This is a genomic window from Thiomonas islandica (assembly GCF_055383445.1).
Window position 1 is genome coordinate 2,710,103 of sequence record NZ_AP042391.1, and the last position, 110,392, is coordinate 2,820,494.

A 110,392-nucleotide genomic window follows, 5' to 3' on the forward strand; every position below is an offset into this window, starting at 1 on the left:
CATCGGCCAATTTGTCGGATTTGCGAAATTCGCGCACAAGCACCTCACTCGATCGACTTCACCACGCGCTCTCACTGGCGCAGCGCATGCACTGCCCAGACCCCGTAACCGCTGCTGTCTCCGCTCCGGCCCGAGCTGGAGCGAACCCTATAATTTACCTCGTTCTGCTGATTCGCCTTTTGCATCGCCCCGGATTGCGCGGTGCATGGCGCGACAGGGCAACCGGCAAGTCCCTCCTCAGCCGCCATGAAGCTCCAGCCCGATTTCTCCCCTGACACACAGATGGTCTCGGCCTACGGGCCGGGTTATGTCGAGGTCAACGGCGTGCGGCAGACCACGGCCTGCATGTTCGCCCCACAGCTGGCGCCGCGCCCGTGGGACGTTGCCGATATCGACGCGCTGCAGCCCGCCCACATCGACATGCTGCTGACAGAGCCGCTGCCAGAACTGGTGCTCATCGGTACCGGCGCGCGCCAGCACATGCTCGCCCCCGCGCTGATGCGCCAGCTCATTGCGCGGCGCATCGGCTGGGAAGTCATGGACACGGCCGCGGCCTGTCGCACCTACAACATCCTAGCCGGCGAAGGGCGTCGGGTTCTGGTTGCGCTGATCGTCGAATGAGGCCGGATTTTGCGCCGCAAGATAAAATAACGCTTTTCGTCCGACCGTTTGCTCCCGCGACCATCCGGATCCCTCACCCAGCGGCGGGCGAAACGCAGAAGCAGCCCAGCAGGAGACTTCATGGCTTTGGTCTTGAATAAAGTGGTTCCCGATTTCGAAGCCGCCGCCACCAGTGGCGTGCAATTCAGCCCGAAAAACTATCTGGGCAAAAAAATTGTTCTCTACTTCTACCCCAAAGACATGACACCCGGTTGCACCACCGAGTCGATGCACTTTCGCGATCACTACGCCGCGTTCGAGCAGGCCAATGCCGTCATTTTCGGCATTTCGCGCGACAACCTCCAGTCGCACGAACGGTTCAAGGCCCACCTCGAACTGCCCTTCGACCTGATCGCCGACACGGAAGAAAAACTCTGCCACATGTTCGGCGTGGTCAAGAACAAGATCATGTACGGCAAGAAGGTCAAGGGCATCGAGCGCAGCACCTTCGTCATCGATACTGAAGGTGTGCTCCGCCAGGAATGGCGCGGCGTTAAGGTACCCGGGCATGTGGACGAAGTGCTCGAGGTCGTGCAAAAACTCTGAACCAATCCAGCACGGCACTGCGTCTTGAACATTCGTTCCCACAGCACGCCACGCGTTCACGCAGCCCAAACGCCACATCCCAATTGGCTCGACAGCGCACCAACGCTGTCCGCCCAAGACGATATGCCCCAGATCGCCGCCACACTGTTTCCGGACAGTCGGCGGCGTTTTGTTGTGCACGCCGCGCGTGCGGCGGCCCTCCTCCAACTCCACTGATCCGACCGTCTGCTCATGCCTCTGCCTCCTCCACCAAAGTCGATGGGCAGCCTGCCCGCAAAGACCGCGAAGGCCACCCCGGTCGCAGCCCGCACACGGAGTTCCGGGCGCAGCCACGCTGCAGCCGAACCCAAGACGGCATCCACCGGCCCGCTGCCCACTGCGGCCGCGCTGCCGCCCGACAGACCCCAGGCCAAGACGCTGGCCGACGCTGCTGCCTCGCGCCTGGCGGATGCTAAGCCTGCAGCGGCACGCCACACCGTCGCCCGTACCGAGCCGACCAAGCTGTTCGTGCTCGACACCAATGTGCTGCTGCACGACCCGATGTCACTCTACCGCTTCGAGGAGCACGACATCTACCTGCCGATGGTCACCCTGGAGGAACTCGACAGTCACAAGAAAGGGCTGTCGGAAGTGGCGCGCAACGGCCGCCAGGTCAGTCGGGAACTCGACGCGCTGGTGGCCGACACCGGCAGCGGCATCGACCAGGGCATTGCGCTGAACCGCACCGGCCACACCGAAGCCAGAGGCCGCCTGTTCTTCCAGACCCGCGCGCACGACGTGGAATTGCCCATCGCCTTGCCGCAGGGCAAGGCGGACAACCAGATTCTGGCTGTGCTGCAGGACCTCACCCGCATCCACACCGACCGGCCGGTGGTGTTGGTGTCCAAGGACATCAATATGCGGGTCAAGGCCCGCGCTCTGGGGCTGCATGCCGAGGATTACGCCAACGACAAGACGCTTGACGATGTCGACCTGCTCTACACCGGCATGATGGCGCTGCCGCTGGATTTCTGGGAGCGGCAGGCCAAATTGGTGGAGAGCTGGCAGCAAGGCGGGCAGACCTACTACCGCGTACAGGGCAAGTTCGTCCGCCAGATGCTGGTCAACCAGGCGGTGTACTGGGAAAACGGCAGCGCCCCACCGCTGTATGCGCGGGTCAAGGAAATCCGCGGCAACACCGCGGTGCTGCAGGTCATGCGCGACCACACCCACCAGAAAAACGCGGTCTGGGGCGTGACCGCGCGCAACCGCGAGCAGAATTTCGCGCTCAACCTGCTGATGGATCCGGAGGTCGACTTTGTCACCCTGGCCGGACAGGCAGGTACCGGCAAAACGCTGCTGGCACTGGCTGCCGGCCTGTCACAGGTACTCGATGCGCGGCGCTACAACGAGATCATCGTCACCCGCGTTACCGTGCCGGTGGGTGAGGACATCGGCTACTTGCCGGGCACAGAGGAGGAGAAGATGGGCCCGTGGATGGGAGCGCTCGACGACAACCTCGAAGTGCTCAACCAGAGCGAAGGCGGCAATCCCGGTGGCGAATGGGGCCGCGCGGCCACGCAGGAACTCATCCGCTCGAAGATCAAGATCAAGAGTCTGAACTTCATGCGCGGGCGCACCTTCCTGAACAAATACGTCATCATCGACGAGGCACAGAACCTCACGCCCAAGCAGATGAAAACACTGATCACCCGCGCCGGGCCAGGTACCAAGCTGGTGTGCATGGGCAATATCGCGCAGATCGACACCCCGTATCTGACAGAAGGGAGCTCCGGCATGACCTATGTCGTCGACCGCTTCAAGGGCTGGGCGCACAGCGGCCATGTCACCCTCGCCCGCGGCGAGCGCAGCCGACTGGCCGACTACGCCAGCGAGGTGCTGTGAGCAACTGCCGGGTTGTTCGCCTCAGAAATCACGCATCAAGTTCTCGAAGCGGGTCAACGGCTTGAGGAAGGCCAAGTGCACCGTGCCGATCGGGCCGTTGCGCTGCTTGCCGATGATGATTTCAGCAACCCCGGCGTCCTTGGAGTCCTTGTTGTAGACCTCGTCGCGGTAGATGAACAGAATCACATCGGCATCCTGCTCGATCGCGCCAGACTCGCGTAGATCGCTCATCACGGGGCGCTTGTCGGTCCGTTTTTCCAGATCGCGGTTGAGCTGTGACAGCGCGATCACCGGGCAGTGCAGCTCCTTGGCTAGCGCCTTGAGCGAACGCGAGATTTCCGAGATCTCGGTGGCGCGGTTTTCGCCGTCGCGCGACGAGGACATGAGCTGCAGATAATCGACCACGATCAGCCCTAACCGTCCGCCGAACTGCCGCGCCAGGCGCCGCGCGCGGGCGCGCAGCTCCAGCGGGTTGAGCGCCGGGGTTTCGTCGATGTGCATGTGCACGTCCTGCAGGCGCTCAATGGTTTCGGGCAGGCGCGTCCATTCATCCTCGGAGAGTTGGCCGGTACGCAGATGGCTCTGGTCGATCCGCCCCATCGAGCCAACCACCCGCAGCACCAGCTGCGAGGCGCTCATCTCCATGCTGAACACGGCCACGGGCAGCTGCTCGTTGATCGCCACATGCTCGGCGATGTTGAGCGAAAACGCGGTCTTGCCCATTGACGGCCGGCCCGCGACGATGACCAGATCGCCGGGCTGTAACCCGGCCGTCATGCGGTCGAGGTCGGTAAAGCCGGTGGGCACGCCAGTGGTGTCGGTGCCTCCGCGCTCGGCCAGTTCGGTCACGCGCTTGAGTAAATCGCCCAGCAGACCCTTCATCGACTGGAAGCCCGACGCCGACTTGGCGCCCTCCTCCGAAATCGCAAAGATGCGCGACTCGGCCTCGTCGAGGATTTGCTGCACGCTTCGGCCTTGCGGATTGAGTGCGTTTTGTGCGATATCGTCGCTAATGGTCACCAACTGGCGCAGCACGGCGCGCTCGCGCACGATTTCCGCATAGCGCCGGATGTTGGCCGCGCTGGGCACGCACTGCGCGAGCGAGTTCAGGTAAGGCAGGCCGCCGCATTCCTCGTGCTTGCCGATGGACTGCAACGCCTCGAGCACCGTGATCACATCGGCCGGCTTGTTCAGATTGATCAGGTCGGCGATCGCCTGAAAGATTGCCCGGTGCTCATAGCGGTAAAACTGCCCGGCCACCAGCAGATCGGCGACCTTGTCGAAGGCCTGGTTATCGAGCAGCAGACCGCCCAGCACCGACTGTTCCGCCTCGATCGAATGTGGCGGCGTGCGAATGGCGTCGAGGGCTTGGTCTTGCATGGCAGGCGGGGGCGGCACGGGAAAGATCGCTGGCTGATGGGGATGGCATTGTGCCGCACGCTGGCAGGAAGGCGCAGACGACGAGGGCCGCATCAGCGGCCCTCGTCAGCAGCGTATGCAGCAAAGGAGATTACATGGCCTCGGGCTTGACCTGCAGGGTGATCTCGCAGACCACATCGGTGTGCAGGGTCACGGAGACCGGATGCTCACCGATAGTCTTCACATGGCCAGCCGGAAAGCGCACCTGTGACTTGGTCACCGCAAAACCCTGCTTGTTCAGCACCTCGGCCACATCACTGTGGGTGACAGAGCCGAACAGGCGACCATCGACACCGGCTTTTTGCACCAGGGTGATCACCAGCCCGGACAGCCGCTCGCCGGCGGCCTGTGCCTGCGCCAGCTTTTCCGCTGCCTGCTTTTCCATCTCGGCGCGACGCGCCTCGAACTCGGCCATGGCTTGCGCAGTGGCGCGGCGGGCCATTTTTTTCGGAATCAGGTAGTTGCGGGCGTAGCCGTCCTTGACCTTGACCACGTCGCCCAGGTTGCCGACGTTCTGGACTTTTTCGAGAAGAATGATTTGCATGATGTCGTCCCCGGTTTAGCCCTTGTGCAGGTCGGTGTAGGGCAGCAGCGCCAGAAAGCGCGCACGCTTGATAGCGGTGTTGAGCTGGCGCTGGTAGTGCGCACTGGTGCCGGTCAGACGGGCAGGAATGATGCGGGCGTTTTCCGCGATCAGGTCCTTGAGCACATCGACATCTTTGTAGTCGATGCGCTCGACATTCGCCACGGTGAAGCGGCAAAAGCGCTTGCGCTTGAACAGCGAGGATTGCTGGTTGCGACGGGCGCGCTTGGGATCGTTTTTCTTGTCAAACTTGCGTGGTGGTGCCATGGTGAACCTCAAAGAATTGTGTGACGTGCAGTTTCATCTGACGCGAACCGCGCCGTGTTGCACGCAAAAAACCGTTGACGCGCAAGAGGGCTCCGGGGCCGATCTGCTGCAGTTCGCGCGCAATCTGTCCGAACCCGACGCAGCTGATCTGAAGCTGCACCTCGCAAGGCACGCCGGCCTCGCTCTGGGTCGATTGGTGATGCAACACGAAATCCAGCGCTTCGATACCGGCCGGGGTGTAGCGCAGCGCACCACGCTCGGCCAGAGTGCCCTGGAGATCGAGCCGGTTGATCAGACAGTCTGCTCCTGTTGCGCCTTGCGCGCCTCTTCGCGCTCGACATGCTTCATCATGACGGACGGCGCGGTCTCGGCCTTGTCCATTTTCACGATCAGGCTGCGCAGCACGGCGTCGTTGAACTTAAAGCTGTGCTCGAGTTCGCGCAGGGTTTCCAGATCGCACTCGATGTTCATGCAGGCGTAATGCGCCTTGGCCAGCTTCTGGATGGGATAGGCCAGCTGACGCCGGCCCCAATCTTCGACCCGGTGCACCTGACCTGCCTTAGCGGTAACCACGCCCTTGTAGCGCTCGATCATCGCGGGCACCTGCTCGCTTTGATCCGGGTGGAAAATCAACACGATTTCGTAGTGACGCATGCAAACTCCTTTGCTGCGGCAACGCGCCCTGCTGCCCTCAGGCACTCGGCACGCGCTGTCCTTGTGGATAAAAGCCGCCCGGGGCAGCCAGAGCGTCCGTTCTGGCAACTTTGATCGGTGCGGCAAGGAACCAAGCATTATATACAGGCCAGGTACAGGGGGCTATGTTTTGGCCAGTTGCTGCCAGGTGGCAATCACCGTGTCCGGATTGAGAGAGATCGACGAGATTCCCTGCTCCATTAGCCACTTGGCCAGATCGGGATGATCCGAAGGACCCTGGCCGCAAATACCGACGTACTTGCCTTCGGCGCGGCAGGCGGCAATGGCCTGCGCCAGTAGCACCTTGACCGCCGGGTCGCGCTCATCGAAGGCCTGCGCCACCAGACCGGAATCGCGGTCCAGCCCCAGCGTGAGCTGGGTCAGGTCATTGGAGCCGATCGAAAAGCCGTCGAAATATTGCAGGAAGTCCTTGGCCAGCACCGCATTGGATGGCACCTCGCACATCATGATCACCCGCAGGCCGTTTTCCCCGCGGGCGAGTCCATGCCGCGCCAGCAAGTCGACCACCCGCTTGGCCTCGCCGAGCGTGCGCACGAAAGGCACCATGATCTCGACATTGTCCAGCCCCATCTGCTCGCGCACACGCTTGAGCGCCAGGCACTCCATCTCGAAGCTCTGCGCGAATTCGGGTGAGACATAGCGCGACGCCCCACGGAAGCCGAGCATGGGGTTTTCCTCGTCGGGCTCATAGCGCGAACCGCCGATGAGCTTTTTGTATTCGTTGGACTTGAAGTCCGACAGCCGCACGATCACCGGCTTGGGGTAGAACGCCGCCGCGATCGTGGCGATACCCTCGGCAAGCTTGTCCACGTAGAACGCCCGCGGGCTGACATGGCCGCGCGCCACGCTCTCGACCGCTTTTTTCAGATCGGCGTCGATATTGGGATATTCGAGCACCGCGCGCGGATGCACGCCGATGTTGTTGTTGATGATGAACTCCAGCCGCGCCAGACCGACCCCTTGGTTGGGGATCTGCGAAAAATCGAAGGCCAGCGTGGGATTGCCCACATTCATCATGATCTTGGTCGGCACCTCGGGCATGGTGCCGCGCTGCACCTCGGTGACCTCGGTGTCGAGCAAGCCGTCATAGATGTGTCCGGTATCGCCCTCGGCGCAGGACACGGTCACCAGCATGTCGTCCTTGAGCACCTCGGTGGCGTTGCCGCAGCCGACCACGGCCGGAATGCCGAGCTCGCGGGCAATGATCGCCGCGTGGCAGGTGCGCCCGCCGCGGTTGGTGACGATGGCCGCGGCTTTTTTCATTACCGGCTCCCAGTTCGGATCGGTCATGTCGGTGACCAGCACGTCGCCGGGCTTGACCCGGTCCATTTCCGTCAAAGAATGCACCACGCGCACCGGCCCGGCGCCGATTTTCTGGCCGATGGCGCGCCCGCTGACCAGCACGCTGCTCTTGCCCTTGAGCACGAAACGCTGCTCGGTGCGTTTGTGTTCGTGCGATTTGACCGTCTCGGGGCGGGCTTGCAGGATGTAGAGATGGCCGTCCACCCCATCCTTGCCCCATTCGATGTCCATCGGCCGTTGGTAGTGCGCCTCAATGGTCAAGGCATAGCGCGCCAGTTCCTGCGCTTCGGCATCGGTCAGACAGTAGCGGTTGCGCAGCTCGGCCGGGGTGTCCACGGTCTGCACCAGATGCGGCGAGCCGGGGGGGGCGAACTCCATGCGGATAAGCTTGGAGCCGAGATTGCGCCGGATCACCGCATCTTTACCCGCTTTGAGCGTGGGCTTGAAGACATAGAACTCATCGGGATTGACCGCACCCTGCACCACGGTTTCGCCCAGTCCGTAGGACGCGGTGATGAACACCACGTCGGGAAAACCCGATTCGGTGTCTAGGGTGAACATCACGCCGGAGACCGCCTTGTCGCTGCGCACCATGCGCTGCACGCCGGCAGACAGCGCCACCTCGCTGTGCATGAAGCCCTTGTGCACGCGGTAAGAGATTGCGCGGTCGTTGTAGAGCGAGGCAAACACATGCTTGATCTTGTCGAGCACCGCATCGATGCCGCTGACATTGAGGTAGGTCTCCTGCTGTCCGGCAAACGAGGCGTCGGGCAGATCTTCGGCCGTGGCGGACGATCGCACCGCAAACGAGGCGTCCGGATTATCTGCAGTGAGTTCGGCGTAGGCTTGACGCACCGCCTGCTCCAGATCGGCGGGCAGCGGGGTGTCGAGCACCCACTGCCGGATCTGTGCCCCGGTGTGCTCCAGCGCGCGCACATCGTCCGCATCTAGCGCCTGCAGTGCGGCCTGGATGCGCTGATCAAGTCCTCCGGCACGCAGGAATTCGCGAAACGCTTGAGCCGTGGTGGCAAAGCCGCCGGGAACGCGCACACCGCTGCCGGAGAGCTGGGAGATCATTTCTCCGAGCGAAGCGTTCTTGCCGCCGACCTGATCGATATCCGTCATACGCACGTCTTGCAGCCGCAAGACCAGCGCGTTTGCGCGATGGGCGGTATGTTGTTGAGTCATGATTGAAGTCCCAAGTGGAATGAAAAACCGGTCGCGGTGCGAAATGTGGCGAAAATGACATGGTTCGTTCGTGTAGTTGTGCCCATCCTCACGGGGCGCACCGACAATGCAGACCATTCTAGGTACCCAACCCTGACTCATGCCTAACCGCTCGGTTTTTTTCGTCTCGGACGGCACCGGCATCGCCGCCGAGACCTTTGGCAACTCGGTGCTGGCGCAGTTCGATGTGCAGCCGCACCGCGTCCGCCTGCCTTTTGTCGACACCGTGGAGAAGGCGATGCGCGCGGTCGAGCGCATCAACGAGGCCGAACGCCTCGAAGGCAAGCCGCCGATCGTATTCGTGACTCTGGTGCACCCGGAGGTGCTGGACATCATCCATGGCGCGCGCGCGCTGGTGCTCGATCTGTTCAACAGCTTCGTGCAGCCGCTCGAAGTCGCCTTCGGTGTCAAGTCCAATCACCGCATCGGCCGGTTTTCCGATGCTGCGTACAGCCCGCAGTACCACAACCGGATCGACGCGATCAATTTTTCGCTGATGCACGATGACGGCCAGTCCACCCGCAATCTGGCCGAGGCCGAGGTCATTCTGGTGGGCGTGTCGCGCTGCGGCAAGACGCCCACCTCGCTCTATCTTGCAATGCAGCATGGCGTGCGCGCAGCGAACTATCCGCTGATTCCGGATGATTTCGAGCGCATGCGCCTGCCGGATGCACTGACCAATCTGCGACACAAGCTGTTCGGGCTGTCGATCAGCCCGGAGCGGCTGAGCGAAATCCGCACCGAGCGGCGTCCCAACAGCCGGTATGCGGCGCTGGACAACTGCCGCTACGAAGTCGCCGAGGCGGAAAAACTCATGCGCCGCGAAGGCATCCGCTGGCTGTCGTCGACGCACAAATCGATCGAGGAGATCGCCACCACCATCCTGCAGCAGATCCGCCCGGATCGGCTCGAATACTGAAAGGCAACAAGCGATGCGCGAAGACGACAAGAACGCCTACCTCCTGGGGTTCGCCTCCACCCAGCAGAAAATTCCCGAACGTGAGGAAGCCCTGCCGATCGACCCGGACCGCGCCGATCACCCGCTGATCGGATTGATGGTCGACGCCGGCACCGATCTTTCGGGCACGATGGCCGCCGATCGGCGGGTGCGCATCCTGCCGCTGACCATCCAGTGGCCCGGACGAACTCTGCTGGACAAGGGCACCACCGAGGTGCGCACCCTCGCCCGGCAGCTCAGTCACGAGCGCATCCGCAGCGCCGAGGTCGGCGCGCCGTCGGTCGAAGCGTTGAGCTACCGCATGCACCCGCACCTGGCGCTGAACTTCGACCACCTGCTAGTGCTTGCCACGCATCCGGCGCTGGTGCAGGCCAGTCGCAGCGTGGAGCAGATGGTGCAGCAGCATCAGGAGGAAATCACCCTGATGCGTCGCGAGCGGCATCTGCGGCCCGACTACACCGTGCACGTGGTCGACACGCGTTCGCTGCTCAGCGGCCCCGCGCTGTTGGTGCGCCTGCTTCTGCATGCGCCCGAGTTGATCGCTGGCGACCTGCCCGGACTGGCACGCCTGGCCGGAAACCTGGCCGAAAAGACAGAGGTCTGGCTGGCACCCGGTCACCCCGGGGACGTGGCGCTGACCCTGGGACGGCTGGAACACCGCGATCTCGCTCCCTGGGTGCAGGCCTGCAGTGCGCGTCTGACGCAGATCATGCACCGCTATCCGGTGCTCAGTTGCACTGCGGGGCGGTTCGCACTCGAGTCACGATCCAGCAAGTGGAAATCTGCCGCTGCGCAGGTGATCGACGCCGCGGCGGTTGCGATCCGATCAGGCCAGCTGCGCGATCCGATGGTGCAGATCAGCTACGACGGCAGCATCCGCGAACTGCGCGACTGGCCGCAGATGCAGGCGCTAAAAAAACTGGCGGCCGCGCATCAGGTCAAGCTGCATGTCACCCATATGAGCCTAGGCGGGCGGGTGTGGGCCTCGGCGCAGTCGCTGTCGCTGGCGTTCATCCGCAAGTAGCCGACTGCCCGCCGCGTCGGCGGATTCTTGGCAAGGGCCGCCTCCCTTGCAAGCGCCGGGCCGCCGGCGCACCAGCACTGCTGCGCGATCAGGCCCTACGAAGTGGCTAGCCTGAACTGCGCCTGACGCACGCCTTCGTACAGGCAGATCGCAGCAGACGCCGCGACATTGAGCGACTCGATTCCATCGGCCTGTGGAATGCGCACCAGCGCTGTGCACTTGGCCACCAGCGCATCCGAAATGCCCTGCCCTTCGTTGCCGAAAATCCAGGTGACCGGCTGCTGCAGATCGAGCTCATACAGCACGGTGTCGGCCTGCAAGTGTGTGGCGTAGATCGGGCGCGGCACGATGTTGAGCACCTGCTCCCACGGGGCGTCCTCGAACACCGGGATGACGAAGTGCGCGCCCATCGCCGCGCGCAGCACCTTGGGCGACCACACCCCCGCGCAGCCACGCAACAAATAGACCGCACCACAGCCGGCCGCCGCCGCGGTGCGCAGCATGGTGCCGACATTGCCGGCATCCTGCACCCGGTCGAGGACCAGCGCCGTCCCCGGCCGTGGCTTGCTGGTCTTGGGGCGGGCGATGAGCATGCCCACGGGTGGCCCGTTCTCCACCGTGGTGATCCAGTTGAATAGCGCCTGGTGCAGCACCACGGTCTGCGTGGTGCCCACGCGCTCGACCAGCGCGGCGATCTCCGGGTCGAGCAGCCCGGTGTCGGTGGTGATCAGCGGTTCGGCGGCATGGCCTGCGGCCAGCGCTGCCTCGACCAGATGCACGCCCTCGAGCCAGACCAGCCCGTGCTTGCGCACCGCACCCGGCTCGGTGGACAGGTTGCGCAGCGTCTTGATCAGCGTGTTTTCAGCCGAGGTAATGCGCTTCACGGCAGACATCCTTCAACGGGTCGACGCAAGTAGGCGCCGGATCGGAGCAAAGCTGCGACGATGCGCCGCACAGGGCCCCAGTGTAAGCAAAGCTGCACGGTGCGCCGCGGTGCCGTAGCCGCTGTGACGTTCGAATCCGTATCCCGGATACTGCCGGGCCAGATCGGCCATCAGCTGGTCGCGGTATACCTTGGCGATGATTGACGCCGCACTGATCGCCGGATGTGCCGCGTCCCCGCCCACAATGGCACGACAGGGCATCGGGACGGTCGGCGTGCGGTTGCCATCGACCAGCAGTAGGTCGACCGGGCAAGGCAGATCGGCCACCGCGCGCTGCATCGCCAGCAGCGTGGCCTGCAGAATGTTGAGCCGGTCGATTTCCTCGACACTGCTCTGGCCGATGCTCCATCCCAGACTCTGCGTCCGGATCTGCGCTGCGAGTTCTTCGCGGCAGCGGGCACTCAGGGTCTTGGAGTCGGCCAGTCCTGCGATGGGCCGGGCCCGGTCGAGCACCACCGCAGCAGCCACCACCGGCCCGGCCCACGGGCCGCGACCCACTTCGTCGCAGCCGGCGATCCGCCACTGGCCCGCTGCGGCGAACGGGGCGAACACAGCAGCCGGGATCATGCTGCAGCCATGTCGAGAATGGCCTGCGCCGCCAGCGCTGCGGTGTCGCGCCGCAAGCTCAGGTGCATGTCGATGAACCGTGCCTCCAGGCGCTGCTGCACGGCGGTGTCGAGCAGGCCGGTCGCAGCCTGCGCCAGTGCCTCGGCGGTGCAGGCATGCTGCAGCAGTTCGGGCACCAGCCGTGTGCCAGCCAGGATGTTGGGCAGGCCCACATCGGGCAGGTAATTGCGCCCGGACATCATGCGCCACGACAGCGCGGACATACGGTAACCGATCACCATGGGCCGCTTAAACAGGGCGCATTCCAGCGTAGCGGTGCCGCTGGCGACGATGGCCAAATTGCACGCGGCCATCACGGTGTGCGACTGCCCGTCGACCAAATGCAGCGGCAGCCGGGGATAGTCCACAGCGGCTTGCTGCACCAGCGGCTTCAGCCCAGGGTGCGCCACGGGCACGACCACGGACGACACCAAGCCGCGCTGCACCAGTGCAGCGGCTGCGCCGAGAAACGAAGCGATCAGATGCTGCACTTCGGCACGGCGGCTGCCCGGCAGCACCGCCAGCACCATGTCTTCCGGCGCAAGGCGCAGCGCGGCGCGTGCCGCATTGCGGTCGGGCGCGAGCGGAATGACCTCGGCCAGCGGGTGGCCGATATAGGTGGCCTGTACCCCGGTTCCTGCGTAAATCGCCGGCTCGAACGGGAAGATGCATAGCATGTGGTCGACCGCCTGCCGGATCAGGTCGATGCGCTCACGCCGCCACGCCCAGATCGAAGGACTCACCAGGTGCACAACCGGAATCCCCGCCTGCCGCAGGCGACGTTCGAGTTGCAGATTGAAGTCCGGCGCGTCCACGCCGACGAACGCCGCGGGCCTCTGCCGCAGCAGACGCTGCCGCAGTCGGCGCCGCATCAGCAGCAGCTCGGGCAGGCGCCCAAGCACGTCGGCGTAGCCGTTGACCGCCAGCCGTTCGCTCGGCCACCAGGCGTCGAACCCCTCGGTCTGCATCTGCGGCCCGCCGATGCCCAGCGTCTGCAGCCCCGGCGCACGCGCCTGCAGCGCGCGCAGCACATGCGCGGCCAGCAAATCGCCGGATGCTTCTCCGGCGACGAAGGCCAGCGTGCGGGGCGGCATCGCGGTTCAGTCCGTCAGGGCCGGACGATGCCACGCCCGGGCCGGGCGAGAAAATCCTGCAGCAAATCCAGCGCATCGGCCGCCTGCGCGTGCTGCGCACCAAGCTCCATTAGCGCAGCGCGCGCCTGCTCGAGTGTGAGACCGCGTCGATACAGCAGACGGTAGGCCAGGCGCAGCGCGGCGATCTGCTCGGGGCGATAGCCACGCCGGCGCAACCCCACGGTGTTGATGCCGTGCGGTTTGGCTGGATTGCCAGCCACCAGGGTGTAGGGCGGCACGTCTTGCAGGATGACCGAGCTGATGCCGGTCATCACATGCGCGCCAATGCGCACGAACTGATGCACCCCGGTGTAGCCTCCAAGCACAGCCCAGTCACCGACCTGCACATGGCCGGCCAGCTGGGCGTTGTTGGCGAAGATGGTGTGGCTGCCGACCTGGCAGTCGTGCGCGATGTGCACATACGCCATGATCCAGTTGTCGTTCCCCACACGGGTGACCCCGCCATCCTGCACCGTGCCGATATGCAAGGTGCAGTATTCGCGGATCACATTGCGGTCGCCGATCTCCAGCGCGGTGTCCTCGCCGCGGTATTTCTTGTCCTGCGGTTCGCCACCGATCACGCTAAATGGATGCAGCCGGTTGCCCGCTCCGATGCGGGTGCGTCCCTCGACGATCACATGCGCGCCCACGCGCGTGCCCGCCCCGATGCACACCTGCGGGCCGATCAGCGCGTAAGGGCCGATCTCGACGTCATCGGCAAGCTCGGCGCGCCGATCGACCTGCGCCGTAGGATGGACCTTGGGCATGGCGATTTAGGACGTGCTGCGCTCGGTGCACATCAGGTCGGCCTGCGCGGCCACGCGACCGTCCACGCTGGCCTCGGCGGCGAATTTGTAAATGCCGCGCAGATTGCGCGTCATTTCGACATACAGATGCAGCTGGTCTCCAGGCACCACGGGCTGCTTGAACCGGGCATTGTCGATGCCGACCAGGTAATAAAGCGAGCCGGCTGCCGGGGTCTTGCCCACCGAGCCGAAGGCCAAAATGCCCGAGGCCTGCGCCAGCGCCTCGAGGATGAGCACCCCCGGCATGATGGGTTTTTGCGGGAAATGGCCGGTGAAGAACGGCTCGTTGACCGTCACGTTCTTGTAGGCCTTGATGTACTTGCCATTGACTTGTTCGACCACGCGATCGACCAGCAACATGGGATAGCGGTGCGGCAGCAGTTCGAGGATCTGGCGAATGTCTTGCGTGGTCGTCATGTCGTGCGGTGTGTTTTCAGAGACTCGAGTTGATGTTCCAGGCTGCGGATGCGCTCGCGCAGCTGATACAGCTGGCGCACCGTGGCCGCATTGCGCTCCCAGTTGGCATGGGTGTCCAGCGGAAACGCCCCGGTATACATGCCGGGCTGATGCACCGAGCGCGAAACCAGCGACATCCCGCCGATGATCACGCCATCGGCGATGCTCAGGTGCCCGGCAATGCCCACGCCGCCGCCGATGAAGCAGTACGCCCCGATCTGCGCACTGCCCGACACGCCAACACAGCCTGCCAGCGCGGTGTGTTCGCCGATGCGCACGTTGTGTGCGATCTGCACCAGATTATCGATTTTCACCCCAGTGCCGATTTCGGTATCGTCCAGCGCGCCGCGGTCGATGGTGCTGTTGGCCCCCACTTCCACGTCGTCTGCCAGCACGGCCACGCCAACCTGCGCGATCTTCACGCCCACACCCCGGTCATCGCGGGCATAGCCGAAGCCGTCGCTGCCGACCACCGCACCGGACTGCAACACGCAGCGCGCGCCGAGCCGGCAGCCCCAGCCCACGACGCTGCGTGGATGCAAGATCGAGTCGGCGCCGATCACGGCGTCGCGTCCCACATGGCAACCCGCGCCGATGTGTACGCCGTCGGCAATCTGTGCCCCGGCTTCGATCACCGCAAAGGCATCGACCCGCGCCCGCTCGGACACCCGAGCGCCCGGATCGATGTGGGCCAGCGCGTGGCGCCCCGGTTCGAACGTCGGCTGCTGCAGGCGCCAGAACCACTGCGACAGCCGGGCGTAGTAAAGATAAGGATCGTCGGTATAGATCGCGTTGCCCGAAGGTGGCAACTCGGCGCGCAGCGACGTGGGCAGAATGAGCGCCGCAGCCCGGCTGTGCGCGATCTTCGCCCGGAGCTTGGGGCGGCTCAGGAAACTGATGTCGGTGTCGCCCGCCGAGCCGATGGGCCGCAGGCGCACCACCCGGGTTTGCGGCCGACCGACCAGCTCCCCGCCGAGACGGGCGACGATCTGCTCAAGCGTCAGCCCGTCCATCGAGCCGCCGGGCGCCGCGACCGTCTGCGGACTCACTTGCCGGACTGGGCATCCAGCGCCTTGAGCACCTTGTCGGTGATGTCGATGCGCGGGTTCACGTAGACCGCTTCCTGGAAGATGATGTCGTAGTGATCCTTCAGCGCGATCTCGCGCACCACCTTGTTGGCCTTGTCGAGCACGGAGGCCAGCGCTTCGTTGCGGCGCGCGTTGAGGTCTTCGGAGAATTCGCGCTGCTTGCGCTGGAATTCGCGGTTCATGTCGACCAGGTTTTGCTGTGCCTTAATGCGGTCGGCATCGGACATCACCGGGCCGTTCTTTTCCAGATTGTCGTTGGCCGCCTTGATTTTGGCCGCCATGTCCTGCAGTTCCTTGTCGCGCTTGGAGAATTCGGCCTCCAGCTTTTGCTGCGCGGCCTTGGCCAGGGCCGAATCCTTGAGCACGCGCTCAGTGTTGATGAAACCGATTTTCACCGGTGCATTGGCCGCAGGCGCCGACGCGGGCACGCCGGTCTGCGCCATCGCCGGAGTGCAGGCAAGAAAAGCCGACGCGCAAACGGCGGCAAGCAGGGAACGAGACATCGTGTGGAGTTTCATGGAAATCGAATCGGGTTAGAACCCTGCACCTACGGTGAACTGGAAGCTTTGGAGTTTATCTGTGGACTTGTCGCGGATCGGCTTGGCGATGCTGAACTTCAACGGCCCGATCGGTGAAATCCAGGACACACCGATGCCGATGGACGAGCGCAGGTCGCTCAAGCTGACTTTCTGGTTCTCGCCCCAGACATAGCCATTGTCGTTGAACACCGACATACGCAGCGAGCGATCCGCCCCGGAGCCCGGGAAGGGGAACTGGTACTCGAAGTCGGCAACCAGCAGTTTGCCCCCGCCCAGGGCATTGCCCTGGGCATCCTGCGGTCCGAGCGAGCTTTGCTGGAAGCCGCGCACCGTGCCGATACCCCCGGCGTATAGGTTCTTGAAAATGGGCAGCGGCCGGCCGCCGAGCCCATGCGCATAGCCCACTAGGCCGTTGAACGCGAGATTGGTGTTGCGGGTCAGCGGCAGATACTGCTGATACTGATAGGTGACCCGGTCGTAGCGCAGAGTGCTAAACGGGCTGATCTCGAAGCTCAGCCGCTGGTAGCGCCCATCCGTGGGCACCAGCGCGCTGTTGCGACTGTCGCGCTGCCAGCCGATGGTCAGCGGCACGCCGGTCGAGGTCTTGCCAAACTGGTTGACATACGCGATGTAAGACGCCGGCGCCCCGGGCGACAGATCAAGGGTGTAGCGCTCGAACCCGGCACCGAAGAACACCCGGTCGACCTCGGTGAACGGAACACCGAACTGCAGGTTGAATCCCGGCGTGATGATCTTGTAGTTACTGCCCTGGCTGCTGTAGGGCTGGATGGTGCGGTAGTAGGCGTTGACCGTGCGGCTGATGCCGTCCTGCGTGAAATAAGGATTGGTGCTGGAAATCGACAGCGTGCGGTAGTAGCTCGAGGTATTGAGGTCGAGCGCAAAGTTGTTTCCGCTGCCGAAAATATTGTCCTGGCTGATCCCGGCGTTAAACGACAGCTTGTCCGCACTCGAAAAACCCACCCCCAGCGTGAGGCTGCCGGTGGGTTTTTCCTCGACATGCATGTCCAGATCGACCTGATCATTGGTACCGGGCACCTCGCGCGGCTGCAACGTCACGCTCTTGAAATAGCCCAGGCGGTCGACCCGGTCGCGCGAGAGCTTGATACGGTCGGTGTCGTACCAGGAGTCTTCATACTGCCTGAACTCGCGCCGGATCACTTCGTCGCGGGTGCGGGTGTTGCCGGAGATGTCGATGCGACGCACATAGATGCGCTTGCCGGGGTCGGCCGTGATGGTGAACGCCACCTGATTGGTCGCGCGGTCGATCACCGGCTTGGCCTCCACGCGAGCAAACGCATAGCCGTAGACGCCGAACTGGTTGGTGATCGCCTTGACACTGTCGTTGAGCGCCTGCGCGCTGTAGGTCTCGCCGGGTTTGAGCTTGACCAGGGCACGAAACACATCGTCCTGCCCGAGATAGTCGCCGGCCAGCCGATAGGACGAGACCGTGTATTTCGGCCCTTCGTGGATGTTGACGGTGATGTAGACGCTGTCCTTGTCGGGCGACAGCGCGACTTGCGTGGACTCGATGCGAAAGTCCAGATAGCCCCGGTCCTGGTAGTACGAGCGCAGGGTTTCCAGGTCGGTGTTGAGCTTGGCTTTGGAGTACTGGTCGTCCTTGGTGTACCAACTCAGCCAGCCCGGCGTGCTCAGCGAGAACAGCCCGAGCAGCGTGCCTTCGCTGAAGGCCTTGTTGCCGACTACGCGGATCGAGCGGATCTTGGCGATCTGCCCCTCGACCACTGTGAACAGCACATTGACCCGGTTACGCGGCAAGGGCGTGGTGGTGACCTTGACCTCGGTGTCGTAAAAACCCTTGGACAGATACTGCTGCTTGAGCTCCTGCACCGCCTGGTCGACCAGCGCCTGGTCATAGGGCCGCGCTTCGGCCAGTCCCACCGACGCCAGCGCCGCGGTCAGCGCCTTTTTGTCGAATTCCTTGGTGCCAGAAAACTCGACTCCGGCGATGGTCGGGCGCTCTTCGACGATGATGGTCACCACATCGTTGTCGGTCTCGATGCGCACATTCTTGAACAGCCCGGTGGCGAACAGCGCGCGGATGGCCGCAGCGCCGCCTTCCGGTGTATAGGTCTGCCCCACGCGAAACGGCAGGTAGCTGAACACGGTACCCGGCTCGGTTCTTTGCAGACCTTCGACCCGGATGTCTTTGATGGTGAACGATTCAGCTGCGTGTGCTTGCACGCCTGCAACGGCAACCAGGACCGCCGTCGCACAACGAAGTGCGGGAGAAAACCTCAAATTGACCTCGAGCCGGATTAGTGCATCTGCCCGAGCAAGCGGGCCAGATCGTTGTAGAGGGCGATGGCCATCATCATGGCGATGACCGCGAGACCGCCTTGCTGCAGCCTTTCCTGCCAACGCGGCGAGACGCTGCGCCGGGTCAATCCCTCGTACGCATAATACAGGAGATGCCCCCCGTCCAGAACCGGTAAAGGCAGCAGATTGAGCACGCCCAGACTGACACTGACCACCGCCAGAAAGCTGACATAGGCCATCCAGCCGAGCTCGGCGCTCTTGCCCGCGTAGTCGGCAATCGTCACCGGGCCGCTGAGGTTTTGCAGCGAAGCCTGGCCGATCACCATGCGGCCCAGGGTCTTGAGGGTCAGTATCGACAGATCCCATGTGCGCTGCACGCCGTCCTGCAGCGCTTGCATGACATTGCGCTCGACCTTGACCGTTTCGACCTCACCACCGAGCAGCGCCTCGATGCGCCACACCGGCTTGCCTGCCACTTGCACCGCCCTGGGCTGCAGCTGCGCGACCCAAACCGAGTTTCCGCGCTGCACTTGCAGCTGCAGCGGCTTGCCGCCAGACTGGGCAATCGCGCGCATCAGGGCATCTGCGGTGGCGATCGGCCGGCCGTCGACTGCCACGATGCGATCTCCCGGGCGCAGACCGCTGCGCTGCGCCGGCCCGCCTGGCACAATCTCGCGAATCTCGGCAGGCGGGCTCTGCAGATGCAGCCCAAAATCGGTGAGAAACGAGGCACTTTCCGCCGCAGCGGCGCTGTGCGAGAAATCCAGCGCGATGCGGCGTGACTGGCCACCCGCAGCGGGCTGGACCAGCAGGTCGAGCCGCGCGCCATTCATCGCCGCGTTCAGCAGCTTCCAGCGCAGGTCGGGCCAGCTTTGCACTTGCTGGGTCTGACCGTCCTGCACGATCGCGGTCACGCGTTCGCCGCCGCGCACGCCGGCCAGCGCGGCAGGCGACTGGGCAGGCGGTGTGCCGAGCACAGCCACCGGCTCGCGCACTCCGACCATCGCCACCACGGCAAACAGCGCAACGGCCAGCAAAAGGTTGGCCGCTGGCCCGGCGGCCACGATCGCGGCGCGGCGCGGCAGGCTCTGTCGGTTGAAGGCGCGCGGCAGCTCGGCTTCGGCCACCTCGCCCTCGCGCTCGTCGAGCATGCGCACATAGCCGCCGAGCGGAATCGCTGCGAGGACGAACTCGGTCCGGTCCGGCCCGCGTGTCCAGCGCAGCAGTGGCTTGCCAAACCCGATGGAAAACCGCAAAACCTTCACCCCGCTGGCCACCGCAACACGGTAGTGGCCGTACTCATGGATGGTGATGAGCACGCCCAGCGCAAAGCCGAAGGCCAGCAGGGTGATGAGCAGGTTCATGGTTGCGTCTCCGATGGGGCGCAGGGTGCGCCGCGGTCAGACGGCGAGGCGCTCCACGCGCTGCTGCGCCAGCCGACGGGTCTGTGCGTCGAGCTCGGCCAGGGCGTCGAGCGAATCGCACTGCGCGCATTCTGCACTGGCAAGCAAGTCGGCGTTGATCCGGTGGATATCGGTGAAGCGGATGCGGCGGTGCAAAAAGGCATCGACTGCAACCTCGTTGGATGCGTTGAGCACAGCGCAGGCGCCCACCGGCATGCGCAGCGCCTCAAACGCCAGCGCCAGGCCGGGAAAACGCCGAAGGTCCGGTTGCTCGAAATCCAGCCGTCCGACCCGCGCCAGATCCAACCACGGCGCCCCCGAGGCGATGCGCTCGGGATAGGACAGCCCATAGGCGATGGGCGTGCGCATGTCGGGCTGACCGAGCTGGGCCAGCACTGAGCCGTCGTGATAGTTGACCATCGAGTGCACAATGCTCTGCGGATGGATCAGTACCTCGATCTGTTCGGGACGCATGCCGAACAGATAGTGCGTCTCGATCACCTCCAGCGCCTTGTTCATCATGGTGGCCGAGTCGACCGAAATCTTCGCCCCCATGCTCCAGTTCGGATGCGCACAGGCTTCCTGCGGTGTGACCTGATCCAGCGACTGCGGATCGCGCTGGCGGAACGGCCCACCCGATGCGGTGAGCACGATATTGCGCACATCGGCCTGCCAGCGACTGCGGTCTGCAGGCAGACTTTGCAAAATGGCGCTGTGTTCGCTGTCGATCGGAATCAGCTCACCACCGCCCTGCTCGAGCGCGCTCAGCAGCAGATCGCCCGCAACCACCAGCGATTCCTTGTTGGCCAGCAGCAAACGCTTGCCAGCCCGTGCCGCCGCCAGACTGGCAGCCAGCCCCGCAGCACCAACGATGGCCGCCATCACCAGATCGACCTCGTGCGCAGAAGCCACCTCCTCCAGTGCGCGCGGCCCGCTGAGCACCTGTGTGGGGCAGCCCTCAGCCCGCAGTCGCTGCTGCAGCGCGTGCGCCGCCTGCGCCTGGCCGAGCACAGCGTAGGCTGGGCGGAACTGCAGGCACTGCGCGCATAGCCTGTCGGCGTTGTTGTGCGCCGCCAGCGCAAACACCCGAAAGCGCTCGCGGTGCAGTGCCAGCACGGACAGGGTATTGGTTCCAATGGAACCGGTGGAGCCCAGAACGGTGATCGCCTTCATATCGCCAGAAGGAGCAAGGCCAAGGGCAGGACCGGCAGGAGCGCATCGATGCGGTCGAGAATACCGCCATGCCCCGGCAGCAACGTGCCGCTGTCCTTCACCCCGGCGGCACGCTTGAGCAGGGACTCGAACAGGTCACCGGCGATCGCGAAGGTCAGCAGCGCAACCACGACCAGCAACAGCCCCCCCCAGCCCAGGCGCTGCTGGATCTGTGAAAAATAATTGGGCAGACGCACCGAAAGCACCACGCAGGCAGCGGCATACAGCAAGGTGGCGGCAAGCGCCGACCAGACGCCAGCACGGGTCTTTCCCGGGCTGATCGCCGGCGCGAGCTTGCTGCGCCCCCAGGTTCGGCCACCGAAATAGGCAGCAATGTCGGCGGCCCAGACCAGGGCCAGCAAAGACAGCAAGAACACCGCGCCTTGCACGCGCAACGCCACCAGCGCCAGCCAGGCAGCAAGCAGCAGGACAAACCCTAAAAGCGCAAGCACCACTGGTTGCCGCAACGCCGCAGGCACCTGCGCACGCGGCAGGCTTAGAGCCAGCAGTGCCAGCCAGACCACGCTGCAGACCGCCCAGAACCAGATCCACAGCGGCGACAGAGCCCACGCCCGTTGCCACAGCTGCCCGAGCAGGGCTGCGGCGACCAAAACCCAGGCGCCTGCCCATGTCCAGGAGACGCCGCGTTGGTGCAGCCCGGCCAGCCGCGCCCACTCCGCCATGCCCACGGCGCAGAACGCCAAGGCCAGCAGCGCGAACGGCAACGGATCGCGCGCAAACAACGCAGGCAACAGCAGCGCCAGCAACACCAAGGCGGTGAGAACGCGCTGTCGCAGCATGGTGGCGTCCGCCCGGCGGCAATCTCAGGCCGCGGCGCGCGAATTGGCCTCGGGCACACCACCGAAGCGACGTTGACGCTGCGCGAAGTCGGCCAGTGCCGCATCGAATGCGTCCGGCCCGAAGTCCGGCCAGAGCGTGTCGGTGAAATACAGCTCGGTGTAAGCCAACTGCCAGAGCAGGAAATTGCTGATGCGGTGCTCACCGCCAGTGCGAATGAGCAGATCTGGGTCGGGGGAATGCGCCAGCGCCAGATGCCGCGCGATACCGTCTGCCGACGGCACCTGGCCCGCGGCGGCCAGGGCCTGCGCCGCCTGCAGCATGTCCCAGCGGCCACCGTAGTTCAGCGCGACATTGAGCACCAGCTTGGTGTTGTCACGCGTCAGTGCCTCGGCCTGCGCAATGAGTGCGCGCATCTCGGCAGAAAACGCGGTCAGATCGCCCACCACATGCAACTGCACGCCCTGTCGGGCCAGCTCCAGCGACTCGCGCTGCAGCGCCTTGACGAACAGATCCATCAGGGTCTGCACCTCCTCGGCCGGGCGTGCCCAGTTTTCCGACGAGAACGCAAACACGGTCAGGTGGGGCACGCCAATCTCGGCACAGTGACGCACAATTTTTTTTAGCGCATCCACACCGAACTTGTGCCCGGAGGAACGTGGCAAGAAACGCCGCTGCGCCCAGCGGCCGTTACCGTCCATCACGACGGCCACATGCCGCGGCAGTTTGCTGCGCTGTCGGGTTGGGTCAGGTTGGGTGCTCATCGGCGTGGGCGCGGATGCAGTTCAAACCGCCATGATCTCCGATTCTTTCTGCGCCAGTAGCTTGTCGATCTCGGCGATGAAGCGATCGGTAAGCTTTTGCACATCGTCCTGCGCGCGGCGCTCCTCATCCTCGGACATTTCCTTGGCTTTGACCAGATCCTTGAAGCTTTGGTTCGCATCGCGGCGCAGATTGCGCACGGCGATCTTGGCGTTCTCGCCCTCGTGCTTGATGACCTTGACCAGTTCGCGCCGGCGCTCTTCGGTCAGCGCGGGCATCGGCACGCGGATGAGGTCTCCCTGGGTCTGCGGGTTCAGCCCGAGATCAGACTCGCGGATCGCCTTCTCGACCGCCTGCACCATTTTCTTTTCCCAGGGTTGCACGCTAATGGTGCGCGCATCGAGCAGCGACAGGTTGGCCACCTGGCTGATCGGCATCATCGTGCCGTAATAGTCGACCAACACATGGTCGAGCAGGCCGGTATGCGCGCGACCGGTGCGCACCTTGGCCAGATCGGCCTTGAGCGCTTCGATCGACTTGTGCATTTTCTCTTCGGTGGTTTTCTTGATCTCTGCGATTCCCATGATGCACTCCACATACGGTTGGATGAGGTTCAGACGTAGACGTCGGTGCCTTCATCGGCGCCCTGCACCACGCGCATGAGCGCGCCGGGCTTGAAAATGCTGAACACGCGGATCGGCAGCTTCTGGTCACGGCACAGCGCAAATGCGGTGGCGTCCATGATCTGCAGGCGCTGCGCGATCGCTTCGTCAAAGCTGATGCGCGCATAGCGCTTTGCCTGGGGGTCTTTGGCCGGGTCGGCAGAGTAGATGCCGTCCACCTTGGTGGCCTTGAGCATGACCTGCGCACCGATTTCGGCCGCACGCAGCGCCGCGGCCGTGTCCGTGGTGAAAAACGGATTGCCAGTGCCGCCGGCGAAGATCACCGGCTTGCCTTCGTCCAGGTACTGCAGCGCCTTGGGACGCACATACGACTCGACCACCTGATCGATCGCAATGGCCGACATCACCCGCGGTTGCAGGCCGGCGTGCTTCATCGCGTCGCTGAGCGCCAGCGAGTTCATCACAGTGGCCAGCATACCCATGTAGTCAGCGGTGGCCCGGTCCATGCCGACCGCGCCGCCAGCCACACCGCGGAAGATGTTACCCCCGCCGATGACGATGCCCAGCTGCACCCCGGAGTGCACCACCTCGGCGATGTCGCGCACCATGGCCTCGATGGTGGCGCGGTTGATGCCATAGGCATCGTCGCCCATCAGGGCCTCGCCCGAGAGCTTGAGCAAAACACGTTGATAACCGGACATGGTCACTCCAGGCTGGCAGCGAAAGCAGGCATGGGCGCTTCAGGCAGACCAAAGGTGCCGCCCGCAACGGGCATCGGTGCGCCCGCGGTCAGACGCGCCACGGCGGTCAACCTTGCCTGGCTGCAGCCATCTGCGCGGCCACTTCCTCGGCAAAGTTCTCCGACTTTTTTTCGATGCCCTCGCCCACCACGAACATGGTGAAGTCATGCACCGTGGTGTTGGCTGCTTTGAGCATCTGGCCGACGGTCTGCTTGTCGTTTTTCACGAACGCCTGATCGAGCAGAGAGACTTCTTTCAGATATTTCTGCACCGCACCCTCGACCATCTTGGCGATGATGTCGGCCGGCTTGCCCGATTCGGCCGCCTTCTGCGACGCGATCGAGCGCTCTTTTTCGATCAGATCGGCAGGCACCTGCGCAGACGACAATGCCACGGGTTTCATCGCCGCGATGTGCATCGCCACGTCCTTGGCGGCCACATCGTCGCCGCTGTATTCGACCATCACGCCGATGCGCGTGCCGTGCAGATAGCTCACTAGCTTGTTGGTGCCGGCAAAGCGCTTGAAACGACGGATGGTCATGTTCTCGCCGATCTTGCCGATCAGTTTGCTGCGACGCGACTCGACAGTCTCGCCATCCACACTCAGCGCCGACAGCGCAGCCACATCCGCGGGGTTGTGCTGCGCGATCAACCTGGACAAGTCCCGACCGAAGGCGAGAAAGTCGTCATTCTTAGCGACGAAATCGGTTTCGCAGTTGAGCTCGACCAGCGCCCCGGTCGAGCCGTCGATGAACGCGGCAACGATGCCCTCGGCGGTCACGCGCGAAGCCGCCTTGCTGGCCTTGCTGCCCAGTTTTACGCGCAAGATTTCCTCGGCACGTTCCATGTCGCCATCGGCCTCGGTCAGCGCCTTCTTGCACTCCATCATCGGGGCATCGGTCTTGGCACGCAGTTCTGCCACCATGCTTGCGGTAATTGCCGCCATCGTTGGACTCCTTGAATCAGAAAACTCGAATTGCGATTGAAAAAAAGGGGCTGTGTGTGCAGCCCCGGTGTGGTTCAGGCCAGTGCAGCGGGCCGTTGCAGGGTGTTCATCTGGACATCAGGCCGCAGGAGACTCTTCCTGGACTTCGACAAACTCGCCATCGCCTTCGGCCACGGCCTGCACCACCTCGCTGACCGCGTCATTCTTGCCCTCGAGGATGGCGTCGGCCATGCCCTGCGCATATAGCGCGACTGCCTTGGCCGAATCGTCGTTGCCCGGAATGACATGGGTGACGCCCAGCGGCGAATGGTTGGTGTCGACCACACCGATCACCGGAATGCCCAGCGCCCGTGCTTCGGCAATCGCAATCTTGTGGTAGCCCACGTCGATGACGAACAGCGCGTCGGGCAGCGCAGCCATGTCCTGAATGCCGCCGATAGACTTTTCCAGCTTATCCATCTCGCGCTGGAAGGTCAGCGCCTCTTTCTTGGTCATCTGCTCGAGCACGCCCTCGGCCACCTGGGCCTGCATGTCCTTGAGCTTTTTGATGGAGGTCTTGACCGTCTTGAAGTTGGTCAGCATGCCGCCGAGCCAGCGCTGGTCGACATAAGGCATGCCACAGCGCTGCGCCTGCTCGCGGATGATCTCGCCAGCCTGCCGCTTGGTGCCCACGAACAGGATGACGCCCCGGCGCGCTGCCAGCTGGCGGGCGAACTTGGTCGCCTCCAGGAACATCGGCAGGGTTTTTTCGAGGTTGATGATGTGAATCTTGTTGCGATGGCCGTAGATGTAAGGGGCCATGCGGGGGTTCCAGAAGCGGGTTTGGTGACCGAAGTGCACCCCGGCTTCAAGCATTTGACGCATCGAGACTGTCATGTCGTTTCCATTCCAAGTTGGGTCTGAAATCCGGCTCCGATCGACCTTGACTGGACGCGCGTGCATACGCTCGAAGGCTGCGCTGCTGGGGTCGACACCTGGTTGAGCCGGTTTGCGAGTGACACGGCATACGGGTCTGGTGGGCAAACCGCGCGCATTTGCCGCAAGGCACGCCGCCTCGGTTCGGTACCATCCGTGAGCTGAGTCCGTATTCTGTGCTGGGCGGTCGCTTGCATGTGCACGCAACTTTTCCGCCCCGCACAAAACTCAAGCATCATAACAGTTTCGCCTGCCCAGCACTGCGCCAGGCCCGACCGCCGCCACCATGACCGACCATCCGCTGCGTCACGTTCTGCACAACGAAATCCATGCCCGACCGTATGAGCGGATCGGTGCCCCTGCACAGATCAGCCATCAGGTGATGCTGGTGACACCGGAACAGTCGCAACAAGCCTTTGCCCATTTGTCCGAACTGTTGGGCAATCTGCACCTGCCTGCCCCGAGTGCGGACAGCATGTTCCACACCGAGCAGATCGGCCCGGTTCGGCTGCGCTGGGAGCGCCACGGCGAATTCGTCAGCTACACCTTCATCACCCACGAGCAGACCGGGCCCGACGGCCCGCTGTTCGAGCGCTGCGCCTGCGAGCGCATTTCCGCCGACTGGCGCGCGCGCATTCCGGGATTGCTGCTGTGCGCCAACCATGTGGCCGTGCTGCCGGAAGCTGATCTGCAAGGCCAGGCTCTGCCCGATTTTTCGGCTTTGCTCGATGTCGATGCCCTGGTGGGCGCCGAGGTGGCCGACGGTCACGCGCAAGTGTTCACCGATCTGCGCATCGCGGCGGACGGGTTCACCCGCTTTATCGTGCTGAGCAAGTCGATGTCGCCGCGGCGGCGCGGGCGGCTGGTGCAACGGCTGCTGGAAATCGAGTCCTACCGGCTGCTGTCCTTGCTCACCCTGCCGCTGGCGCGCGAGCTCACGCCGCGGCTCAATCAGTACGAGCAGGAGTTGATGAGCATCATGGATGCGATCGGCGGCAATGCCGCTAGCGACGATGCCGAGCCCCAGCGCGACCACGACACCCTGGACCGCCTGACCCGCCTCGCTTCTACGGTGGAAGGGGTGTATGCCGCGTCGCACGGGCGCTTCACCGCGGCCAATGCGTATTACGACCTGGTCAACCGCCGCGTGGCCGACCTGCGCGAAAGGCCGATTTTTGGACTGCAGACCATCGGTCAATTCCTCGAGCGCCGCCTGGCCCCTGCGATGCAGACCTGCGCCTGGGCGGCGCGGCGGCAACAGGCCCTGTCCGAGCGGGTGGCGCGCTGCAGCAACCTGCTGCGCACCCGGGTGGAAGTGGCGATGCAGCAGCAAAACCGCAGCCTGCTGGCGTCGATGAATCGTCGGCAATACCTGCAGCTGCGCTTGCAACAGACGGTCGAAGGTCTGTCGGTGGCGGCGATCACCTACTACATGGCCTCGCTGGTTGGGCATCTGTTCGAGGCGGCAGAACCCTGGCTACACATCAAACCCAAGCTGGCTGAGGGGGTTGCCATTCCCCTGATCGCGCTGCTGGTGTGGTTCGGGCTGCAGCGCATGCACCACCGCCTGGAGCGCGCCAGCGAAAATCGTTAGGACTCAGGCTCGGCAGGACTCAGGCGCGCCGCTGGCGCACTGCCTCGAACAGACACACCCCGGTGGCAACCGAGACGTTGAGGCTTTCCACTGCGCCGAGCATGGGGATTTTCAGCAACTGATCGCAGGTTTCGCGCACCAGCCGGCGCATCCCCGCGCCTTCAGCGCCCATGACCAGCACCGCGGGCTGTCTCCAGTCAGCGGCATACACCTCGTCAGAAGCCGCCTCGTCGGCGCCCATCACCCACAGGCCGCGCTCCTGCAGTTCGCGCAGGCTTCGCACCAGGTTGGTCACCATCAGGTAGGGCACGGTTTCCGCCGCGCCGCTGGCAACCCGAGCCACGGTCGGGTTGAGGCCGACTGCCCGGTCCTTTGGCGCGATGACCAGGTGCACACCCGCTGCATCTGCAGTACGCAAAATGGCTCCGAGATTGTGCGGGTCGGTCACGCCATCGAGCGCTAACACCAGTGGCGCGCCCTGCAGCGCGTCGAGCACGGCATGCAGGTCGGTCACACCGGGCAGATCGTCGACCTGCGCGACCACGCCCTGATGGCGGTCGGTTCCGGCCAGCGCGGTCAGGCGCTCGGCGCTCAGGGCTTTGAGTTCCACTCCCGCCGCCTCGACCTTGCGCAGAAATTGCTGCATGCGCGCATCGCGGCGGCTGGCGTCCACGTAGACCGCGCGCACCGAAGCGGGTGCTGCGCGCAGCCGCGCACCCACGGCATGAAAGCCATACAGCGGCTTCATGCAGCCAGTTCCCGCGCAGGCTCGGTCAGCCGACCGGCGTGCATGATGCAGACCCGGTCGCAACGCGCAGCCAGTGCCGGATCGTGCGTGACCAGAACCAGGGTCGCCCCGGTTTCGTCGCGCAGGCGGAACATCAGATCCATGATGCGCTTGCCCGTGGCCGCATCGAGATTACCCGTGGGCTCATCGGCCAGCACCAGTTGCGGCCGACCGACGAAGGCGCGCGCTAGCGCCACGCGCTGCTGTTCCCCGCCCGACAGCAGCGCAGGACGGTGGTGCAGCCTTTGCCCCAACCCCACGGCCTGCAACATCGCTGTGGCCAGATCGATCGCCCCCTGTGGCCTTCCGGAAATTTCCAGCGGCAGCATCACATTCTCGAGCGCGGTGTAATGGTCGATGAGCTGAAAGTTCTGGAACACGAAGCCGATCTTTTTCGCGCGAAGATCGGCCCGGCCGTTTTCGTCCAGGCTCGCCAGATCGACCCCATCGATCAGCACCCGCCCCGTACTGGGTTGATCCATCCCGGCCAGCAAAGCCAGCAACGTGGACTTGCCCGAACCCGAGGCGCCGGTGATTGCCACGGTCTGTCCGGCGGGCACGCGCAGCCGCACCCCGGAGAGTATGGTGAGCGCCTCACCAATATCGGAGACGGTCTTGCCCAGATCTTGCGCGACAATCACATCGACCGTCATGGAAGCCTTGTCATAAAATTTGCGATGCACTCGATTGTAGGAAGACCGCCCCTGGCAACACGCCGCAAGGTCTTGGCACTGATGCTGGGCCTGGCCGCAGCTGGCCGTGCGACCGCCACAACCGCCTCCCGACCCGTGTTGTTGGTCGTCGGCGACAGCCTGTCTGCCGGGTATGGCCTGGAAACCGGCAAAGGCTGGGTAGACCTGCTGCGCAAACGCCTGCTGGACCACCAGCCCGGCTGGACCGTGGTCAACGCCAGCATCAGCGGAGACACCACGGCCGGGGGGCTGGCTCGCCTGCCGGCGCTGCTCGCCCGCGACAAACCCCGTGTGGTCATCATCGAACTCGGCGGCAACGATGCGCTGCGCGGACTGTCGCTGCAGCAAACTCGCGACAATCTCACGCGCATGGTCGCACTGTGCAAGAAGGCCGGCGCGCGCGTGCTGCTGGTAGGCATGCAGATCCCGCCGAACTACGGCCCGGCTTATACCGCGCGGTTCGCGGCGATCTTTCCTGCGGTTTCCCGATCAGAGCAGGTACCACTGGTGCCGTTTCTGCTGTCCGGCGTGGTGCAGCACCCGGACTGGTTTCAGGCCGACAATATTCATCCGACCGCGCAGGCACAACCCACCATGCTCGACACGGTCTGGCCGCATCTGCAGCCGTTGCTGGGCCCGATGCAAGCGAAAGGCGCGCGATGAATCCGCGTGCGATCGGGGCAGCAGAGGCGCTGCAACGGCTACAGTCGTTCAGCGCCGTGATCGATGTGCGCAGCCCGTCCGAATTCGCTCTCGACCATGTGCCGGGGGCGCAAAACTGGCCGGTGCTCGACGATGCACAGCGCGCGGAAATCGGCACGCTCTACGCCCAGGTGGACCCGTTCACGGCGAACAAGCGCGGCGCGGCGCTCATCGCGCGCAACATTTCCACGCACATCGAAACGCATGCACTGGCGCTGCCCAAGTCATGGGCGCCGCTGGTGTACTGCTGGCGCGGTGGTAACCGATCGGGGGCGATGGCACATATCCTGGCACGCATCGGCTTTTCGGTCACCGTGGTACAGGGGGGATACCGGGCCTTGCGCCGCGCCCTGCTTGCCGATTTGGAGCAACTGCCAGGCCGGCTGAAGTTTCACGTGATCTGCGGTCGCACCGGCAGCGGCAAGAGCCGCCTGCTGCGCGCGCTGCGTGAGGCCGGGGCGCAAGTTCTCGATCTCGAAGCAATCGCTCGACATCGCGGCTCGGTGCTGGGCCTGGAACCTGGGGACGAACAGCCCACACAAAAACTGTTCGAGTCCCGCCTGTGGAACATGCTGCGCGGCTTCGATCCGGACATGCCGGTGTTCGTCGAGGCCGAAAGCAAAAAAATCGGCGCACTCCACGTGCCAGACGCATTGATCGCGCAGATGCGCAGCGCGCCTTGTGTGGCGCTGGAACTCGATCCAGCGCTGCGTGTGGAATTCTTGCTGCAGGACTATGCCGCGCTGACAGCCAATCCCGCCTTGTTGCAGAATCGCCTCGACGCCCTGCGTGCATTGCGCGGCGCAGAAGCGGTCGCACGATGGAAAAGCCTGATCGACCAGGGCGATCTGCGCGGGTTCGTCGCCGACATCCTGCAGCGGCATTACGACCCTAGCTATGCCCGGTCGATGCGTTTCAACTTCCGCCACTTCACGTCTGCATCGCGCGTCGTCCTAGGCGGAATCGATGCAAGTGCATTCCAGGCCGCAGCGCAACAGGTGCTGCGCATCGCCGCTGCCACAACGCCGCCGGCCCCGCGCAGCGATCAGGCACAGGCCGCGCTCAGCGGCGGCTGAAGCGCTGCAGTACCGTCCGCGACCGCAGCGGACAGCCGGGCATTCTGCGCCGCCTTGAACAAATCGGGCACCGACAGCGTGGACAGCAGCCTCGCGTCGCTCAAGACCTGCCGCCACAGCCGGGCACCGGGCTGACCTTTCCACAGGTTCAGCATGTGCCGTGTGATGGCCTGCGGATGCAATCCGGCACGTTTCCAGTAGGCGATGTAGGCGCACATTTGCTCTTCGACCTCCTCGCGCCGCGGTGGCTCGCATGCTTGCCATTGCCCGGGCTGCATCAGGCCATCCCACTGCGCCATCATCCAGGGGTCTTCATACGCCGCACGGCCGACCATCACCCCGTCGACCTGCTCCAGCCACTGTCGCACCTGCGCATTCGACCGCACGCCCCCGTTCAGGACGAAGCGCAATTGCGGGAAATCGCGCTTGAGCTGCAGCACAAAAGCATGGCGCAACGGCGGCACGGTGCGATTTTCCTTCGGGCTCAATCCGTCCAGCCAAGCAGATCGCGCATGCACAATGAACGTGGTGCAGCCGCCATCCGCCACCGTCCCGACGAAATCCCGCACAAAGCCGTAGCTGTCCTGATGATCGATCCCGATACGATGTTTCACAGTGACCGGAATCATTCCCGCCACTGCGTCGCACATTGCCGCAACTGCGTCGCGCACCAACGAAGGCTCGGCCATCAGACAAGCGCCGAACGCTCCGCGTTGCACCCGCGGACTCGGGCAGCCGCAATTGAGATTGACTTCGTCATAACCCCGATCGGCGGCAAGTCGCGCACAGTGTGCGAGATCACGCGGCTCGCAGCCACCCAATTGCAGCGCGACAGGATGCTCCGCTTCGTTGTAATCGAGATGCCTTGCCACATCGCCGTGCAACAGCGCACCGGTCGTCACCATTTCCGAGTAAAGCAACGTATGGCGCGTAATCAGCCGGTGGAAAAACCGGCAATGCCGGTCCGTCCAGTCGAGCATCGGAGCAACGGAAACTCTTTCCCGCATGGAGTCAGCAATCTGACGGCTCATCGGTTTAGGCGATGCAGACATACCGATTTTCCAGAGTATCGATAAAACGTTTCGTCAAATCCTATCATCACCGCGCGCGCAGCGCACCGATACCCCGCATTATCAGCCCCCTGATCTGCGAATCAAACAACATCAGAAGAGCAGAATACACCACGACACCAACCAGAATCTGCGCAAAAAGGCGATAGACTCCATTCGTTGGATGGACGGATATCACAATCGCGTACATCAACGTCGAAAAAACACCATATTTCGCAAGATCAACCCAGGGCATCTTGATCTGGATGATCTTCCGACCATAATAGGCAGAAAGCGCGGTATACAGCAAATAACTGACAAGCGCAGCAAATGCCGCGCCTTCGATGCCGAAAGGCCGGGTGAGCACCGCAGTCAAAAAAAGGTTCACAACCGCCGCAACCAGCACTGAATACATCACCACTTTAGTCAGTTTGTTGATATAAATCCCAGCACTAAAAATCGGCGTACCTCCTGATACCAGCATCCCACCCACGATGAAAAGGATCAGCTCAGTACTGACGCTATATTTCGTCGAGGCAAGCAGGCGCAACAATTCCGGGCCGACCGCCGCCATGCCGGCAAGAATTGGAAGCGCCAGTGCAAGGTAATACTTTAGCGCCTGCTCGATGAACTCGACCGTCTTTTCCCGCCCCTGCTGCTCCCACATCCGGAAATACATCGGCACCACTGCCTGTGCAAATGATGCGGTCAGAACCCCCTGAAGGTAATCGCTGAAATTGAACGCAGCCGAAAATGCCCCGAGCGGCTCAGGACCAAGCTGATAATTAATGATGTATCGCCCGCCCATATTCAGTAACAGCATAGACAACTCGCTTGCCAGCAGCGGTAGGCCAAATACCAGCATCGACACGAACAACGGTTTTTTGAATTCATTTACACCAAATACGTTCTGTTTGGCATAATAAATGATAATGACCGCAACTGCAATCAACTCGCCCAACATCGAGGAGATAAAAAAACCTTCCAGCGTTCTGGACACGTAGAACAGCACAAAAAAAATCAGCCCCAGCCCCAAATATTTTCTTGCCGTGAAATAAAGGCTGTAGATGCCACTCTTTTGTTGCGCCCTCAACAGGTTGTACATGGCACTGTCTACAACCCGAATGAAAACCAAGGGAGAAGCGAGGATGATCAGGTGTTGCGTCTGCGCGTTGGACAGCCATTGAGTGGGCAAGACAAACACAATAGCCGCACTCGCCAGGGTCACGACCAAGCCGATCCCAACCATGCCAAATAGAACAGTCGAAAAGAACTGCCGAATGGTATTGTTTCTCGTCCCCGCCTCAACCTCGCTATAATAACGCACAACAGAATGTTGCAATCCAAGCTTACCCACACCCACCATGAACAGAATCGTGGATGTGACCAGCGCCATCGTGCCATATTCGGCGACGGTAAACAGACGCGTGAGGATCGGGAAAGAAATGATGCTGGCGAGCATCACGAGAATACTGCCGATGGAATAGTTGGACGTGTGCTGGAGCAAGCGCGCAAGCACTCCGCGTCTGCTTCCCATGCTTGCCGTGGCCTGTTCCTTGCTGGTCTGCATGTCAATCTTGCCTGGACTGCGCTTGCCGCTCGCTTGCGGTTCCCTGATAGAGCGTTGTCAGTGCCTCCATCACGGACTGTGTGGAATAACGAACCTCGACAAATCTGCGCGCCGCTTGACCAAGACGCTCTCGTAAATCAGCGTGGCTCGCCAATTGTGATATACCCTGCGCGAAGGCATCCGGATCGCCAACAGGAACCAAGAATCCGGTTTCATCGTCAGCAACAATATCCTCATGGCCGCTGATACGGGTCGCCAGTACCGGAAGACCTGTAGCCATGGCTTCGAGCACTGCGTTGGGAAGCCCTTCCTGGTGTGAGGTCTGAACATAAAGGTTGTGTTCAGCAAGTAGCGCAGGTACGTCGTGCACCAGGCCGGGAAAATCGACACCATGCTCGATGCCGAGTATTTTGGCCAGAGCCATCAGACGCGCGCGTTCAGGGCCATCGCCGGCAATGGTCAATCTTGCTCCTGGGTGCAATTTGGCAAGAGCCCATGCCCTGAGCAGTACATCCAAACCCTTCACCGGGACATGCCTGCCCACGAATACGGCGCGCAATGTGTTCTGATCGCGGTGTTCGGGAGGGCGAAAACGCTGCAGATCGACAGCATTGGGCACTAGATGCAAACGATCTGACGGGAAACCCGCGTGTGCCATGATGTTCACTGTTCGCCGGCTGATGCACTGATAAGCATCCAGGCGCAAAGCTCCGGCAAGCAAAAGTCGATGCACCAGACGATGCCGGTGCGCCGGATCTAGAATTCCGCCATGAAACTCCGCCGCTCCGGACACCTTGCTGACCACCGTTGTTTTCAACCATGGTTTGAGCCAGCCCGCCGCACCGGCCAGATTATGCATCATGTGAATATGTACGGCGTCGAACTTGCGTTGCCTCTTGAGCAGCCAAACCGCAAAGCGCAAATTCAACAGCAGCGCACCCAGGCCCTTGATCCGCGGGTAGGCAAGGCGTGTGACAGGAATACCATCGATCCGCTCCAGAGTCGGCTGGGATCGATTGAGATGGGGAGCAAGCACTTCCACCTCGTGCCCCGCCGCGACAAAAGATGCGCTCAGTAGTCGCGCCTGCATTTCTGCGCCTCCGGTCGCAGGATAATGACCGTCTACGACCATCAAGATGCTCAGTCGGCGTACTGATTTTTCAGGAACGATTCGAACCTGTTGACTATCCTTCGAAAGCCCCATGATGACCTGCATGTCAGATCCACGGAGTGGCAAACATTCCAACAAACAGCAGACTCACCCAACAGAGAAAAAGCGAGGCGCTCGCCGCTTCAAACCGTATCATCGCCATGAATGAAAAGTCCTACGGTCGATTTTTGTGAGATGACTCGAGCAGGGATGCCGCCCAATGTCACGTTTCCTTCGGGAAAGCTTTTGTTCACTACTGCATTGGCTCCAATCGCAGTATTATCACCAATTTCAATGGCGCCAAACAGCTTGGCACCCGGGCCGATATAACAGTTGTTCCCAATTTTCGGCACCGCAGATCCGTCACTCAGTTGTGCACCGATGTTCACCCCGGTATGGATACGGCAATTGGATCCGATGCGCGCCTTCGAATTGACCACGATGGTTCCGTAATGCAGGATGGCAAGACCTGGGCCGAATACATTGATCGGGATCGAAAAACCAAGCTTGATCGACAATCTGCGAAAGCGATATACGGCGATGGCGCGTCGAATTAGGTTTTTTTTACAATTAGTGAGAAATTCGACTTTCCTGAGCAGGCGCTGAAACTGCAGGATTTCGTCATGTAAAAAAGCCCACTTTGACCGGATGCCGAGCGCAGCGCGATCTGCTTGTAGGTATCTTTTGTAATCTTCGTAAGACCGGATCAAGCCACACCTCTGCACAGACTCCATCGCTACCCAACCGCTATTCTTGCATCCCGGAGGTGAATTGCACCCCCTCATCCGCGCGCTGAGTGGCACGATTTGTAATGTCACCCGGTTAGCTGTCAGCACATACCGTGACGGGCGCGAGGATGCAGGACAGACGGCGCCGATCAGGCGCCGCCCTATGCGGGCACAAAAAAGCCCACGTGTCGTGGGCCCTTTTAATGACTTCTTGCAACGTTTTGGCGGAGTGGACGGGGCTCGAACCCGCGACCCCCGGCGTGACAGGCCGGTATTCTGACCAACTGAACTACCACTCCGGACAGACTCAGGATGCTGAATCTGGCGTCCCCTACGAGATTCGAACTCGTGTTATCGCCGTGAAAGGGCGGTGTCCTAGGCCTCTAGACGAAGGGGACAAAAACTTTTTTGCGCTTGGTGGAGGTAAGCGGGATCGAACCGCTGACCTCTTGCATGCCATGCAAGCGCTCTCCCAGCTGAGCTATACCCCCCCAAAACCAAAAACGAAATGATATACCGAGATCGCATCTGTTGCAAGAGGTCTGCGCGGCTTCTTGTTTCGCTTGTATGTTCAGACCGGCCAGTACGGTAGATACTGCGCAGTCCGCTGGCGGTGTTGCGCGGCGTGCGGGTCTGGCCGATCTGGTTGATCTGTCTGGACCTGCGCGCCCTGCGCATGGGCAGCAGGTCGCTCGCAACGACATCTTCACAACGTCTCAGTGCCTCGTACTCTCGATGACCGGCGCTTCGATGGAGGCAGCCGCCGTAACGCCTTCCGGCTTAGTCGCGGGCTCGTCCTCCAGCGCCACGGGCACGCGCTCGAGTGCCAGATCGAGGACCTGATCGATCCATTTCACCGGAATGATGGTCAGGCCCGATTTGACGTTTTCCGGCATCTCCTGCAGATCTTTGACATTTTCCTCAGGGATCAGGACGGTCTTGATGCCACCACGCAGCGCGGCAAGCAGTTTTTCCTTCAGCCCCCCGATCCCCAGAACCTCTCCCCGCAGGGTGATCTCTCCGGTCATCGCAACATCCGCCTTGACAGGAATGCCGGTCATCGCCGAGACGATGGCCGTGGTCATCGCAATCCCCGCGCTGGGTCCATCCTTGGGCGTGGCTCCCTCGGGAACGTGGATGTGCAGATCGCGCTTTTCAAAAAGCTCATCCTTGATGCCTAGACGCCGAGCGCGCACACGCACGACGGTGCGCGCTGCCTCGACCGATTCCTTCATCACATCGCCGAGCGAGCCGGTGCGCAGGATCGCTCCCTTGCCCGGCATGGCGGTGGCTTCGATGGTGAGCAGATCGCCGCCAACTTCGGTCCACGCCAGCCCGACGACCTGACCGACTTGATTCTGCTTTTCCGCCATGCCAAAGCTGTAGCGGCGCACGCCGAGAAATTCGTTCAAGTTGTCCTCGGTGACCACCACCTGATCGGTGTAGGTCTTGAGCAGGCGCCCTTTGACCGCCTTGCGGCAGATCCGCGAAATCTCGCGCTCGAGCGATCGCACACCCGCCTCGCGGGTGTAGTAGCGGATGATGCCGCGGATCGCACTCTCGGTGACGCTGAGTTCGCTGGGATCGAGCCCGTTGTTTTTCATCTGCTTGGGCAGCAGGTAGCGCTGGGCGATGCTGACCTTCTCGTCCTCGGTGTAGCCCGCCAGACGGATGACTTCCATGCGGTCGAGCAGCGCAGGCGGGATGTTGAGCGAGTTCGAGGTGGCAACGAACATGACATCGGACAGGTCAAAATCGACCTCGACATAGTGATCGCTGAAGGTGTGGTTTTGCTCCGGATCGAGCACCTCGAGCAGCGCCGAGGCGGGGTCTCCGCGAAAGTCCATGCCGAGCTTGTCTACCTCGTCGAGTAAGAACAGCGGGTTGCGTACCGCCACCTTGGTCAGACTCTGGATGATCTTTCCGGGCATGGCGCCGATGTAGGTGCGGCGGTGGCCGCGGATCTCGGCCTCGTCTCGTACACCGCCGAGCGCCATGCGCACGAACTTGCGTCCGGTGGCGCGGGCGATCGACTGCCCCAGAGAGGTCTTGCCCACCCCTGGTGGCCCAACAAGACAGAGAATGGGCGCCTTGACCTTGTCGACGCGTTGCTGGACCGCGAGATACTCAAGGATCCGCTCCTTGACTTTCTCCAGGCCGTAGTGATCCTCTTCGAGCACCTGCTCGGCATAGGCCAGATCGTGACGCACCTTGCTCTTTTTTGCCCAGGGCAGGCTCACGAGCACGTCCAGGTAGTTGCGCACCACGGTGGCCTCTGCGGACATCGGCGACATGAGCTTGAGCTTCTTGAGCTCAGACTCGGCCTTTTTCCGCGCATCCTTGGGCATGCGCGCGGCCTTAATCTTCTTTTCGATTTCCTCGATGTCAGCGCCTTCCTCGCCCTCGCCGAGCTCCTTCTGGATGGCCTTGACCTGCTCGTTCAGGTAGTACTCGCGCTGGCTTTTCTCCATTTGCCGCCGCACCCGGCCACGGATGCGCTTTTCGACCTGGAGGATGCCGACCTCGCGCTCGAGCTGTTCGAGCAGATTTTCCAGGCGCGCATGCACGTCGTGCAGATCAAGCAACGATTGCTTCTGCTCCAGCTTGAGCGGCAGGTGCGCAGCGATGGTGTCTGCTAGGCGGCCCGGATCGTCGATACCCGAAATGGATGTGAGGATCTCGGGCGGAATCTTCTTGTTCAGCTTGACATACTGGTCGAACTGCGCGACCACGGCGCGGCGCATCGCCTCCGACTCGGCAGTCGCCTCCGAAGTGGGCGCGATGGGCAGGGCATCGCAGGCGAAAAAGTCGCCGTTGTCGCGGATGTTGAGCGCCCGCGCCCGCTGCGCTCCCTCGACCAGCACCTTGACCGTGCCATCGGGCAGCTTGAGCATTTGCAGGATACTCGACAGGCAGCCGATCTCGAACAGATCGTCGGGTTTGGGCTCATCCTTGGCCGCTGCCTTTTGCGCGACCAGCATGATTTGCTTGCCGCTTTCCATGGCGGCTTCCAGCGCCTTGATCGACTTGGGGCGGCCCACGAACAGCGGAATCACCATGTGCGGAAAGACGACCACATCGCGCAGCGGCAGCAGCGGCAGCGCCGTCAGGTCGGCATGTTGTTCAGGGGTATCAGACATTTGGCTCACCCAATGAGAAGTTGGAGTGCAAATGGGGGTACAGGTTCGGATTGCAAGCGTGCCACTCGTGCCGCGCCCACGCTACGCATCGGGCCTTTATCAAGCCCCCGACGCTTTGGCTGCATCCTCATAGATCAACAATGGCTTGGCCCCGGACGTGATCACGTTTTCGTCGATTACCACGGTCGAGACATTGCGCGCATTGGGCAGTTCGAACATCAGGTCGAGCAAGGCCTGCTCGACGATGGAACGCAGCCCGCGCGCGCCGGTCTTGCGCTGTAGCGCCCGCTTGGCGATGGCCTCAAGTGCCGCGGGGCGAAATTCGAGCTTGACGTGATCCATCTCGAACAGCTTTTGGTATTGCTTGACCAGAGAATTTTTCGGCTCGGTCAGGATCTGGACGAGCGCGGCCTCGTCGAGCTCCTCCAGCATGGCAACCACTGGCAGACGTCCGATGAGTTCGGGGATCAGTCCGAACTTGATCAGGTCTTCCGGCTGCACCTGGTTGAGCGTCTCGGACAGGCTTTGCTGCGATTGGCTCTTGACCGTGGCGGCAAAGCCGATGCCGGATTTTTCCGACCGATTACGGATGATCTTTTCCAGTCCGTCGAAAGCGCCGCCGCAGATAAACAGGATATTGGTCGTGTCGACCTGGATGAAATCCTGATTCGGATGCTTGCGCCCGCCTTGTGGCGGCACAGACGCCATGGTGCCTTCGATGAGCTTGAGCAAAGCCTGCTGCACGCCCTCGCCCGAGACGTCACGCGTGATGCTGGGGTTGTCGGATTTGCGCGAAATTTTGTCGATCTCGTCAATGTAAACGATACCGCGCTGCGCCCGCTCGATTTCGTAATTACAGTTCTGTAGCAGCTTCTGGATAATGTTCTCGACATCCTCGCCCACATAACCGGCTTCGGTCAGCGTGGTCGCATCTGCGATCACGAAAGGCACGTTCAGCAGCCGCGCGAGGGTTTGCGCAAGCAGGGTCTTGCCGGAGCCGGTCGGGCCGATGAGCAGAATGTTGCTCTTGGCGAGCTCGACGTCACCGGCCTGACCGACATGCTTGAGGCGCTTGTAGTGGTTGTAGACCGCAACCGCCAGGATGCGCTTAGCGGTCTCCTGCCCGATGACGTATTGGTCGAGAATGGCCTTGATTTCCGATGGGGTAGGCAGATCGGAACTCGCCGTCTTGCCGGCGGCGTCGACCGTGCTGACCTCGTCGCGGATGATCTCGTTGCACAGGTCGATGCACTCGTCGCAGATGAACACCGACGGGCCTGCGATCAGTTTTTTCACCTCGTGCTGACTCTTGCCGCAGAACGAGCAGTACAGAGTCTTTTCGCCGGAGGAAGATTTTTTCTCAGCCATGAGCGTATGGATTCGTTTCGGTTCAGGTGCGCCTGGAGATGACCTGGTCGATCAGCCCGTAGTCCTTGGCCTGATCGGCCGACATAAAAAAGTCGCGGTCGGTGTCGGCGGCGATTTTTTCGAGCTTCTGACCGGTGCGCTCGGCCAGAATCGCGTTCAGCCGTTCGCGCAGGTAGAGGATCTCGCGTGCCTGGATTTCGATGTCGGACGCCTGCCCCTGCGCACCACCCAGCGGCTGATGGATCATGATGCGCGAGTTGGGCAGCGAATAGCGTTTGCCCTTGGCACCGGCGGCCATCAAGAACGCGCCCATGCTGGCGGCGATGCCCGTGCACAGCGTGGACACATCCGGCTTGATGAACTGCATGGTGTCGTAAATGGCCATGCCCGCCGACACAGACCCCCCGGGCGAGTTGATATACAACGAAATGTCCTTGTCCGGGTTCTCCGACTCCAGGAACAGCAGCTGCGCGACCACCAGATTGGCCATCTGATCATTGATCGGCCCGACCAGAAAGATCACTCGCTCGCGCAGCAGGCGCGAGTAGATGTCGTAGGCACGCTCGCCGCGGCCGCTTTGCTCGATGACGATGGGCACCAGCCCCAAGCTTTGAAAATCGGTTGCGCTCATGGAGGAATCAAACGTGAAGGTACGCACAGATTAGCACGCAGCCAGCCGGCCCGAAGCCAGGTTGTGGGATTTCCGCAAACCGCGCACGACAGACCGCGGTGTGCTGCGCCGTGAAAGACAAAAAAGCCGCTGCGCGGCTCGGGACACGCAGCGGCTGGCGCAGGGCAATGCGCTTACTGCCCCATCAGCTCGTCGAAACTGAGCGTCTTTTCGGTGGTTTTGGCCTGCGAGAACACGAATTCGGTGACATTGTTCTCCATCACGATGGCCTCGGCCTGCGCCAGACGGTCCTTGTCTGCGTAATACCAGCGCACCAGTTCCTGCGGCTGCTCGTAGCTGGCGGCAAGCTCTTCGACATAGCTGCGCACCTGTTCCGGCTTGGGCTGCAGGTCATGCTGCTTGACCAGTTCGGACACGATCAATCCCAGCCGCACACGCCGCTCGGCCTGCTCCTTGAACAGCTCGGGCGGCAGCGGGGCCTTGTCGGCATTTTTCACGCCGCGCTCAACCAGGTCTTGGCGGGCGCTGGCCATCAGATCGCTGATTTCGTTTTGCACCAGAGCATTGGGCAGATCCACCGGCACGGCCTTTTGCAGCAGATCCATCACCGCCAGCTTGTTGCGCTGGGTCAGGCGCGCCTTGACCTCGCGCTGCAGATTGCTGCGAATGTCTTCGCGCAGGCGCTGCACATCGCCGTCGGCCACGCCCAGCGTGCGGGCGAAGTCGGCATCCACCTCCGGCAGCAGCGGCCACTCCACCTGGGTGACCTTGAGGGTGAATTGCGCGGTCTTGCCCGCCACCGCGCGGCCTGGATAGTCGTCAGGGAAGCGCAGTTCGAAAATCTTGCTTTGGCCGGCCTGCAACCCCTTTGTTGCGGCCTCGAACTCGGGCAGCATGCGCCCTTCGCCCTGTACGAAGCGAAACCCTTGCGCCTTGCCGCCTTCAAAGACGGTGCCGTCGATACGCCCCTCGAAGTCCACGGTCACGCGGTCGCCATCCTGCACTTCCAGCCCTTCGGAGGTCTGCCCGTTGGGGGCAGCCTGACCGCGCGGGATGAATTCGGTGCGCTGCTTGCGCAGCACCTCGATGGTCCTGTCGATCGCCGCCTCATCGACCACTGCGGTCACCCGCTCGATGCTCAGCGAGGACAGATCGGGAATCTGCACATCGGGATAGACCTCGAAAGTGGCGTCGAACGCCACGACATCGGCCTCCACGCCTTCGGTCCGGGGGGTGAACTGCGGCAAGCCTGCCACGCGCAGGCGCGCAGTGCTGGCGACCTCGTAGAACGCGTTGCCGATCTTGTCCTGCAGCACCTCCATCTCGACCGACGGTGCGTAGCGCTGCGCCACCATGGACATGGGCACCTTGCCCGGGCGGAACCCAGGAAGACGCAGGGTGCGGCTCAGGCTTTTCAGGCGGGCGTTGATTTCGCTTTGCACGGCAGTCTTTGGAACCGTCACGGTCACGCGGCGCTGCAGTTTGTCCAGGGTTTCGACAGTCATGAGGAAGTCCAGTGTTCAATGAAAAGGGAACAACGCCGGCAAGCGCCTTGCGCGTCGGCTGGTGCGAGGGGGGGGACTCGAACCCCCACGCCGTTGAGGGCGTCAGGACCTAAACCTGGTGCGTCTACCAATTTCGCCACCCTCGCCGGATGATCCGTGCCCGCATTGCTGCGCCGCTGGCCCTGGGCAAGGGCTGCATATCGGTGCATGACAGGCAATCGGGTATTCTAACCGTGCCGCGCCGGACCGATCGACGCCCTGCCCACCATGCTCCCCACCCCGCAGACAGACACCCTGGACGGCCCGCCGCCGGGGTCCTCGGCCTACTACGCGCTGCTGCGCTGCCCGGCGCCGCAGCGCCCTGGACTTGCCGCACTGCTGCGGTTTCATGTGCAAGTGCGCTCGATCGTGACCTCGGTGAGCGATCTGTCGGTGGCGCAGGCGAAGCTGGCGTGGTGGAGTGCGCAAGTGAACGCGATGGCGCACGGTCAGGCAGAGCACCCCACCTTGCGTGCGCTCGCCCCCGCGCTGCAGGCCAGCGGTCTACCAGCGCAGGCGCTGCACGGGGTGATCGACAGCGTGCAGATCGATCTGCAGCAAAACCGCTGGATCGACCGTCCGGCGCTGCTGCACTACGCCAGGACGGGCAGCGGTCAGACGCTGCGCAACGCTGCGGTGCTGCTCGGCCTGGACGCACCGGCGGCACGGGCGCATGCAGAGGAACTCGGCGTGGGACTGCGGCTAGCCAGCGGCATCCGGCATCTGGGACGCGACGCGGTGCAGGGCAGGATCTACCTGCCGCTCGACGCCATGCAGCGGCACGGTGTCGTTGCGGTCCAGCTGCAACAGCGGCGCATGGACGGCGCCGTGGCCGCGCTGCTGGCCGAGCAGACCGCCTTGACCCGCCAGACACTGGAGCAGGCGCTGGCCGGGCTGGCTCCATTTGCGCGCGGGCAGACCGCGCCGCTACGGGCGCTGGGCGCGATGACTCTGGTGCTGCTGCGCGAGATCGAGCATGCTGATTACGCGGTGCTGCATCAGCGCATCAGCCTGACGCCGTTGCGCAAGCTGTGGATCAGCCGCACTTGCCGGTGAGATTCACGCTGCGCCCTCAGCTGCGCTCGAGCTCGGCGCGCAGCGCGCGGTATTCCTCGAGCGACTCGGGGTTGGCCAATGCCGATACGTTTTTCACCGGCTCGCCGTGGATGATGTTGCGTACCGCGATTTCCACGATCTTGTTGCTTTTGGTGCGCGGAATGTCGTGCACCTGGACGATGCGCGCCGGGGCGTGGCGCGGCGTGGTGTTGTCGCGGATCTGGCGCTTGATCGCGTCGATCAGCGCGTCGTCGAGTACCACGCCGTCGCGCAGGCGCACGAACAGCACCACGCGCACGTCGCCCACCGCACCGGGCGGCCAGTTCTGGCCGATGACCAGCGACTCCAGCACCGCATCGATGCGCTCGACCTGGCGGTAGATTTCCGCCGTGCCAATGCGCACCCCCCCGGGGTTGAGCGTGGCGTCGGAGCGGCCGAAGATGATGTACCCGCCGTGCGGGGTGCGCGCGATGAAGTCACCATGCCACCACACGTTCGGAAAGCGGGAGAAGTAGGTCTCGAAATACTTTTGCGCGCCGCGCTCGAGGCTGCCCTCCACCAGAAAGCCCAGCGGCATCGACGGAAACGGCTTGGTGCAGACCAGTTCGCCCTTCTGTCCGTCGGGCAGCGGTCGGCCGTCGTCATCGGCGACCATCACCGCCATGCCCAGCGCGCAGGCCTGCAGTTCACCGCGCCATACAGGATTCATCGGCGAGCCGACGATGAAGCAGGCCACCAGGTCGGTTCCGCCCGACATCGAGCTCAGGCAGAGGTCGCGCTTGACCTTGTCGTACACATAATCGAACCCTTCGGGCGCCAGCGGTGAGCCGGTCGACATGAGGGTGCGCAGGCTGGTGAGCCGATGCGTCCGCCTAGGCTCCAGGCCCGACTTGCCCAGCGCCTCGATGAACTTGGCCGAGGTTCCCAGGTGGGTGAAATCCACCGCATCGGCGTAGTCGAACAGTATGGCGTTGCCGCGCAGCCCCGGCGAGCCGTCGTACAGGCAGACCGTCGCGCCCTGGCTGAGCGCAGACATCAGCCAGTTCCACATCATCCAGCCGCAGGTGGTGAAAAAGAACACCCGGTCGCCCGTATGCACATCCGCCTGCAGCCGCATTTCGGCCAGGTGCTTGAGCAGCACCCCGCCGGCCCGGTGCACGATGCACTTGGGCGCGCCGGTGGTACCGCTGGAGTAGAGAATGTAGACTGGATGATCAAAGGGCAGCGCCGTGAACTGCACTGGCTGCGGCGCAAAGGACTGCAGCACCTCGCCCCAAAGCTGCGCACCAGGTACTACCGCGGCCTGCGCCGACTGCCCTGTGGCCTGCGCCACGTAGGGCACGACCACGGTCTTTTCCAGTCCGGGCAACTGGTCGATCAGCGCGGCGAGCCTGTCCAGGGTGGAAAAAGTCTTGCCGTTGTAGAAATAGCCGTCGCAGGCGATCAGCACCTTGGGCCGGGTCTGGCCGAAGCGATCGAGCACGCCCTGCGTGCCGAAGTCAGGCGAGGCCGAGGTGAAGGTGGCGCCGATGCTGGTGGCCGCGAGCATGGCAATCACGGTCTCCGGCAGGTTGGGCATGTAGGCAGCGACTCGGTCGCCGGGGACCACACCCCAGCTGCGCAGCGCCTGCTGCAGCCGCGAGACTTCGGCATGCAGCTGCCGCCAGGTGAGGCTGCGCTGCACCCGATCTTCACCCCAGAAATGCAGCGCGATCGTGTCGTCCTCGCGCCGCAGCAGATTTTGCGCGAAGTTGAGCCGCGCGTCCGGGAAAAAGCGCGCACCGGGCATGCGGTCGCCGTCGATCAGCACGCGCTCGCCCTTGTGCTGCGCGATCACGCCCGAGGTCTCCCAGACCGCGTCCCAGAATTTGTCCTGCTCGGCCACCGACCAGTCGAGCAGCGCCTCGTAATCGTTGAGTTGCAGACCGTGGCGGGCGTTGACCCACCGGCGAAAGGCGTCAATGTGCGACGCTGCAATGCGCTGCGCTGAAGGCACCCACATGAGCTGATCGTCGTGTTGCGTTTCGAGCATGTTGGACTCCGGGCAAGGGTCAGCGCTGAGTTGCGGCCGAGCCGCGGGTGAGCAAGGCGCGCAGCATGTCGGGCAAGGGCACGCTCTTGCGTTGCGGAAAATCCACCCAGACCACGCGCGAGCCGCCGCTGGCGTAGATGGTGTCGGGGTCGTCGGTACGACTGAGCAGGGTGTAGGTGTCGAAGCTGGTGCGCCCGACGTCCGCCGTGTACAGCCGCGCGAGCACCTCGCCGGGGTAGCTCAGCTCGGTCTGGAAATTGCAAAAGGCGTTGACGATCACCGGCCCGAGTCCATTGGGGTTGGCGGGCACCCCGGCTGCACGCATCCATTCCAACCGGATGATTTCCATGTAGCGGAAATAGACGGTGTTGTTGACGTGGCCCATCATGTCCATGTCGCCCCAGCGAATGGGGATGGTCATGGTGTGGACCAGATTCAGATCTTTCTGCTCGGGAATGTCAAAGCGCAGCATCTCCCAGTTCTCCTCAGAGACTGAAGCCGTCGTCAGCGGTGACGGTCGCGCCGTTGATCAGACCGCTTTGCCCGCTGGCCAGCAGCACCAGCAGGCCGTCGAGGTCCTGCGGTTTGCCCAGACGCTTGCGCGGCAGCATCTGCAGCAGGCGCTGGCCCGATTCGGTCTGCCAGTGATGATGGTTCATCTCGGTATCGATGTAGCCGGGGCAGATGGCGTTGACATTGATGCCGTATTTGCCCCACTCCACCGCCATGGCCCGCGTCATGTGCACGACCGCGGCCTTGCTCATCGCATAGACCCCGAGCCGGGGCATGGCGCGCAGCGCGGCGGCCGAGGCGATGTTGATGATGCGCCCGCCAGCCCAGGTGCCCGGCGTGACGCCCAGCGACCGCGCAACCATGCGCCGCGCCACCTCCTGCGCCACGAAAAAAGCGCCGCGCACATTGGTGGCGAAGATCTCGTCGAAACCGTCGGTCGTGACATCCAGCAGTTTTTGCTGCATCGAAATGCCCGCGTTGTTCACCAGGATGTCGACCGGGCCCATCTCGGTTTCGGCATGCGCCACCGCGGCCCGGATGCTGGCCTGATCGGTGACGTCGACTTCGACCACATGCGCATCGCCTCCCTGCCCTTCGATACGCGCGCGCAGTTCCTTGAGCCGCTCGATACGCCGGCCGCTGAGCACCACCGCGGCGCCGGCCTGCGCCAGCACTTCGGCAAAGCGCCAGCCCAGCCCGCTGGAAGCGCCGGTGACCAGGGCCGCGCGCCCGGAGAGTTCGATCGAATAGGTCATGCTGTGTCCTTGAGGAGCAGGCGCGGGAGCGGCCATGCCCACACGCGCGAATGTCTGCAATGGTAGAGCGTGCGCGTTTTCCGGTTGATGGCCAGACGGTGGAACAATCCGGCTAGCCAGTGTTTCACCCACACACATCCAACCGCCCCGTCATGCACCAGCGACAGCCCGGCCTGCTCCATCGCTACCTGTTATGGGAGCAGGCGCTGACCGTGTCGGCAAACCGCCTTAGCCGGCGGGTATGGGTCCGCCGCGTGTTCACCCTGATCAGCCGGCTGGGCAACGGCTGGGGCTGGGCCGCCCTCATGGGCGCGATGCTGCTGCTCGACGGCAAGGCGGCAGTGATGCCCATCGTCTGGATGTCGGTGACCACAGGCATCGGCATCGGCCTGTACCTGTCGATCAAACGGCTGGCGGCCCGGCCGCGGCCCAGCGAACACTGTCGCCGAATCGTGGTGAGCGAGCCCCCGCTCGACCAGTTCAGTTTCCCTTCAGGCCACACCCTGCACGCGGTCAACCTCACGCTGCAAATCCTGTTTTTCGCGCCGGTGCTTGGCTGGGTGGCGGTTCCGTTCGCGCTGCTCGTGGCCAGCTCGCGCCTGGTGCTCGGGCTGCACTACCTATCGGATGTGGTGGTCGGCGCGGTGCTGGGCATGCTGCTCGCCTCCTTTGCACTGGCGCTGCAAATCAGCGTGATATGAAGGGTTCCGGCAGATGGCCGCGCGCCGGAGTGCTGCGCTTTGTCGATAATCACGCCATGTCCGAGCGCATCATCCCCATTGTCGATCATCAATATGCAGCCAGCGTGCCGCCGATTCCGGCGCATGCCGGCCAAGGGTCTACGCCGCCCGTCGACCGTCTGCACCGCCCGCTGCACGACCTGCGCATCTCGGTGACCGACCGCTGCAACTTCCGCTGCACCTACTGCATGCCGAAGGAGATATTCGACAGTCATTACGAATTCCTGCGTCATGCCGATCTGCTGAGTTTCGAGGAAATCACCCGCACCGCGCGGGTGTTCATCGATCTGGGCGTGCGCAAGATTCGCCTGACCGGCGGCGAACCGCTGCTGCGCAAGCACCTCGAACGTCTGGTGGAGATGCTGCACGGCCTGCGCACCCCCGAGGGCAATCCGCCCGAACTCACCCTGACCACCAACGGCTCGATCCTCGCGCGCAAGGCGCGGCAGCTCAAGGACGCCGGGCTAGACCGCGTCACCGTCAGCCTGGACGCGCTGGACGACGCCGCCTTCCGCCGGATGAACGATGTGGACTTCCCCGTGGCCGAAGTGCTGCGCGGCATCGACGCCGCGCTTGCCACGGGGCTCGCGCCGGTCAAGGTGAACATGGTGGTCAAGCGCGGCACCAACGACGCGCAGATCTTGCCGATGGCCGCGCATTTCCGCGGCACCGGGGTGGTGCTGCGCTTCATCGAATACATGGACGTGGGCAATACCAACGGCTGGCGCATGGACGAGGTGCTGCCTTCGCAAGAGGTGATCGACCGCATCCATGCCGTGTACCCGCTGCATCCGCTGGAGCCGCACAGCCCCGGCGAGACCGCGCAGCGTTGGGCTTACGACGATGGCGCGGGTGAGATCGGCGTGATCTCCAGCGTCACCCGCGCGTTTTGCGCCAGTTGCAACCGCGCGCGGCTGTCGATGGAAGGCAAGCTCTACCTCTGCCTTTTCGCCACCCACGGCTACGACATTCGCGCCCTGCTGCGCGGCGATGCCAACAGTGGCCTGGCGCCGGCAAGCGATGACGATCTGCGCGCCGCGCTGGCGCAGGTCTGGACGCAGCGCGACGACCGCTACTCACTGCTACGCGGCACTGCGGCCGCGCAGGCCCTGCGCGCGCAGCGCAAGGTCGAGATGTCCTACATCGGCGGCTAGGATGCACTGTCGGCCGCGCATGCCTTTGCCTTGTCCGCCGCTTGCCGGGGCTGCAGCGCAAGGGCGCCGGGGCTGACACCATGTGCGGCATCGCCGGGCGGCTGAACTGGAACGCACCGATCGACCGGTCGCAGCTCGCTGCGATGATCGGGAGGCTGCGCCACCGCGGCCCCGATGGCCACGGCATCCACACCGAAGGGCCGATCGGCCTGGCGCACTCCCGCCTGAGCATCATCGACCTGGCTGGCGGCAACCAACCGCTGTGCAATGAAGACCGCACGGTTTGGGTGACCTTCAACGGCGAGATTTTCAACTACCTCGAGCTGCGCGCCGAGCTGCTGCGGCGCGGCCACCGTTTTGCCACGCAGTCCGATACCGAGGTGCTGGTGCACCTGTACGAGGAACATGGCGACGCGCTGGTCGACCATCTCAACGGCCAGTTTGCCTTTGCGCTGTGGGACGGCGTGCGCCAGCGTCTGCTGCTGGCGCGCGACCGCACCGGCATCCGCCCGCTGTTCCACACCCGCGTTCCCGGCGGTCTAGCGTTCGCTTCGGAGGTCAAGGCACTACTGGCGCTGCCCGACGTGCCACGCCGCCTCGACGCCCATGCGCTGGGCGAGGTGTTCACCTACTGGGCGCCGCTGCCGCCGCATGCGGTGTTCGAGGGCATCGCGTCACTGCCGCCCGGTCATGTGATGACGGTCGATGCACAAGGCAGCCGGTTGCACCGCTACTGGGATTGGACCTTCCCGCCCGCCCCGATCGAAGCCGACCGCAGCGCCGACGCCTACGCCGAGGAATTACGCGACCTGCTGATCGACGCCGTGCGGCTGCAACTGCGCGCCGACGTGCCGGTGGCGGCCTATCTGAGCGGCGGGCTCGACTCGTCGATCATCACCACCCTGATCCGGCACCACACTGACACCCCGTTGCGCACCTTTTCGCTGACCTTCGACGATGCCGAGTTCGACGAAAGCATGTGGCAGCAGCAACTGGTGCAGCATTTGGGTACCGAACACGCCACGCTGCATTGCACCCGCGCCGACATCGCCGCCGCCTTCCCGCGCGCCATTGCGCATGCCGAGGTCCCTATCGTGCGCACTGCGCCGGTGCCGATGATGCTGCTGGCGGACAGCGTGCGCGCCGCGGGTTACAAAGTGGCGCTCACCGGCGAGGGCTCCGACGAAGTGTTTGGCGGCTACGACATTTTCAAGGAGGGCCGGGTGCGCCGCTTCATCGCACGCCAGCCCAACTCGCGCTGCAGGCCACGCCTGCTTGATCGGCTTTACCCATATCTCAAGCATTCGCCCGCCGCGGCTCGCGCAATGAGCGAGCGCTTTTTCCGCACAGGCGAGGCGGGGTTTGCCCAGCCGGGCTTCGCCCACCAGCCGCGCTGGACCACCACGCGGCGCATCACCGCGTTCCTGTCGCCCGAGTACCGCGTCGCGGCGATCGCGTTCGACCCGGTCAAAGCGCTGCAACTGCCTGCCGATTCTGCCCGCTGGGAGCCGCTGACCCAGGACCAGTACATCGAGGCCCACACCCTGATGTCGGGCTACCTGCTGAGTTCGCAGGGCGACCGTATGGCCATGGCCGCCTCGATCGAGACGCGGTACCCCTTCCTCGACCACCGGCTGATCGCCTTCGCCAGCCGCCTGCCGCCGCGCTACAAGCTCATGGGTCTGGTGGAAAAATACCTGCTCAAACGCAGCATGGACGGCCTGCTGCCCGAGGCGCTTCGCCACCGCAGCAAACAGCCCTACCGCGCACCGGACAGCCAGAGCTTTTTCCACGATGGCGAACCGGTCGATTACGTGGCCGAACTGTTCAGCGCGCAGCGGCTGAAAGAGGCCGGCTATTTCGACGTGCAGGCCGCTATCTGCCTGTTCGACAAGGCTCGCGCCGGAAAAACCATCGGGTTCGGCGACAACATGGCCTTCGTCGGCATGCTCTCCACCCTGCTGCTACACGACCAGTTCATTCGGGCCTGAACCGACCGCGCCTGCCATGTCCGCTGCCACATCCAGCTACGCCGCCCTGCCCGCCGATCTGCGCACCGATCGGAGCACCATCGTGTCGCTGTGGGCCAGCAACCTGGGACACCCGGAACGCCGCCAGGACAAGTTCGACTGGTTCTACCTGCGCAACCCTGCCGGCGCGCCGCAGGTCCTGCTAGCCCACTGCACAGCCGAGCACGGCAAGCCGATCGGCGTCATCGGCCTGGGCGCGCGGCAGATGCTGCTGGCAGGCAAGCCCATCCAGGCCGGCCTGCTGGCCGATTTCGGCGTGCTCGCCGAACATCGCACTTTGTATCCGGCCATGCTGCTGCAGACCACCCTGCGCGACCGCTACCTGCCGCAACTCGGCTTGATCTATGGCTTTCCCAACGCCAAATCCGAAGCGGTGGTCAAGCGCCTGGACTACGCGGTGGCCGGGCCGATGGAGCGCTATGTCCGCGTGCTGCGCAGCGCGAACTACCTGCCCCAGCGGCTGCCCCACGCCCTGCGCCGCACCCTTGGACACACCGCCGACTGGTGCATGCACACCCTGCGGCGCGCGCGCTACCCGCACGACATGCGCGGCCTGTTCGCCCAGTGGCTGGACCAGCCCGACGCCCGGTTCGACCTCCTGTGGGCGGCACAAGCCGGGCAACCCCTGCTCATCGGCCTGCGCGACTGCCGCTACCTCACCTGGCGCTTCGAGCACAAACCCTGGAGAAATTTTCGCTTCCTGACCCTCAACTCCCGCACCCACGGCTTGATCGCCTACGCCGCCACGGAAGTGGCCGGCTCCGTGCTGCACATCCGCGATCTGCTCTGCCATCCCGCCCATCCGGACAGCCTGAGCCTGCTGCTCGACACCCTGTACCGCGATGCCCACAGCGACGGCCGCACCAGCGTCTCCTTCGAGTGCCTCAGCCCTGCCGCAATGAAACAAAACCTGCTGCGCACCGGCATGGTGGCCCGAGGACAGCGCAACATCCTGTTCACCGCCTCCGGCCCAAACGCCCAGGCCATCCGTCAAATCCCCTGGTACATCACCAACGCGGATGAGGATTCATGACGGTCGTGGATCTTGGCGGAAGCGGTGGGATTCTATTTTATTTGAAAATCAACCTCTTAGTGCGTTAATACCACGTTTCGAACCATGAAGAGGGCGTTAGCGCCCTGGATACGGCGGCAGGATCATGGTGCGGTTCACCAGCACATTGAACGTGTAACCTGGCCGGATCCTTAGCGTGGGCTGAATGTTCAGGTTCTTGTTGAGCAAGTTGGTGCCGACGCTGTTGATCTGCTGCGCAAGGGTTGCAGCGGCCTGTTGGCTTGCCGTCGGCGTGTTGAAGGCGCCCGCATTCTGCGGCTGGCTGAGTTGGGCACCGACACCGAGCAGGCTCATCAAGACCGCGCTGCCAAAGATCCGCATGTAGTGGTTGTCAACCTGGTCGTAGAAACCGGCCTGCCCTTCGCCGTCCGCGCCGCTCATCCCTTTCAGGTTGATCGTGGCACCGTTCGGGAAGATCAAACGATTCCATGCAACCAATACGCGGCTCTGGCCGTAGGCGACATCGCTGCTGTACTCACCAACGATGCGAGTGCCCTGCGGAATGAGCACCACGTTCGGGTTCAGGCTGTCGTAAACAGTCTGCCGCACTTGCGCCGTGATCGTGCCCGGCAGGTCGCTGTCGATGCCGGTCAACATCACCGCAGGGATGACGGCGCCGGCGAACAATTCATGGTTGCTGATGGGCGGCTGCACTGCTGCATCGAGGTAGCCATTGGATGCCCCTTGCCCTTGGCTGGCAAGGAACGCCTTGTTCGCATCTTGCTGGGCTTGCGGGTTCTGGGTTGCGCCGGCTACAGCCGCGCCCTGCAGGCCCGCGAGCGCGGTCAGCGCCTTTTGGACACCCGGATCGGTCGCGCCTTGCGGGGTTGCAGCCAAGGCGGCGAGAGCGCGCAGCGTGTCGGCCTGCGATGATGCCGCAGCTTGGGGCTGGCTGCCGATCAGCGCGTCCACGTTACCCGCGCTGGTCTTGGCTAGACGGGCGGACTGATCTGTCAGTATGGCGCCTTCCAGATCCTTATAGTGCTGCTCGACCAGCCACTGGTGATATTTCTGCGCTGGCGTCAGTTGCGGCGGCCCGCCGCTTTGCAATGCCGCGCCAGGGGTGTTCGGGTGGTTCAAGGGCGAGAGCGGGCTGCTGGCTGGGCCGACGGGGGCAGATGCGGCGTTGCTGGCTGGATGGGACGCTGCTGCCGCAGGCCCGCCATCATGCTGCTGAGCAGCGCGCAGCATGGCAGCGACGTCCGGCGATGTCTGTCCGACCATCGCCGCCGTCCCGGTGCTTTCGGATCCCTCAGTCGGCTGGCTCTTGTTTCCGGCCGTCAGAATACCGATCACCATCCCGCCGACGACGACACTGCCGCCGATGAAAGCGGCTTTCTTGAAGTGTTGGCGCCGATGCAATTCTGAACCACCGTGCCGACGCAATTGTGAGCCAGGGGTGGAAGCCGGTTTGTTGTTGCCCGGCTGTGAATCAGTGTAGAGGTTTGCCTTGGTCGTGGTCTCCTTCGTTGGTGGGTTGATGCCGAGAGGGAAGCTGCGCAGGGCGTCGCCCGGAGCGGCTTCCCTCTCGGCTGCGTCAGTCACTTGGCATTGCTGTCTGCGCGGCCTTGCGAGCCTGTTCGCGCGCCTTGATCCGAGTCTTGGCCTCAGCGGTGCTGCGCAGGAAGCGGATCGAGTCGTTGCCGGTTTCGACGATGTGGCAGTGGTGGGTCAACCGGTCGAGTAACGCCGTCGTCATCTTCGCGTCGCCGAACACGCTGGACCATTCGGCGAAGTCCAGATTGGTCGTGATCATCACGCTGGTGTGCTCATAGAGCTTGCTCAGCAGATGGAACAGTAGCGCGCCGCCAGCCTGGCTAAACGGCAGGTAGCCCAGTTCATCGAGGATCACCAGATCCAGCCGCAGCAAGCTGGCAGCGATGCGTCCAGCCTTGCCCTGAGCCTTCTCCTGCTCCAGTGCATTGACCAGGTCGACGGTTGAATAAAAGCGCACACGCTTGCCATGCTGCGTGATGGCGGACACGCCAATGGCTGTGGCCAGATGCGTCTTCCCCGTGCCCGGGCCGCCCACCAGGACCGCATTGTGGGCGGCCTCGGTGAACGTGGTCTCGGCAAGCAGCGCGATGAGCTTGCGGTCGATTGGTGAGACGTCGAAGTCGAAACCGGCCAAGTCCCGGTGCATCGGGAACTTCGCCGTATGCATCTGGTAGTTCACAGAGCGCATGGCGCGATCGGTCACCTCGGCCTGCAGCAGGTGTTCGAGTAGCCAGCGGCTGCTGGCGGCTTCCGAACGGTCTCCTTGCTCGGTCAGGTCGGCCCACGCTCCAGCCATGCCATGCAGCCGCAACTGCCTGAGTTCCACAGCGAGGTCACGCATGGTCCGCTCCCTCGTCGCAGGTCCGCAGGGCGTCATATCGCGCGGTATTGGCGATGGGCACGATGTTGACCTGCAGTGTCGTGGCCGCGTTCTGTGGCACGACCGTGGGCGTCAGTCGGCCCAGCACGTTGATCACATGTTCCACGCTGACGCGCCCCGATGGCGGCGCGTTCTCCAGGGCCAACTCCGCAGCGACGAGCACAGCGTCCAGTCCAGCGGTGGGCACAATCGCCAGCACTTGCGCCATGATGCGGTCGCCCCCTGCCGTGCGGAGAAGGCTGCGCCGCAAGCGCTGCAGTGGCTCGGGCATGTCGGCGAAGGGTGCCCCATTGCGCAGGGCGCCCGGCTTTCTCTGCACCAGCGGCACGTAGTGCTGCCAGTCGTAGCGGGTCTCACCCGCATTGCTCAGCCGCGCATGGCGCGCGACCTCCTTGTCGTCGGCAACGATCACCACCTGGCCGGGATACAGCCGCGTGCTGACGATCTGCCCGGCCCACTCGCTGGGCACCGAGTAGCGGTTGCGCGCCACCGACACGAGGCAGGTGCTGGACACGCGCGCGGGCTTCTCCACATAGCCGTCGAATGACATCGTCATTGGCAGCAGGTGCGGACGTTCGAGGTCGAGCATCTCGGCCACCGTGAACTGGTCGTGCTCGGGATGTCGCACCTCATCCCACAGCGCCCGGCAGCGATCGCCCAGCCACGCGTTGAGCTCGGCAAAGCTACCGAATCGCTCCTTGGCGGCTTGAATCCAGATGCGCCTGCGGCTGTCCTGCACGTTCTTCTCAACGACCCCCTTCTCCCAGCCAGAGGCCACGTTGCAGAAGTCCGGGTCATAGAGGTAGTGTGCGCACATCACAGCGAACCGCGCGTTGACCACCCGACCCTTGCCCTTGCGGACCTTGTCCACGGCGGTCTTCATGTTGTCGTAGATGCCGCGCCGAGCCACGCCACCCAGCGCCGCAAAGCAGCGTGTGTGCGCATCGAACAGCATCTCGTGACCCTGGCTCGGGTAGGCCACCAGCCAGAAGGCACGGCTGGCACATAGCTTCATGTGGGCCACCTGCACCCGGTAGTAGATCCCGCCGACCACCAGCCCCTCTTCGCTCCAGTCAAACTGGAATGCCTCACCCAACTCAAAGCGCAGCGGAACGAACGCCTTGCCGCCGGACTCTTGGCCGGCGGCTCGCCGCCATGCACGAATGAAGTCCGTCACGCGGCTGTAGCTCCCCGTGTAACCCGCCGCCTTGATCTCGGCGAACAACGCCTGCGCCGTGCGCCGCTCCTGCGGCGGCCGCCTCGCATCCACTTTGAGGGCCAGCTTGATGCTGTCCTCAAACGGCGTGAGCTTGCACGCCTGCGCCGTGCGCTGATACTTCGGTGGCTCTGGCACCTCGCCGTGCAACCACTTGCGCACGGTGTTGCGCGATAGGCCCGTCTTGCGCGCAATCTCGCGCTCGCTGAGATGGTCCCGGCGGTGTAGTCGCCGAATCTTGCCGATCATGTCCATGGTGATCATTCCTGCTGTCCCCCACCGCACAGAAATGCAGCAGGGTAGGTCGAACACCTGGTTCAGTTTTCGGTCGGCACAACCCTCAAAAGTGGCTCAATTTTCGGTCGGTAACAACACTGTTCCAGCCATTCAGCGGCCCAGACTTGCTCGCTTTGTTCATTGACGCGGCCAAGCGGGCAGAACGCCAGTTCGCCATGCTCTCCGGCGATGTCGTAATGCTGGCCGCCAGCGCCCCAGCACAGAGGCAGCATGGAATAGCCTTTGTCGAATGCAAAGACCTGGGCGTTCTTGTAGCGAAATTGCTGAGCCGCGAGCAAGTCCAGCAGCGTGGACTTACCCGATCCGGTCGGGCCAAGAATGACAGTATGACCCAGGTCACCGGAGTGCAGGCACAGGCGGAACGGTGTCGCGCCGTCCGTCTTTGCGTACAACAACGGCGGGCTGTCCGGCGGATAGAACGGACAAGGATTTTTCTCTGGGCCCGACCAGACGGCAGTGAACGGCAACAGATGCGCCAGATTGAGGGTGTGGATCAGAGGGCGGCGCACATTGGCAGCGGTATTGCCCGGCAGCGTGCCGAGATAGGCCTCGACAGCGTTGACGTCCTCGATGCGCGCGCCGAAGCCGCGGTTTTCGATCAGCTTGGCGACTTCACAGGCCGTCTCGTCGAGCAAGGCGGCGTCCTCGTGGGCAAGCACAAGGACGCTTGTGTAGTAGCCGTAGAGCACCATCCCGCTGGAGGCCTCGGCGATCGCCTGCACGGCGTCAGCGGCCATGCGATCCGCGTCGACATTGACGTGTGTCGCCTGCCCGCCGGCATTCTCACGCAGCAGATTCATCATGCTTTTGCGCTTCTGCGCCCACTTGCTGCGGTATTTGTTCAGCGTCTTCTCGGCCTGGCCTGGATCGAGATAGATGAAGCGGTTGCTCCAGCGGTAGGAGACCGGCAGGCGGGACAGGAAGTCCAGAATGCCAGGGAAGCTGTGGGATGGAAGCCCAGTCAGCCCGATGCATGCCAGATTGCGCCTGCCAACGCGCGGCACGAATCCTGTGGCGAAATCGTGGGCGCCCAGGATCGCATCCAGGTACATCGGCACCTCGGGCATGACCACCGGATGATGCACAGGGGACAAGGTCACGCACTGCTCCAGATGCGCCAAGAGCGGACTGGTCACGACGCCGGTGCGTGCGTCCGTCTCATCGGTCAGACGGCGAATGTGCAGCAGGCTCGATAGCCTGCCCTCGATTTCCCGGATTTGCTCCTTGAACCGTTCGAGGTTCCGGCTTGCGGTCGCCTTGACGCGGCCATCGACGAACAGGTCGACGGCCTTGCTGGCGGCATCAGGCATTGGGAACCAGGTGACGCTCAACACATAGCGGCTTGCATAGCCAACGTGGGCGCCCTCGTGGGATGCGCGCCGCATGTCATCGATCAAGCGGGTCGTCCGGTCGGGGAATGCGCCCTGGCGGGCATAGCCCGGCGCGGGACCGCGCACAGCGTCGCAATGGATCACCCAGCCGTCGCCGAGCTTCAGTGCGGTGTTGATGCGCGCCGCCATGGCGCGAAGCTCCTCTGGCGTGGCGGAATCGAGATCTGGTCCACGGTAATCCCAGGCGGCCATGAAGCCGCCGCTCTTGGTCAGCACAACGCCGTTATCAACCAGGGCTGCCCAGGGCAGCAGGTCGGGCAGGCCATAGGCCGCCGTGCGAAACTCCTTGAGGGCTAGCATCACTGAATCTCCCGTTGCCGGGCGAACGGCGTCGCCTGAGCCGGGTAGAAGCGCCGGTACTTGAGTGATCGCGGTCCCGTCATGGAAAGCTGATCGTCATAGCTGGCCGCGCGGGACAAAACCCACTGGCCGATCACCCAGATCACGACCCCGACCGCCGCCGCCCAGAGTTTGGCGAGAGAAAAGATGAAAACCCCGGCAACGATGAGCAGCATCAACACCAGGTTGCGCTCCCCGCCAAGCAGGAGGATCGGCCGGTTGAGGGATTCGTGAATTGGCACCTTATTTTCGTCTTGGCTCATTGTTGAACTCCGCTCGTCTTGTGCATCAGGTCGACGACCAACGCGGCCTGCCGGAGGTCGTCTGCGATTTCTTGGGCTGCCCACCCTTGATCCACCAGAACCTGCACAACGTGCATGATGATTTCCAGTAAATCAGGTGCGGCGGTTCCCTGGACAGGGGGCCGCGACAGGCTGGAGAGCGGCCGCATTTGTTCACCACACCATCGCGCCCGTCAGGCCCAGGACGGACAGGAACTTGTTGCCCAGGACAATGAAGGCCACGCCCAGGACGACGTACAGGGCTTTTTTTGCGATGCCGCCAAGCTCTTCACCAAACGCCAGGGACCCTCCTGCGGCGAGGAAGGCGATCACACTGATGCCAGTGGCCACCGGCCCGGTCAAATCGTTTTGCAGGGTGGAGATGGCGCTGTCCCACGGCAGGCCACCCGCACCCGAGGCGAAGGCGTCGGCCATCGTGGTGGCGAATACAGCGGCGGCCAGAGCCATGCGGCGCGCGGCGGCGGCCCTGAGAGTCTTGGAAATCGGCTTCATCGGATGATCCTTTCGAGATGACATGCGCAACCCAGCGCACATACCTGGATTGCGCGTCGGGTTGCAGTAGGTGGCGATGGAGGGGCGCAGCGATCGACGCAGAGCGCTACTGGGCGACTCGCCGGATCTCGGCGATGGTGATCGGGCCCCAGTAACGACTGTCGAAGCTTTGGGCGGCGAGCGCCGGTGTCGCACCGCTGCCATAGATCCAGTACTGCCGGGGACCCAGCGTCAAGCTCCCGTACTGGTGCGGCAACCGCAGCCACGGATATTTGCCCGAGCGCAGCAGCTGGCCGCTGTTGGGCAATTCACGTCCGTTGATCCAGACACCACGCAGGTTCACCACGACGTGGTCGCCCGGTATGGCGGCCACCGTCTTCAACATCGGCATGCCACCGCCCGGGCAGTCGCCGGCCAGGTAGAACGGAAAAACGCGCGGCGTCACCCAAACGGGCGGGCAAAGCTCAACCCGTTCTCCGCGATGGATCGTCTCTCCATCCTTCAGAGCATGCAGCCGGTACCAGCCAAGGGGCTCGCTCTCGGTGAGGTTGAGCCGCCATCCGCTCCAGAAGGCAAGGTCTGCGGCGAGCACAGAGCCTGCCATCACGGCAAATGGCAACGCCAGGCGCCCCCAGTGCGCGGTGCGCCGCTGGCTAGCCCGGCGGCTCAACAGGCCATTCATCCGGCCAACCTGCTCGCTGGTGAACCGCCACAGAGTTTGCAGAAATGTTTGCATTACGCTAACATTGCCCCATGTACTCGATCGAATACAGCCGCGAAGCGTTCAAGAGCCTCAAGGCCATGCCACGCAATCTGGCGACGACGGTGCGCGAAAAGATCGAGCAGTTGGCGGCTGCGCCCCACGGCCCGAACAACAACGTGAAGAAGCTGCAGGGGCGCCCTGGCTACCGGTTGCGCGTCGGCGATTGGCGCGTGATTTACGAGATTCATGACGACCGCCTGGTGGTGATGATCCTGGCGGTTGCCCCACGAGGAGGTGTGTACCAATGAGCACGATTCAATTCATCGAACGCAACGGGAAGCGGGAATACGCCGTGGTTCCGATGGAGTTGTTTGTACGGCTCATGCGTGCCGCCGAGAGCCTGGATGACGTTGCCCTGTTCGATGCTGTGAAAGCTGCCGACGATGGATTCCGGGTGCCGGGCGCGGTCGCGCATGCCATCCTGGACGGGATCCATCCCGTCAAGGCTTGGCGCGAACACCGCGGATTCACCCAGGACGCCTTGGCCGAGAAGGCCGGCATCAGCAAGGCCTATCTCAGCCAGATCGAGACGGGCAAGCGGACGGGAGTGGCCAAGACTCTCAGAGCCCTCGCATCGGCGCTGGGCGTGACGCTCAACGAGCTGCAGCCCTGAGTGCCGCAGTGCGGCCTGCAGCATCCACCGCCCTCCCGCCGCCGACAGGTCGCGAGCACGCTCTCGCTGGTCGATGCGCCCGATGCGCAATGCGCCCCGAGCTGGGATCGGACGGACAAGGTCATGAGACATTGAGCACGCCCGTCATCGCAGTGCGTTCCATCCCACGCGTGAAGTAGTACCCCTGCCCATGGCGAATGCCGGCGGCCCGGACCCTTTCCAGGTCACCCGGCGATTCGATCCCTTCGGCGATCACCCGGGCGCCGACGCCTTCAAAAAGTTCTCGAAGATCCCGCAGGAATCGCGGATCGACACGCCGGGCAAGATGGGTCAGCGACATATCGAGCTTGGCAAACGCAGCGCGCACCTGCAGAGCGCGGCCGATGCCGTCATAGCCCGCTCCGACGTCGTCAATCGCCAGCGCAAAGCCGGCTTGCGTCAGTCGCGCAAAAGCGCACGCTGATGCTTCGTAAAAGTCCGCGGCGTGGAGTCCTGGGCGGATGTGCTCGGTCCACTCCACCACCAGCCGACCCCGGCCCGGGAGGGCCAGCAGACCTTCGACGATGGCGGGATCAAGGGCCTGGTGAGCATCCACGTTGACGAAAACGCGGACGGATGCCGGGATGTGGGCGCGAAAGAGATCGGCCATGCGGGCGTACCACGTCCGCCAGCCATCATCAGTCCAGCCCGGGCACCGATCGACACCGGCCAGCAGCTCGAACCCAAGAATCTCATCGCGGACCAGATCCACGATGGGCTCCAGCCGGAAGCCGGGACGCGTCATTGCCCTCTCCCGGTTGGGACTTTCTTCGGGTCGAACTTGATGCGCTCGGCCAGCGCTGGGTCCTGGTAGTACTTGATCTTCTTGCAGTAAATCGGGGCGAAGCCGGCGACGAACACGAGTTCGTCGTCCGGTGGCAGTCTCATGCATTCGTCGGCGGTCAGCAGCGGCCGCTGCACGATCTGTTCGTTGGTGTTGACGTTTTGCAGCACCACGGCCAGCCGGTTGCCCGAATACTGGCGCTGTGTGTGCGTGACCGTCGCCTGTCCGGCCATTTCAGAGAGTAGCTTGGCTGTCTCGACCTTGTTGGGCGCATAGGCCACGCGAATGTGACAGTTGCTGACGATCGACTCATCCTTGCCATAGGCGGCGTTCAGCTGCGTCAGATCCTGCACGATCAACAACGCTTTCAAGCCGTATCCGGCGATGAAGGCCAGGGCTTCCTGGAAGATTTCCAGCTTGCCAAGGCTGGGGAACTCATCGATCAAAAGCAGGAGCCGGTGCGGGAATCGGCTTTTGCTCGTGCCACCCATCTCAAAATCCATCCCCTCGGTCAGACGGCGCACCACCTGGCTGATGACCAGGCGCAGCAGCGGCTTGAGGCGATCCTTGTCGCTTGGCGGAACGACCAGGTAAAGGGATGTCTTCTGGGCCACGGCCTGACCGTCGGGATTTTTCCCGCCCATCAGGCTTTCCAGTGAGAAGTCCGAAACCCGGGTGTTCTCTGCGACGATCGGGTCGCGATACAGCGACAGGAAGGACAGCGCCGTGGACAGGACGCTGCCGGCCTCGTTGTCGGGTTTGTTCAGCCAGCTTTGCATGGCCTGGGCAACGGCCAACCATCCCGCCCGGCGCGCGTCGTGCTCTTCCTGCCGTTCGGCCAACCTGCCCTTCTCGAGCATCTCGTGTGCGATGTCCCGGATGTAGCCAATCACCGCCCTGGCACCTTCGACGACGCCGCCGTCTTTGCTGCCCTCGCTCTGCGCCTGAGATTGGGCCTGAGCTTGAGCCTTGCTCTGGGCCTCCTCCCGGAAAATCCCCCCATCCGAGAGGATGCCCAGCACGGTCGCCATGCACCGGTCGACCTTGCTCTGGCCCTGCGGCGGCTCGCACAGTAGAACGAACAGCACCACGCCAACCATGAGATCGAAACCGGTCTTGGCCCAGTGGTCCTTCAGGCCTTCGCCGTTGGGGTCGACGATCATGGTGGCGATGTTCTGCACATCTTTGACCATGTTGCCATCGAGCCGGATCTCCTGCAGTGGGTTGAACCGCGCCGAATCGGTGCTCGTCGGATCAAATTTGAGGGTTCTCTGTCCAAGAATCTTGTGGCGAAACCCGCTGGTCAGCGCCCAGTTCTCGCCCTTGATGTCGAGCACCAGCACCGACTCGTCCCAGGACAGCAGGGTCGGGATGACGATCCCCACACCTTTGCCGGACCGGGTCGGGGCGAACACCATCATGTGTTCAGGCCCCTTGTGGCGCAGGTACTGCACCTTGCCCTTGTGCTCCCAGGCCCCGAACAGCACCCCGCCTTTGTTCTTGTCGGTCGGCAGGATGCCGGCCTCGAGCACCTCATTTGGCAGCGCCCAGTGGGCCGAGCCGTGGAGATCATTGCGCTCGCTTTCGGCTTTGCGCGTGCGCCGGAAAGCCAAAGCCACCGGCAGCACAAGCGAGAAGAAGCCGCCGACACCCATGATGATGTGGGCGCGCTCAAAGATCGACATCACCGCCATGCCGTAATCCGGACTGTTGTACTTCCAGGTCCAGATCAAGATGTCGAATGGGAAGTAAATCATCGGGGCAATGGGCTTGCCCAGTGCAGCGGTGAAGCCCAGTGCCCAGGCGGCATACTCGGTCGCAGCCCAGCAGGACAGCAGCACGATCATGGTGAACAGCCCGAGCGCCGTCCAAACGAAGCGCGTGATGTCTTTCTGAGCCTTGGGGATGTGGTATAGGTCACCTGTCGGTGAAGTCATGGCTTCCATTCCTTAAGATCGAAAGTAGCCCGTGCGTGGGCCATGCGGCGTGCGCCCCGGAAAAGGAACCCTGCTGTGGGCAGGAAAGGAATCCGGCCGCACGCTGCGGCTGTTATTTGCGCCACCTGCCGCTGGGCGCGATGGGCGTCAGCGTCCCAGATCCGCGGACCGACGCGTGGACTGGCGCTGGGGCGAGCGAACCGAGCGTTCAGTCCAGTCGCTGCGCCGGCCGTCGCCGGCATCGAGATGGCGATCCTCATCCACGCGCGCGCTGATGTCTTTTTGTTGCGCGGGCTCAGCCTTCGCCACGACGAGAGATCGGCTGTCCATCACGCGCTGCACGTCGCCTGCGGGGATCCCGACATACCGCGCGTAGTCGTACCCGGATGGGTCGATATGCAGAGTCTGCCGATCCTGAGCGGTGACCTGGATGACGCAGCGCGCGTCGCCCTCGTCAATGCCGCCCTTGCCGGCCAGCCAGGGCTGGGGGGCAAAGAAGTCGGCGGTGAACCGGTCATAGTCCGGCTGGGACAGTTTTACGCCATCCACGACACGCACCTTGGTCGCCTCTGCGCTCTCGCGCAGCGCCGTCAGGCTCTCGCAGAGATCCTCGGCGTTGTTGACCTTGCGGCAGAACACGCTGACGGTCGGCGCTTCAGATTGCTGTGCAGCAATCTCTGACTGGGCTGAGTCCTGCACTCGCTCTTTCCGCATCCCGGAGACGACGACCTTATCCGATGCGTTGTAAATGCGCGTTTGCAAGCCTTCGCTCAGATCGACATGGACCTTGCCGTCGCGCCTGAAGCGCACTTCATCGACACGGGACACAGAGACGGGATTCCTTCGACTGAGGCTGCGTTCGACGATGACATCGCCGGGTTGCAGCTGATCCGCCTGCTTCTCATGCCACTTCTCTTGCTGATCCCGATCGATTTGCAGGCTTTGTTCTTTGGCAAGCACATAGTCCACCGCCTTGCTGGCTTCTGCCGCAGCCCGGAAGATTTCGTTCTTGTCCTGCTTGAGTACCTTGATCCAGGACTGGATGTACGCCTTGTGTTGCTCTTCGTCATGGGGGATGCCGGTCTCGGCGGCGATGTAAGCGCTGAACAGCTCGGCGCGCAGCTCCTCCTTGGCATACCCTTCAGAGCCGAAGCGGTGGCCGCCCGTGATGCCCTCGCGGTTCAGGCGATGCGCCGCACCGGTCGCATGGCCGATCTCATGCAGCGCCGTGCCGTAGTACCCCTCGACCGACTTGAAGGACTCGCGCGGCGGCAGGGACACTTCGTCGCGTTTTGGCGAGTAGAAGGCATGCTCCGGATGGGTGGCAAAGCGCAGACCATCTTCCCGCATCGCCGCCATCAACTGCTCGGCACGCTCGACGACCGGAATCTTGACGACCTTGTTGTCGGGCGTCTTCAGCGGCTCAATTTTCAGCCCAGCGCACTGCTCGACGTTGAACACCGTGTAGACACGGCACACAACGGAATCGAGCTGGCTGTGGGCTGCGCTCCAGTCCAGTTCCCTCCCGTTATGGCGCACCGTCAAATCGGACGCCTTGACGGCCAGGGTGGATGCCTTGTCGGTGGGCATGCCCACATGCACCACACCTTTGCCTTCGTCGAACACCTTGACGCGCATGTTGTTGAGGCTGATCTCGACGTCGCGGCGAACCCAGAATGGCTGGTCTTTCCAGACTTCAATCGGGTGACCTTTTTCGCCTTGCTTGACCCGGCCGCCAAGCTCGTTGATCTGCTTGATCGTGCCAAAACGTGGGTCGGCATACGCCCGGTCCATCTGGGCCAGTTGCAAAAGCAAGCGGTTGCTGCCCTTGTAGGGTTTGCCGGTGGCCATGTTTCGCGGCAAACCATGTTCCAGGCTTTCCCAGGGGCGCTCCCACGGGATTTGGCCACGCTCGAGGGACTGGACCATGCGGTCCGTGATTTCCTGCCGCAGATCACGCTGTTTCTTTTCGGCAGCAGCCTGCTGCTTGAGATCGTCAGCCATGTTGCACCTCGTCTTCAGGTTGATCGTCGAATACCGCGCCAAACTCGCGCTCGGCGTGGTCGCGACTGGCAGCCAGGATTTCAACGAAGACGTCGGACTCCATGGCGTCGGGAATCAAGGGTTGGGTTTGCATCGTGGTTCTCCTGGTTCACATTCCGCGCCCCATATCGCGCGAACGGGGAAGACTGCGCCGGGAAAGGGCGGGCGCGGGCGCCTCGATCTGCCGCTCCTCGATCTGCCGTTCTACGGCGGCCTCCTCCTTGTGTTCTGTGGTCTGTTGCTCGAGGACCTTCTCGCGCTCGCGTTTTTCCATCTCCTCATCGATGTTCCGGGTGCGAAGCTGCTGCTGCCTCTCGCGCTCGTCCTCGGCGCGCGCTTGCATCCGGTCGTAGGCCAGCTGGCCTAGCTCGGTCAGCTTGTCCTGTGCATCGATGAGAGCCGGCCGCTCCGGATCTTCGAGCAAGGCCTTTTGCTCGGGAGTCAATGGATGCCCCTGCCCCGCAGCCGCAAGGGCGTCCCAGCCCTGTGGCGTGAGGCGCGACAGGACAGATTCAGCAGCCAGAAACGGCTGGTCGACCGGATAGGTAGCCGCCTGCGCCCGGAACGCTTCCAGGCTCGACGGACGGGCGATGCTGCCCAGCGACCCGGCTGACCCACTCATCGCAGTGGCGGCTAGTGCGTGCTCGGCTTCATCGGCTTGCAGCGCAGTCAGTCGGCCCTGCTCCCATGCCTTGCGAAGATCCTCGTTCTGGATCTTCAGGCCCATGCGGCCTGCGATTTCCGCCGCACGCCGCTGGAATTCACGGCTGCCCGTCAACACCAGTCCTTTATCCATGTCGTACTTCTGCTCGGCCAGGCGCAAAGCCGCCTCGATCTCCCGATCGTCCATCTTGTAGAGATCGACGCGCTCACCGCGGTCTGACATCACCCGCTCGCCGTCACGCGCGTAGTGGATGGCCTTGCCGTCAGGGCTGTCCTCGATCTCATGCGTGAGCCCTTCCAGCACCGCAGGCTCGACGCGGGCAGCCCGCTTGCCTTTGACCGCTTCCGGGGTCTGAGCCCGCGCCAGCTCCTCTTGCAGCATCCGCGCCGCCACGGGATCATTCGCAGCCCGATCCTCCAGGAAATTTCGGTAGCTGGGCACGTCGGGAAGCTCGGACTGCAGGCTTCTGCGCTCCGACATCTGTCGCTTTTGCATCGCTTCGACGGCCTTGGCCACCTCGATCGCAATGAGCGAGCGCTGGTGTTCTTCGGCCATGCCGCTGAGTTCGCGCATCTTGTCGGCGCGCAGTTGTTCCAGCGACCCAAACAGTGCCTCGCGCTGTTCCCGGTGTTTGGCATCAAGGTCATACTGGGCCTTCGCCCGCTGTGCACGCACGGGATCTGCCAGAGCCGCGTACTCGCGCAGGAGGCGCTCTTCGGGAGTTTCGGGCAGCCCTTGATCATCAGGCTGCCCAGTTCGATCTTCTGCGGCGCTGCGTGCATCGACGGGCTGCGCCTCGGGCGTTGCCTCAGGCGATTGGACCGGTTCGCTGTGCAGCGTGTCTTTGATCTGCGCGTCGAGATTTGCAGGCGTTTCGATATCTGCAGGCGTTTTGTTATTCATGGATTGCTCCTGGTGGTTGGTGAGAGAGACTTGCGGTTGCGCGGTGCCTTGCTGCTGCGCCTGTTGCCCGGCCAAACCGGGCTTGTGGCGGCCAGCAATGTGCGGGAAGCGCCGCTCCAGCTGCCTGGCATCCAGCGTCGCGGCCATCGTCTTGAGGATGGCTTCGGATCCGCTGTCGCGGAGCTGGTCGCGGGCGTCGTAACCGGGTGGTGTGATACCCCCCTGCTTTTCAGGGAGGGCGATGCGCGTGCGCGCGCCGCCCAGCATGCGGGCAGCCCGCACGGCATAGGCCTGTCCCTTGAACTGCGCCTTCTCGCCGTCGTTGTCGGCGTAAATAACGGCACGCCCCTGCAGCTTGTCGTGCAGGCTGCGGGCCACGTCTGGCAGGTTCTGCGCTGACAAGGCCGCGATCACCGGTAGTCCGGTGGCCTGATGGATGGCCAGTGCGGTGCCGATGCCCTCGCAGAGCACCACTTGATCGGCCTTGCACGCCGCCTCATAGGCGCGCAAGGGTGCCTCGACATCGGAGCCGACAATTGGGATGATGGCAAACGCGCCTTTGGTCGGCGTGCCGGAGACGAATCGCTTGTCGGCCGACTGCCCGGGCTCCGCCCATGTGATGCGCTGCATGCCAACCCAGCACGGCTCGCCGGCGGCGTCGATAGCCATCATGGGCACCAGCAGTTGCGCCCTGCCCTGGCGCAGTCCGGCCGGATCGAGCATCGGTACCTGCAGGTAGGGAAAGTCCTTGGGCTCGTGGGAGTTCTCCCATCGCTGGATCGCCTCCTCAACGGCCATCGCCTGGCGTTCAGCCTGCTGCCTGCGCCATGCCTCGCGCTGCATTTCAATCCGTGCCGTCTCTTCCGGCGTCAGTTCGCGCGTCAGTTCGGGCCTGAACTTGATCGGCTTGCCGTCGGCCTTGAAGTTGGTGACCCAGCCGGTTCCGTCGGGCCGCAGCAGATAGCCTGCGTCGTTCTTGCCTGACGGCAGATCACCAACGTCGGCGCGATGAATGCGCCCATCGGCTTGCAGCCGATCGGGATCAATGTTGACCCCCTGCAGTCTGGCAAACGCCAGGAACTGCTCCATGATCTGATCGTTCTGATGCACACGCCCTCCGTGTGATGCGCTCGCGCGAAGCGGCCTCAACTGGATTCGGTGGGGTGTTGCATCAGGTGCGATTTGCGGTCAGCTTCCACACTTGACGCTGGTAAGCCGCAGCTCCAGCGTCTTCCGCGATCTTTTCCGGGAAGAATTGATGGCGCTCGCACAGGTCGAAAAGCAGTTGCACGTCGGCCAGGGTGGAGTAGCTCAGGAAGACTTGCCAAGGACTGGAAGGACTGAACGATGGCTGAAAAATTCACGCGCTACGACACGGCGGACTACCTGAAGTCCGACGAAGATATGGTCGCCTACCTGGATGCATGCATCAAAGACGACCCCGGCGACGGCAGCCTCATCCGCGTTGCGCTGGGCACGATTGCCCGCGCCCGGGGCATGAGCCAACTCGCACGCGACACGGGCATTTCACGCGAGGGGCTTTACCAGGCGTTGTCTGCCGAAGGCAACCCGGAGTTCTCCACGGTGATGAAAGTGATCCGAGCGCTCAAGCTCAGGCTGCATGCAGAGTCAGTGCCTGGTTGACGGTTACCACTGTCCCTGGTCGGCCAGTGAAGCCAGTTGCGTTGCTCAAGCAACCCTCTCGACATGAAACCCGCCACCAGCTGACCAGCCGCGAACCTGCGAGACTTCCTCGACCCGCCGCCCCTCGCTGGTGCGTTTGATCGACACAACCACGTTGACGGCTTCGGCGATCAACTCCGGGTTTGGCGGCACACCAGCTTCCTGGATGAGCTGCCCGATGCGGATCAGCGCGGCGCTGGCGTCGTTGGCATGCACCGTGCCGACCCCGCCAGGGTGACCGGTGTTCCAGGCTTTGAGCAGGGCCAAGGCGCTGCCGTCTCGCACCTCGCCCACCACAATACGGTCTGGGCGCAAGCGCATGGTTGCGCGCAGCAGCCTGGTCATGTCGGTGTTGTCGCTGGTGCGCAAGAACACCACGTTTTCGGCTTTGACTTGCAGCTCGCGCGTGTCTTCGATGACCACGATGCGGTGATCGGCGTCGGCCTTGGCGACGCTATCAAGAATGGCGTTGGCTAGCGTCGTCTTGCCAGTGCCAGTGCCGCCGCACACGAGCACATTCCTGCGCGCCGCCACCGCAGATTCAATGGCCCGGCGCTGGTCATCGGACATGATGCCCTTTGCGACATAGTCATCCAGCGCGAACACCAGCAGGGCCTTTTTGCGCAACGCAAAGCTGGCGCGCTCGACGAGCGGCGGAATCAACGCCTCGAACCGGCTGCCGTCCAGCGGCAGCTCACATTCGAGAATTGGATGGTCTGGCGTGACCACGGTGTCCAACATGGCGGCGACCGTATTCACAATCGTCAGCGCACGCACAGGCTCGATGGTGGCGACGCGCTGCATGCCAGCCCCGAGTCGGTCGATCCAGAGCGACCCGTCGGGATTGAGCATGATCTCGACCACCTGAGGATCACCCAGGGGATCGAGGATTTCGCTGCCCATGGCTCGGCGCAGAGCTTCGCTCTGGCGGTCGTGGACTTGCCGCGCGCCGCTCATTCGTCGCTGGCCTCGCTCACCGCACCAGCGGCGTTTCCCTCGCCGCCAGCCTTGTCCGATGCGGTCAGGTCGATCGGCTTCACGCCTCGCCCTGCCATCTCGAACAGGTCATCTTGACTGGCCAGGCGTGTATTTGCCTTGGCCGCGTCCATCATGGATCGGACCAGCCCGGTGGCCGCGCCGCTTTGGGTATACGCGCGAACCAGATACTCCTTCTCGCCGAAGTTCACGACGTAGAGCTTCGGTGGAATCTGCTTTGTGACCTTGGTCATTAAAACTCCTGCAATGGATCGGGGCAAGGCGCCCACACCTGGATTGGGTTGCAAGTTGCAGGAGGTGCGACAAGGGCAGCTTTGAAAAGCTCTGGCAGCGCTGCAAGGCCCGTGCCCTGGCTGCGTATCAAGCCGACTGTGCCAAGACCGCCAAGAAGCCCGATCCGGCATTCCTGGACGGGCTGCACTTCCACGATCTGCGCCACGAGGCCACGTCGCGCCTGTTTGAGAAGGGGCTGGGCATCATGGAGGTAGCCAGCATGACGGGGCACAAGAGCTTGTCCATGCTCAAGCGCTACACGCACGTCGAGGCGGAGAAGCTGGCAAAGAAGCTGGGATAATGCCCGCATGGGAACACTTCTACGTGTCGACGGCTGGCAAATCATGATCTACACCCACGATCACCGCCCAGCCCATGTGCATGTGCATGCGGTCTCACCCAACGGGCGTGCGAAATTTCTGCTGAACTGCACCGATGGCCCTGCGGTGGCCAATCCACCGGCCGTCAGAACATCCGCCTGCGCAGCTTGTTGCTCGGCATGAACGACGCCGAGATTAAAAGCAAAACCGAAGAAATTGCCGCCTTCACCGAGCTGGGCGACTACCTCGACCTGCCCTTGCGCACCTACTCCAGTGGCATGCGCATGCGCCTGGCGTTTGCCATTTCCACGGCAGTAGATGCAGACATCTTGCTGCTCGACGAAGTGCTGGGAGTCGGTGACGCGAGCTTTCAGGAAAAAGCGAGCAAACGCCTACAAGACCTGCACAACAGGGCGGACATCGTGGTTCTCGCCATCCATTCCAGCGATACCATTCGCAAGACGTGCAATAAGGTGCTGTGGATGGAGCGTGGCAAGGTGAAGATGTTTGGCAAGGTTGACGACGTGGTGACCGCCTACGACAAAACACACGCACCCACCGGCGCGCCGAGCGCGTCGTAAGCGCTCAGCGAATCCGGCCTTCGCCGAGCGAAAGCGCCAGTTGCGGGCGCGCCGCTAACAGGCCGTTGAAAAATCCCCCGCAGCTGCTGCGGCAGGCGTTACGCTATATTAGCCTTGAAGATCGTGTGCCGCGGGCACACCCGTTGCGCAAGTTTCGAGCCGTGGTCGATGCGTTGCTGGCGACGATGAGCAGCCAGTTCGAGGCGGTGTATGCCCGCTGCGGTCGCCCCTCAGTGCCGCCGCAGATGCTGCTCAAGGCCCCGCCGCTGCAGATCCTGTTCTCCATTCGCAGCGAGCGGCTGCTGGTCGAAGCGATCAACTACAACCTGCTGTACCGCTGGTTTGTCGGCCTGAACAGCAAACAGGCCGCAATGGCCTTCGAAATCGCTTCGCAGACGCGCCAAGGTGGCTCGCGTCTTCAAAATCAGCGGCGGCAGGACGTTTGATGAGCACTTTTTCAACGGCCTGTTATTGGGTGCCCTGCGTCGTCGAGACGTTGGTTGCGCTTGTAGCGCTCGCACCCGAAGCCTGCTTGATGCCAGCCACTCGATCGCGAAGCGGAGCATGAATGAGTGCATTGGACACTGTTTGCGTAAGGCGCATTGGATTGTGACCGGCCGTTTGGAGCGCGGTCAGGACGAGCGGGAGAAGGCGTTTCCCTTTCACGAACTCAAATTGCACACCATTGGCCAACATGTCCACGGCCGATGGCAAATTCTCCATCTTGCGCAAGGCCGTGTCCTTCAGGTTGCTTCGCTTCTGTGCGAATTCGGCCGCAAACGCCGCGCCATTCGCAGCAATCACGGCTCCCACGAGAGCTTCGGCATCGGGGAGGGGTATGCCGTAAACAGCGGAAATGTGCGCTGGACGGCAAAACGTGTGTTCGATGTCGGTGAACGGTGTGACGAACACATCAGTGCGCTCAGGCAGCTTCTTCGATTCATTCGTTATCCACCAATTCTTTTCGTCATCCGTCATCCCATCACCGTCTCGGTGGATAAGTACGTGCGTGTCCACCGCCTGACGCGTAAAGTAGTCAGCGATAGGCACAGCGGCCGCGAGGTTGTTAACCCCATGAAGCGGCTGAAGAAAATACTCGTCCTCAGCCAAACCATTTGCCGCAAGGAAGACTCGAAGCTTGGCCGTCTTGGTGTCTTCTGTCAGCAACACAATCTTTTTCTGGCCGGCATGTAGTAGTTCGAAGCTGTCCAGCGCGCCTAAGTCCAGCAGCACCGAAAGGTTCGTCTTATCAGCTGCTTCTTGCTTCGTGCCGGCTTTAAGCCAGACGATCTGCGTTTTCTCGTCCTGTGCCAGGGCGTCAAACATGTGTCTACTGTGCGTTGCGAGGATAACCTTGGTGCTGCCCGACTCCGTAATCTTCTGGAGCGTCAGGGCCAGCATCCTCTGGTTCGAGGGGTGCAGATGCGCATCTGGTTCGTCCAGTAGAAGAAGTGCGGGGTTATATGCAGTGACGTATGCCACCAGCTGGATTGCCTGGAGTGCACCCGTGCCGACCATCTCCAGCGGAACAGTTCGGCCATCCTGTTCGACAGATATGTCAATATAGAGATGCGTATCTGGATCAAAGGATGAGGAGATGGTCAGGCCTGGGAAGATTGATGCGATCATCTCGTGGAATCGGGTGAGCTTCGTTTGGTCCTGGCAGATCCGAAACAGGACATTGCGAAGGTAGACGTTGGAGTCTCCCTGCGCGATACCGTTCGCAACGATCGACGGCGTTCTTAGCTCTTCCCGCAGCGGGACCCCGGCAAGTCCGGGGACAAACACTGAGAGAGGCTCTGTTCGGTTTGCAGCTCGAATGAAGAACGTGCTTTTAGCGTCGAACGTGATCGCAATATTCGCGTTCTTTCCTCGCCTGAGTTTCAAGCTAAAGGTCTGGTGATCCGCCGAGCCGGCATCCGTGTACGTGAAAGTAAATTCAGGGCCATTTTTTGACGTGATGGGCGTCGCATTATTCAGGCGGATGAGATCGCCGGTCGGTTTATAGATGAACTGGTCGAAGCCAAGCGTGTTGATGGGCTTGCCCCCTTCTGCGGACAGCCTCGCTGACTGAAGAACAGTGATCGCGAAGTGGATTCCCTGCAACAGCGAGGACTTGCCCGAATTGTTTCCGCCGACCAGCACCGTCAATGTAGGGGTGAGCAACTCGATCTTTTCGAGTTTTTTGAATGATCGAACTTCAACTGCCTGCAACTCCATGTTTAACTCCTCCGTGTATGAATCGATTTTGACACCGGTCGGCGCGCCTTTTCACCGACATCAGGTCGACCCTGAACGCCTGCGGCGTGTCGGTTCTGCCGCCTGATACGCCGCCTACTTGAATGACCGGTCATGGCTCAGTAGTGAACCGCCCCGACTTTCGTGGAGGCCAGTTGGTTTAAGTCAGGCCACAGTGGTGACATGACTGGCTTGCTGCCTCCAGTAGTTTGCCTCAGCTTCTGCCGCAGGGATATATCCCAGGGGTTCCATCAAGCGATGATGGTTGAACCAGGCCACCCATTCCAGGGTCGCCAGCTCGACGGATTCCTTGGTTTTCCAGGGGGCCGACGGTGAATCAATTCCGCCTTGTACAGCCCGTTGATCGTATGCGTCCAGCGAACCCATCTTGACACCTGACGCGAAGGTCAGGTGCTGAGTAACCGTTAACCAGCCGGCGTTCTTGCCTACACGACCGTCTTGTGCAAATCCGATCGCAGCGGCTGGCGCTTCGGGGTGCGTTTGGGGGATGCGCGACGCTCCTGCTCGGCGGCGCGGTCCTCGGCTTGCTCCTCGTGCTGCAGCAGCGCCTGCGTCTTGGCGTCGAAGAGCTGGCCCTGGGTGTCCAGCGCTTGGCTCGATTGGCCGAAGCGCCATTGTTTGAGGCGTGCCAGCTCGAAGCTCAGCGCCGCAATCTTGGTCTGCTGGAACTTCAGATCGGCCTGCATCTGGGCAATGACCGTGCGCGCGTACTGTGCCGCCGGCTCGTCGCCCAGGGACTGGAGTTTGAAGTTGTCGATGGCGCTGACCATGCCGAATTCTCTCGCGCACGCGCGCGCGCGAGAATTGCGAGTTCTCCCAATCGACAAACACCTGGGGGTCACACCACGGCAATGGCGCTGGCCGTGGCGTGCGCGCTCATGCGCTGCCACGGCAGCCCGGCGGCCAGCCAACTCCATTGCTCGGCACTCAGGTGCAGGGTTGCACCCTCCTCCTGCGGCCAGACAAACCGACCTTCTTGCAGCCGACGCGTGCACAGCCAGAGTCCCGCGCCATCAAAGACGAGCACCTTCAGCCGTGTGGCGCGGCGGTTGGCAAACACGTAGGCGTGGTGTGGCTGGGCTGATCCAAACCGGGCAACGACCTGGCCGAGCAGGCTGTCGATGCCGCCGCGCAGATCGCTGCTGCCCACGGCCAGCCAGATGGCTTCGATGCGCAGCATGGCTTACCCCAGCCAGGCGCGCAGCCACTGTGCATACTCGGCACCATGGGCCACGGGCCAGTCGATGTGCGCCTGCCGGTTTCCTGTCACGCAGGTGATGCGGGCGTGTCCGGGCTGGGGACTCCCATCTGCCGCCGCTGCAGGGGTGGGGTTGCATTGGGCACGCACGAAGGTGCTGCGCCGTGGTGGCAGGGCCAGACCTGCGAGTTGGGCGCGCCAGCGCGGTGCGTGCGACAGCCAGCCGCGTATCTGCCCGTAGCGGATGCCCTTGCTCTGCGCAAAAGCCTCGGCGCTCACGCCGCTGGCTTTGAGTTCATCAACGAGGGCCAGGATCTCCCGAATCCTCTCCGCACTGAGCTTGTCTGTTCGCATGGGGTCTCCGAAAAAACCCAAGCTTCGCTCAGCCACGATTCATTGAAAAGATGGGTTCACCGGCCGCTTACCGACAACAGACGGTGAACGCCTTTTCAGGGTAAAAGATCACCGCCCCATTCCTAGCTCCCGCTTGCGCTGTCGCTCGATCGAGGCCATGAAACCGCCGAGGTCGGCGGCCACACCGTCGCCACGGCGGGTGACGACTCGATCCACGACTTCGGCAATCAGCGCGCGCCCATCGGCTCCCTGGCGCGTGGCGCGGTCGTGTGCCGCGATGAACGCTTTGACCGGCCCGCTGCTGCGGTCGCCGTCCAGCCATCGCCCGATGGCTTGCTCCATCGTCCGGATGGCCTGCTCGCGCGGGGTGTCTCTGAGCGCCTGTATTTTGGGCATTGCGGCCCGATCAAGTGCAGGCGCGGCTTGTCTCGGGGCAGGTGCTGGTTTATCCACAAGTTCTGGGGACAAGTCGCTGGCCTTCTCCGTTTCCTTGGTTGCCCGCCTGGGCATCCTCTCGCCTTGCATCCGCGCCCGCTCGTCGGCCACGACGTGCTGCAAATCCGCATCCACCACCTCGATGCCCAGCCGAACCGCCTGCCGCGCCGCCCGCTCCCTGAACTCACTGCTGCCGGTGATATCCACCTTGCCGCCGAACTTCTGCGCGGCCATGCGCAGGGCAGCTTCCAGGCTGTCGTCGCTCTTGTCGTGCATGACAATGCGCGGGCCGGTGTCGGTGAACCTCTCGCGTCCGTCTGCTCCCCGGTAGATCACCAGCTGCCGCTTGGGGTCGATCTGCGCATCCAGCGCCGCCACGGTGAGCTTGCGCAGCGGATCGAGTTCTTCGCCCTCGATGCCGTCCTGCTGCGGGTACTTCTTGCTCTTGCGCTGCTCGCGGTAACGGATGCCGCGCAGCGCGGCCTTGGCCGCCTCGTCGCCCTGCTCGGCCTGATGCTCAAGCCAGGCGCGCCAGTCCAACGATCGACGGACCTCAACAGCCTGTGCACGCCGTTCCGCCGCGTGGCGTTTTTGCAGCTCCTCGCGGCGCAACGCCGCACGATAGGCAAAAAGTGACTGCGACACCTTGAAGGGAACGCCATCCGCCTTGTCTTTTGCAATGGCCAATTTCCTTTCCTCGCGCAACTCGGCCTGCAGCTGCCTGCGCTCCTCCTGATGGCGCTCGCGCATGCCCAACCGCATCTGCGTGCGCAACTGCCTCCATCGCTTCTGTTCTACCTCGAAGCGCTTGGCCAACTCTTGCCTGGCTCGTGCGCGCTCCTCGCGACGCGCGGCCCTTTTGGCGTCCGTCGCGGATTTTCCAGCATGTTGGTACTCGGATCTCGTCTTTGCTGATTCAATGTGATCCTGATAGGAATACACCGCTTGCCCGGCAAGAGCCGATGGCGGACGGTAGGGCCCGAGTTTCTTTTCCAGGGCGGCCTTGCTGGCCCAGCGGCCCAGCTGCGACGCTTTCGCAGCGACGACCTGGCCATCGGCCAGGGTCGATGTGACCACCAGGCCGGAGCCTTTGGGCTGGATTTGCAGTCCGTGCTTGGCTATTGCCTGGTGAACGCTTTCCCAGGTTGCTCCAGGTTGATGGATTGCTTCACGCAAATCCTTGGCCGGCTGTCCGGCGATCCAGGTGTGAAAGGGCTCCGCGCCAATTTTTTCTGACACCGCGATCATTTGTCGCGTCAGATTCGGCCGCCTGATCTCATCTTCCTTCCACAGCCCCATCTTCACCGCGATGTCCCGGCGCATGATCTGCGGTTTACCCGGGTTCGGTTCCGTCACAACATAGGCGCCGGCATCGTGGCTCCACCCCTGATCGAGCTCGACCTCGCGCGCGAGCCTGTGCAGCAATGCGTAATCGAACCGCGGCGGCCCCGTCACGATGCCCATCTCGGGGTGCACTTTGTTGACGATCATGTGCAGATGATCGTTGTCGGTATCGCGATGAATCGCCCAGAACGCCTCGTTTTCTCCCATGCCGAGGCCTTTCATGAAGTGATGAACCGCCTTTTCGCACTGCTCCCGCGTGGGATGCTCTCCTTCAGGCCAGCTGATGCTGACGTGGTAAACAGGGTTGCCCTGGAATCGCACGGACCGACTGGATGTCGCCGTCATCGCCTGGGCAAGCCAGAGCCGCTGCTCTTCTGTATCCAGATCGAAGTCGATGTTGACGCAACCCATGTCTTCTTCTGGAACCGGGGCGAGCCCTTGGGCCTTGGAGTCCAGATCGTCGCGAGCGGCGTATTGGATCGGCTCGACAAATACACCTTTAGTCGATCCGCTCTTTGAAAGCTTGATGACGTGTGGGATCACACCCCATCCTCCGGCGGATCGATGGAGGGCCGCGTGCGACCATGTTCAATCCGGTCGGCAATACTGACCAACTTCTCATACCCGGCCCAGTAGCGCTTTTTCTCGTCTGTCGTCCAGTTCGAGTTCTTCGGATAGTGGTGCCTGAGCATGCCCGCGATCTTGCGGATTTCGCCCACAGCTGTCGTGTCGGCTTTCGTCAGGATCTTCCGCCCCATCGCGCATCTGCGGACGAATTCACTGGCACTGAGATCGCATGCCTTTGCTAACTCGCGCACCCTGCGGTAATCGTCAGGATCCCATCGGAACGCGACGAGCTTCTTTCTGTTGGGTGTCTTCTTGCCCATAACCAGATTCGGTATCTGGTTGCCTGAGGTCGATCACCGTCCAGTCCGTCGCCGATCGGTTTCTGACGGGTTTTGATCGTCACGCAACCACGATCGATCACAAATCGATCGGTGGGCGCGTGGTCATTCCCGTGCAGGATAAGAGTTGTATATACATCGACCCTGCTGGCGCATGGTCTCTGTATAACAACCCCCCTGGTCAGGCTCCGCCCGACACCCGAAAACCACTGCCGGCGATCGACGATGCATCGCCGACGAACGATGGCGCATCCGCGCCGTGCAGGGGTTCTCCGCGGTTCCCTTGTCGCACCTCCTGCAACCTCCTCCCTAATCCAGGTGTGGGATCGCTGCCGATCCGGATCCGCTCGGAGGTTTCATGGAAGGACAAGACAAGGCCGGCAAGACGCAGGATTTTGACCGGGACGCTGCTCTCAAGGGGATGGAGCGCTTTGACGAGTTGCTGCACCGCGCCGCGCGCAACGCCCGGGCCGCCCAGGAGGCGGAGTCCGCGCGTTCGTTCGCAACGCGCGCCGTTGCCGCGCGTGAGGCCAGCATTCGCAATGCCATCGCGGCAGGCATTTCAGCCCGCAGCCTGGAAAACGCCCTGTCCGATGCACTTCCCGACATCCCGCGCGCGGACTTGCACTTCGCCATGCAGAAGTTGCTGGAGAAGCTCCAGGGCCGGACGACCGAACGGCCCAAGCCTGTGCCGAACAAGAACAAGAGCACGACTCCGGCGAAGGAACCTGCAAAGACGCGGCAAACGTCATCCCGCCCAGATGCACCGCATCGAATGGCAGTAAGTGCGGATCTGCCGCCATGGGCAGACGGATCGGACAAGCGTGCGGACGAGTCCGACGAGGACTACCGGCTACGCAAGGAAATCGAAGGGCCTCCCGAGGCCAAACGCAAATTCATCGGCGAACACAACACCTGAAGGGGAACCGCATGCTCAAGACTTTCATCATCGATGGCGACAAGGGCGGGGTCGGCAAGAGCCTGGCTGCGCGTGCCCTGGTCCACCACTACCTGGCTCAGCCAGAAGCGGAACGCCCGCGGGTCGTCGTCTACGACGCCGATCTGTCCAACCCGGACGTGTGTGGCGACGGCGGCTTGAAAAGCGGCAACGGCATCATGGGGACGGCCATGCTCGATCTGTCGACTGAGAACGGCTGGATCGACTTTGGCACGCGGGTGGCGGCCCTCACCACGGCAGCTGAGAAGGCCGATTACCGCATCATCGTCAACATGCCGGCCCAGATCGGCACCCGCGCCTTCGACGGCTCGATCCACATCGTCAACGAAGTGCTGCGCGAGGCGAATGCAATTCCGGTCTGGCTGCTCAGCCGCACCCAGGAAAGCATCCGGGCGCTGGCCTACCGCCTGCGCAATATGCCAGCCCGGTACGAGGCCGGCCTGATCGTCAAAAACCTGTTTTTTGGTCCGACGGACAAATTCGCCCTTTGGGCTGCCGATGCGCTGCGGCAGCAACTCATCGAGGAAGGCGCCTGGGTTGAAACCGAGATGCCGGAACTCAACGATCAGCTGGCGGTGATGATCGGCCGCAGACCCTTCCACGAAGTTCTGAAAGATGGCATCGATGGGCGCGCGCTGCAGTTCGGCTATCGCCTGGCGCTGGAATCCTGGCTGAAGCGCGCGGGCAGCGCCATGGCAAAGATTGAAGAGCTCGGGTGCTGAGATGGCCTACAGCAATTCTGAGCAGATCTTCATTGATGTGCTGGGGCGCACACCCACCGAGCCCGAGTGGAAGGAAATTCACGCGCTGCTGGGCACCGCAACCAGGGCTGGATTCGAGATTGACGACGCGTCCAACGCGGCGCATGTGGCCTTGCTGGCCTGGGGCTGGGCCCGCGGCGTCGGTCGTGCCGATGTACTGGCACTGCTGCGGGGCGGGCTGCAGGACATCGACACCGCCCTCGATGATGTGCGCAGGGACATGGGCGAAGCAATCAAGGGCCTGCAGGATTCTTTGAACGCCGTCGTGGAGCGGACGTCGCGCTCCAGTCCCACCTGCTCCGCGCCGCAGATCAATCCAGAAGAACTGGCCGCAGCACTTGGGCCGTTCATCCATGCGCCTGCCCAAGTGACACAGCACTATGACATTGGAGATTCCATCAAGGATGCTCTGCACAAGACCTTTAAATGGACATGGGTCGCTGGAGCGATCGCCATTGGTCTGTTCGTTTCCGTGTTCTGGACAAGGATGTACATCCAGGACACTCGTCAGATTGCTGATCTGACCGCGGCGAATGCTGCGCTGGCTCAGCAGATGAAGGATCTGCAGTCGAAGCCAATGGGTGCGGCGCACGGATCCGGGCACGGGCGGCCATGAGTGCCCATGCCGTTGGGCGGCACCCGGCAATCCTGGCCAGACCGCCGCGCCTGCTGCTGCTCATTGCTCTTGGCACCATCCCAGGCTTGGCGTGGATCCTTGGCGGGGCGGGCTCAATAGGGCCGATGTCTTCCATTCTCCTGGTGGCCGCCGTCGCCGCCGGGCGCAACCCCGTCGAACGCCTGGCGGTCGCCCTGGGTTACTACGCCACCGGCTGCTGGCCCATCGTCGGCGCGGTCGTCGGTTACTGGGGATCCGGATATGCAGGCGTTGGGTTTTTGGCATGGGTCGCATGCAGCGTAGCTCTGGCCGCGCCGTGGGCCCTTGCAAGCCACAGGCCCGGCCTGCTCTTTGCGCTGGCCGCCACGGCGTTGCCGCCACTGGGCGTCATCGGCTGGCTCTCACCCCTCAATGCCGCCGGCATGCTGTTTCCAGGCATGGGCTGGACCGGCCTTGCACTCGCCATCGGCACCATGCTCGCCATGCACACCGCAGTGTCTGCGCTGACCAGACAAGGACGCCCCGGCTTGCCCGCCGGCATCTCCCGGTCGATCTTGCTGATCGCGGCGATCGTGGCAATCGGCGCGAATGTCCTCGCGTTGCCAGCATCTACGCCGCCTGGCTGGGTTGGCATCCAGACACACATCGTCCCCAGCAAGGGAAATATCCTCCGCGCCATCCAGAACAACCAGTCCATCATTGATGCTGGGCTGGCCCGGGGCAAGGGGGCCCGGATCGTGATTTTCCCGGAGGCCGTTCTGGAGAATTGGCTGTCTGGCACGCGTCAGCAGTTCGCCGAGGCTGTGCCGCATGGGCAGCTCTGGCTCCTCGGCGCTCAAGCAGGGAAAAGTGATGCGGTCGTCGCCGTCACTCATGGTCGGGCCGCGGCCATGCCGCTGACCAAAGCAGCGGGTCTACTGCTGGGCGGCGACTGGCAACCCTGGAGTCATGGCACGCTGCGACCGGCTTGGTGGCAACACGTGTTCAGTCTGGAAGGGGAGCGCGTCTGGGCCGCGCTGTGCGTCGAGCAGGTGCAACCCTGGACATGGATTGAGGCGCTGTGGCAAAAGCCGGAGATCATCCTGGCCATGTCCAACGACTGGTGGGCGCCGCCAGACAGTGCTGCACCGGGCATTCAAGAAGCCAGCACCAAGGCGTGGGCGCGGCTTATGGGCGCGCCGGTTGTTTGGGCGGTGAATCGGTGATCGCCAAGTGGCTCACCGTTTCCTGCTATCAAGAATGCGCGCAATCATGCACACGGTTCCTTTCCTGCCCCGACGTGTCTTGCTGACCACATTCGTCTCTGACAGGCGTGACTTTCCCGACTACGGTAGAGACCTTCTCTGCCGCAGTGCCGCCGTTGCCGGACGGACTCGCCACGGGTAGGGCCGTTGCGGTGGCCAACCGTTTGAGGTTGAGCGCAGCGTTGTGGTCCCGGTCATGGTGACTGCCACATTGCGGGCATGTCCATTCCCGGTCCCTTAACGTCAGCGCTTCGTTTTTCCAGTCACAGACCGAACACAGGCGGCTGCTCGGATGCCAACGGTCAGCAATGACCAATCGGGTGCCATAGCGTTTTGCCTTGTATTCCATCTGCGAGCGGAACATGCCAAAGCCCACGTCGCTGATGGCACGGGCGGTTCAGTTCGGTAACCCGGAATCTGGGCGAGGCAGTCGATACCGCCGGCCGGGCGACCGGGCACTCCGAGTTTCGGGACGATCGCGCCGGCTGCGCGGAGAAACAGCGGAGCCAGAAGCGTGCTCAGCGATGCGGGGCCGCCCGTGGACGCCACGTCGGCGACAATCGCGCCGTCGACTGACAGGCGTTCGCCCGAGGCCGCCAGAATCGTTGCGAGCTTGGCCGCGACGGCAGCGTCGCTCGGGAATTGCGACGCGACGGCTGCAATCGCCGAGCGGATATCGTCGTCCGAAGGGTTTCGGAGAAGCGCTGAAAGAAACCGATCATCGGTCTTCGGAGCATCCATGGTCGGTTCCTCAGAAGGCTACTGAACGCTCAACGAGGTGTCGCTTGATGACTTCCGCTTGCGTCCGGGAAAAGAGTGGCGGAAGCGCGTTTCCGATCATCTCGGCGGCGGCATACTTGCCTCGGCGCAGCGAGAAGACATAACCAGGCGGAAAACTCTGCAGGATCGCCGCCTCGCGAAGCGTGATGGCACGATCTTCTGCAGGGTGCAGGAACCGTCCCTTCGAGGGGTTGATGCAGCCGCCGGTGATAGTGGGTGCGACATCGTCCCATTTCATCCGACCGTAGACGTCGTAGAACCCATCCTGCTCTTCATGGCACTTGAGAATCAGCCCGGCGGACAGTGCCGTCCTGCTGCCGCCGTCCTTCGTGCTGGCGCGTCTGCTCGATCGCGTCCTGCTGCCGCGCCTGGACTCCCCGACGCGCGCGGCATGGTCCGGCCGGGTCGTGCAGTTGGATCTGGACGATCTCGGATTGCGGCTGCGCATGCGGCTCGATGCCCGCGGCTTCGGGGTGGCGCCTGCGGGCGCCTCCCCCGCGGTGACCGTGCGCAGCACGAGCGCGGCGCTCTGGCGCCTGGTGCGTGGGGTCGACGACGCGGATCGTTTGTTTTTCGAACGCGCCCTGGTGATGGAGGGCGACACGGAATTCGGGCTGCTGTTGAAAAACACCCTCGATGCCATCGGGCCGCTGTGGCGCTGAGCATCGGGATCTCGTGAAGGAATGCGATGCAAGCCACGCTGACAGAACAGCTGCTCCGGGCCTTGAAGCAACGCGGCGCGACGGAGATTTTCGGGATTCCCGGCGACTTCGCCTTGCCGCTGTTTCGCGAGTTCGAGCGCAGCGCGATCCTGCCCCTGTACACGCTTTCGCACGAGCCCGGCGTCGGCTTCGCCGCCGATGCCTCCGGCCGGGTGCGCGGCGGGCTGGGCGTGGCCGCCGTCACCTATGGGGCGGGGGCGCTGAACATGGTGAATGCGGTGGCCGGTGCCTACGCCGAGCGCGTGCCGGTCGTCGTCGTCTCGGGGGCGCCAGCCACGCACGAGGCCGCCAGCGGGTTTCTCCTCCACCACCAGGTCAAGACCCTGGACTCGCAGTGGAAGGTCTATCAGGAGATCACCGTGGACCAGGCAAGGCTGGACGATCCATCGACCGCGCCCCAGCGAATGGCGCGCGTGCTGGACGCCGCGCTGCGCGCCTCGCGCCCCGTCTACATCGAGATTCCGCGCGACATGCCGGCGCGGCTTTGCGATGCGGTGCCGGTCTTGCCGTGGCCGCAGCCGGACGCCGAGGCGCTGGCAGCCTGCGCCGACGAGCTGCTGGCGCGCCTGCGCGCGGCGAAGCGTCCCATCCTGATGGTCGGCGTCGAGGTGCGGCGCTACGGGCTGGAGTCGCGGGTGGCCGAGCTGGCGCGCAGACTGGGCATCCCCGTGGTGACCAGCTTCATGGGGCGAGGCTTGCTCGCGGATTCGAACGCGGCCCTGCGCGGCACCTATCTCGGCCTCGCGGGCGACCCCGAGCTCGCGGCCGAGGTGGAAGGCGCCGACGCGCTGCTGCTTCTCGGCGTGATTGTGTCGGACACCAACTTCGCCGTGTCGGCCCGGCGCATCGATCTCCGGCATGCCATCCAGGCCCTCGAGGGCCGTGTCGTGATGGGGCACCATGTCTATCCCGAGTTGCCGCTGGCCGCGCTGATTGACGCCCTGCTCGAGCGGATTCCCGCCGGCGAGGCCGCGGCCGCCGTGGCGCAAGCCATCGCGGTGCCGGCCCCGGAATGGATCGCGGACGAGGCGCCGGTCGCCCCGCTCGACATCGCCGCCGCGGTCAACGATCTGTTCCGCCGCCACGGCCCCATGCCGCTCGCCAGCGACGTCGGCGACTGTCTGTTCACCGCCATGGACATGGGGCCGGCCGAATTGATCGCGCCGGGCTACTACGCGTCGATGGGCTACGGCGTGCCCGCGGGGCTGGGCCTCCAGGCGGCGACCGGGCAGCGCCCGATCATTCTGGTCGGCGACGGGGCCTTTCAGATGACGGGCTGGGAGTTGGGCAACGCCGGGCGCTATGGCTGGGACCCGATCGTCCTCGTGTTCAACAACGCCGCCTGGGAGATGCTGCACGTGTTCGAACCCGAAGCGCGCTTCAATGCCCTGCCAGCCTGGGACTTCGCCTCCATGGCGGCCGGCATGGGCGGCGACGGCATGGTGGTGCGGACGCGGGCCCAGCTCAAGGCCGCATTGGCGCGCGCACACACCACGCGCGGGCGCTTTCAGCTGCTCGATATCCGGCTGGCCCCCGGTGCGTTGTCGCCGACCCTCGAACGCTTCGTGAACGCGGTGCGCCGCCTGTCGGCGCCGACAGCGGCGTGATGCCGCAGTGAGCCGGCGCCCGCCGGTTTGAGCCGCCCCTGGCGCCGGGGTTTGGGCGCCCCGCTTGACGACATTCGTTTAATCGCTAGAATGTGCGCATGAATTCACGCGAACTCAAGAACCATCTCTACGAGCAGGTCGCCCGCATCGGCCGCGCCGTCTCCAGCCCCAAGCGCCTGGAGTTGCTGGAGTTGCTTGCGCAGGGCGAGAAGGCCGTCGAGACGCTGGCCCGCGAGGCGGCCATCGACGTCAAGCTCGCCAGCGCGCATCTGCGGGTGCTCAAGGCGGCGCACCTCGTGGCCGTGCGCCAGGACGGCAAGAGCCGCATCTACCGCCTGAGCGGGGCGGACGTCTCGGCCTTGTGGGTGGCGCTGCGCGGAGTGGCCGAAACCCATGTGGTCGACCTGCAGATGGTCATGCAGCGCCTGTTCTCCGGGCCCGAGCGCCTCACTCTGGAAAGCAGCCGGACCCTGCTCGACAAGGTTCGCGCCGGCCGGGCCATGCTCATCGACGTTCGGCCCGAGGTCGAGTTCCTCGCGGCCCATCTGCCCGAGGCGCGCTCCATGCCTTTGGATGAACTCGAAGTCCGGCTGCGCGAACTGCCCCGGGACAAGGAGATCATCGCCTACTGCCGCGGCCCGTTTTGCGTCATGTCCGACGCGGCGGTCAAACTGTTGACCCAGCACGGCCTGCGCGCCCACAAGATCGCCGAGGGCGTGGCCGAGTGGCAGGCTGCCGGGCTGCCCGTCGAATCCCTCGCCTCATAACCACGGGAGCCCTTGATGAGCACCTTTCTATTCATCCTGAACGAAGCGCCCTATGGCAGCGAACGCACCTACAACGGCTTGCGTCTGGCGGCGACCCTGACGGCCCAGCCCGAGCAGCAGGTGCGCGTGTTCCTGATCGGCGACGCCGTGCTTGGCGCCAAGGCCGGGCAGAAAGTGCCGGCGGGTTACTACAACGTCGAGACCATGCTGGCCAAGGTCGCGCAGCGCGGCGAGGTCGGCCTGTGCGGAACCTGCATGGACGCCCGCGGCTTGCGCGACGAGGAGATGAGCCCGGGCTGCCGCCGGTCCACGATGGTGCAGCTCGGGCAGTGGACAACCCAGGCCGACAAGGTCCTGGTTTTTTGAAGACCGTCGAGGAGATCATCCATGTTTTTCAAGCAACTCCCCACCAAGGAATCCAGCCTGTCCTATTTCTTCGGCTGTGGCGGCCTGGGCAAGGCCGTGGCGGTGGACGTGGTGGCCGGCGACGAACCCTGGTTCGTGGAGCAGGCGGCGCAGGCCGGCGTGGCCATCACCCACGTCATCGACACCCATGTGCACGCCGACCATGTCTCGGGCGGACGCAAGCTGGCCGAGCTGACCGGAGCGCCCTATTGCCTGCATGAAAGCGCGCGCGATCTCGTGCACTTCGACTTCGAAGCCCTGCGCGACGAACAGACCATCGTCGCCGGCAATGTGGCGGTGCGCGTGCTGCACACCCCGGGCCACACGCTGGATAGCACCTGCCTGCTGGTCACCGACAAGCGGCGCGGCGAGGCGCCCTGGTTCGCCATCACCGGCGACACCCTGTTCGTCGGCGCGGTGGGCCGTCCCGATCTGGCCGGGCGCGAGCGCGAGATGGCCGGCATTCTGTACGACAGCCTGCACCACAAACTCCTCAACCTGCCCGACGACGTCGAGATCTACCCCGGGCACCAGGCCGGCAGCGCCTGCGGCGCCGGCCTGTCGGGCAAGCCCTCGTCGACCTTGGGCTTCGAGAAGCGTTGGAACCCCGCGCTCAGCCTGCCGCGCGAAGCCTTCATCGACGCGCTGACGGCGCAGATCCCGCCGCGTCCGGCCGATATGGACCGCATCGTCGCCGCCAACACCGCGGCTTGAGCTTGCCCATGCCACGCAGCCTCGACACCTCCCCGGCAGCGCGCGCCGGGCTCGCGCCCGCATCGCCGCACGACCGCTACGTGCAGGGCATCCGCATCAACCTGCACCAGTTCGTCTGGCAGGCGGTGCAGGTGATGTTCGTCGGCCTGGTCATCGGCATGGAGCGCAACGTCCTGCCGGTGGTGGCCAGCCAGGACTTCGGCGTGCCCAAGACCTCGTTCCTGTACCTGATGTCCTTCGTCATCTCCTTCGGCCTGGTCAAGGGGGCGCTCAACTTCATCGCCGGCCGGCTCTCCGAGCGCATCGGGCGCAAGACCGTGCTGGTGATGGGCTGGCTGGCGGCGATTCCGATTCCCTTCCTGATCGACTTCGCGCCGAACTGGTGGTGGATCGTCGTCGCCAATCTGTTCCTCGGCGTCAACCAGGGCTTCGCCTGGAGCATGACCGTCACCAGCAAGGTGGACATCACGAAGGCCGAGCAGCGCGGCCTGGCCACCGGCATCAACGAGTTCGCCGGCTATGCCGCGGTGGGCCTGGCGGGCATCGCAACCGGCTATCTGAGCCATCTGTACGGACCGCGCGTGGCGTTGCTCGGCTTTGCCCTGGTGGTCATCGCGCTGGGGCTGGGCACGGCGCTGCTGTTCGTGCGGGAGACGCTGCCCTGGGCGCGCGCCGAGAGCCATCGTCACGCCACCAACCAGCACGCCGGGCCCCGGCCGCGCTTTGCCCAGGGCCTGCCCGACCACCCGAGTTCCAAGCTGGTGTTCCTGTTCGTCTCGTTTCGCCACACCACTTTCTCGGCCTTGTGTCAGGCCGGGGTGGCCAACAAGGTGGCCGACACCCTGCTCTGGGTGCTGTTCCCCTTGTATCTGCACCAGCAGGGCCTGAGCTTGGTGCAGATCGGCTGGGTGACGGGAGTCTATGGACTGGTCTGGGGCGCGTCGCAGTTATGGACCGGGCCGCTGTCGGATCGCATCGGGCGCAAGAAACCGGTGGTCGCCGGGTTGTGGCTGCTCGGCGCGGGGGTCGCCAGCGTGATGCTGGTCCACGGCATGGCGGCCTGGCTGGCCGCGGCGGCGGTGATGGGCGTGGGCATGGCCCTGCTGTATCCGAATCTCATCGCCGCAGTGGCCGACATCTCGCACCCGAACTGGCGCAGTTCCTCGCTCGGCACCTACCGCTACTGGCGCGACACCGGCTATGCGCTCGGGGCGCTGGCGCTGGGCTTGATCGCGCAGGCCCGCGGCGACATGGCGCCGGCGTTCTGGTTCACCGCGGCCTTGCTCTTGGTCTCCGGCGGCTGGGTTTTGCTGCGGGCCGAGGAAACCCATCCAAGGCTGCCCCCGCGCAAGGTTCGCGGCGCCGACGCAACTTAGCCGCGTCGAGCTGAGCGTTCGCCGCGAGGCGAGCAAGAGACTGGGTTCATGAGGAGATTGTTCGATGACGGCCATCACTGAAGTCTTGTTGGGCGGTTTCGCCGCCGCCCTGGTGCTTGGCGCCTCGGCCCAGGCCACGCGCTTTTGCCCGCAGGGCGGCCTGCGCGAATCCTTGCAGGAGGGCAAACCTGCCCGCATGGCCGCCTATGCGGCCGCCATCGGCGTGGCCATGCTGGCTGTGGCCGGGCTGCAGCTCGTCCTCGGGCAGGCCCTGGCGCCGTCGCGTCCGGCCTACCTGGGGCCCGAGCTGCAGTGGGGGCGCTACGTCCTGGGCGGGCTGTTGTTCGGCGCCGGCATGGTGTTGGCGCGCGGTTGTCCGCTGCGCACGCTGGTGCGCGTGGGGCAGGGCAGCGCGCAGGCCTTGGTCTTGCTCGTGGTGATGGCCGTGGCGGCGTATGTCATGACGCGCACCGCGCTGTACGGCGCGTGGTTCGCCCCCTGGCTGAGTCACCTGTCGGTCGACTTGCGCCGCTGGGGGCTGCAGGGCCAGGGGCTGGACGCCCTGCTCGGGCTCCACGGCCTCGGCGCGCGCGTGGCGCTGGGCGCCTGCCTCGGTCTCGGCCTGCTTGCGCTGGCCTGGCGCGGGCTGCCATGGCGGCAAACCCGCCTACTGTGGCTCGGCGCGGCGCTGATCGGCCTCATGGTGGCGGCGGGCTATGCCATCACCGCCGGGCCATGGGGCTCGCGCGCCCTGGACGAAGCGGCCTTCCTGAGCCAGCCGCCCGACGGCATGGGGGTACAGTCCTTCAGCTTTGCCGGGCCTCTGAGCGACGCGGCCTATTTCGTGCTGCATCCGTCGAGCCAGACCCTGAGCTTCGGCGTCGTCGCCGTGCTCGGCGCGCTGAGCGGGGCGCTGCTGGCGGCGCTGCTGCGGCGAGAATTCAGCTTCGAGGGCTTCGCCGTCCCGCGCGACATGGCGCGATCCTTGTTCGGCGCGGTGTTGACGGGGGCTGGCGCGGTCCTGGGGCTGGGTTGCACGGTGGGGCACGGCCTGAGCGGCATTTCGGTCCTCTCGGTCGGTTCGATGCTGGGGCTGGCGTCGATTTTCGTCGGTGCCTGGCTGACCATGCGCCTGGAGGGCGGACTGACGGGGACGAAGTTGCCGCGCAGTCGCCCGTCCGCGCTGTTCTTACGGAGTTGAACGATGGATGGTCGTGTTTTTCCCTTGCTCGCCGCACTCGCCTGTGCCGGACTTTCGCCCGGCGCCGCCCAGGCCGCGGATGCCGCCCCGGCCGCCCCGGCCGCAGCGGCGAGTGCGGCGCAACCGTCGTGGACGAACGCCAGGCACGCCTTCACCGTGCAATTGATCCAGCTCGGCCCCGACAATGTGCGCGCCTTTTACGAGAACATGGGCTATCCGCCCAAGGCCATCGATGCCATCGCCAAGGTCTGCGTGTTCGGAACCTCGATCCGGAACGACGCCAAGGCTCCCATCACCTATGACGTGGCCGACTGGAAGGCCGTGACCCCGGATGGCAAGCGGCACCCCTTGATCACCAAGACCCAGTGGCTGCACCGCTGGCAGCCACTGGGCGTGAGTTCGGATTGGTCGATCCTGCCGGCGCAGCAAACCCTGCAGCCCGGGGATTGGGCCCAGGGATTCACCACCGTCGACTTGCCGCGCGGCACGCAGTTCGAACTTGTTTATTTCTGGAGAGAGCATGGAACGCAGCATCAAGCCACATTGGTCGGACCGCAATGCGCAGCGGCCCCGCATGCCCAACCCTGAGCGCCGCCAGGTGCTGTCCTGGCTCGGCGGCGCCGGGCTGCTGGCCGTTGGCGCGGCGCGCACCGCCCGCGCCGCCGAGCCGGTGCAGGACCACGCGCTCGCGGTGGTGCAGCCGCCGCGCCCGGCGCCGGCATTCAGTCTGCAGGACATCAACGGCAAAACCCACCGCCTGGCCGATTACCGCGGCAAGGTGGTGCTGGTCAATTTCTGGGCTACCTGGTGCCCGCCTTGCCGGCAGGAAATGCCGTCCATCGAACGGCTTTACCTGTCGATGAAGGGACGTCCCTTCGAGGTGCTGGCGCTGGACCAGGGCGAGACCCTGAACAATGTGTTCGCGTATATGGGGCAGCTCAACCCCTCGCCCACCTTCCCGGTGTTGCTGGACCAACATAGCGAGGTGGCGCATGCGTTCGGCGTGATGGGCATTCCGACGACCTATCTGATCGACAAGCAGGGCCTGATCGTCCGGCAGGCCGTCGGCGGGCGGGATTACGACAGCCCAGCGATTCGGCAGGTCATCGAGGCCCTGATGCGCTGAACAGGACCTGATCAGGCCACGGTGAACTGGCCCATCATGCCGTTGTCCTCGTGCTCGAGGATGTGGCAGTGGTACATGAAGGGATGCGCCCGGCCCGCAGGCTGGTCGAAGCGGGCGGCGAGGCGCACCGTTTCATTGTGGCGCACGAAGACCACGTCCTTCCAGCCGCGCTCGTGCTCGGGCGGCACGCTGCCGTCGCGATCCAGAATCTGGAACGAGGTGCCGTGCAGGTGGAAGGGATGGGCCATCTCCGCATCATTGCTCACCTCCCAGACTTCGGTGCTGCCCAGGCGTACGCGCTGATTGATCACCGCCATGTCCATGAACTGGTGGTTGATGGAAAACAGATGCTGCATGCCGATGCCCAGGCTCATTCCGCCGGGACCGGCGTTGGCGGACGCACGCGCTGCGCCCGCCATGCCGCCCATGGCCTGCATGCCGCCGGCCATCATCGAGCCCATCATGCCCTGCAAGCTGAAATGCCGCACGGGCGCATCCGGCCGCAGCGCCGGGATGGAGACGAGCTTGGCCGGCAGGCGCGCGGACCTTGCCAGCGGCGCGCCGACGCGCAGTTGCAGCAGGTCGAAACCCTGGTGATCGAAGATGTCGACGTCCATCGGCATGCTACTCAAGCCGGGAACCACCGAGCCGGAGTCGCTGCGCAGCACCAGGGCCTTGCCCTGCAGGCGACGCAGATCGAGCAGGATCTCGGCGCGCTCGGCCGGGGCCAGCAGCAGGCTGCGCATCTCCACCGGACGCGCGAGCAGGCCGGCGTCGCCGGCAATCACGTGAAAGGACTGGCCTTCGGCGAAAGCCAGGTTGTAGACCCGCGCGTTGGAGCCATTGAGCACGCGCAGGCGTACCCATTGCGCCGGCACCTGTACGTAAGGCTGCTCGCGGCCGTTGACCAGGAAGCGGTTCCCCTTCATGCCCATGCGGTCCATCATGCTGGGCATGTACAACAGGCGGCCGTCGGCGTCCATGCGACGGTCCTGCAGGATGAGCGCAATGTCGTCCACGCCCCAGGTCCGGGGCAGATCCAGGACCCGATCCACGCCGTCGTCCACCAGCAGCATGCCGGCCAGTCCGGCATAGACATGCGCCCCGGTCAGCCCGTCGGGATGGGGGTGGTACCACAGGGTCGCCCCCGGCTGATCCAGCGCGAAGTCATACACCAGCGATTGACCGGGCGCAATCAGGCTCTGCGGGCCGCCGTCCATGCGCCCCGGCACATGCGCGCCGTGCCAGTGGGTGGTCGTGGCCTGGTTCAGATCGTTGCGCACGGCGATGCGGACCTGTTTGCCGCGCGGCACCCGCAACGCGGGCCCGAGGTAGGCGCCGTTGTAGCCCCAGGTCGGCGTGCGCACCCCGGCCAGCAGTTCGCTGTGGCCGGCAGACATGCGCAGGGCGTACCCCAGGCTGCCATCGGCCCGCGGCTGGCCTTGCAACTGCGCGGGGATGACCAGGGGACGCTCGAACCGGGCGGGCCTGGGGGCGTGCGCCGGCGCGGCGCCCATGCCTGGCATGCCGGCCATGCCGCCTGACATCGGCCCCATGGGCATGCCCGCCATGCCTTGGGCGTGAGCGCGTTCGGCCATCCACAAGGCGCCGCCGGCGGCCGCCGCGCCCAGCATCTGGCGCCGCGTGGGGATTGGCAGGGCCGGCGTCGCGGCGGTCCTGGACGGCGAGGTCTCGTCTGCATCGGGGCGTCGGGTGTCGGGCATGTCGGGCTCCTGGGTTCGTGCCGTGTGCGGTTCGACGTTGCGTTGCGGTCTTGAACACGCGGATTGCGGCGGTTCAGCCCGTTTGGGCGGGTTCACCCCTACATGGACCTGGCGCGCCTCGAGATGTTCCGCCGCGCGCGGTCGCGGCCCGCCGGGCCTAGGCATCCGCGCGGGCTGGCGCGGCAGCACGACTTCCTCGGCATGGCCGAAGACTCATTCCGTGATCTGCCCCGTGGCCACCTGCACCAGCCAGCGCCGGATCACGGCTTCATCCTGTGCGCTGAGCCCGGAGCGTAGCGCGGCGTCGACCGCGTTGACCCGCGCGCGGCATCGGGCCAGAAGTTGCGCGCCCGCGGGCGTCACGTCGAGGTGCTGAATGCGCCCATGCACGGCATGCGCGCGTCTTGCCACGGCTGCGCTGCGCTCCAGATTGACCACGATCACGCTCACGGTCTGCGGCGTCAGCAACGACAGTCTCGCCAGGCCGGCGCCGGACGCGCCAGGGTAGGCCGCCAACATCGTCAGCACCGAGAACTGCGGCAACGTCAGACCGGTCCCGGCCAGCGCATGCTCCATGTTCTGGCGATGCGCGACCTGGGCCTGCCGCAGCAGGTAACCGAGATAGCCCCGTTCGCCGCGCTTGGCTTCCCCGACAGCCGGAACTTGGGCGGAATGGCCGCGCTTGCTCATATTGATCGAATTCGAATATAGGGCGCCTCGAAAAACCTGGCCGTCGAGCGGCGGGCCGGGCATCATGTGGGCATGGTGACGTGATGAGGGGATGGCGGTGATCAAGGTCAGTCTGTTCGCGGAGCAAGAGCGCGAGACCAAGCTGGACAAGATCGGCGACGCGCTGAGCAAACTGGCCCAGCACGTGGACTTCGCGGCGTTGGCTGCGGAGATCGACGAGGCTGCGCCGCGCCCTGGTCGCGAGCGGGGCGGGCGCCCGCCGTTTCCGACGGAACTGATGATTCGCGTCCTGGTGATCCAGCAGATCTACAACCTCAGCGACGAGCAGATGGAGTTCCAGCTTCTGGATCGGCTGAGCTTCCAACGCTTCGTGGGCCTGCGGCAGAGTTCGCAGGCGCCGGACCGCACGACCATCTGGACTTTCAAGGAGCGGCTGATCAAGGCCGGTGCCAGCGAACGCATCTTCGATGCGGTGAGGCAGCAACTCGACCGTCACGGCTACATCGCGCGCGGCGGCCAGATGATCGACGCCAGCATCGTGCCCGTGCCGAAGCAGACGCTGAGCAGGGACGAGAAAGAGATTGTTCAGCAGGACGCGATGCCGGCCGAGTGGTCGGCGCCCAAGCGCCGGCAGAAGGACATCCAGGCCCGCTGGACCAAAAAGCACGGCAAGAGCTCCTTCGGCTACAAGCTCTCGACCAGCGTGGACCGGCGGCACAAGCTGATCCGGGGCATTCACATCAGCACGGCCAGCGAGCACGACACCCTGCACTTCGAGGGCGTCCTCGACGCGGGCAACACCAGCCGCGACGTCTGGGCCGACAAGGGTTACGTCGACGGCGAACGCGAGGAGCGTCTGAAGGCCCAGGGCTGGCGCATGCACATCCAGCGCAAGGGGCAGGCCGGCAAGCCGCTGTCCGACTGCCAGGAGCGGCGCAATCGGCGCATTGCCAAGACCCGCGCTCGTGTGGAGCACATCTACGCCAGCCTGGAACAGATGGGCGGTAAGGCGCTGCGCTCGATCGGCCTGGACCGGGCGACGCTGCATCTGAACTGGAAGGCCGCGACGTACAACCTGCGGCGTCTGTGCTCGCTGATGGAGGTGGGGCCGGCGCCCTTCTGACGCCCGAAATGGGCCTGGAGCGGTCGAATGCCACCGGACCAGGGCTCCAGACGACGGAGAAATCCCCTCGCCACCCTTCGCGTGGCTCGGAAACGCGCTCGTTTGAGACATCATCACGGCACGGTCAGGTCAAAGATGCGGTAATTCGAGGTTCACAGGAGTCTCCTTTGCTGCCCACAGAAGGTTCAATACCGGCCTCGGCCAGCCGCTCGGTGTAGCGGATGGACAGATATTGCGAGCCTCTGTCCGAATGATGAATCAGAGCGTCGTCCTGCTGCGGTTGCCGGGCGTACAGCGCCTGCTCCAAGGCATCGAGCACGAAGTCCGTGCGCATGGAGCTGCTCACGCGCCAGCCCACGATCCGGCGGGCAAACACATCGATGACAAAGGCCACGTACAGCCAGCCTTGCCAGGTAGACACGTACGTGAAATCAGACACCCAGAGCGGATTGGGCCGCTCGGCCTTGAAGACCCGGTTGACATGATCCAACGGGCACGGCGCCTTGGCATCGGCGATGGTGGTGCGCACCACCTTGCCGCGGATGGCGCCGCGCAAGCCCAGGCGCTTCATCAGCCGCTCGACCGTGCACCGCGCCACAACGGTACCCTCGCGGTTCATCTGCTTCCAGACTTTATCAACGCCATAGACCTGCATGTTCACTTGCCAGACCTGTTGCCCCCCGCGTCAGAATACTTGTCGCCCCGATAGGACCAGAGCTGTGAGACTGGTTCATTGATGGTGGTGGGAGGCTGTGGAGCTTGTGGGCGAAGGCCGGCGCGGTGGGCAACGCGGATGCGTTGTCCACGGCAAGCTGGCCGGTGCGCGAAGCGCATCGTCCACAAATGCACAGCCTGTGCGGCGCCGAAGGCGCCGCCCCCCGCACACCATCGTTTCATCGACACGGGGGCGCGGATGAGAGAAGAAGTTGGCTCGATACGGACAAGCATTCAAGGACCGGGCGGTGGCACGCATGCTGCCGCCGGAGAGCGCCGCACCGCAGGTGGTGTCGCGCGAGATCGGAGTGGGCGTGGACACGCTGGAGCGCTGGCGCGCTGAGTCGTTGGCCAGGCCGGCGAAGGAGCGCGTGTGGACAGCTGCCGCGCGCCTGGAGGCGGTGATCACGACCGCGGCGATGGACGATGCCTCGCGCAGCGCCTGGTGCCGCGAGAACGGCGTGTACGCGCAGCAACTGCAGCAATGGCGAGACAACGCGGTGCGGGCACTGGCTGCACCCGAGGAAGTACGTGCCAGCCCCTCGCAGACCAAGGAGGATCGGCGCCGCATCAAAGAGCTCGAGCGAGAGGTACGCCGCAAGGACAAGGCCCTGGCCGAGGCGGCGGCGCTGCTGGTGCTGTCAAAAAAAGCCGAGGCGATCTTCAACAGGAACAAGGGCGAGGACGAATGATCGGCCTCGAAGATCGCCAGGAAATTGCCCGAGACATCGAAGCGGCTTGCGATGCCGGTGCGCGCCTGAAGCCAGCGTGCGAACTCATGGGGATCAGCGCGCGTACCTTGCAGCGCTGGAAGGCCGGCCAAGGCCTGGAATCTGGCGATGGCAGGCCGCAGGCCGTGCGGCCGGCGCCAGCCCATGCGCTGAGTGATCGCGAACGTGCGCAGATCGTCAGCGTGGCCAACGAGCCGCGCTTCGCCGATCTGCCGCCGGCGCGCATCGTGCCGACGCTGGCTGACGAGGGCGTCTACATCGCCAGCGAGTCCAGCTTCCGCCGCGTGCTGCGTGCGCAGGGGCAAATGAGTCACCGCGGGCGCGCCAAGGCACCACGCAAGGGCCGGCCACCGACCACTCACGTGGCCACCGCGCCGCGACAGCTGTGGTGCTGGGACATGACGTTCCTGCCAAGGGATGTCGCCGGACGCTGGTTCTTCCTGTACCTCATCATGGACGTGTACAGCCGCAAGATCGTGGGCTTCGAGGTGCACGAGGACGACGACTGCGACCACGCTGCGCGGCTCGTGCAGCGTACGGCGCTGGCCGAGGGCATTCACGCCATGCCGCGTGACGAGCGACCCGTACTGCACGGCGACAACGGCGCCACGCTGAAGGCCACCACCGTGCTGGCCATGCTGTGGTGGCTGGGCGTGAAACCGTCGTACTCACGGCCCCGCGTGAGCGACGACAACGCCTTCGTCGAAAGCCTGTTCCGCACGGCGAAGTACCGGCCGGAGTTCCCAGAAAAGGGCTTTACGGATCTGTGCGCCGCGCGCGAGTGGGCGCGCCAGTTCGTGCATTGGTACAACCACGATCACAGGCACAGCGGCATCCGCTACGTCAGCCCGGCACAGCGCCATGAAGGCCACGACGTCGCGATCCTTGCGGCTCGGCACCAGGTCTACCTCCAGGCTCGCGAACGCAACCCCGCGCGCTGGTCACGCGGCACACGCGACTGGTCGCACATCCGGGCCGTTACCCTCAACCCTGAACGCGACTCTGTGGTCACAACGGCTGTGAGCCGAGGAGACATTCAGCCGATTGCTGCGTGAAAGAGGCGACAAGTAACTTGACGCGCTCCGGTTGGACGTGGGGGATCAGCCGCTCATCGCGCTGAGCGCGTGGCGGCAGCAACGCCGGATTGCGCCGCCGGGCCGCATGCAGGCGGTAACCGCTTGGGGCGATCTGCAGGACCTTGCAGATCGGCTCGACCCCGAATTGGGCGCGGTACTGATCAACAAACGCTCTCAGTTCTTGAGTCGGCGGTCGAGCTCCGCCTGGGCGAAAAACGCGCTGGCCAGCTTGAGGATCTCGTTGGCACGGCGCAGCTCCTTGTTCTCGCGCTCCAGATCCTTGATGCGCTGGGCTTCTGCCGAGGTCACGCCTGGTCGCGTGCCTGCATCGATCTCGTCGCGTCTGACCCACTCCAGCAGGGTGTGCGCCGAGCAGCCAATCTTGGGGGCGATCGACTCCACTGCGGCCCACAGCGAGGGGTACTCACCGCGGTGCTCCTGCACCATGCGCACAGCGCGCTCACGGACTTCAGGGGAAAACTTGTTCGACTTGTTCATGGCTCCATTCTCTCGAAGGTTGGAGCCTCCTCAAAATCCGGGGCGGTTCAGAAGTTCATTTCTTAATCTCCTGGGGTTTCAATCCACGCCCGGGTTTTAAGCCGGGCGAGACGATGTTTTTGCCGCTCTTGGCGGCCTTTACCATATCGTTTCAATCCACGCCCGGGTTTTAACAGGCCGTTGAAAAAGTGCTCATCGAACGTCCTGCCGCCGCTGATTTTGAAGACGCGAGCCACCTTGGCGCGTCTGCGAAGCGATTTCGAAGGCCATTGCGGCCTGTTTGCAGGCCACTTCGCCCATTTCGGGCGCACGTATCCCATGGCTCACGCATGATGCGCGTCCCACCAGCCGCCGATGCTGCCCATGCGCACCAGGTTGTAGGTGGCAAAGCACAGAAGTGCCTGCCCCGTGAGCTTGGCTTGGCCGATCAGCTTGGTCTTGGCCAGACCGCCGACGGTCTTGATCCAGCCAAAGGCCTCTTCGATGCGTTTGCGCACTTTCAGGCTGGTCTTGTAGCCCTCGTGCCGTTTGATGCGGCCATCCACCGCCGAGTACTTGTCCTTGGCCGCCACGTGGGGCGTGACGTTGAGCTTTCTGCAGCCCTGGATGAAGGCCTTGCTGTCGTAGCCCTTGTCAGCGCCGACCGTGACCCGTTTGTTCTTGTTGCCCCGGCGCTTGAGCATCGCCAGCGCTGCCTCGCGCTCGGCTGTGCCGCTGGCGTGGGTGATCTCGACATCGGCGATCAGCCCACTGCGGTTCTCCATGAGGATGTGCCCCATGTGGCACAGGCGGGACTTGTCGCCCGCGCTCTTCTTGAAAAGCCGGGCTTCGGCGTCGGTGGTGCTGGCGTGGGTGTCGTTGCAGCGCGCTTGCCCTTTGAAGTCCACCTCGGGGTTGCGCCCGGCTGGTGCGCTGCTGTCGTCGTCCTTGCGCTTGAAGCTCTTGTGCGAGGCCCATGCTTCGATGAGCGTGCCGTCGACGCTGAAGTGTTCGTCGCTGGCGAGTTTGGCCCACTGGGCGCTGAGCTTGACGCGCTCGAAGAAGGCGCGGGCGAGGTCTTCGTTGAACAAGCGTTCGCGGTTGGCGCTGAAGGTGGAGTGGTCCCAGACTTTGTCTTCGATGTTCAGGCCGACAAACCAGCGGTACAGCAGGTTGTAGTTGATCGCTTCGACCAGCAGCCGCTCGCTGCGAATGGAGAACAGGATCTGCAGCAGCGGGGCCTTGAGCAGCATCTCCGGCGGCACTGAGGGGCGACCGCAGCGGGCATACACCGCCTCGAACTGGCTGCTCATCGTCGCCAGCAACGCATCGACCACGGCTCGAAGCTTGCGCAACGGGTGTGCCTGCGGCACACGATCTTCAAGGCTAATATAGCTGAACATCGCCCCCTGAAAGTTTGGACTGCCTCTCATCGTCTTTGTCTGGGTCGTTCACCGATGGCCTCAGATCGTAACGCCTGCCGCAGCAGCTGCGGGGGATTTTTCAACGGCCTGTTAAGGTATGAATTTCAAACTTTCCACGGAAGACAAGGTTCTTGCGGGTTTCGGCTTCGCCCTCCTGGCATTACTCCTGGTGGGGTTTCTGGCCTTTCGCGCTGCGGCAGGCTACGTGGATGCCTCCCGCTGGGTGGGACACACCCAGTCAGTGCTGAGCAACCTGGATCGCAGCTGGGCGCTGATCAATGAAGCGGAGACGGCGCAGCGCGGTTATCTCCTCACCGCCAATCCTTTCTACCTTCAGCAACGCCAGCATGCGGTTCGACGTCTGCAAACCGTCATGGATGCATTGCCGGGAATGGTAACGGACAACCCGCTGGAGGAGCGCCGGGCCGTGGCATTGCAGCGGCAGACACAAAAGCGTCTGCTGATCCTCGACCAGGTTCTCGCCGCGTACGAACAGCACGGCCTTGCGGCGGCACAGGCTCTGCTGCGGGCGGGAGAGGGGGGCACGGAGATGGCGGCAGTGCACAGCTTGGTGAATGAGATGCGGGGGACGGAAAGCGGACTACTTCGCGCACGCATGGAAAAGGCGCAGAGTGCCGGCGCCTTGGCCCTGTGGATGAGCGTGGCTGCGATCACGTTGTTGATAGCCTTGCTCTCCGGTTTCATCTGGCGGATTCGAGCGGAGATGCGCGAGCGTCGTGAAGCGGAAGCCATCTTGGAGGAAGCCCTGCGCATCGAAAGCAGCCAGGGGCAGATCCTGGCCCTTTTCAGTGGAAGTGGTCTTGCTTTCGCAGAGATCCTGCAGCGGGTGCTCGCCATTTTGGCGGAGAATCACCCCTTTCCGGTTTCCGCCTTTTATCGCTACGACGAGTGGCAGGGCCGCTTTCTCGTCGAGGCGCATCGTGGTACCGATGTCCAGCTAACTCCCAGTTTTCAGCGTGGAGAGGGTCTTCTGGGGGAGGCAGCCCTAGGGGATCATGTGCAGCGGCTGCGGCAGCGTGGCAGCAACCCGGGTTTTCTGGTGGACGCGGGTGTGTGCCGTTTCCAGCCGGCAGAGATCGCCATGGTGCCCGTCCGGTACCAGGAAAATCGTTTTGGTGTGCTGGTGCTGGCCTCCTTACAGGCATTGAATGAGAGAAAGGAGGCTTTTCTGGAGAAGCTCTCCCTGGAGCTGGGGGCGGCCCTCAACGATTTCGCCCAGAGGGAAAACCAGCGGATCATGGCTGCCGAACTGCGCGTCCGAAGCGAAGAGTTGCTGGAGAAAAACCAGCTATTGCAAATGGCGGATCAGGCCAAATCCGATTTCCTGGCCAACATGTCCCACGAATTGCGGACGCCCCTCAACGCCATTATCGGGTTTTCGGAGCTGTTGAAGGACGGCATCCTGGGCGAGCTTCTTCCGGAACAACGGGATGCTGCCAAGGATATTTTTGAAAGTGGTCAACACCTGCTTTCCCTCATCAACGATATCCTGGATCTCTCCAAAGTAGAAGCGGGCATGATGAAGCTGGAGTTGGAGGCGACCGACCTCAGCGATCTATTGCATAGTGCCCTGGGTATCGTGCGGGAAAAGGCCGCCGCCAATGAAATACGTCTGAGTGTCGAGATAGAGGAGAATCTGCCTCTCGTATATGTGGATCCGCGCAAGACCAAGCAGATCCTCTATAACCTTTTGTCCAATGCCGTGAAGTTCACGCCCGCCGGCGGTCAGGTTACCCTGCGCGGATGGCGCCACAGCGAGCTTTCGGCGCCCGAGTATGGGGCCTTTCCCTGCTGGCTGGAAATCAGCGTGATGGACACAGGTATCGGAATCGCCGAAGCAGACTTGCAGCGCCTTTTTCAACCCTTTGTCCAGGTGGATAGCGGTCTGGATCGCCGCTATGAAGGCACCGGTCTGGGCCTTTCCCTGGTCAAACGCCTGGCCGAGCTCCACGGCGGCCGGGTGACGGTGGAAAGCACTCTCGGCAAAGGCTCCAGCTTCCATGTCTGGCTGCCCTGGCGCGAGGAGGCCGCCCCTCTCCAGCCAGACCCGGCGGAGGCCGTCCCCGCAGTCAAAACGGATCGTATTGCGTTGGTGGTGGAGAGCGACGATGCGGCGGCAGCTCTGCTGGAGGGCTACCTGCGCGACGATGGCTTTCGCGTACAGCGAGCTCACGATGCCAGAGCCGGCCTGGACAGGGCTCGGAATGCACCTCCGGATCTAATCGTGTTGGAGATCGACCTGCCGGGCATGGACGGCTGGGACTTTCTCGAGGCACAGCGTCAGGAAGAGCGCCTGGCTGCCATTCCAGTGGTGATCACCAGCATCGACGCACAGCAGCAATCTGGTTTTTCCCTGGGCAGCGCGCAGATCCTGCAGAAGCCCGTGAGTGCAGAACAACTGGAAGAGGTTCTACAAAAGCTGGGGCTTGCGGCCATGAAGCAGCCGCGTCCCACCGTACTCGTGGTCGATGACGAGGCACGGGCGGTAGACATTCTGCGGCGCCAGCTCAACAGTGTCGGTTATGAAGTGCTCAGTGCCTATGGAGGCCGGGACGCGGTGCTCATGGCCCAACATTTTCATCCCCAGCTCATCCTTCTCGATTTGATGATGCCGGAGTTCAACGGCTTCGATGTGGTGGAAGCCCTGCAATCTCGCCCGGATACGGCTGCCATTCCAGTTTTGGTGTTGACAGCCAAGATGATTACGCCCGAGGATCGCCGCCGCCTCAATGGGTACATCTTGAATATCATGGAAAAAGCCGGTTTTCGACGTGATCGCTTTCTCGGTGAAGTGCGCCGTGCACTTTCCAGAGTCCAATCGGCCTAGAGGGGATGACCTTGCCTAAGCGCATTTTGATCGTCGAGGATAATGCGACCAACCTCAAGTTGGCGGAGCTTATCCTGACCAAGGCAGGTTACGCGGTACTGCCTGCCACCAATGCAGAACAGGGCATCACTCTGGCTCGGCGCGAGCAACCGGACCTCATCCTCATGGACATCCATTTGCCTGGTATGGATGGCCTTGCCGCCACCCGTCTCCTCAGAGGGGATCCCACGACGCGGGAGATCCCCATCCTGGCTTTGACGGCACTGGCTATGAAAGGGGACGAAGAGCGCATCCTCGCCGCCGGTTGCGATGCCTATCTCAGCAAACCCATCCGCCACGCCACACTCTTGGAAGCCGTAAGCCGTCTTCTCCACAGCCGAGGAAAAGCCGATGCAGGAAAAGTTGATGTCTGAACGTCGCCCCCTGGTACTGGTCGTGGATGATGACGCGAGCAGTCGTCGTCTCCTAACCGTCCTGCTTGAAGCCGAGTCCTACGAAGTATTGGCGGCCGATAGTGCGCGAGAAGCGGTGGAATGGATGCAGGAGCGGCAGCCGGATCTGGTTCTGACCGACGGCATGATGCCGGGGATAAGCGGCTTTGAACTGGCGGCCAGACTCAAGGCCGATGCCCACTTCGCAAACCTTCCGGTGATCATCGTCACCGCCCTCAATGATCGCGAAACCCGGTTGCGTGCCCTGGAAGCCGGCGTCGACGAATTCCTTGGGAAGCCTATCGACCGGGCCGAGCTGCTCGTGCGGGTTCGCAATATCCTCCGGCTGAAGGAGTACAACGATCAAATTCAGCGGCACAATGAGATCTTGGAGGAGACGGTCCGCCAGCGGACGGCCCAGTTGCACGACAGCTATCTGCAGACCATCCAGACCCTCATCCGCGCAGCCGAGAAAAAAGATGAGGAAACCGGCGCCCATGTTCAACGCATCGCCTTTTATTGTCGGGAACTGGCGCAGCGCCTGGGCATGTCACCCGAATTCGCCGACCTTATTTTTATAGCGAGCCCCATGCACGATGTCGGTAAAATCGGGATCCCCGACCGAATTTTGCTGAAGCACGGCCCCTTGGATGCGGAAGAATGGGCGATCATGCGTACCCATACCATTCTCGGTGCCAATATCATCGGTGAACAAAATGTTTCCCCGGAATTACAGATGGGCTATGAAATCGCCCTGGGGCATCACGAACGCTGGGACGGGAGCGGTTATCCCTTGGGTCGTCAAGGCGAAGAGATTCCCTTGGGCGCGCGCATGATGGCGCTGGCGGATGTCTACGACGCCTTGCGAAGCCGTCGTCCTTATAAAGAGCCTTTCGATCATGAGCGCTCTGTGGAGATTATCCTCAAGGGCGACGGGCGCGTGAAGCCGGAACATTTCGATCCCCAGCTTTTGGCCATCTTTCCCAGAGTTGCGCCAACATTCGCCGAGTTCTACGCGACTCTGACTGATCTGGATACCTAAGTGTTCATACCTAAGTGTTCGCAGGCGTAGAGTTTGTTCACGGGCAATAACGATTGATCATGAGTGACCCTGTCCTGACGCTTGATTCGACATGTGCCATGGTCGCTAGATGTCACCCTCGTAGCACGAGGATTGTCGATCCGTGACAGCAGGCTGCCTTGGAGATACTATTGAACGAATGAATGGCCGTTTGAGACTGTAAGCTGACGGAAAACCAATTCATTGAGTAGCGAGTTCAAAATGCCTTGCTATAGCCTATGTGCAATGCCTGTTTAATTCTCCGACGCTACTCATCATGAAAACATCTTGCCTTAACAGGCCGTTGAAAAAGTGCTCATCGAACGTCCTGCCGCCGCTGATTTTGAAGACGCGAGCCACCTTGGCGCGTCTGCGAAGCGATTTCGAAGGCCATTGCGGCCTGTTTGCAGGCCACTTCGCCCATTTCGGGCGCACGTATCCCATGGCTCACGCATGATGCGCGTCCCACCAGCCGCCGATGCTGCCCATGCGCACCAGGTTGTAGGTGGCAAAGCACAGAAGTGCCTGCCCCGTGAGCTTGGCTTGGCCGATCAGCTTGGTCTTGGCCAGACCGCCGACGGTCTTGATCCAGCCAAAGGCCTCTTCGATGCGTTTGCGCACTTTCAGGCTGGTCTTGTAGCCCTCGTGCCGTTTGATGCGGCCATCCACCGCCGAGTACTTGTCCTTGGCCGCCACGTGGGGCGTGACGTTGAGCTTTCTGCAGCCCTGGATGAAGGCCTTGCTGTCGTAGCCCTTGTCAGCGCCGACCGTGACCCGTTTGTTCTTGTTGCCCCGGCGCTTGAGCATCGCCAGCGCTGCCTCGCGCTCGGCTGTGCCGCTGGCGTGGGTGATCTCGACATCGGCGATCAGCCCACTGCGGTTCTCCATGAGGATGTGCCCCATGTGGCACAGGCGGGACTTGTCGCCCGCGCTCTTCTTGAAAAGCCGGGCTTCGGCGTCGGTGGTGCTGGCGTGGGTGTCGTTGCAGCGCGCTTGCCCTTTGAAGTCCACCTCGGGGTTGCGCCCGGCTGGTGCGCTGCTGTCGTCGTCCTTGCGCTTGAAGCTCTTGTGCGAGGCCCATGCTTCGATGAGCGTGCCGTCGACGCTGAAGTGTTCGTCGCTGGCGAGTTTGGCCCACTGGGCGCTGAGCTTGACGCGCTCGAAGAAGGCGCGGGCGAGGTCTTCGTTGAACAAGCGTTCGCGGTTGGCGCTGAAGGTGGAGTGGTCCCAGACTTTGTCTTCGATGTTCAGGCCGACAAACCAGCGGTACAGCAGGTTGTAGTTGATCGCTTCGACCAGCAGCCGCTCGCTGCGAATGGAGAACAGGATCTGCAGCAGCGGGGCCTTGAGCAGCATCTCCGGCGGCACTGAGGGGCGACCGCAGCGGGCATACACCGCCTCGAACTGGCTGCTCATCGTCGCCAGCAACGCATCGACCACGGCTCGAAGCTTGCGCAACGGGTGTGCCTGCGGCACACGATCTTCAAGGCTAATATAGCTGAACATCGCCCCCTGAAAGTTTGGACTGCCTCTCATCGTCTTTGTCTGGGTCGTTTGTTGTTACCGACCGAAAATTGAGCCACTTTTGAGGGTTGTGCCGACCGAAAACTGAACCAGGTGTTCGACCTACCCTGCTGCATTTCTGTGCGGTGGGGGACAGCAGGAATGATCACCATGGACATGATCGGCAAGATTCGGCGACTACACCGCCGGGACCATCTCAGCGAGCGCGAGATTGCGCGCAAGACGGGCCTATCGCGCAACACCGTGCGCAAGTGGTTGCACGGCGAGGTGCCAGAGCCACCGAAGTATCAGCGCACGGCGCAGGCGTGCAAGCTCACGCCGTTTGAGGACAGCATCAAGCTGGCCCTCAAAGTGGATGCGAGGCGGCCGCCGCAGGAGCGGCGCACGGCGCAGGCGTTGTTCGCCGAGATCAAGGCGGCGGGTTACACGGGGAGCTACAGCCGCGTGACGGACTTCATTCGTGCATGGCGGCGAGCCGCCGGCCAAGAGTCCGGCGGCAAGGCGTTCGTTCCGCTGCGCTTTGAGTTGGGTGAGGCATTCCAGTTTGACTGGAGCGAAGAGGGGCTGGTGGTCGGCGGGATCTACTACCGGGTGCAGGTGGCCCACATGAAGCTATGTGCCAGCCGTGCCTTCTGGCTGGTGGCCTACCCGAGCCAGGGTCACGAGATGCTGTTCGATGCGCACACACGCTGCTTTGCGGCGCTGGGTGGCGTGGCTCGGCGCGGCATCTACGACAACATGAAGACCGCCGTGGACAAGGTCCGCAAGGGCAAGGGTCGGGTGGTCAACGCGCGGTTCGCTGTGATGTGCGCACACTACCTCTATGACCCGGACTTCTGCAACGTGGCCTCTGGCTGGGAGAAGGGGGTCGTTGAGAAGAACGTGCAGGACAGCCGCAGGCGCATCTGGATTCAAGCCGCCAAGGAGCGATTCGGTAGCTTTGCCGAGCTCAACGCGTGGCTGGGCGATCGCTGCCGGGCGCTGTGGGATGAGGTGCGACATCCCGAGCACGACCAGTTCACGGTGGCCGAGATGCTCGACCTCGAACGTCCGCACCTGCTGCCAATGACGATGTCATTCGACGGCTATGTGGAGAAGCCCGCGCGCGTGTCCAGCACCTGCCTCGTGTCGGTGGCGCGCAACCGCTACTCGGTGCCCAGCGAGTGGGCCGGGCAGATCGTCAGCACGCGGCTGTATCCCGGCCAGGTGGTGATCGTTGCCGACGACAAGGAGGTCGCGCGCCATGCGCGGCTGAGCAATGCGGGTGAGACCCGCTACGACTGGCAGCACTACGTGCCGCTGGTGCAGAGAAAGCCGGGCGCCCTGCGCAATGGGGCACCCTTCGCCGACATGCCCGAGCCACTGCAGCGCTTGCGGCGCAGCCTTCTCCGCACGGCAGGGGGCGACCGCATCATGGCGCAAGTGCTGGCGATTGTGCCCACCGCTGGACTGGACGCTGTGCTCGTCGCTGCGGAGTTGGCCCTGGAGAACGCGCCGCCATCGGGGCGCGTCAGCGTGGAACATGTGATCAACGTGCTGGGCCGACTGACGCCCACGGTCGTGCCACAGAACGCGGCCACGACACTGCAGGTCAACATCGTGCCCATCGCCAATACCGCGCGATATGACGCCCTGCGGACCTGCGACGAGGGAGCGGACCATGCGTGACCTCGCTGTGGAACTCAGGCAGTTGCGGCTGCATGGCATGGCTGGAGCGTGGGCCGACCTGACCGAGCAAGGAGACCGTTCGGAAGCCGCCAGCAGCCGCTGGCTACTCGAACACCTGCTGCAGGCCGAGGTGACCGATCGCGCCATGCGCTCTGTGAACTACCAGATGCATACGGCGAAGTTCCCGATGCACCGGGACTTGGCCGGTTTCGACTTCGACGTCTCACCAATCGACCGCAAGCTCATCGCGCTGCTTGCCGAGACCACGTTCACCGAGGCCGCCCACAATGCGGTCCTGGTGGGCGGCCCGGGCACGGGGAAGACGCATCTGGCCACAGCCATTGGCGTGTCCGCCATCACGCAGCATGGCAAGCGTGTGCGCTTTTATTCAACCGTCGACCTGGTCAATGCACTGGAGCAGGAGAAGGCTCAGGGCAAGGCTGGACGCATCGCTGCCAGCTTGCTGCGGCTGGATCTGGTGATCCTCGATGAACTGGGCTACCTGCCGTTTAGCCAGGCTGGCGGCGCGCTACTGTTCCATCTGCTGAGCAAGCTCTATGAGCACACCAGCGTGATGATCACGACCAATCTGGACTTCGCCGAATGGTCCAGCGTGTTCGGCGACGCGAAGATGACGACGGCGTTACTCGACCGGTTGACCCACCACTGCCACATCGTCGAAACCGGCAACGACTCGATCCGCTTCCTGCGCAGCACCGCTGAGGCCAAGACTCGGATCAAGGCGCGCGAACAGGCTCGCAAGGCCGCGCAGACAGCAATGCCAAGTGACTGACGCAGCCGAGAGGGAAGCCGCTCCGGGCGACGCCCTGCGCAGCTTCCCTCTCGGCATCAACCCACCAACGAAGGAGACCACGACCAAGGCAAACCTCTACACTGATTCACAGCCGGGCAACAACAAACCGGCTTCCACCCCTGGCTCACAATTGCGTCGGCACGGTGGTTCAGAATTGCATCGGCGCCAACACAGCATTGACGATCATCTTGAGTTGCGGGCGAGGTTCGCCTTCTTTGTTGATCCAGACGTCAGGCGTCAGCGTGCCGGCCAGTGCGACCGGTTCCCCAGGATGAAGCGACAACAGTGCATTCCGGGGCGCGTCTTCAAATGAAATGACATTGACGAACACGGCCTCACTGCCGTCGGTCGGCACTCGCACGGTCGCCGTCACGAAGGGGACCTTGCCCATCCGCTGCGTCGCTACGCCCTTGAGAGTCCCCTGGATGAGCGCGCTGATCATGGCTGCTCTCTGGTCGAGGAAGACGCGGGGTCGGGGGCCGGAGGTGCGCCCTCTGTGCCCACGAGTTCTGGCCAGATCAGGTGCCAGTCGGTGGGGCGGAGGTCCCAGCGGCGAACAGCCAACGCTGATTCAATCGCGTAGCATCGTCGTGGTGGTATGGGGCGCAGCCCCTTGATCCACTGGTGCATGGTCGGGGGTCTCACGCCGATCATGCGTGCACAAGCGGACAAGCCGCCGTGGGCGGTGATCGCTTCGGACAGTGGGGTGTTTGTGCTCATGAGGCATGTATAAGGCATTGCATTCTTTATAGCAATGCATTGCCTTATGTATTGCCTGTGCTGTCGAATAAGGCAATGCTTACAGGCAAAGAACTTGGTGCCGCTATTGAGGCGGCGCGACTGAAGAAGGGGGTGTCGAAGGTCACCCTGGCGCGGGCTATGGGTGTCAAGCCGCCGTCGGTTCAGGACTGGATCAATCATGGTCGTGTTGCCAAGTCCCGCCTCAATGCCCTGTTTGAATACTTCTCAGACGTCGTCGGACCGGAACATTGGGGGGTACACGATGAGTGGGGATTCAGCGCCCCCGCGCGAGCTGTTGAAGGGATGGTCACGATCCCTCAGTTCGACTTGAAGGCGGCCGCAGGGCACGGGCGCTATCTTGAGGCCCAGCAACGGGTTGGAAGCGTTCAAGTTTGCCAGGACATCGCTATGCGCATCCTGCGCAGCTCTGGCGCCACGCTGACCTCGCTTGCCCTTGTCACGGTTGCAGGCGACTCTATGGAACCCACTATCCGCGACGGCGACATCGTCGTCATTGACAGATCCGTGAAGTCCATCGAGCGCGATGGCATCTACCTTTTCACCTTTGGTGACGAGACCTTTATCAAACGCATTCAGCGCATGCCGAAGTCCCTGTCCGTCAACTCGGACAACATCCTCTACAAGTGCTGGGAGATCTCTCCCGAGGAAGCGACCGGGCTGCATGTTCACGGCCGCGTGATCTGGGCATGGCTAGGAAAGCAAATCTGATAGTCGACGCCCCTCGAGCCGCCCTGTTGTAAATAATAGGCAATGCCTCTTTACATGAAATCAGGCATTGCCTATTATTGCTTCATCCCCTCGATGGAGTGAAGCATGTCCTCTCTCAACAAGGTTCAACTGATCGGCCACCTCGGTCGCGACCCCGAGGTGCGCTACACGCCTGACGGCAACGCAGTCGCCAACCTGCTGGTGGCCACGACCCGGGCCTGGAAAGACAAGAACGGTGAGCGCCAGGAAGACACCGAGTGGACACGCGTAGTCTTCTATGACCGCCGCGCCGAAATCGCCAGCGACTTCCTCAAAAAGGGCGGTCAGTGCTACGTTGAAGGCTGCCTGCGCACCAGGAAGTGGGCCGACAAGGATGGCATCGATCGCTACACCACCGAAGTCGTCGGCACGGACCTGATTCTGCTGAGCAGCAAGCCGGGAAGCGAAAAGCAAGACCCCACCTCGACTGATCAGACCACAAGGCCTTCGGACGCAACCGCAGCATCGCAAGCGCCGCGGAACGGCGACCCCGGCGGCACCTTCGGCGACCACGCCTGAGGAGCCGCCATGTTCTTCTCTCGATTCAAGATCGACTACGCCCTGGTAGGTGAGCGCGACGGGTACGCCGGGCGTGAGCCGAACCCATCTCTCTGGCGTCGCGACGCCTACAGGCGCGGCTATGCGCAGGGCCTGCTGACCCGCGCGGAGCGGATTGCACTGGACACTCGGCCGCTACCTGTGGCCGGACATCCCGGTGCGGAGCTGCGGCCATGACGAAATACGGCTACCAGATTGACCCTCGCCCGGAAACACTCGGCGGCGGCTACCGCTTGCGCCTGTTGTGCGATGGATCTGAAGTAGGCGGCGGCGTTTTCCCCGCCGACGCCGACGGGTCGGACGCGGAGGCCTATGAGGAGGCTCTCGCCGAGGCCTCGGCATGGCTGGCAAGCCGATCCCAAGCCGCTTCGTCATGCCACATGCTGACGTTCTCCGGCCGCGACTATCTGCCTACGCAGATGGTACCTGCGGACGTGCACATCGAGGACGTCGCCCATGCACTGTCACTGATCTGCCGCTTCGGCGGCCACACCAAAGTCCATTACTCGGTGGCACAGCACAGTCTGCTGGTGGCGAGGATCCTTGAGGATCGCGGCGCGCCAGTCGAGGCGCAACTGGCCGGACTGTTGCACGACGCCCACGAGGCTTACATCGGTGATGTGCCGACGCCGGTCAAGACCGCACTCGGCTCGATCTGGCGAGACCTTGAGCATGAGGTCGAAATCGTGGTGCGCCAAGCGCTGGGCATCGCGCAGGCCTCGGTCGACTGGGAGGACCTCGTCAAGCACGCGGATCTGATGGCCCTGGCCACTGAGCGGCGGGACCTGATGCATTTCGATGCAGAACGCAACATCCCCTGGCGAATACTATGGGGTGTAACACCATTCCATGAAAAAATCGGCGCCCTCGGTTGGTCACCCCAATGGTGGGCTGATGTTTTCCTGGATCGCTACGAAGCTCTGCGCAGCGCTCGCGAGGCAGCACGACTGCCGCACGCTGCCTGAACACCACGCCTTCCCCGCGGACTTTCGCGATCATCACACAACAACCCAAGGACTTCCATGAAGATGAAGACGAACACCAAGACCCTGCTCTGTGCCGCCGTTGCAGCAAGCGCTCTGCTCGCCGGATGTGGCAAATCTGCGCCATCCGTTGCATCGAACGGCGTTGCTCATTTGGTCAAAGATGCTCAAGCTCGAGCGGAGCTTGAGAAATGGTGCAGCAAAGATTCGACCGTCACGGCGATCGCCAACGGCGATTCAGCCGTTTCGATCAAGTGCGGGCGGCTGGACGCTGCAAATTGGTTCCTGAAGAACCCCAAGATGCTGGCCCTTGTTGACAAGCAGGAGCCGTGGGCGGGTAAGTCTCAGGACTTCTTCCAGGCGAGTGCAAATGCGAGCATTCCCGGAACACAGATCGTGAAGTCGAAAGTCGCGATCAGCGCAACCGAACGTGATGCATGGGAACAAGAGAATTCTTGGTGTTCCGCGCAGCTTGCCTGGAAACACGGTATCGCCCCGGCGTTCGGCACCCCTGCGCAAGATTACAAGAGCGTCTCCCCCGCCTGCGTCGCCGCAGCCAGCGTGACGCCGCCCGGCCCGTTTTAAGGCTCCCACCACATTCCCAAAGAAAACAACCATGCGCCTTCTCATCGCCCTCTTCCTTCCCTGGCTGACGTTCTTCACCATCGGCAAGCCGATCTCGGGCATCGTGTGCCTGATCCCCAGCTCACGCTGATCGGCTGGATTCCGGCCACGATCTGGGCCGTCTACGCACTGAGCCAATACAAGACCGACCAGAAGATCGCCAAGGTGTTGGCCGACCGGCGGAGCATCTGATGCATACCAACGATCTGATCATCGCCCAGCAGGCGATCGCGATGGCACGCATTGGCCTGCTGCCGACACAGCAGGATTCTGGGCGCGCATTGGCGGCGATTGCCGCCGTGCAGAACGACATGCGCCGCGCCGGGCGCAGCGCGCTGGACCTCGAACCGGCCCGGATTGCTGCGGCCATTCTGGCGCTGGGGCGCCGCCCGGATAAAAGCCTGTGTGTCGATGCGGTGCAATCCATTGCCGCCGTGCTGCGCGAATGGCAGCGCAGCGATGAGCGACGCGTCGAGGGGGTTCAGTCGTGATGTGGCGCACGGTCCTGTTGGTTGTGGCCCTGACCGGCCCGCTTTTGGCCGGCTGTGAGCGGCATGACTCGTCCATGCTCGGGCGCGTCGCAGAGCACGCTGCGGGTTATGCGCTTGGCGGCATCGCTGTCCACGAAGGCGAGCGCTATCTCGATCGCCGGTCTGGCGATTGGGGCGACGCGCGTCGATCTGGTGACGGCCAGGCTGGTGACGGCCAGGACATCGCACATTCCGGACGCATGGGCCTTGTGTTTCCTGAAGCGGATGCATTACCCAATCCGCAGCTGACACCGGGCGCGCTGAACCCCAACGTCACGCAGGAAAATCTGCGTGAGACGATTTGCCGACCGGGCGGCTACACCAGGTCGATCCGACCGGACGAGGCCTACACCGAACGCCTCAAGCGCGAGCAGATCAGACAGTATGGCTATGTGCAGCAGATGGGCAAGGATGCCTACAGGTTGCGCGAATACGAAGAGGACCACCTCATCAGTCTGGAGCTTGGCGGCTCGCCGGACAGTCCGCAGAACCTCTGGCCCGAACCGCACCACGTCATCGGTGGGTGGGGTAGCTATGCGAAGGATAAGCTGGAGAACCGGCTGCACAGCCTGGTCTGCAGTGGACGAATCACGCTGGCGCAGGCTCAGCATGCCATCGCCACCAACTGGATTGCTGCCTACAAGCAGTACGTCGGGCCGACGCCGGATCAGGCTCGCTCACACCGATATGGTGGGTGAAATGTCCGCGATCATCACCACCATCAACGTTGCCTTTACTACCCTCTCCATCGTGGGCAACGAGTTCATCAAGCGCCGCAACCGGCGCGGCTACTGGTTCTGGCTGGTGGGCAATAGCCTCGGCCTGGCCGCGTTCGTGTTGCAGCACCAGTGGATCACGGCGCTCTTGTATGTGTATTTCACCGTGTCCTGCGTCCAGGGGCTTCGGCACTGGGCGCGCGCGGAGGTGAGTCCTGGCTGACAAGATTCCTCACGCGCTGGCAGGCGGCAAAGCTGATGCGCGCTGTCGATCCAGCCAGTCCGCCCACCATTGCATCAGCCCCCGGCGCTGATCGAGATATTGCGCCCGGTTGTACGCCGCGCGAACCGCATCAGTCTCCCGGTGCGCGAGCTGGCGCTCGATGACATCGTGCGCATAGCCCGATTGCTCATTGAGTACGGTAGAGGCCAACGCCCGGAATCCATGCGCCGTCATCCGGCCGCGATAGCCCAGGCGGTAGAGCGCGAAAAGGAAGGTGTTCTCCGACAGCGGATGCCCCGGGCGCAGAGGTGAATCCAGCACCAGATCGCGATCGCCGGTAAGCACGCGGAGTTGTTCGAGCACCTCCCGAGCTTGCCGGGACAGTGGCACGATATGCGGCAATCCTGCCTTCATGCGCTCCTCTGGAACCACCCAGACCGCGCCGTCCTCGCGCAGCTCGGTCCATCGCATGCCGCGCATCTCGCCGACGCGCACGAAGGTCAAAGCCAGCAACTGCAGCCCCAGGCGGGTGATCGGTTCTTCGTAGCTGTCGATCGCCGCGAGCAGCGCTCCGGCCTCGCCTGGCGGGATGCTGGCCATCGGCTTTTTCACTTTGCGCGGCTGGAGCACGCGCACCAGGCCGCTAGCGCCGTGGCTTTCGATGTAGCCCACATCCTGCGCGTAGTCGAATACCGCCGCGATGCGCCCGGCCACCCGGTGCGCGGTTTCCACACGGCCGCCCTTCTGTACGGCCTGCACCACCTCGACGAGCTTCGTGCGCGGGATCTGGTCGATTGGGAGCGAGCCAATCGCGGGGTATGCAAAGCGCTCCAGTGTGCCGGCAACCTGCCCCTGGTGCTTGCCGTTGGACAGGGATGGCAGCTTGATCTTGAGCCACTGCTCTGCGACGACCTTGAAGGTCGG

110 protein-coding genes, 4 tRNA genes, 8 pseudogenes and 1 other annotated feature (2 of these 123 cut by a window edge) are annotated in these 110,392 nt (G+C 63.4%); of the genes and pseudogenes, 48 read left to right on the forward strand and 74 right to left on the reverse strand.

The window, feature by feature from the left end; genetic code table 11:
* Window positions 1-37, reverse strand: partial view of a pyridoxal phosphate-dependent aminotransferase gene (locus ACZ47F_RS13055; RefSeq protein WP_464925117.1) — the 5' portion only. It extends 1,199 nt beyond the left edge of the window; only the first 37 of its 1,236 coding nucleotides appear in the window; the start codon lies at window positions 35-37; its stop codon lies off the left edge, out of view.
* 209 nt (window positions 38-246) lie between these two features.
* Here ACZ47F_RS13055 and ACZ47F_RS13060 point away from each other — a divergent pair, with 209 nt between their 5' ends.
* The 3 genes from ACZ47F_RS13060 (at window position 247) to ACZ47F_RS13070 (ending at window position 3,090) form a co-directional block, all read left to right on the forward strand.
* A complete protein-coding gene (locus ACZ47F_RS13060; protein WP_464925118.1) occupies window positions 247-621 on the forward strand; it encodes an Mth938-like domain-containing protein in 375 nt (124 codons plus the stop codon).
* A gap of 120 nt (window positions 622-741) precedes the next feature.
* Window positions 742-1,206 carry a peroxiredoxin gene (locus ACZ47F_RS13065; protein WP_464925119.1) on the forward strand — a complete coding sequence of 155 codons (465 nt, stop codon included), beginning with the start codon at window positions 742-744 and terminating at the stop codon, window positions 1,204-1,206.
* Between the two features lie 231 nt (window positions 1,207-1,437).
* Entirely contained in the window at window positions 1,438-3,090 is a 1,653-nt protein-coding gene (locus ACZ47F_RS13070; protein WP_464925120.1) for a PhoH family protein, read from the forward strand.
* A 21-nt stretch (window positions 3,091-3,111) separates the two neighbouring features.
* Here ACZ47F_RS13070 and dnaB read toward each other — a convergent pair whose 3' ends face one another.
* From dnaB to ppsA, 6 genes are all read right to left on the reverse strand, one after another.
* Window positions 3,112-4,470, reverse strand: a complete 1,359-nt coding sequence (dnaB, locus tag ACZ47F_RS13075) for a replicative DNA helicase (RefSeq protein ID WP_464925121.1) — start codon at window positions 4,468-4,470, stop codon at window positions 3,112-3,114.
* Between the two features lie 130 nt (window positions 4,471-4,600).
* Window positions 4,601-5,053, reverse strand: a complete 453-nt coding sequence (gene rplI, locus ACZ47F_RS13080) for a 50S ribosomal protein L9 (protein WP_464925122.1) — start codon at window positions 5,051-5,053, stop codon at window positions 4,601-4,603.
* A 15-nt stretch (window positions 5,054-5,068) separates the two neighbouring features.
* Window positions 5,069-5,359 carry a 30S ribosomal protein S18 gene (gene rpsR / locus ACZ47F_RS13085; RefSeq protein ID WP_464925123.1) on the reverse strand — a complete coding sequence of 97 codons (291 nt, stop codon included), beginning with the start codon at window positions 5,357-5,359 and terminating at the stop codon, window positions 5,069-5,071.
* The gene (gene priB, locus ACZ47F_RS13090) at window positions 5,337-5,654 is read right to left on the reverse strand and encodes a primosomal replication protein N (protein ID WP_464926645.1); all 318 of its coding nucleotides are present in this window, start codon (window positions 5,652-5,654) and stop codon (window positions 5,337-5,339) included. The genes rpsR and priB overlap by 23 nt, the downstream gene beginning before the upstream one ends.
* A complete protein-coding gene (gene rpsF / locus ACZ47F_RS13095; RefSeq protein ID WP_464925124.1) occupies window positions 5,651-6,013 on the reverse strand; it encodes a 30S ribosomal protein S6 in 363 nt (120 codons plus the stop codon). Before rpsF ends, priB begins: the two co-directional genes overlap by 4 nt.
* A 162-nt stretch (window positions 6,014-6,175) precedes the next feature.
* Window positions 6,176-8,563 (reverse strand): phosphoenolpyruvate synthase, encoded by a 2,388-nt coding sequence (ppsA, locus tag ACZ47F_RS13100; RefSeq protein ID WP_464925125.1) that lies wholly within the window; start codon window positions 8,561-8,563, stop codon window positions 6,176-6,178.
* Window positions 8,564-8,702: 139 nt separating this feature from the next.
* On the opposite strand from ppsA, the gene ppsR reads away from it, so the two are divergent.
* Together ppsR and ACZ47F_RS13110 are read left to right on the forward strand one after the other, a co-directional pair.
* Window positions 8,703-9,521 carry a posphoenolpyruvate synthetase regulatory kinase/phosphorylase PpsR gene (ppsR, locus tag ACZ47F_RS13105; RefSeq protein WP_464925126.1) on the forward strand — a complete coding sequence of 273 codons (819 nt, stop codon included), beginning with the start codon at window positions 8,703-8,705 and terminating at the stop codon, window positions 9,519-9,521.
* Between the two features lie 13 nt (window positions 9,522-9,534).
* Entirely contained in the window at window positions 9,535-10,584 is a 1,050-nt protein-coding gene (locus ACZ47F_RS13110) for a DegV family protein (protein WP_464925127.1), read from the forward strand.
* A gap of 95 nt (window positions 10,585-10,679) precedes the next feature.
* Here the strand turns inward: ACZ47F_RS13110 and ACZ47F_RS13115 are convergent, their stop codons facing one another.
* The 16 genes from ACZ47F_RS13115 to rpsB all read right to left on the reverse strand — a co-directional run bounded on the left by ACZ47F_RS13115 (window position 10,680) and on the right by rpsB (window position 25,814).
* The gene (locus tag ACZ47F_RS13115; protein WP_464925128.1) at window positions 10,680-11,468 is read right to left on the reverse strand and encodes a TrmH family RNA methyltransferase; all 789 of its coding nucleotides are present in this window, start codon (window positions 11,466-11,468) and stop codon (window positions 10,680-10,682) included.
* 12 nt (window positions 11,469-11,480) lie between these two features.
* Window positions 11,481-12,095, reverse strand: coding sequence for a ribonuclease HII (gene rnhB, locus ACZ47F_RS13120; RefSeq protein WP_464925129.1), 615 nt, complete (start codon window positions 12,093-12,095; stop codon window positions 11,481-11,483).
* Window positions 12,092-13,228 (reverse strand): lipid-A-disaccharide synthase, encoded by a 1,137-nt coding sequence (gene lpxB / locus ACZ47F_RS13125; protein ID WP_464925130.1) that lies wholly within the window; start codon window positions 13,226-13,228, stop codon window positions 12,092-12,094. The genes rnhB and lpxB overlap by 4 nt, the downstream gene beginning before the upstream one ends.
* Window positions 13,229-13,242: 14 nt before the next feature.
* Complete coding sequence (gene lpxA / locus ACZ47F_RS13130) at window positions 13,243-14,034, reverse strand: acyl-ACP--UDP-N-acetylglucosamine O-acyltransferase (RefSeq protein WP_464925131.1); 792 nt, start codon at window positions 14,032-14,034, stop codon at window positions 13,243-13,245.
* Window positions 14,035-14,040: 6 nt separating this feature from the next.
* Window positions 14,041-14,490, reverse strand: coding sequence for a 3-hydroxyacyl-ACP dehydratase FabZ (gene fabZ / locus ACZ47F_RS13135; RefSeq protein ID WP_464925132.1), 450 nt, complete (start codon window positions 14,488-14,490; stop codon window positions 14,041-14,043).
* Window positions 14,487-15,578, reverse strand: a complete 1,092-nt coding sequence (gene lpxD, locus ACZ47F_RS13140) for a UDP-3-O-(3-hydroxymyristoyl)glucosamine N-acyltransferase (protein ID WP_464925133.1) — start codon at window positions 15,576-15,578, stop codon at window positions 14,487-14,489. The genes fabZ and lpxD overlap by 4 nt, the downstream gene beginning before the upstream one ends.
* Complete coding sequence (locus ACZ47F_RS13145) at window positions 15,575-16,120, reverse strand: OmpH/Skp family outer membrane protein (protein WP_464925134.1); 546 nt, start codon at window positions 16,118-16,120, stop codon at window positions 15,575-15,577. Before ACZ47F_RS13145 ends, lpxD begins: the two co-directional genes overlap by 4 nt.
* Window positions 16,121-16,150: 30 nt before the next feature.
* Window positions 16,151-18,454 carry an outer membrane protein assembly factor BamA gene (bamA, locus tag ACZ47F_RS13150; protein WP_464926646.1) on the reverse strand — a complete coding sequence of 768 codons (2,304 nt, stop codon included), beginning with the start codon at window positions 18,452-18,454 and terminating at the stop codon, window positions 16,151-16,153.
* On the reverse strand, window positions 18,454-19,818 hold the full coding sequence (gene rseP, locus ACZ47F_RS13155; protein ID WP_464925135.1) for an RIP metalloprotease RseP: 1,365 nt from the start codon (window positions 19,816-19,818) through the stop codon (window positions 18,454-18,456). Before rseP ends, bamA begins: the two co-directional genes overlap by 1 nt.
* Window positions 19,819-19,854: 36 nt before the next feature.
* Complete coding sequence (gene ispC, locus ACZ47F_RS13160; protein WP_464925136.1) at window positions 19,855-21,030, reverse strand: 1-deoxy-D-xylulose-5-phosphate reductoisomerase; 1,176 nt, start codon at window positions 21,028-21,030, stop codon at window positions 19,855-19,857.
* Entirely contained in the window at window positions 21,027-21,869 is an 843-nt protein-coding gene (locus ACZ47F_RS13165; RefSeq protein ID WP_464925137.1) for a phosphatidate cytidylyltransferase, read from the reverse strand. Before ACZ47F_RS13165 ends, ispC begins: the two co-directional genes overlap by 4 nt.
* Window positions 21,870-21,893: 24 nt before the next feature.
* A complete protein-coding gene (uppS, locus tag ACZ47F_RS13170) occupies window positions 21,894-22,631 on the reverse strand; it encodes a polyprenyl diphosphate synthase (RefSeq protein ID WP_464925138.1) in 738 nt (245 codons plus the stop codon).
* A 21-nt stretch (window positions 22,632-22,652) separates the two neighbouring features.
* Complete coding sequence (gene frr / locus ACZ47F_RS13175) at window positions 22,653-23,213, reverse strand: ribosome recycling factor (protein ID WP_464925139.1); 561 nt, start codon at window positions 23,211-23,213, stop codon at window positions 22,653-22,655.
* A gap of 29 nt (window positions 23,214-23,242) precedes the next feature.
* Window positions 23,243-23,953 carry a UMP kinase gene (pyrH, locus tag ACZ47F_RS13180; protein WP_464925140.1) on the reverse strand — a complete coding sequence of 237 codons (711 nt, stop codon included), beginning with the start codon at window positions 23,951-23,953 and terminating at the stop codon, window positions 23,243-23,245.
* A 106-nt stretch (window positions 23,954-24,059) separates the two neighbouring features.
* Window positions 24,060-24,938, reverse strand: coding sequence for a translation elongation factor Ts (tsf, locus tag ACZ47F_RS13185; protein ID WP_464925141.1), 879 nt, complete (start codon window positions 24,936-24,938; stop codon window positions 24,060-24,062).
* Between the two features lie 117 nt (window positions 24,939-25,055).
* Window positions 25,056-25,814, reverse strand: coding sequence for a 30S ribosomal protein S2 (gene rpsB / locus ACZ47F_RS13190; RefSeq protein WP_464925142.1), 759 nt, complete (start codon window positions 25,812-25,814; stop codon window positions 25,056-25,058).
* Between the two features lie 325 nt (window positions 25,815-26,139).
* Between rpsB and ACZ47F_RS13195 the strand changes: the two genes are divergently transcribed.
* Window positions 26,140-27,447 (forward strand): DUF3422 family protein, encoded by a 1,308-nt coding sequence (locus tag ACZ47F_RS13195; RefSeq protein WP_464925143.1) that lies wholly within the window; start codon window positions 26,140-26,142, stop codon window positions 27,445-27,447.
* Window positions 27,448-27,466: 19 nt separating this feature from the next.
* Here the strand turns inward: ACZ47F_RS13195 and rlmB are convergent, their stop codons facing one another.
* Complete coding sequence (gene rlmB / locus ACZ47F_RS13200) at window positions 27,467-28,195, reverse strand: 23S rRNA (guanosine(2251)-2'-O)-methyltransferase RlmB (RefSeq protein WP_464925144.1); 729 nt, start codon at window positions 28,193-28,195, stop codon at window positions 27,467-27,469.
* Window positions 28,192-28,887, reverse strand: a complete 696-nt coding sequence (locus tag ACZ47F_RS13205; protein WP_464925145.1) for an ABC transporter ATP-binding protein — start codon at window positions 28,885-28,887, stop codon at window positions 28,192-28,194. The genes rlmB and ACZ47F_RS13205 overlap by 4 nt, the downstream gene beginning before the upstream one ends.
* An 81-nt stretch (window positions 28,888-28,968) precedes the next feature.
* Between ACZ47F_RS13205 and ACZ47F_RS13210 the strand changes: the two genes are divergently transcribed.
* Window positions 28,969-29,589 carry an arylesterase gene (locus ACZ47F_RS13210; RefSeq protein WP_464926647.1) on the forward strand — a complete coding sequence of 207 codons (621 nt, stop codon included), beginning with the start codon at window positions 28,969-28,971 and terminating at the stop codon, window positions 29,587-29,589.
* Window positions 29,586-30,704, forward strand: a complete 1,119-nt coding sequence (gene mnmH, locus ACZ47F_RS13215) for a tRNA 2-selenouridine(34) synthase MnmH (RefSeq protein WP_464925146.1) — start codon at window positions 29,586-29,588, stop codon at window positions 30,702-30,704. The genes ACZ47F_RS13210 and mnmH overlap by 4 nt, the downstream gene beginning before the upstream one ends.
* Here mnmH and dusA read toward each other — a convergent pair.
* From dusA to ACZ47F_RS13275, 12 genes are all read right to left on the reverse strand, one after another.
* Complete coding sequence (gene dusA / locus ACZ47F_RS13220) at window positions 30,674-31,735, reverse strand: tRNA dihydrouridine(20/20a) synthase DusA (RefSeq protein ID WP_464925147.1); 1,062 nt, start codon at window positions 31,733-31,735, stop codon at window positions 30,674-30,676. The genes mnmH and dusA overlap by 31 nt on opposite strands.
* Window positions 31,736-31,802: 67 nt before the next feature.
* Window positions 31,803-33,323 (reverse strand): lipopolysaccharide biosynthesis protein, encoded by a 1,521-nt coding sequence (locus ACZ47F_RS13225; protein ID WP_464925148.1) that lies wholly within the window; start codon window positions 33,321-33,323, stop codon window positions 31,803-31,805.
* A 1-nt stretch (window position 33,324) separates the two neighbouring features.
* Complete coding sequence (locus ACZ47F_RS13230) at window positions 33,325-34,539, reverse strand: glycosyltransferase family 4 protein (protein ID WP_464925149.1); 1,215 nt, start codon at window positions 34,537-34,539, stop codon at window positions 33,325-33,327.
* Window positions 34,540-34,616: 77 nt separating this feature from the next.
* A complete protein-coding gene (locus ACZ47F_RS13235) occupies window positions 34,617-35,183 on the reverse strand; it encodes a serine O-acetyltransferase (RefSeq protein ID WP_464925150.1) in 567 nt (188 codons plus the stop codon).
* Between the two features lie 240 nt (window positions 35,184-35,423).
* Window positions 35,424-35,500 (reverse strand) — tRNA-Asp (locus ACZ47F_RS13240).
* A 23-nt stretch (window positions 35,501-35,523) separates the two neighbouring features.
* Window positions 35,524-35,599 (reverse strand) — tRNA-Glu (locus tag ACZ47F_RS13245).
* Between the two features lie 17 nt (window positions 35,600-35,616).
* Window positions 35,617-35,692: transfer RNA gene (locus ACZ47F_RS13250), tRNA-Ala, on the reverse strand.
* Window positions 35,693-35,917: 225 nt separating this feature from the next.
* Entirely contained in the window at window positions 35,918-38,341 is a 2,424-nt protein-coding gene (lon, locus tag ACZ47F_RS13255) for an endopeptidase La (protein WP_464925151.1), read from the reverse strand.
* A 99-nt stretch (window positions 38,342-38,440) separates the two neighbouring features.
* Window positions 38,441-39,709, reverse strand: coding sequence for an ATP-dependent Clp protease ATP-binding subunit ClpX (gene clpX, locus ACZ47F_RS13260; protein ID WP_464925152.1), 1,269 nt, complete (start codon window positions 39,707-39,709; stop codon window positions 38,441-38,443).
* A gap of 22 nt (window positions 39,710-39,731) precedes the next feature.
* Window positions 39,732-40,340, reverse strand: a complete 609-nt coding sequence (gene clpP, locus ACZ47F_RS13265; protein ID WP_464925153.1) for an ATP-dependent Clp endopeptidase proteolytic subunit ClpP — start codon at window positions 40,338-40,340, stop codon at window positions 39,732-39,734.
* A gap of 173 nt (window positions 40,341-40,513) precedes the next feature.
* Entirely contained in the window at window positions 40,514-41,845 is a 1,332-nt protein-coding gene (tig, locus tag ACZ47F_RS13270; RefSeq protein ID WP_464925154.1) for a trigger factor, read from the reverse strand.
* Window positions 41,846-41,904: 59 nt separating this feature from the next.
* Window positions 41,905-41,991, reverse strand: a tRNA-Leu gene (locus tag ACZ47F_RS13275).
* Window positions 41,992-42,112: 121 nt separating this feature from the next.
* Between ACZ47F_RS13275 and ACZ47F_RS13280 the strand changes: the two genes are divergently transcribed.
* Complete coding sequence (locus ACZ47F_RS13280) at window positions 42,113-42,940, forward strand: squalene/phytoene synthase family protein (protein ID WP_464925155.1); 828 nt, start codon at window positions 42,113-42,115, stop codon at window positions 42,938-42,940.
* Between the two features lie 16 nt (window positions 42,941-42,956).
* Here ACZ47F_RS13280 and ACZ47F_RS13285 read toward each other — a convergent pair whose 3' ends face one another.
* Genes ACZ47F_RS13285 through ACZ47F_RS13295 form a run of 3 tightly spaced genes read right to left on the reverse strand, consistent with a single transcriptional unit; the run spans window position 42,957 to window position 46,240 of the window.
* On the reverse strand, window positions 42,957-44,972 hold the full coding sequence (locus ACZ47F_RS13285; protein WP_464925156.1) for an acetoacetate--CoA ligase: 2,016 nt from the start codon (window positions 44,970-44,972) through the stop codon (window positions 42,957-42,959).
* A gap of 19 nt (window positions 44,973-44,991) precedes the next feature.
* Window positions 44,992-45,441 carry an acyl-CoA thioesterase gene (locus ACZ47F_RS13290; RefSeq protein ID WP_464926648.1) on the reverse strand — a complete coding sequence of 150 codons (450 nt, stop codon included), beginning with the start codon at window positions 45,439-45,441 and terminating at the stop codon, window positions 44,992-44,994.
* A gap of 16 nt (window positions 45,442-45,457) precedes the next feature.
* Window positions 45,458-46,240, reverse strand: a complete 783-nt coding sequence (locus ACZ47F_RS13295) for an SDR family oxidoreductase (RefSeq protein WP_464925157.1) — start codon at window positions 46,238-46,240, stop codon at window positions 45,458-45,460.
* A gap of 152 nt (window positions 46,241-46,392) precedes the next feature.
* Between ACZ47F_RS13295 and ACZ47F_RS13300 the strand changes: the two genes are divergently transcribed.
* The 4 genes from ACZ47F_RS13300 to ACZ47F_RS13315 all read left to right on the forward strand — a co-directional run bounded on the left by ACZ47F_RS13300 (window position 46,393) and on the right by ACZ47F_RS13315 (window position 51,197).
* Entirely contained in the window at window positions 46,393-46,941 is a 549-nt protein-coding gene (locus ACZ47F_RS13300) for a phosphatase PAP2 family protein (protein WP_464925158.1), read from the forward strand.
* Window positions 46,942-46,997: 56 nt separating this feature from the next.
* Entirely contained in the window at window positions 46,998-48,134 is a 1,137-nt protein-coding gene (gene moaA / locus ACZ47F_RS13305; protein ID WP_464925159.1) for a GTP 3',8-cyclase MoaA, read from the forward strand.
* An 80-nt stretch (window positions 48,135-48,214) separates the two neighbouring features.
* Entirely contained in the window at window positions 48,215-50,125 is a 1,911-nt protein-coding gene (asnB, locus tag ACZ47F_RS13310) for an asparagine synthase (glutamine-hydrolyzing) (protein ID WP_464925160.1), read from the forward strand.
* A 16-nt stretch (window positions 50,126-50,141) separates the two neighbouring features.
* Window positions 50,142-51,197 carry a GNAT family N-acetyltransferase gene (locus tag ACZ47F_RS13315; protein ID WP_464925161.1) on the forward strand — a complete coding sequence of 352 codons (1,056 nt, stop codon included), beginning with the start codon at window positions 50,142-50,144 and terminating at the stop codon, window positions 51,195-51,197.
* Window positions 51,198-51,293: 96 nt separating this feature from the next.
* Here the strand turns inward: ACZ47F_RS13315 and ACZ47F_RS13320 are convergent, their stop codons facing one another.
* The 8 genes from ACZ47F_RS13320 to ACZ47F_RS13355 form a co-directional block, all read right to left on the reverse strand.
* Window positions 51,294-52,781 carry a TraB/TrbI/VirB10 family type IV secretion system protein gene (locus ACZ47F_RS13320; protein WP_464925162.1) on the reverse strand — a complete coding sequence of 496 codons (1,488 nt, stop codon included), beginning with the start codon at window positions 52,779-52,781 and terminating at the stop codon, window positions 51,294-51,296.
* Window positions 52,774-53,574: an IS21-like element helper ATPase IstB gene (gene istB / locus ACZ47F_RS13325; RefSeq protein WP_464924246.1), complete on the reverse strand. Its 801-nt coding sequence runs from the start codon at window positions 53,572-53,574 to the stop codon at window positions 52,774-52,776. The genes ACZ47F_RS13320 and istB (ACZ47F_RS13325) overlap by 8 nt, the downstream gene beginning before the upstream one ends.
* Window positions 53,567-55,084 (reverse strand): IS21 family transposase, encoded by a 1,518-nt coding sequence (istA, locus tag ACZ47F_RS13330; RefSeq protein WP_464926573.1) that lies wholly within the window; start codon window positions 55,082-55,084, stop codon window positions 53,567-53,569. Before istA (ACZ47F_RS13330) ends, istB (ACZ47F_RS13325) begins: the two co-directional genes overlap by 8 nt.
* Window positions 55,085-55,146: 62 nt before the next feature.
* Complete coding sequence (locus ACZ47F_RS13335) at window positions 55,147-56,817, reverse strand: VirB4 family type IV secretion/conjugal transfer ATPase (protein ID WP_464925163.1); 1,671 nt, start codon at window positions 56,815-56,817, stop codon at window positions 55,147-55,149.
* On the reverse strand, window positions 56,817-57,119 hold the full coding sequence (gene trbD, locus ACZ47F_RS13340; RefSeq protein WP_464925164.1) for a conjugal transfer protein TrbD: 303 nt from the start codon (window positions 57,117-57,119) through the stop codon (window positions 56,817-56,819). Before trbD ends, ACZ47F_RS13335 begins: the two co-directional genes overlap by 1 nt.
* Window positions 57,116-57,307, reverse strand: coding sequence for a hypothetical protein (locus ACZ47F_RS13345; protein WP_464925165.1), 192 nt, complete (start codon window positions 57,305-57,307; stop codon window positions 57,116-57,118). Before ACZ47F_RS13345 ends, trbD begins: the two co-directional genes overlap by 4 nt.
* A gap of 4 nt (window positions 57,308-57,311) precedes the next feature.
* Window positions 57,312-57,650 (reverse strand): TrbC/VirB2 family type IV secretion system protein, encoded by a 339-nt coding sequence (locus ACZ47F_RS13350; protein ID WP_464925166.1) that lies wholly within the window; start codon window positions 57,648-57,650, stop codon window positions 57,312-57,314.
* A 106-nt stretch (window positions 57,651-57,756) separates the two neighbouring features.
* The gene (locus ACZ47F_RS13355) at window positions 57,757-58,386 is read right to left on the reverse strand and encodes a S26 family signal peptidase (RefSeq protein WP_464925167.1); all 630 of its coding nucleotides are present in this window, start codon (window positions 58,384-58,386) and stop codon (window positions 57,757-57,759) included.
* A 17-nt stretch (window positions 58,387-58,403) separates the two neighbouring features.
* Here ACZ47F_RS13355 and ACZ47F_RS13360 point away from each other — a divergent pair, with 17 nt between their 5' ends.
* Both ACZ47F_RS13360 and ACZ47F_RS13365 read left to right on the forward strand, forming a co-directional pair.
* Entirely contained in the window at window positions 58,404-58,661 is a 258-nt protein-coding gene (locus ACZ47F_RS13360; RefSeq protein ID WP_464925168.1) for a type II toxin-antitoxin system RelE family toxin, read from the forward strand.
* Window positions 58,658-59,026 carry a helix-turn-helix domain-containing protein gene (locus ACZ47F_RS13365; RefSeq protein ID WP_464925169.1) on the forward strand — a complete coding sequence of 123 codons (369 nt, stop codon included), beginning with the start codon at window positions 58,658-58,660 and terminating at the stop codon, window positions 59,024-59,026. The genes ACZ47F_RS13360 and ACZ47F_RS13365 overlap by 4 nt, the downstream gene beginning before the upstream one ends.
* A gap of 121 nt (window positions 59,027-59,147) precedes the next feature.
* Here the strand turns inward: ACZ47F_RS13365 and ACZ47F_RS13370 are convergent, their stop codons facing one another.
* The 5 genes from ACZ47F_RS13370 to ACZ47F_RS13390 all read right to left on the reverse strand — a co-directional run bounded on the left by ACZ47F_RS13370 (window position 59,148) and on the right by ACZ47F_RS13390 (window position 66,506).
* A complete protein-coding gene (locus tag ACZ47F_RS13370; protein ID WP_464925170.1) occupies window positions 59,148-59,810 on the reverse strand; it encodes an EAL domain-containing protein in 663 nt (220 codons plus the stop codon).
* Window positions 59,807-61,786 carry a type IV secretory system conjugative DNA transfer family protein gene (locus ACZ47F_RS13375; RefSeq protein WP_464925171.1) on the reverse strand — a complete coding sequence of 660 codons (1,980 nt, stop codon included), beginning with the start codon at window positions 61,784-61,786 and terminating at the stop codon, window positions 59,807-59,809. Before ACZ47F_RS13375 ends, ACZ47F_RS13370 begins: the two co-directional genes overlap by 4 nt.
* A 147-nt stretch (window positions 61,787-61,933) precedes the next feature.
* Complete coding sequence (locus ACZ47F_RS13380) at window positions 61,934-63,790, reverse strand: ArdC family protein (RefSeq protein WP_464925172.1); 1,857 nt, start codon at window positions 63,788-63,790, stop codon at window positions 61,934-61,936.
* Entirely contained in the window at window positions 63,783-63,923 is a 141-nt protein-coding gene (locus tag ACZ47F_RS13385) for a hypothetical protein (RefSeq protein ID WP_464925173.1), read from the reverse strand. The genes ACZ47F_RS13380 and ACZ47F_RS13385 overlap by 8 nt, the downstream gene beginning before the upstream one ends.
* 15 nt (window positions 63,924-63,938) lie before the next feature.
* Window positions 63,939-66,506, reverse strand: a complete 2,568-nt coding sequence (locus ACZ47F_RS13390) for an LPD7 domain-containing protein (RefSeq protein WP_464925174.1) — start codon at window positions 66,504-66,506, stop codon at window positions 63,939-63,941.
* 237 nt (window positions 66,507-66,743) lie between these two features.
* Between ACZ47F_RS13390 and ACZ47F_RS13395 the strand changes: the two genes are divergently transcribed.
* The gene (locus ACZ47F_RS13395) at window positions 66,744-67,040 is read left to right on the forward strand and encodes an addiction module antidote protein (protein ID WP_464925175.1); all 297 of its coding nucleotides are present in this window, start codon (window positions 66,744-66,746) and stop codon (window positions 67,038-67,040) included.
* Window positions 67,041-67,085: 45 nt separating this feature from the next.
* On the opposite strand, the gene trbB is transcribed toward ACZ47F_RS13395, so the two are convergent.
* Both trbB and ACZ47F_RS13405 read right to left on the reverse strand, forming a co-directional pair.
* Entirely contained in the window at window positions 67,086-67,982 is an 897-nt protein-coding gene (gene trbB, locus ACZ47F_RS13400) for a P-type conjugative transfer ATPase TrbB (RefSeq protein ID WP_464925176.1), read from the reverse strand.
* A 50-nt stretch (window positions 67,983-68,032) separates the two neighbouring features.
* Window positions 68,033-68,308 (reverse strand): hypothetical protein, encoded by a 276-nt coding sequence (locus ACZ47F_RS13405; protein WP_464925177.1) that lies wholly within the window; start codon window positions 68,306-68,308, stop codon window positions 68,033-68,035.
* Window positions 68,309-68,487: 179 nt separating this feature from the next.
* On the opposite strand from ACZ47F_RS13405, the pseudogene ACZ47F_RS13410 reads away from it, so the two are divergent.
* The 3 pseudogenes from ACZ47F_RS13410 to ACZ47F_RS13420 form a co-directional block, all read left to right on the forward strand.
* Window positions 68,488-68,649, forward strand: a pseudogene (locus ACZ47F_RS13410) (tyrosine-type recombinase/integrase); the annotation flags it as partial.
* A 153-nt stretch (window positions 68,650-68,802) separates the two neighbouring features.
* Window positions 68,803-69,249, forward strand: a pseudogene (locus ACZ47F_RS13415) (ABC transporter ATP-binding protein); the annotation flags it as partial.
* A gap of 65 nt (window positions 69,250-69,314) precedes the next feature.
* Window positions 69,315-69,653: pseudogene (locus ACZ47F_RS13420) on the forward strand (transposase); the annotation flags it as partial.
* Between the two features lie 64 nt (window positions 69,654-69,717).
* Here ACZ47F_RS13420 and ACZ47F_RS13425 read toward each other — a convergent pair.
* The 7 genes and pseudogenes from ACZ47F_RS13425 to ACZ47F_RS13455 form a co-directional block, all read right to left on the reverse strand.
* On the reverse strand, window positions 69,718-71,469 hold the full coding sequence (locus ACZ47F_RS13425; RefSeq protein ID WP_464925178.1) for an AAA family ATPase: 1,752 nt from the start codon (window positions 71,467-71,469) through the stop codon (window positions 69,718-69,720).
* A 183-nt stretch (window positions 71,470-71,652) separates the two neighbouring features.
* Window positions 71,653-71,855 (reverse strand): annotated as a pseudogene (locus ACZ47F_RS13430) (IS3 family transposase); the annotation flags it as partial.
* Window positions 71,856-71,951: 96 nt separating this feature from the next.
* Window positions 71,952-72,278: pseudogene (locus ACZ47F_RS13435) on the reverse strand (transposase domain-containing protein); the annotation flags it as partial.
* Window positions 72,279-72,346: 68 nt separating this feature from the next.
* Window positions 72,347-72,688, reverse strand: coding sequence for an IS66 family insertion sequence element accessory protein TnpB (gene tnpB, locus ACZ47F_RS13440; protein ID WP_464925179.1), 342 nt, complete (start codon window positions 72,686-72,688; stop codon window positions 72,347-72,349).
* Window positions 72,689-72,691: 3 nt separating this feature from the next.
* Window positions 72,692-73,060 (reverse strand): IS66 family insertion sequence element accessory protein TnpB, encoded by a 369-nt coding sequence (locus ACZ47F_RS13445; RefSeq protein ID WP_464925180.1) that lies wholly within the window; start codon window positions 73,058-73,060, stop codon window positions 72,692-72,694.
* A 108-nt stretch (window positions 73,061-73,168) separates the two neighbouring features.
* Window positions 73,169-75,382 carry a TraI/MobA(P) family conjugative relaxase gene (traI, locus tag ACZ47F_RS13450; protein WP_464925181.1) on the reverse strand — a complete coding sequence of 738 codons (2,214 nt, stop codon included), beginning with the start codon at window positions 75,380-75,382 and terminating at the stop codon, window positions 73,169-73,171.
* On the reverse strand, window positions 75,379-75,726 hold the full coding sequence (locus ACZ47F_RS13455; protein WP_464925182.1) for a plasmid mobilization protein: 348 nt from the start codon (window positions 75,724-75,726) through the stop codon (window positions 75,379-75,381). The genes traI and ACZ47F_RS13455 overlap by 4 nt, the downstream gene beginning before the upstream one ends.
* Before the next feature lie 376 nt (window positions 75,727-76,102).
* Here ACZ47F_RS13455 and ACZ47F_RS13460 point away from each other — a divergent pair, with 376 nt between their 5' ends.
* The 4 genes from ACZ47F_RS13460 (at window position 76,103) to ACZ47F_RS13475 (ending at window position 79,284) form a co-directional block, all read left to right on the forward strand.
* Window positions 76,103-76,663: a hypothetical protein gene (locus ACZ47F_RS13460; RefSeq protein ID WP_464925183.1), complete on the forward strand. Its 561-nt coding sequence runs from the start codon at window positions 76,103-76,105 to the stop codon at window positions 76,661-76,663.
* Window positions 76,664-76,674: 11 nt separating this feature from the next.
* A complete protein-coding gene (locus ACZ47F_RS13465; protein ID WP_464925184.1) occupies window positions 76,675-77,424 on the forward strand; it encodes a hypothetical protein in 750 nt (249 codons plus the stop codon).
* Between the two features lies 1 nt (window position 77,425).
* Complete coding sequence (locus tag ACZ47F_RS13470) at window positions 77,426-78,079, forward strand: hypothetical protein (protein WP_464925185.1); 654 nt, start codon at window positions 77,426-77,428, stop codon at window positions 78,077-78,079.
* A 125-nt stretch (window positions 78,080-78,204) separates the two neighbouring features.
* The gene (locus tag ACZ47F_RS13475) at window positions 78,205-79,284 is read left to right on the forward strand and encodes a carbon-nitrogen hydrolase family protein (RefSeq protein WP_464925186.1); all 1,080 of its coding nucleotides are present in this window, start codon (window positions 78,205-78,207) and stop codon (window positions 79,282-79,284) included.
* Window positions 79,285-79,312: 28 nt separating this feature from the next.
* On the opposite strand, the gene ACZ47F_RS13480 is transcribed toward ACZ47F_RS13475, so the two are convergent.
* From ACZ47F_RS13480 to ACZ47F_RS13490, 3 genes are read right to left on the reverse strand one after another with little or no spacing between them, the layout of a single operon-like run.
* The gene (locus ACZ47F_RS13480; protein ID WP_464926649.1) at window positions 79,313-79,672 is read right to left on the reverse strand and encodes a zinc ribbon domain-containing protein; all 360 of its coding nucleotides are present in this window, start codon (window positions 79,670-79,672) and stop codon (window positions 79,313-79,315) included.
* Window positions 79,567-80,064 (reverse strand): hypothetical protein, encoded by a 498-nt coding sequence (locus ACZ47F_RS13485; protein WP_464926658.1) that lies wholly within the window; start codon window positions 80,062-80,064, stop codon window positions 79,567-79,569. The genes ACZ47F_RS13480 and ACZ47F_RS13485 overlap by 106 nt, the downstream gene beginning before the upstream one ends.
* 10 nt (window positions 80,065-80,074) lie before the next feature.
* Window positions 80,075-80,341, reverse strand: coding sequence for a DNA cytosine methyltransferase (locus ACZ47F_RS13490; protein WP_464925187.1), 267 nt, complete (start codon window positions 80,339-80,341; stop codon window positions 80,075-80,077).
* 43 nt (window positions 80,342-80,384) lie between these two features.
* Here ACZ47F_RS13490 and ubiT point away from each other — a divergent pair, with 43 nt between their 5' ends.
* From ubiT to ACZ47F_RS13535, 9 genes are all read left to right on the forward strand, one after another.
* Window positions 80,385-80,765: a ubiquinone anaerobic biosynthesis accessory factor UbiT gene (gene ubiT / locus ACZ47F_RS13495; protein WP_464925188.1), complete on the forward strand. Its 381-nt coding sequence runs from the start codon at window positions 80,385-80,387 to the stop codon at window positions 80,763-80,765.
* 26 nt (window positions 80,766-80,791) lie between these two features.
* Window positions 80,792-82,432: an indolepyruvate/phenylpyruvate decarboxylase gene (gene ipdC / locus ACZ47F_RS13500; RefSeq protein WP_464925189.1), complete on the forward strand. Its 1,641-nt coding sequence runs from the start codon at window positions 80,792-80,794 to the stop codon at window positions 82,430-82,432.
* A gap of 98 nt (window positions 82,433-82,530) precedes the next feature.
* Window positions 82,531-83,199 (forward strand): ArsR/SmtB family transcription factor, encoded by a 669-nt coding sequence (locus ACZ47F_RS13505; RefSeq protein ID WP_094159869.1) that lies wholly within the window; start codon window positions 82,531-82,533, stop codon window positions 83,197-83,199.
* Window positions 83,200-83,214: 15 nt separating this feature from the next.
* Entirely contained in the window at window positions 83,215-83,565 is a 351-nt protein-coding gene (locus ACZ47F_RS13510; protein ID WP_094159870.1) for a DsrE/DsrF/TusD sulfur relay family protein, read from the forward strand.
* A gap of 21 nt (window positions 83,566-83,586) precedes the next feature.
* On the forward strand, window positions 83,587-84,318 hold the full coding sequence (locus ACZ47F_RS13515) for an MBL fold metallo-hydrolase (RefSeq protein WP_464925190.1): 732 nt from the start codon (window positions 83,587-83,589) through the stop codon (window positions 84,316-84,318).
* A gap of 8 nt (window positions 84,319-84,326) precedes the next feature.
* Window positions 84,327-85,694: an MFS transporter gene (locus tag ACZ47F_RS13520; protein ID WP_464925191.1), complete on the forward strand. Its 1,368-nt coding sequence runs from the start codon at window positions 84,327-84,329 to the stop codon at window positions 85,692-85,694.
* A 64-nt stretch (window positions 85,695-85,758) separates the two neighbouring features.
* Window positions 85,759-86,895 carry a YeeE/YedE family protein gene (locus ACZ47F_RS13525; protein ID WP_464925192.1) on the forward strand — a complete coding sequence of 379 codons (1,137 nt, stop codon included), beginning with the start codon at window positions 85,759-85,761 and terminating at the stop codon, window positions 86,893-86,895.
* Between the two features lie 3 nt (window positions 86,896-86,898).
* Window positions 86,899-87,483, forward strand: a complete 585-nt coding sequence (locus tag ACZ47F_RS13530; protein ID WP_464925193.1) for a DUF4352 domain-containing protein — start codon at window positions 86,899-86,901, stop codon at window positions 87,481-87,483.
* A complete protein-coding gene (locus ACZ47F_RS13535) occupies window positions 87,416-88,021 on the forward strand; it encodes a TlpA family protein disulfide reductase (protein WP_464925194.1) in 606 nt (201 codons plus the stop codon). Before ACZ47F_RS13530 ends, ACZ47F_RS13535 begins: the two co-directional genes overlap by 68 nt.
* Window positions 88,022-88,032: 11 nt before the next feature.
* Here the strand turns inward: ACZ47F_RS13535 and ACZ47F_RS13540 are convergent, their stop codons facing one another.
* On the reverse strand, window positions 88,033-89,745 hold the full coding sequence (locus ACZ47F_RS13540) for a multicopper oxidase family protein (protein WP_464925195.1): 1,713 nt from the start codon (window positions 89,743-89,745) through the stop codon (window positions 88,033-88,035).
* Window positions 89,746-89,958: 213 nt separating this feature from the next.
* On the reverse strand, window positions 89,959-90,435 hold the full coding sequence (locus tag ACZ47F_RS13545) for a MarR family winged helix-turn-helix transcriptional regulator (protein WP_464926650.1): 477 nt from the start codon (window positions 90,433-90,435) through the stop codon (window positions 89,959-89,961).
* A gap of 91 nt (window positions 90,436-90,526) precedes the next feature.
* Between ACZ47F_RS13545 and ACZ47F_RS13550 the strand changes: the two genes are divergently transcribed.
* On the forward strand, window positions 90,527-91,558 hold the full coding sequence (locus ACZ47F_RS13550) for an IS5 family transposase (RefSeq protein WP_464925196.1): 1,032 nt from the start codon (window positions 90,527-90,529) through the stop codon (window positions 91,556-91,558).
* Between the two features lie 130 nt (window positions 91,559-91,688).
* Here the strand turns inward: ACZ47F_RS13550 and ACZ47F_RS13555 are convergent.
* Window positions 91,689-92,234 (reverse strand): annotated as a pseudogene (locus ACZ47F_RS13555) (IS3 family transposase); the annotation flags it as partial.
* 250 nt (window positions 92,235-92,484) lie between these two features.
* Here ACZ47F_RS13555 and ACZ47F_RS13560 point away from each other — a divergent pair.
* A protein-coding gene (locus tag ACZ47F_RS13560) for an IS3 family transposase (protein WP_464924934.1) occupies window positions 92,485-94,058 on the forward strand; the annotation gives its coding sequence in 2 pieces (ribosomal slippage) (window positions 92,485-92,923 and window positions 92,923-94,058; 1,575 coding nt in all).
* 31 nt (window positions 94,059-94,089) lie between these two features.
* Here ACZ47F_RS13560 and ACZ47F_RS13565 read toward each other — a convergent pair.
* Both ACZ47F_RS13565 and ACZ47F_RS13570 read right to left on the reverse strand, forming a co-directional pair.
* Window positions 94,090-94,577 (reverse strand): annotated as a pseudogene (locus tag ACZ47F_RS13565) (transposase); the annotation flags it as partial.
* Window positions 94,183-94,299 (reverse strand) — a sequence feature (AL1L pseudoknot). (Overlaps the previous pseudogene by 117 nt.)
* 323 nt (window positions 94,578-94,900) lie before the next feature.
* Window positions 94,901-95,989, reverse strand: a complete 1,089-nt coding sequence (locus tag ACZ47F_RS13570) for an IS5 family transposase (protein WP_464925197.1) — start codon at window positions 95,987-95,989, stop codon at window positions 94,901-94,903.
* A gap of 88 nt (window positions 95,990-96,077) precedes the next feature.
* Here ACZ47F_RS13570 and ACZ47F_RS13575 point away from each other — a divergent pair, with 88 nt between their 5' ends.
* From ACZ47F_RS13575 to ACZ47F_RS13585, 3 genes are read left to right on the forward strand one after another with little or no spacing between them, the layout of a single operon-like run.
* Entirely contained in the window at window positions 96,078-98,828 is a 2,751-nt protein-coding gene (locus tag ACZ47F_RS13575) for a response regulator (RefSeq protein WP_464925198.1), read from the forward strand.
* An 11-nt stretch (window positions 98,829-98,839) separates the two neighbouring features.
* Window positions 98,840-99,241 (forward strand): response regulator, encoded by a 402-nt coding sequence (locus tag ACZ47F_RS13580; protein ID WP_464925199.1) that lies wholly within the window; start codon window positions 98,840-98,842, stop codon window positions 99,239-99,241.
* Window positions 99,234-100,301, forward strand: coding sequence for an HD-GYP domain-containing protein (locus ACZ47F_RS13585; protein ID WP_464925200.1), 1,068 nt, complete (start codon window positions 99,234-99,236; stop codon window positions 100,299-100,301). The genes ACZ47F_RS13580 and ACZ47F_RS13585 overlap by 8 nt, the downstream gene beginning before the upstream one ends.
* 465 nt (window positions 100,302-100,766) lie before the next feature.
* Here ACZ47F_RS13585 and ACZ47F_RS13590 read toward each other — a convergent pair whose 3' ends face one another.
* Window positions 100,767-101,855 (reverse strand): IS5 family transposase, encoded by a 1,089-nt coding sequence (locus ACZ47F_RS13590; protein ID WP_464925197.1) that lies wholly within the window; start codon window positions 101,853-101,855, stop codon window positions 100,767-100,769.
* 138 nt (window positions 101,856-101,993) lie between these two features.
* Between ACZ47F_RS13590 and istA (ACZ47F_RS13595) the strand changes: the two genes are divergently transcribed.
* Together istA (ACZ47F_RS13595) and istB (ACZ47F_RS13600) are read left to right on the forward strand one after the other, a co-directional pair.
* The gene (gene istA / locus ACZ47F_RS13595; protein WP_464926573.1) at window positions 101,994-103,511 is read left to right on the forward strand and encodes an IS21 family transposase; all 1,518 of its coding nucleotides are present in this window, start codon (window positions 101,994-101,996) and stop codon (window positions 103,509-103,511) included.
* A complete protein-coding gene (gene istB, locus ACZ47F_RS13600) occupies window positions 103,504-104,304 on the forward strand; it encodes an IS21-like element helper ATPase IstB (RefSeq protein WP_464924246.1) in 801 nt (266 codons plus the stop codon). Before istA (ACZ47F_RS13595) ends, istB (ACZ47F_RS13600) begins: the two co-directional genes overlap by 8 nt.
* A 169-nt stretch (window positions 104,305-104,473) precedes the next feature.
* Here istB (ACZ47F_RS13600) and ACZ47F_RS13605 read toward each other — a convergent pair whose 3' ends face one another.
* Together ACZ47F_RS13605 and ACZ47F_RS13610 are read right to left on the reverse strand one after the other, a co-directional pair.
* A complete protein-coding gene (locus ACZ47F_RS13605) occupies window positions 104,474-104,767 on the reverse strand; it encodes a single-stranded DNA-binding protein (protein WP_464925201.1) in 294 nt (97 codons plus the stop codon).
* Entirely contained in the window at window positions 104,764-105,063 is a 300-nt protein-coding gene (locus ACZ47F_RS13610; RefSeq protein WP_464925202.1) for a YdaS family helix-turn-helix protein, read from the reverse strand. Before ACZ47F_RS13610 ends, ACZ47F_RS13605 begins: the two co-directional genes overlap by 4 nt.
* On the opposite strand from ACZ47F_RS13610, the gene ACZ47F_RS13615 reads away from it, so the two are divergent.
* From ACZ47F_RS13615 to ACZ47F_RS13655, 9 genes and pseudogenes are all read left to right on the forward strand, one after another.
* Window positions 105,004-105,795, forward strand: a complete 792-nt coding sequence (locus ACZ47F_RS13615; RefSeq protein WP_464925203.1) for a LexA family transcriptional regulator — start codon at window positions 105,004-105,006, stop codon at window positions 105,793-105,795. The two genes, ACZ47F_RS13610 and ACZ47F_RS13615, sit on opposite strands and share 60 nt — an antisense overlap.
* Before the next feature lie 105 nt (window positions 105,796-105,900).
* Window positions 105,901-106,353 carry a single-stranded DNA-binding protein gene (locus tag ACZ47F_RS13620; RefSeq protein WP_464925204.1) on the forward strand — a complete coding sequence of 151 codons (453 nt, stop codon included), beginning with the start codon at window positions 105,901-105,903 and terminating at the stop codon, window positions 106,351-106,353.
* A gap of 9 nt (window positions 106,354-106,362) precedes the next feature.
* The gene (locus tag ACZ47F_RS13625) at window positions 106,363-106,569 is read left to right on the forward strand and encodes a hypothetical protein (protein WP_464925205.1); all 207 of its coding nucleotides are present in this window, start codon (window positions 106,363-106,365) and stop codon (window positions 106,567-106,569) included.
* Window positions 106,566-107,357, forward strand: coding sequence for a hypothetical protein (locus tag ACZ47F_RS13630; protein ID WP_464925206.1), 792 nt, complete (start codon window positions 106,566-106,568; stop codon window positions 107,355-107,357). Before ACZ47F_RS13625 ends, ACZ47F_RS13630 begins: the two co-directional genes overlap by 4 nt.
* A 57-nt stretch (window positions 107,358-107,414) precedes the next feature.
* A complete protein-coding gene (locus tag ACZ47F_RS13635) occupies window positions 107,415-107,960 on the forward strand; it encodes a hypothetical protein (protein ID WP_464925207.1) in 546 nt (181 codons plus the stop codon).
* Window positions 107,961-107,991: 31 nt separating this feature from the next.
* Window positions 107,992-108,191: pseudogene (locus tag ACZ47F_RS13640) on the forward strand (YqaE/Pmp3 family membrane protein).
* Window positions 108,191-108,490, forward strand: coding sequence for a hypothetical protein (locus tag ACZ47F_RS13645; RefSeq protein ID WP_464925208.1), 300 nt, complete (start codon window positions 108,191-108,193; stop codon window positions 108,488-108,490). The pseudogene ACZ47F_RS13640 and the gene ACZ47F_RS13645 overlap by 1 nt, the downstream one beginning before the upstream one ends.
* Window positions 108,490-109,227, forward strand: coding sequence for a hypothetical protein (locus ACZ47F_RS13650; RefSeq protein ID WP_464926651.1), 738 nt, complete (start codon window positions 108,490-108,492; stop codon window positions 109,225-109,227). Before ACZ47F_RS13645 ends, ACZ47F_RS13650 begins: the two co-directional genes overlap by 1 nt.
* Before the next feature lies 1 nt (window position 109,228).
* Entirely contained in the window at window positions 109,229-109,468 is a 240-nt protein-coding gene (locus ACZ47F_RS13655; RefSeq protein ID WP_464925209.1) for a nicotinamide mononucleotide transporter, read from the forward strand.
* Between the two features lie 9 nt (window positions 109,469-109,477).
* On the opposite strand, the gene ACZ47F_RS13660 is transcribed toward ACZ47F_RS13655, so the two are convergent.
* Window positions 109,478-110,392: the 3' portion of a tyrosine-type recombinase/integrase gene (locus ACZ47F_RS13660; RefSeq protein ID WP_464925210.1), read on the reverse strand. It continues 264 nt past the right edge of the window; the window shows 915 of its 1,179 coding nt (coding positions 265-1,179); the start codon falls outside the window, past its right edge — the gene reads right to left on this strand; it ends in the stop codon at window positions 109,478-109,480.

Bases quoted from the DNA above. Each gene is read 5' to 3' on its own strand.
- ACZ47F_RS13060 (WP_464925118.1), top strand. From the start codon at position 247: ATGAAGCTCCAGCCCGATTTCTCCCCTGACACACAGATGGTCTCGGCC.
- ACZ47F_RS13065 (WP_464925119.1), top strand. From the start codon at position 742: ATGGCTTTGGTCTTGAATAAAGTGGTTCCCGATTTCGAAGCCGCCGCC.
- ACZ47F_RS13070 (WP_464925120.1), top strand. From the start codon at position 1,438: ATGCCTCTGCCTCCTCCACCAAAGTCGATGGGCAGCCTGCCCGCAAAG.
- dnaB (WP_464925121.1), bottom strand. From the start codon at position 4,470: ATGCAAGACCAAGCCCTCGACGCCATTCGCACGCCGCCACATTCGATC.
- rplI (WP_464925122.1), bottom strand. From the start codon at position 5,053: ATGCAAATCATTCTTCTCGAAAAAGTCCAGAACGTCGGCAACCTGGGC.
- rpsR (WP_464925123.1), bottom strand. From the start codon at position 5,359: ATGGCACCACCACGCAAGTTTGACAAGAAAAACGATCCCAAGCGCGCC.
- rpsF (WP_464925124.1), bottom strand. From the start codon at position 6,013: ATGCGTCACTACGAAATCGTGTTGATTTTCCACCCGGATCAAAGCGAG.
- ppsA (WP_464925125.1), bottom strand. From the start codon at position 8,563: ATGACTCAACAACATACCGCCCATCGCGCAAACGCGCTGGTCTTGCGG.
- ppsR (WP_464925126.1), top strand. From the start codon at position 8,703: ATGCCTAACCGCTCGGTTTTTTTCGTCTCGGACGGCACCGGCATCGCC.
- ACZ47F_RS13110 (WP_464925127.1), top strand. From the start codon at position 9,535: ATGCGCGAAGACGACAAGAACGCCTACCTCCTGGGGTTCGCCTCCACC.
- rnhB (WP_464925129.1), bottom strand. From the start codon at position 12,095: ATGATCCCGGCTGCTGTGTTCGCCCCGTTCGCCGCAGCGGGCCAGTGG.
- lpxB (WP_464925130.1), bottom strand. From the start codon at position 13,228: ATGCCGCCCCGCACGCTGGCCTTCGTCGCCGGAGAAGCATCCGGCGAT.
- lpxA (WP_464925131.1), bottom strand. From the start codon at position 14,034: ATGCCCAAGGTCCATCCTACGGCGCAGGTCGATCGGCGCGCCGAGCTT.
- fabZ (WP_464925132.1), bottom strand. From the start codon at position 14,490: ATGACGACCACGCAAGACATTCGCCAGATCCTCGAACTGCTGCCGCAC.
- ACZ47F_RS13145 (WP_464925134.1), bottom strand. From the start codon at position 16,120: ATGTCTCGTTCCCTGCTTGCCGCCGTTTGCGCGTCGGCTTTTCTTGCC.
- rseP (WP_464925135.1), bottom strand. From the start codon at position 19,818: ATGAACCTGCTCATCACCCTGCTGGCCTTCGGCTTTGCGCTGGGCGTG.
- ispC (WP_464925136.1), bottom strand. From the start codon at position 21,030: ATGAAGGCGATCACCGTTCTGGGCTCCACCGGTTCCATTGGAACCAAT.
- ACZ47F_RS13165 (WP_464925137.1), bottom strand. From the start codon at position 21,869: ATGCTGCGACAGCGCGTTCTCACCGCCTTGGTGTTGCTGGCGCTGCTG.
- uppS (WP_464925138.1), bottom strand. From the start codon at position 22,631: ATGAGCACCCAACCTGACCCAACCCGACAGCGCAGCAAACTGCCGCGG.
- frr (WP_464925139.1), bottom strand. From the start codon at position 23,213: ATGGGAATCGCAGAGATCAAGAAAACCACCGAAGAGAAAATGCACAAG.
- pyrH (WP_464925140.1), bottom strand. From the start codon at position 23,953: ATGTCCGGTTATCAACGTGTTTTGCTCAAGCTCTCGGGCGAGGCCCTG.
- tsf (WP_464925141.1), bottom strand. From the start codon at position 24,938: ATGGCGGCAATTACCGCAAGCATGGTGGCAGAACTGCGTGCCAAGACC.
- rpsB (WP_464925142.1), bottom strand. From the start codon at position 25,814: ATGACAGTCTCGATGCGTCAAATGCTTGAAGCCGGGGTGCACTTCGGT.
- ACZ47F_RS13195 (WP_464925143.1), top strand. From the start codon at position 26,140: ATGACCGACCATCCGCTGCGTCACGTTCTGCACAACGAAATCCATGCC.
- rlmB (WP_464925144.1), bottom strand. From the start codon at position 28,195: ATGAAGCCGCTGTATGGCTTTCATGCCGTGGGTGCGCGGCTGCGCGCA.
- ACZ47F_RS13205 (WP_464925145.1), bottom strand. From the start codon at position 28,887: ATGACGGTCGATGTGATTGTCGCGCAAGATCTGGGCAAGACCGTCTCC.
- ACZ47F_RS13210 (WP_464926647.1), top strand. From the start codon at position 28,969: ATGCTGGGCCTGGCCGCAGCTGGCCGTGCGACCGCCACAACCGCCTCC.
- mnmH (WP_464925146.1), top strand. From the start codon at position 29,586: ATGAATCCGCGTGCGATCGGGGCAGCAGAGGCGCTGCAACGGCTACAG.
- dusA (WP_464925147.1), bottom strand. From the start codon at position 31,735: ATGAGCCGTCAGATTGCTGACTCCATGCGGGAAAGAGTTTCCGTTGCT.
- ACZ47F_RS13225 (WP_464925148.1), bottom strand. From the start codon at position 33,323: ATGCAGACCAGCAAGGAACAGGCCACGGCAAGCATGGGAAGCAGACGC.
- ACZ47F_RS13230 (WP_464925149.1), bottom strand. From the start codon at position 34,539: ATGCAGGTCATCATGGGGCTTTCGAAGGATAGTCAACAGGTTCGAATC.
- lon (WP_464925151.1), bottom strand. From the start codon at position 38,341: ATGTCTGATACCCCTGAACAACATGCCGACCTGACGGCGCTGCCGCTG.
- clpX (WP_464925152.1), bottom strand. From the start codon at position 39,709: ATGGCTGAGAAAAAATCTTCCTCCGGCGAAAAGACTCTGTACTGCTCG.
- clpP (WP_464925153.1), bottom strand. From the start codon at position 40,340: ATGAGCGCAACCGATTTTCAAAGCTTGGGGCTGGTGCCCATCGTCATC.
- tig (WP_464925154.1), bottom strand. From the start codon at position 41,845: ATGACTGTCGAAACCCTGGACAAACTGCAGCGCCGCGTGACCGTGACG.
- ACZ47F_RS13280 (WP_464925155.1), top strand. From the start codon at position 42,113: ATGCTCCCCACCCCGCAGACAGACACCCTGGACGGCCCGCCGCCGGGG.
- ACZ47F_RS13285 (WP_464925156.1), bottom strand. From the start codon at position 44,972: ATGCTCGAAACGCAACACGACGATCAGCTCATGTGGGTGCCTTCAGCG.
- ACZ47F_RS13295 (WP_464925157.1), bottom strand. From the start codon at position 46,240: ATGACCTATTCGATCGAACTCTCCGGGCGCGCGGCCCTGGTCACCGGC.
- ACZ47F_RS13300 (WP_464925158.1), top strand. From the start codon at position 46,393: ATGCACCAGCGACAGCCCGGCCTGCTCCATCGCTACCTGTTATGGGAG.
- moaA (WP_464925159.1), top strand. From the start codon at position 46,998: ATGTCCGAGCGCATCATCCCCATTGTCGATCATCAATATGCAGCCAGC.
- asnB (WP_464925160.1), top strand. From the start codon at position 48,215: ATGTGCGGCATCGCCGGGCGGCTGAACTGGAACGCACCGATCGACCGG.
- ACZ47F_RS13315 (WP_464925161.1), top strand. From the start codon at position 50,142: ATGTCCGCTGCCACATCCAGCTACGCCGCCCTGCCCGCCGATCTGCGC.
- istB (WP_464924246.1), bottom strand. From the start codon at position 53,574: ATGCGTGACCTCGCTGTGGAACTCAGGCAGTTGCGGCTGCATGGCATG.
- istA (WP_464926573.1), bottom strand. From the start codon at position 55,084: ATGGACATGATCGGCAAGATTCGGCGACTACACCGCCGGGACCATCTC.
- ACZ47F_RS13335 (WP_464925163.1), bottom strand. From the start codon at position 56,817: ATGCTAGCCCTCAAGGAGTTTCGCACGGCGGCCTATGGCCTGCCCGAC.
- trbD (WP_464925164.1), bottom strand. From the start codon at position 57,119: ATGAGCCAAGACGAAAATAAGGTGCCAATTCACGAATCCCTCAACCGG.
- ACZ47F_RS13345 (WP_464925165.1), bottom strand. From the start codon at position 57,307: ATGCGGCCGCTCTCCAGCCTGTCGCGGCCCCCTGTCCAGGGAACCGCC.
- ACZ47F_RS13350 (WP_464925166.1), bottom strand. From the start codon at position 57,650: ATGAAGCCGATTTCCAAGACTCTCAGGGCCGCCGCCGCGCGCCGCATG.
- ACZ47F_RS13355 (WP_464925167.1), bottom strand. From the start codon at position 58,386: ATGCAAACATTTCTGCAAACTCTGTGGCGGTTCACCAGCGAGCAGGTT.
- ACZ47F_RS13360 (WP_464925168.1), top strand. From the start codon at position 58,404: ATGTACTCGATCGAATACAGCCGCGAAGCGTTCAAGAGCCTCAAGGCC.
- ACZ47F_RS13365 (WP_464925169.1), top strand. From the start codon at position 58,658: ATGAGCACGATTCAATTCATCGAACGCAACGGGAAGCGGGAATACGCC.
- ACZ47F_RS13370 (WP_464925170.1), bottom strand. From the start codon at position 59,810: ATGACGCGTCCCGGCTTCCGGCTGGAGCCCATCGTGGATCTGGTCCGC.
- ACZ47F_RS13375 (WP_464925171.1), bottom strand. From the start codon at position 61,786: ATGACTTCACCGACAGGTGACCTATACCACATCCCCAAGGCTCAGAAA.
- ACZ47F_RS13380 (WP_464925172.1), bottom strand. From the start codon at position 63,790: ATGGCTGACGATCTCAAGCAGCAGGCTGCTGCCGAAAAGAAACAGCGT.
- ACZ47F_RS13385 (WP_464925173.1), bottom strand. From the start codon at position 63,923: ATGCAAACCCAACCCTTGATTCCCGACGCCATGGAGTCCGACGTCTTC.
- ACZ47F_RS13395 (WP_464925175.1), top strand. From the start codon at position 66,744: ATGGCTGAAAAATTCACGCGCTACGACACGGCGGACTACCTGAAGTCC.
- trbB (WP_464925176.1), bottom strand. From the start codon at position 67,982: ATGGGCAGCGAAATCCTCGATCCCCTGGGTGATCCTCAGGTGGTCGAG.
- ACZ47F_RS13405 (WP_464925177.1), bottom strand. From the start codon at position 68,308: ATGACCAAGGTCACAAAGCAGATTCCACCGAAGCTCTACGTCGTGAAC.
- ACZ47F_RS13425 (WP_464925178.1), bottom strand. From the start codon at position 71,469: ATGGAGTTGCAGGCAGTTGAAGTTCGATCATTCAAAAAACTCGAAAAG.
- tnpB (WP_464925179.1), bottom strand. From the start codon at position 72,688: ATGCTGCGCATCGAAGCCATCTGGCTGGCCGTGGGCAGCAGCGATCTG.
- ACZ47F_RS13445 (WP_464925180.1), bottom strand. From the start codon at position 73,060: ATGCGAACAGACAAGCTCAGTGCGGAGAGGATTCGGGAGATCCTGGCC.
- ACZ47F_RS13455 (WP_464925182.1), bottom strand. From the start codon at position 75,726: ATGGGCAAGAAGACACCCAACAGAAAGAAGCTCGTCGCGTTCCGATGG.
- ACZ47F_RS13460 (WP_464925183.1), top strand. From the start codon at position 76,103: ATGGAAGGACAAGACAAGGCCGGCAAGACGCAGGATTTTGACCGGGAC.
- ACZ47F_RS13465 (WP_464925184.1), top strand. From the start codon at position 76,675: ATGCTCAAGACTTTCATCATCGATGGCGACAAGGGCGGGGTCGGCAAG.
- ACZ47F_RS13470 (WP_464925185.1), top strand. From the start codon at position 77,426: ATGGCCTACAGCAATTCTGAGCAGATCTTCATTGATGTGCTGGGGCGC.
- ACZ47F_RS13475 (WP_464925186.1), top strand. From the start codon at position 78,205: ATGTCTTCCATTCTCCTGGTGGCCGCCGTCGCCGCCGGGCGCAACCCC.
- ACZ47F_RS13480 (WP_464926649.1), bottom strand. From the start codon at position 79,672: ATGGAATACAAGGCAAAACGCTATGGCACCCGATTGGTCATTGCTGAC.
- ACZ47F_RS13485 (WP_464926658.1), bottom strand. From the start codon at position 80,064: ATGGATGCTCCGAAGACCGATGATCGGTTTCTTTCAGCGCTTCTCCGA.
- ACZ47F_RS13490 (WP_464925187.1), bottom strand. From the start codon at position 80,341: ATGAAATGGGACGATGTCGCACCCACTATCACCGGCGGCTGCATCAAC.
- ipdC (WP_464925189.1), top strand. From the start codon at position 80,792: ATGCAAGCCACGCTGACAGAACAGCTGCTCCGGGCCTTGAAGCAACGC.
- ACZ47F_RS13505 (WP_094159869.1), top strand. From the start codon at position 82,531: ATGAATTCACGCGAACTCAAGAACCATCTCTACGAGCAGGTCGCCCGC.
- ACZ47F_RS13510 (WP_094159870.1), top strand. From the start codon at position 83,215: ATGAGCACCTTTCTATTCATCCTGAACGAAGCGCCCTATGGCAGCGAA.
- ACZ47F_RS13515 (WP_464925190.1), top strand. From the start codon at position 83,587: ATGTTTTTCAAGCAACTCCCCACCAAGGAATCCAGCCTGTCCTATTTC.
- ACZ47F_RS13520 (WP_464925191.1), top strand. From the start codon at position 84,327: ATGCCACGCAGCCTCGACACCTCCCCGGCAGCGCGCGCCGGGCTCGCG.
- ACZ47F_RS13525 (WP_464925192.1), top strand. From the start codon at position 85,759: ATGACGGCCATCACTGAAGTCTTGTTGGGCGGTTTCGCCGCCGCCCTG.
- ACZ47F_RS13530 (WP_464925193.1), top strand. From the start codon at position 86,899: ATGGATGGTCGTGTTTTTCCCTTGCTCGCCGCACTCGCCTGTGCCGGA.
- ACZ47F_RS13535 (WP_464925194.1), top strand. From the start codon at position 87,416: ATGGAACGCAGCATCAAGCCACATTGGTCGGACCGCAATGCGCAGCGG.
- ACZ47F_RS13540 (WP_464925195.1), bottom strand. From the start codon at position 89,745: ATGCCCGACACCCGACGCCCCGATGCAGACGAGACCTCGCCGTCCAGG.
- ACZ47F_RS13545 (WP_464926650.1), bottom strand. From the start codon at position 90,435: ATGAGCAAGCGCGGCCATTCCGCCCAAGTTCCGGCTGTCGGGGAAGCC.
- ACZ47F_RS13550 (WP_464925196.1), top strand. From the start codon at position 90,527: ATGGCGGTGATCAAGGTCAGTCTGTTCGCGGAGCAAGAGCGCGAGACC.
- ACZ47F_RS13570 (WP_464925197.1), bottom strand. From the start codon at position 95,989: ATGAGAGGCAGTCCAAACTTTCAGGGGGCGATGTTCAGCTATATTAGC.
- ACZ47F_RS13575 (WP_464925198.1), top strand. From the start codon at position 96,078: ATGAATTTCAAACTTTCCACGGAAGACAAGGTTCTTGCGGGTTTCGGC.
- ACZ47F_RS13585 (WP_464925200.1), top strand. From the start codon at position 99,234: ATGTCTGAACGTCGCCCCCTGGTACTGGTCGTGGATGATGACGCGAGC.
- ACZ47F_RS13590 (WP_464925197.1), bottom strand. From the start codon at position 101,855: ATGAGAGGCAGTCCAAACTTTCAGGGGGCGATGTTCAGCTATATTAGC.
- istA (WP_464926573.1), top strand. From the start codon at position 101,994: ATGGACATGATCGGCAAGATTCGGCGACTACACCGCCGGGACCATCTC.
- istB (WP_464924246.1), top strand. From the start codon at position 103,504: ATGCGTGACCTCGCTGTGGAACTCAGGCAGTTGCGGCTGCATGGCATG.
- ACZ47F_RS13605 (WP_464925201.1), bottom strand. From the start codon at position 104,767: ATGATCAGCGCGCTCATCCAGGGGACTCTCAAGGGCGTAGCGACGCAG.
- ACZ47F_RS13610 (WP_464925202.1), bottom strand. From the start codon at position 105,063: ATGCCTTATACATGCCTCATGAGCACAAACACCCCACTGTCCGAAGCG.
- ACZ47F_RS13620 (WP_464925204.1), top strand. From the start codon at position 105,901: ATGTCCTCTCTCAACAAGGTTCAACTGATCGGCCACCTCGGTCGCGAC.
- ACZ47F_RS13625 (WP_464925205.1), top strand. From the start codon at position 106,363: ATGTTCTTCTCTCGATTCAAGATCGACTACGCCCTGGTAGGTGAGCGC.
- ACZ47F_RS13630 (WP_464925206.1), top strand. From the start codon at position 106,566: ATGACGAAATACGGCTACCAGATTGACCCTCGCCCGGAAACACTCGGC.
- ACZ47F_RS13635 (WP_464925207.1), top strand. From the start codon at position 107,415: ATGAAGATGAAGACGAACACCAAGACCCTGCTCTGTGCCGCCGTTGCA.
- ACZ47F_RS13645 (WP_464925208.1), top strand. From the start codon at position 108,191: ATGCATACCAACGATCTGATCATCGCCCAGCAGGCGATCGCGATGGCA.
- ACZ47F_RS13650 (WP_464926651.1), top strand. From the start codon at position 108,490: ATGTGGCGCACGGTCCTGTTGGTTGTGGCCCTGACCGGCCCGCTTTTG.
- ACZ47F_RS13655 (WP_464925209.1), top strand. From the start codon at position 109,229: ATGTCCGCGATCATCACCACCATCAACGTTGCCTTTACTACCCTCTCC.